General features: G+C 65.2%; 109 protein-coding genes and 1 tRNA gene (2 of these 110 cut by a window edge). 69 read left to right on the forward strand and 41 right to left on the reverse strand.

Annotated features, from left to right (window positions below):
* Positions 1–816 carry the 5' portion of an acyl-CoA dehydrogenase family protein gene (locus ACP156_RS17535; RefSeq protein ID WP_425052650.1) on the reverse strand. The gene continues 330 nt to the left of window position 1, outside the view, so the window shows 816 of its 1,146 coding nt (coding positions 1–816); the start codon lies at positions 814–816; its stop codon lies off the left edge, out of view.
* A gap of 100 nt (positions 817–916) precedes the next feature.
* Complete coding sequence (locus ACP156_RS17540; protein ID WP_425052651.1) at positions 917–2,044, reverse strand: carboxylate-amine ligase; 1,128 nt, start codon at positions 2,042–2,044, stop codon at positions 917–919.
* A gap of 192 nt (positions 2,045–2,236) precedes the next feature.
* On the opposite strand from ACP156_RS17540, the gene ACP156_RS17545 reads away from it, so the two are divergent.
* Complete coding sequence (locus tag ACP156_RS17545; protein ID WP_425052652.1) at positions 2,237–3,073, forward strand: hypothetical protein; 837 nt, start codon at positions 2,237–2,239, stop codon at positions 3,071–3,073.
* 327 nt (positions 3,074–3,400) lie between these two features.
* On the opposite strand, the gene ACP156_RS17550 is transcribed toward ACP156_RS17545, so the two are convergent.
* On the reverse strand, positions 3,401–4,900 hold the full coding sequence (locus ACP156_RS17550) for a CoA-acylating methylmalonate-semialdehyde dehydrogenase (protein ID WP_425052653.1): 1,500 nt from the start codon (positions 4,898–4,900) through the stop codon (positions 3,401–3,403).
* A gap of 120 nt (positions 4,901–5,020) precedes the next feature.
* Between ACP156_RS17550 and ACP156_RS17555 the strand changes: the two genes are divergently transcribed.
* The 8 genes from ACP156_RS17555 (at position 5,021) to ACP156_RS17590 (ending at position 11,833) form a co-directional block, all read left to right on the forward strand.
* Positions 5,021–5,920, forward strand: coding sequence for a LysR family transcriptional regulator (locus ACP156_RS17555; RefSeq protein WP_425052857.1), 900 nt, complete (start codon positions 5,021–5,023; stop codon positions 5,918–5,920).
* A gap of 71 nt (positions 5,921–5,991) precedes the next feature.
* Positions 5,992–6,426, forward strand: a complete 435-nt coding sequence (locus tag ACP156_RS17560) for a CBS domain-containing protein (RefSeq protein WP_425052654.1) — start codon at positions 5,992–5,994, stop codon at positions 6,424–6,426.
* 101 nt (positions 6,427–6,527) lie between these two features.
* On the forward strand, positions 6,528–7,028 hold the full coding sequence (gene coaD, locus ACP156_RS17565; RefSeq protein WP_425052655.1) for a pantetheine-phosphate adenylyltransferase: 501 nt from the start codon (positions 6,528–6,530) through the stop codon (positions 7,026–7,028).
* A 143-nt stretch (positions 7,029–7,171) separates the two neighbouring features.
* Complete coding sequence (locus ACP156_RS17570) at positions 7,172–8,041, forward strand: dihydrodipicolinate synthase family protein (RefSeq protein WP_425052656.1); 870 nt, start codon at positions 7,172–7,174, stop codon at positions 8,039–8,041.
* On the forward strand, positions 8,034–8,687 hold the full coding sequence (locus ACP156_RS17575) for a GntR family transcriptional regulator (RefSeq protein ID WP_425052657.1): 654 nt from the start codon (positions 8,034–8,036) through the stop codon (positions 8,685–8,687). Before ACP156_RS17570 ends, ACP156_RS17575 begins: the two co-directional genes overlap by 8 nt.
* A gap of 72 nt (positions 8,688–8,759) precedes the next feature.
* Positions 8,760–9,755, forward strand: a complete 996-nt coding sequence (gene dctP, locus ACP156_RS17580; protein WP_425052658.1) for a TRAP transporter substrate-binding protein DctP — start codon at positions 8,760–8,762, stop codon at positions 9,753–9,755.
* Positions 9,756–9,980: 225 nt separating this feature from the next.
* Positions 9,981–10,538 (forward strand): TRAP transporter small permease, encoded by a 558-nt coding sequence (locus tag ACP156_RS17585; protein ID WP_425052659.1) that lies wholly within the window; start codon positions 9,981–9,983, stop codon positions 10,536–10,538.
* Positions 10,538–11,833: a TRAP transporter large permease gene (locus ACP156_RS17590; RefSeq protein ID WP_425052660.1), complete on the forward strand. Its 1,296-nt coding sequence runs from the start codon at positions 10,538–10,540 to the stop codon at positions 11,831–11,833. Before ACP156_RS17585 ends, ACP156_RS17590 begins: the two co-directional genes overlap by 1 nt.
* Before the next feature lie 73 nt (positions 11,834–11,906).
* On the opposite strand, the gene ACP156_RS17595 is transcribed toward ACP156_RS17590, so the two are convergent.
* A complete protein-coding gene (locus ACP156_RS17595; RefSeq protein ID WP_425052661.1) occupies positions 11,907–12,353 on the reverse strand; it encodes a VOC family protein in 447 nt (148 codons plus the stop codon).
* Between the two features lie 112 nt (positions 12,354–12,465).
* On the opposite strand from ACP156_RS17595, the gene ACP156_RS17600 reads away from it, so the two are divergent.
* Positions 12,466–12,930 carry a MarR family winged helix-turn-helix transcriptional regulator gene (locus ACP156_RS17600; RefSeq protein WP_425052662.1) on the forward strand — a complete coding sequence of 155 codons (465 nt, stop codon included), beginning with the start codon at positions 12,466–12,468 and terminating at the stop codon, positions 12,928–12,930.
* A gap of 157 nt (positions 12,931–13,087) precedes the next feature.
* Here ACP156_RS17600 and ACP156_RS17605 read toward each other — a convergent pair whose 3' ends face one another.
* From ACP156_RS17605 to tkt, 4 genes are all read right to left on the reverse strand, one after another.
* Complete coding sequence (locus ACP156_RS17605) at positions 13,088–13,246, reverse strand: hypothetical protein (protein WP_425052663.1); 159 nt, start codon at positions 13,244–13,246, stop codon at positions 13,088–13,090.
* A 204-nt stretch (positions 13,247–13,450) separates the two neighbouring features.
* Positions 13,451–14,452 (reverse strand): type I glyceraldehyde-3-phosphate dehydrogenase, encoded by a 1,002-nt coding sequence (gene gap, locus ACP156_RS17610; RefSeq protein ID WP_425052664.1) that lies wholly within the window; start codon positions 14,450–14,452, stop codon positions 13,451–13,453.
* A gap of 111 nt (positions 14,453–14,563) precedes the next feature.
* Complete coding sequence (locus tag ACP156_RS17615) at positions 14,564–14,707, reverse strand: hypothetical protein (protein WP_425052665.1); 144 nt, start codon at positions 14,705–14,707, stop codon at positions 14,564–14,566.
* A gap of 175 nt (positions 14,708–14,882) precedes the next feature.
* Positions 14,883–16,898: a transketolase gene (gene tkt, locus ACP156_RS17620; RefSeq protein WP_425052666.1), complete on the reverse strand. Its 2,016-nt coding sequence runs from the start codon at positions 16,896–16,898 to the stop codon at positions 14,883–14,885.
* A gap of 245 nt (positions 16,899–17,143) precedes the next feature.
* Here tkt and ACP156_RS17625 point away from each other — a divergent pair, with 245 nt between their 5' ends.
* Both ACP156_RS17625 and ACP156_RS17630 read left to right on the forward strand, forming a co-directional pair.
* Positions 17,144–17,632, forward strand: coding sequence for a hypothetical protein (locus ACP156_RS17625; RefSeq protein ID WP_425052667.1), 489 nt, complete (start codon positions 17,144–17,146; stop codon positions 17,630–17,632).
* Positions 17,625–18,029 carry a cell division protein ZapA gene (locus tag ACP156_RS17630; protein ID WP_425052668.1) on the forward strand — a complete coding sequence of 135 codons (405 nt, stop codon included), beginning with the start codon at positions 17,625–17,627 and terminating at the stop codon, positions 18,027–18,029. The genes ACP156_RS17625 and ACP156_RS17630 overlap by 8 nt, the downstream gene beginning before the upstream one ends.
* 92 nt (positions 18,030–18,121) lie before the next feature.
* On the opposite strand, the gene ACP156_RS17635 is transcribed toward ACP156_RS17630, so the two are convergent.
* From ACP156_RS17635 to ACP156_RS17675, 9 genes are all read right to left on the reverse strand, one after another.
* Positions 18,122–18,862, reverse strand: coding sequence for a hypothetical protein (locus ACP156_RS17635; protein WP_425052669.1), 741 nt, complete (start codon positions 18,860–18,862; stop codon positions 18,122–18,124).
* A gap of 167 nt (positions 18,863–19,029) precedes the next feature.
* Positions 19,030–19,389: a Grx4 family monothiol glutaredoxin gene (grxD, locus tag ACP156_RS17640; protein ID WP_425052670.1), complete on the reverse strand. Its 360-nt coding sequence runs from the start codon at positions 19,387–19,389 to the stop codon at positions 19,030–19,032.
* Complete coding sequence (locus ACP156_RS17645; RefSeq protein ID WP_425052671.1) at positions 19,386–19,625, reverse strand: hypothetical protein; 240 nt, start codon at positions 19,623–19,625, stop codon at positions 19,386–19,388. Before ACP156_RS17645 ends, grxD begins: the two co-directional genes overlap by 4 nt.
* 39 nt (positions 19,626–19,664) lie before the next feature.
* The gene (locus ACP156_RS17650) at positions 19,665–19,910 is read right to left on the reverse strand and encodes a BolA/IbaG family iron-sulfur metabolism protein (RefSeq protein WP_425052672.1); all 246 of its coding nucleotides are present in this window, start codon (positions 19,908–19,910) and stop codon (positions 19,665–19,667) included.
* Positions 19,911–19,971: 61 nt separating this feature from the next.
* Positions 19,972–20,472: a hypothetical protein gene (locus tag ACP156_RS17655; protein ID WP_425052673.1), complete on the reverse strand. Its 501-nt coding sequence runs from the start codon at positions 20,470–20,472 to the stop codon at positions 19,972–19,974.
* A gap of 92 nt (positions 20,473–20,564) precedes the next feature.
* Positions 20,565–22,724: a phosphoribosylformylglycinamidine synthase subunit PurL gene (gene purL, locus ACP156_RS17660; RefSeq protein WP_425052674.1), complete on the reverse strand. Its 2,160-nt coding sequence runs from the start codon at positions 22,722–22,724 to the stop codon at positions 20,565–20,567.
* Between the two features lie 133 nt (positions 22,725–22,857).
* Positions 22,858–23,109: a hypothetical protein gene (locus ACP156_RS17665; RefSeq protein ID WP_425052675.1), complete on the reverse strand. Its 252-nt coding sequence runs from the start codon at positions 23,107–23,109 to the stop codon at positions 22,858–22,860.
* 135 nt (positions 23,110–23,244) lie between these two features.
* Positions 23,245–23,718, reverse strand: a complete 474-nt coding sequence (locus ACP156_RS17670) for a hypothetical protein (protein ID WP_425052676.1) — start codon at positions 23,716–23,718, stop codon at positions 23,245–23,247.
* Between the two features lie 482 nt (positions 23,719–24,200).
* Positions 24,201–25,106, reverse strand: coding sequence for a LysR family transcriptional regulator (locus ACP156_RS17675; protein ID WP_425052677.1), 906 nt, complete (start codon positions 25,104–25,106; stop codon positions 24,201–24,203).
* A 161-nt stretch (positions 25,107–25,267) separates the two neighbouring features.
* On the opposite strand from ACP156_RS17675, the gene ACP156_RS17680 reads away from it, so the two are divergent.
* The 12 genes from ACP156_RS17680 (at position 25,268) to ACP156_RS17735 (ending at position 37,707) form a co-directional block, all read left to right on the forward strand.
* Entirely contained in the window at positions 25,268–28,681 is a 3,414-nt protein-coding gene (locus ACP156_RS17680; protein WP_425052678.1) for an indolepyruvate ferredoxin oxidoreductase family protein, read from the forward strand.
* A 98-nt stretch (positions 28,682–28,779) separates the two neighbouring features.
* The gene (locus ACP156_RS17685; RefSeq protein WP_425052679.1) at positions 28,780–29,658 is read left to right on the forward strand and encodes a lysophospholipid acyltransferase family protein; all 879 of its coding nucleotides are present in this window, start codon (positions 28,780–28,782) and stop codon (positions 29,656–29,658) included.
* A 15-nt stretch (positions 29,659–29,673) separates the two neighbouring features.
* Positions 29,674–30,486, forward strand: coding sequence for a glutamate racemase (locus ACP156_RS17690; protein WP_425052680.1), 813 nt, complete (start codon positions 29,674–29,676; stop codon positions 30,484–30,486).
* A 126-nt stretch (positions 30,487–30,612) separates the two neighbouring features.
* Positions 30,613–31,200 carry a hypothetical protein gene (locus ACP156_RS17695; RefSeq protein ID WP_425052681.1) on the forward strand — a complete coding sequence of 196 codons (588 nt, stop codon included), beginning with the start codon at positions 30,613–30,615 and terminating at the stop codon, positions 31,198–31,200.
* A 116-nt stretch (positions 31,201–31,316) separates the two neighbouring features.
* Positions 31,317–32,345 (forward strand): N-acetyl-gamma-glutamyl-phosphate reductase, encoded by a 1,029-nt coding sequence (argC, locus tag ACP156_RS17700; protein WP_425052682.1) that lies wholly within the window; start codon positions 31,317–31,319, stop codon positions 32,343–32,345.
* Positions 32,346–32,429: 84 nt separating this feature from the next.
* On the forward strand, positions 32,430–32,873 hold the full coding sequence (gene ccmE / locus ACP156_RS17705) for a cytochrome c maturation protein CcmE (RefSeq protein ID WP_425052858.1): 444 nt from the start codon (positions 32,430–32,432) through the stop codon (positions 32,871–32,873).
* A 66-nt stretch (positions 32,874–32,939) separates the two neighbouring features.
* On the forward strand, positions 32,940–33,551 hold the full coding sequence (locus ACP156_RS17710; protein WP_425052683.1) for a holin-associated N-acetylmuramidase: 612 nt from the start codon (positions 32,940–32,942) through the stop codon (positions 33,549–33,551).
* Complete coding sequence (locus tag ACP156_RS17715) at positions 33,542–34,102, forward strand: holin family protein (RefSeq protein ID WP_425052684.1); 561 nt, start codon at positions 33,542–33,544, stop codon at positions 34,100–34,102. Before ACP156_RS17710 ends, ACP156_RS17715 begins: the two co-directional genes overlap by 10 nt.
* Positions 34,095–34,319 carry a pseudouridine synthase gene (locus ACP156_RS17720; protein ID WP_425052685.1) on the forward strand — a complete coding sequence of 75 codons (225 nt, stop codon included), beginning with the start codon at positions 34,095–34,097 and terminating at the stop codon, positions 34,317–34,319. Before ACP156_RS17715 ends, ACP156_RS17720 begins: the two co-directional genes overlap by 8 nt.
* A 102-nt stretch (positions 34,320–34,421) precedes the next feature.
* Positions 34,422–36,398 (forward strand): heme lyase CcmF/NrfE family subunit, encoded by a 1,977-nt coding sequence (locus ACP156_RS17725; RefSeq protein ID WP_425052686.1) that lies wholly within the window; start codon positions 34,422–34,424, stop codon positions 36,396–36,398.
* On the forward strand, positions 36,395–36,844 hold the full coding sequence (locus ACP156_RS17730) for a cytochrome c-type biogenesis protein (protein ID WP_425052687.1): 450 nt from the start codon (positions 36,395–36,397) through the stop codon (positions 36,842–36,844). The genes ACP156_RS17725 and ACP156_RS17730 overlap by 4 nt, the downstream gene beginning before the upstream one ends.
* A gap of 80 nt (positions 36,845–36,924) precedes the next feature.
* Positions 36,925–37,707, forward strand: coding sequence for an enoyl-CoA hydratase-related protein (locus ACP156_RS17735; protein ID WP_425052688.1), 783 nt, complete (start codon positions 36,925–36,927; stop codon positions 37,705–37,707).
* A 127-nt stretch (positions 37,708–37,834) separates the two neighbouring features.
* Here ACP156_RS17735 and ACP156_RS17740 read toward each other — a convergent pair whose 3' ends face one another.
* Positions 37,835–38,338, reverse strand: a complete 504-nt coding sequence (locus ACP156_RS17740) for a flavin reductase family protein (RefSeq protein WP_425052689.1) — start codon at positions 38,336–38,338, stop codon at positions 37,835–37,837.
* A 580-nt stretch (positions 38,339–38,918) separates the two neighbouring features.
* Here ACP156_RS17740 and ACP156_RS17745 point away from each other — a divergent pair.
* The 8 genes from ACP156_RS17745 (at position 38,919) to ACP156_RS17780 (ending at position 52,495) form a co-directional block, all read left to right on the forward strand.
* Entirely contained in the window at positions 38,919–39,686 is a 768-nt protein-coding gene (locus ACP156_RS17745) for an SDR family NAD(P)-dependent oxidoreductase (protein WP_425052690.1), read from the forward strand.
* A gap of 17 nt (positions 39,687–39,703) precedes the next feature.
* Positions 39,704–41,143 (forward strand): xylulokinase, encoded by a 1,440-nt coding sequence (xylB, locus tag ACP156_RS17750; RefSeq protein ID WP_425052691.1) that lies wholly within the window; start codon positions 39,704–39,706, stop codon positions 41,141–41,143.
* A 265-nt stretch (positions 41,144–41,408) separates the two neighbouring features.
* Entirely contained in the window at positions 41,409–43,787 is a 2,379-nt protein-coding gene (locus ACP156_RS17755) for a glycogen/starch/alpha-glucan phosphorylase (RefSeq protein ID WP_425052692.1), read from the forward strand.
* A gap of 34 nt (positions 43,788–43,821) precedes the next feature.
* Positions 43,822–46,014: a 1,4-alpha-glucan branching protein GlgB gene (glgB, locus tag ACP156_RS17760; protein ID WP_425052859.1), complete on the forward strand. Its 2,193-nt coding sequence runs from the start codon at positions 43,822–43,824 to the stop codon at positions 46,012–46,014.
* Positions 46,015–46,017: 3 nt separating this feature from the next.
* Positions 46,018–47,289 (forward strand): glucose-1-phosphate adenylyltransferase, encoded by a 1,272-nt coding sequence (gene glgC, locus ACP156_RS17765; RefSeq protein WP_425052693.1) that lies wholly within the window; start codon positions 46,018–46,020, stop codon positions 47,287–47,289.
* Positions 47,290–47,292: 3 nt separating this feature from the next.
* The gene (glgA, locus tag ACP156_RS17770) at positions 47,293–48,729 is read left to right on the forward strand and encodes a glycogen synthase GlgA (protein WP_425052694.1); all 1,437 of its coding nucleotides are present in this window, start codon (positions 47,293–47,295) and stop codon (positions 48,727–48,729) included.
* Positions 48,726–50,867, forward strand: a complete 2,142-nt coding sequence (gene glgX, locus ACP156_RS17775; protein ID WP_425052695.1) for a glycogen debranching protein GlgX — start codon at positions 48,726–48,728, stop codon at positions 50,865–50,867. The genes glgA and glgX overlap by 4 nt, the downstream gene beginning before the upstream one ends.
* The gene (locus tag ACP156_RS17780) at positions 50,864–52,495 is read left to right on the forward strand and encodes an alpha-D-glucose phosphate-specific phosphoglucomutase (RefSeq protein WP_425052696.1); all 1,632 of its coding nucleotides are present in this window, start codon (positions 50,864–50,866) and stop codon (positions 52,493–52,495) included. The genes glgX and ACP156_RS17780 overlap by 4 nt, the downstream gene beginning before the upstream one ends.
* Before the next feature lie 39 nt (positions 52,496–52,534).
* Here ACP156_RS17780 and xth read toward each other — a convergent pair whose 3' ends face one another.
* From xth to ACP156_RS17795, 3 genes are read right to left on the reverse strand one after another with little or no spacing between them, the layout of a single operon-like run.
* Complete coding sequence (gene xth, locus ACP156_RS17785) at positions 52,535–53,314, reverse strand: exodeoxyribonuclease III (RefSeq protein ID WP_425052697.1); 780 nt, start codon at positions 53,312–53,314, stop codon at positions 52,535–52,537.
* A 51-nt stretch (positions 53,315–53,365) separates the two neighbouring features.
* A complete protein-coding gene (locus ACP156_RS17790) occupies positions 53,366–54,562 on the reverse strand; it encodes an NAD(P)/FAD-dependent oxidoreductase (RefSeq protein ID WP_425052698.1) in 1,197 nt (398 codons plus the stop codon).
* Positions 54,563–54,599: 37 nt separating this feature from the next.
* Positions 54,600–54,923, reverse strand: a complete 324-nt coding sequence (locus tag ACP156_RS17795; RefSeq protein WP_425052699.1) for a HesB/IscA family protein — start codon at positions 54,921–54,923, stop codon at positions 54,600–54,602.
* A 95-nt stretch (positions 54,924–55,018) separates the two neighbouring features.
* Between ACP156_RS17795 and ACP156_RS17800 the strand changes: the two genes are divergently transcribed.
* From ACP156_RS17800 to ACP156_RS17835, 8 genes are all read left to right on the forward strand, one after another.
* The gene (locus ACP156_RS17800; RefSeq protein WP_425052700.1) at positions 55,019–56,161 is read left to right on the forward strand and encodes a deoxyguanosinetriphosphate triphosphohydrolase; all 1,143 of its coding nucleotides are present in this window, start codon (positions 55,019–55,021) and stop codon (positions 56,159–56,161) included.
* 90 nt (positions 56,162–56,251) lie between these two features.
* Positions 56,252–57,970, forward strand: a complete 1,719-nt coding sequence (gene argS, locus ACP156_RS17805) for an arginine--tRNA ligase (protein ID WP_425052701.1) — start codon at positions 56,252–56,254, stop codon at positions 57,968–57,970.
* 90 nt (positions 57,971–58,060) lie between these two features.
* Positions 58,061–59,053 carry an SPOR domain-containing protein gene (locus ACP156_RS17810; protein ID WP_425052702.1) on the forward strand — a complete coding sequence of 331 codons (993 nt, stop codon included), beginning with the start codon at positions 58,061–58,063 and terminating at the stop codon, positions 59,051–59,053.
* The gene (nagZ, locus tag ACP156_RS17815; protein ID WP_425052703.1) at positions 59,053–60,063 is read left to right on the forward strand and encodes a beta-N-acetylhexosaminidase; all 1,011 of its coding nucleotides are present in this window, start codon (positions 59,053–59,055) and stop codon (positions 60,061–60,063) included. The genes ACP156_RS17810 and nagZ overlap by 1 nt, the downstream gene beginning before the upstream one ends.
* A complete protein-coding gene (locus ACP156_RS17820; RefSeq protein ID WP_425052704.1) occupies positions 60,056–60,853 on the forward strand; it encodes a segregation and condensation protein A in 798 nt (265 codons plus the stop codon). The genes nagZ and ACP156_RS17820 overlap by 8 nt, the downstream gene beginning before the upstream one ends.
* A gap of 88 nt (positions 60,854–60,941) precedes the next feature.
* Positions 60,942–61,550, forward strand: coding sequence for an SMC-Scp complex subunit ScpB (scpB, locus tag ACP156_RS17825; RefSeq protein ID WP_425052860.1), 609 nt, complete (start codon positions 60,942–60,944; stop codon positions 61,548–61,550).
* A 12-nt stretch (positions 61,551–61,562) separates the two neighbouring features.
* Complete coding sequence (locus tag ACP156_RS17830) at positions 61,563–61,790, forward strand: hypothetical protein (RefSeq protein WP_425052705.1); 228 nt, start codon at positions 61,563–61,565, stop codon at positions 61,788–61,790.
* Positions 61,791–61,883: 93 nt separating this feature from the next.
* Entirely contained in the window at positions 61,884–64,307 is a 2,424-nt protein-coding gene (locus tag ACP156_RS17835; protein WP_425052706.1) for a methyl-accepting chemotaxis protein, read from the forward strand.
* 197 nt (positions 64,308–64,504) lie between these two features.
* Here the strand turns inward: ACP156_RS17835 and ACP156_RS17840 are convergent, their stop codons facing one another.
* From ACP156_RS17840 to rpmF, 7 genes are all read right to left on the reverse strand, one after another.
* Positions 64,505–65,599, reverse strand: coding sequence for a 2'-deoxycytidine 5'-triphosphate deaminase (locus ACP156_RS17840; RefSeq protein WP_425052707.1), 1,095 nt, complete (start codon positions 65,597–65,599; stop codon positions 64,505–64,507).
* A 55-nt stretch (positions 65,600–65,654) separates the two neighbouring features.
* Positions 65,655–65,731: transfer RNA gene (locus ACP156_RS17845), tRNA-Pro, on the reverse strand.
* Between the two features lie 55 nt (positions 65,732–65,786).
* Positions 65,787–66,860: a MerR family transcriptional regulator gene (locus tag ACP156_RS17850; RefSeq protein ID WP_425052708.1), complete on the reverse strand. Its 1,074-nt coding sequence runs from the start codon at positions 66,858–66,860 to the stop codon at positions 65,787–65,789.
* Positions 66,861–66,872: 12 nt separating this feature from the next.
* On the reverse strand, positions 66,873–67,172 hold the full coding sequence (ihfA, locus tag ACP156_RS17855) for an integration host factor subunit alpha (RefSeq protein ID WP_425052709.1): 300 nt from the start codon (positions 67,170–67,172) through the stop codon (positions 66,873–66,875).
* Between the two features lie 98 nt (positions 67,173–67,270).
* Complete coding sequence (locus tag ACP156_RS17860) at positions 67,271–68,242, reverse strand: beta-ketoacyl-ACP synthase III (protein WP_425052710.1); 972 nt, start codon at positions 68,240–68,242, stop codon at positions 67,271–67,273.
* Positions 68,239–69,354, reverse strand: coding sequence for a phosphate acyltransferase PlsX (gene plsX / locus ACP156_RS17865; RefSeq protein ID WP_425052711.1), 1,116 nt, complete (start codon positions 69,352–69,354; stop codon positions 68,239–68,241). Before plsX ends, ACP156_RS17860 begins: the two co-directional genes overlap by 4 nt.
* 24 nt (positions 69,355–69,378) lie before the next feature.
* A complete protein-coding gene (gene rpmF, locus ACP156_RS17870; RefSeq protein WP_275633688.1) occupies positions 69,379–69,585 on the reverse strand; it encodes a 50S ribosomal protein L32 in 207 nt (68 codons plus the stop codon).
* 413 nt (positions 69,586–69,998) lie between these two features.
* On the opposite strand from rpmF, the gene ACP156_RS17875 reads away from it, so the two are divergent.
* Complete coding sequence (locus ACP156_RS17875; protein ID WP_425052712.1) at positions 69,999–71,930, forward strand: elongation factor G; 1,932 nt, start codon at positions 69,999–70,001, stop codon at positions 71,928–71,930.
* 65 nt (positions 71,931–71,995) lie between these two features.
* Here the strand turns inward: ACP156_RS17875 and ACP156_RS17880 are convergent, their stop codons facing one another.
* A complete protein-coding gene (locus tag ACP156_RS17880; protein ID WP_425052713.1) occupies positions 71,996–72,574 on the reverse strand; it encodes a YceD family protein in 579 nt (192 codons plus the stop codon).
* Between the two features lie 86 nt (positions 72,575–72,660).
* On the opposite strand from ACP156_RS17880, the gene ACP156_RS17885 reads away from it, so the two are divergent.
* Complete coding sequence (locus ACP156_RS17885) at positions 72,661–73,119, forward strand: outer membrane protein assembly factor BamE (protein WP_425052714.1); 459 nt, start codon at positions 72,661–72,663, stop codon at positions 73,117–73,119.
* A gap of 50 nt (positions 73,120–73,169) precedes the next feature.
* Here ACP156_RS17885 and msrB read toward each other — a convergent pair whose 3' ends face one another.
* Positions 73,170–73,562, reverse strand: a complete 393-nt coding sequence (msrB, locus tag ACP156_RS17890; RefSeq protein ID WP_425052715.1) for a peptide-methionine (R)-S-oxide reductase MsrB — start codon at positions 73,560–73,562, stop codon at positions 73,170–73,172.
* Positions 73,563–73,727: 165 nt separating this feature from the next.
* On the opposite strand from msrB, the gene ACP156_RS17895 reads away from it, so the two are divergent.
* The 3 genes from ACP156_RS17895 (at position 73,728) to ACP156_RS17905 (ending at position 76,593) form a co-directional block, all read left to right on the forward strand.
* Positions 73,728–74,444, forward strand: a complete 717-nt coding sequence (locus ACP156_RS17895) for a GNAT family N-acetyltransferase (protein WP_425052716.1) — start codon at positions 73,728–73,730, stop codon at positions 74,442–74,444.
* 67 nt (positions 74,445–74,511) lie between these two features.
* Positions 74,512–74,712: a hypothetical protein gene (locus ACP156_RS17900; RefSeq protein WP_425052717.1), complete on the forward strand. Its 201-nt coding sequence runs from the start codon at positions 74,512–74,514 to the stop codon at positions 74,710–74,712.
* A 54-nt stretch (positions 74,713–74,766) separates the two neighbouring features.
* Positions 74,767–76,593: an ABC-F family ATP-binding cassette domain-containing protein gene (locus tag ACP156_RS17905; protein WP_425052718.1), complete on the forward strand. Its 1,827-nt coding sequence runs from the start codon at positions 74,767–74,769 to the stop codon at positions 76,591–76,593.
* Positions 76,594–76,599: 6 nt separating this feature from the next.
* Here ACP156_RS17905 and ACP156_RS17910 read toward each other — a convergent pair whose 3' ends face one another.
* The gene (locus tag ACP156_RS17910; protein ID WP_425052719.1) at positions 76,600–76,920 is read right to left on the reverse strand and encodes an ArsR/SmtB family transcription factor; all 321 of its coding nucleotides are present in this window, start codon (positions 76,918–76,920) and stop codon (positions 76,600–76,602) included.
* 236 nt (positions 76,921–77,156) lie between these two features.
* On the opposite strand from ACP156_RS17910, the gene ACP156_RS17915 reads away from it, so the two are divergent.
* The 4 genes from ACP156_RS17915 (at position 77,157) to ACP156_RS17930 (ending at position 82,131) form a co-directional block, all read left to right on the forward strand.
* A complete protein-coding gene (locus ACP156_RS17915) occupies positions 77,157–77,690 on the forward strand; it encodes a 2,4'-dihydroxyacetophenone dioxygenase family protein (RefSeq protein WP_425052720.1) in 534 nt (177 codons plus the stop codon).
* Positions 77,691–78,029: 339 nt separating this feature from the next.
* Complete coding sequence (pflB, locus tag ACP156_RS17920) at positions 78,030–80,285, forward strand: formate C-acetyltransferase (RefSeq protein WP_425052721.1); 2,256 nt, start codon at positions 78,030–78,032, stop codon at positions 80,283–80,285.
* A 46-nt stretch (positions 80,286–80,331) separates the two neighbouring features.
* Positions 80,332–81,120, forward strand: a complete 789-nt coding sequence (gene pflA / locus ACP156_RS17925; RefSeq protein WP_425052722.1) for a pyruvate formate-lyase-activating protein — start codon at positions 80,332–80,334, stop codon at positions 81,118–81,120.
* A 93-nt stretch (positions 81,121–81,213) separates the two neighbouring features.
* A complete protein-coding gene (locus tag ACP156_RS17930; protein WP_425052723.1) occupies positions 81,214–82,131 on the forward strand; it encodes a LysR family transcriptional regulator in 918 nt (305 codons plus the stop codon).
* Between the two features lie 39 nt (positions 82,132–82,170).
* Here ACP156_RS17930 and ACP156_RS17935 read toward each other — a convergent pair whose 3' ends face one another.
* Entirely contained in the window at positions 82,171–83,157 is a 987-nt protein-coding gene (locus ACP156_RS17935; protein WP_425052724.1) for an isopenicillin N synthase family dioxygenase, read from the reverse strand.
* Positions 83,158–83,440: 283 nt separating this feature from the next.
* Here ACP156_RS17935 and dusA point away from each other — a divergent pair, with 283 nt between their 5' ends.
* Both dusA and ACP156_RS17945 read left to right on the forward strand, forming a co-directional pair.
* On the forward strand, positions 83,441–84,460 hold the full coding sequence (gene dusA, locus ACP156_RS17940) for a tRNA dihydrouridine(20/20a) synthase DusA (protein ID WP_425052725.1): 1,020 nt from the start codon (positions 83,441–83,443) through the stop codon (positions 84,458–84,460).
* Between the two features lie 104 nt (positions 84,461–84,564).
* Positions 84,565–85,389, forward strand: a complete 825-nt coding sequence (locus ACP156_RS17945) for a sulfite exporter TauE/SafE family protein (protein ID WP_425052726.1) — start codon at positions 84,565–84,567, stop codon at positions 85,387–85,389.
* Between the two features lie 90 nt (positions 85,390–85,479).
* Here ACP156_RS17945 and ACP156_RS17950 read toward each other — a convergent pair whose 3' ends face one another.
* From ACP156_RS17950 to ccmI, 3 genes are read right to left on the reverse strand one after another with little or no spacing between them, the layout of a single operon-like run.
* Positions 85,480–85,719 carry a DUF1289 domain-containing protein gene (locus tag ACP156_RS17950; RefSeq protein ID WP_425052727.1) on the reverse strand — a complete coding sequence of 80 codons (240 nt, stop codon included), beginning with the start codon at positions 85,717–85,719 and terminating at the stop codon, positions 85,480–85,482.
* Positions 85,716–86,186 (reverse strand): Holliday junction resolvase RuvX, encoded by a 471-nt coding sequence (gene ruvX, locus ACP156_RS17955; RefSeq protein ID WP_425052728.1) that lies wholly within the window; start codon positions 86,184–86,186, stop codon positions 85,716–85,718. Before ruvX ends, ACP156_RS17950 begins: the two co-directional genes overlap by 4 nt.
* Positions 86,183–87,436, reverse strand: a complete 1,254-nt coding sequence (gene ccmI / locus ACP156_RS17960; protein WP_425052729.1) for a c-type cytochrome biogenesis protein CcmI — start codon at positions 87,434–87,436, stop codon at positions 86,183–86,185. The genes ruvX and ccmI overlap by 4 nt, the downstream gene beginning before the upstream one ends.
* 207 nt (positions 87,437–87,643) lie before the next feature.
* On the opposite strand from ccmI, the gene ACP156_RS17965 reads away from it, so the two are divergent.
* Positions 87,644–88,888 carry a sarcosine oxidase subunit beta family protein gene (locus ACP156_RS17965; RefSeq protein WP_425052730.1) on the forward strand — a complete coding sequence of 415 codons (1,245 nt, stop codon included), beginning with the start codon at positions 87,644–87,646 and terminating at the stop codon, positions 88,886–88,888.
* Between the two features lie 2 nt (positions 88,889–88,890).
* Here ACP156_RS17965 and ACP156_RS17970 read toward each other — a convergent pair whose 3' ends face one another.
* Entirely contained in the window at positions 88,891–89,274 is a 384-nt protein-coding gene (locus ACP156_RS17970; protein ID WP_425052731.1) for a hypothetical protein, read from the reverse strand.
* 188 nt (positions 89,275–89,462) lie between these two features.
* Between ACP156_RS17970 and ACP156_RS17975 the strand changes: the two genes are divergently transcribed.
* The 6 genes from ACP156_RS17975 (at position 89,463) to ACP156_RS18000 (ending at position 94,996) form a co-directional block, all read left to right on the forward strand.
* On the forward strand, positions 89,463–89,780 hold the full coding sequence (locus ACP156_RS17975) for a hypothetical protein (RefSeq protein WP_425052732.1): 318 nt from the start codon (positions 89,463–89,465) through the stop codon (positions 89,778–89,780).
* A 251-nt stretch (positions 89,781–90,031) separates the two neighbouring features.
* Positions 90,032–90,304, forward strand: coding sequence for a hypothetical protein (locus ACP156_RS17980; RefSeq protein ID WP_425052733.1), 273 nt, complete (start codon positions 90,032–90,034; stop codon positions 90,302–90,304).
* Between the two features lie 81 nt (positions 90,305–90,385).
* Positions 90,386–90,715, forward strand: coding sequence for a sarcosine oxidase subunit delta (locus ACP156_RS17985; RefSeq protein ID WP_425052734.1), 330 nt, complete (start codon positions 90,386–90,388; stop codon positions 90,713–90,715).
* Entirely contained in the window at positions 90,712–93,726 is a 3,015-nt protein-coding gene (locus tag ACP156_RS17990; RefSeq protein WP_425052735.1) for a sarcosine oxidase subunit alpha family protein, read from the forward strand. Before ACP156_RS17985 ends, ACP156_RS17990 begins: the two co-directional genes overlap by 4 nt.
* Positions 93,719–94,291 carry a sarcosine oxidase subunit gamma gene (locus ACP156_RS17995; RefSeq protein ID WP_425052736.1) on the forward strand — a complete coding sequence of 191 codons (573 nt, stop codon included), beginning with the start codon at positions 93,719–93,721 and terminating at the stop codon, positions 94,289–94,291. Before ACP156_RS17990 ends, ACP156_RS17995 begins: the two co-directional genes overlap by 8 nt.
* Positions 94,292–94,396: 105 nt before the next feature.
* A complete protein-coding gene (locus ACP156_RS18000; RefSeq protein ID WP_425052737.1) occupies positions 94,397–94,996 on the forward strand; it encodes a superoxide dismutase in 600 nt (199 codons plus the stop codon).
* A 69-nt stretch (positions 94,997–95,065) separates the two neighbouring features.
* Here ACP156_RS18000 and ACP156_RS18005 read toward each other — a convergent pair whose 3' ends face one another.
* The gene (locus ACP156_RS18005; RefSeq protein WP_425052738.1) at positions 95,066–95,332 is read right to left on the reverse strand and encodes a hypothetical protein; all 267 of its coding nucleotides are present in this window, start codon (positions 95,330–95,332) and stop codon (positions 95,066–95,068) included.
* A 116-nt stretch (positions 95,333–95,448) separates the two neighbouring features.
* On the opposite strand from ACP156_RS18005, the gene ACP156_RS18010 reads away from it, so the two are divergent.
* The 4 genes from ACP156_RS18010 (at position 95,449) to rarD (ending at position 98,123) form a co-directional block, all read left to right on the forward strand.
* The gene (locus ACP156_RS18010) at positions 95,449–96,360 is read left to right on the forward strand and encodes a LysR substrate-binding domain-containing protein (RefSeq protein ID WP_425052739.1); all 912 of its coding nucleotides are present in this window, start codon (positions 95,449–95,451) and stop codon (positions 96,358–96,360) included.
* 68 nt (positions 96,361–96,428) lie between these two features.
* The gene (locus ACP156_RS18015; protein WP_425052740.1) at positions 96,429–96,659 is read left to right on the forward strand and encodes a hypothetical protein; all 231 of its coding nucleotides are present in this window, start codon (positions 96,429–96,431) and stop codon (positions 96,657–96,659) included.
* Positions 96,659–97,108 carry a host attachment family protein gene (locus ACP156_RS18020; protein ID WP_425052741.1) on the forward strand — a complete coding sequence of 150 codons (450 nt, stop codon included), beginning with the start codon at positions 96,659–96,661 and terminating at the stop codon, positions 97,106–97,108. The genes ACP156_RS18015 and ACP156_RS18020 overlap by 1 nt, the downstream gene beginning before the upstream one ends.
* Before the next feature lie 73 nt (positions 97,109–97,181).
* Positions 97,182–98,123, forward strand: coding sequence for an EamA family transporter RarD (rarD, locus tag ACP156_RS18025; RefSeq protein WP_425052742.1), 942 nt, complete (start codon positions 97,182–97,184; stop codon positions 98,121–98,123).
* Here rarD and ACP156_RS18030 read toward each other — a convergent pair.
* Positions 98,063–98,617 (reverse strand): TIGR00730 family Rossman fold protein, encoded by a 555-nt coding sequence (locus ACP156_RS18030; RefSeq protein ID WP_425052743.1) that lies wholly within the window; start codon positions 98,615–98,617, stop codon positions 98,063–98,065. The genes rarD and ACP156_RS18030 overlap by 61 nt on opposite strands.
* A gap of 101 nt (positions 98,618–98,718) precedes the next feature.
* Here ACP156_RS18030 and ACP156_RS18035 point away from each other — a divergent pair, with 101 nt between their 5' ends.
* The 6 genes from ACP156_RS18035 to ACP156_RS18060 all read left to right on the forward strand — a co-directional run bounded on the left by ACP156_RS18035 (position 98,719) and on the right by ACP156_RS18060 (position 105,506).
* Positions 98,719–100,572 (forward strand): LysM peptidoglycan-binding domain-containing protein, encoded by a 1,854-nt coding sequence (locus ACP156_RS18035; protein WP_425052744.1) that lies wholly within the window; start codon positions 98,719–98,721, stop codon positions 100,570–100,572.
* A gap of 126 nt (positions 100,573–100,698) precedes the next feature.
* Positions 100,699–102,609, forward strand: coding sequence for an ABCB family ABC transporter ATP-binding protein/permease (locus tag ACP156_RS18040; protein WP_425052745.1), 1,911 nt, complete (start codon positions 100,699–100,701; stop codon positions 102,607–102,609).
* 212 nt (positions 102,610–102,821) lie between these two features.
* Positions 102,822–104,012, forward strand: coding sequence for a multidrug effflux MFS transporter (locus tag ACP156_RS18045; RefSeq protein ID WP_425052746.1), 1,191 nt, complete (start codon positions 102,822–102,824; stop codon positions 104,010–104,012).
* Positions 104,013–104,105: 93 nt separating this feature from the next.
* Positions 104,106–104,834 (forward strand): heme ABC transporter permease, encoded by a 729-nt coding sequence (locus ACP156_RS18050; protein ID WP_425052747.1) that lies wholly within the window; start codon positions 104,106–104,108, stop codon positions 104,832–104,834.
* Positions 104,834–104,986 carry a heme exporter protein CcmD gene (gene ccmD / locus ACP156_RS18055; RefSeq protein ID WP_425052748.1) on the forward strand — a complete coding sequence of 51 codons (153 nt, stop codon included), beginning with the start codon at positions 104,834–104,836 and terminating at the stop codon, positions 104,984–104,986. The genes ACP156_RS18050 and ccmD overlap by 1 nt, the downstream gene beginning before the upstream one ends.
* Complete coding sequence (locus ACP156_RS18060) at positions 104,979–105,506, forward strand: DsbE family thiol:disulfide interchange protein (protein ID WP_425052749.1); 528 nt, start codon at positions 104,979–104,981, stop codon at positions 105,504–105,506. The genes ccmD and ACP156_RS18060 overlap by 8 nt, the downstream gene beginning before the upstream one ends.
* A 388-nt stretch (positions 105,507–105,894) precedes the next feature.
* On the opposite strand, the gene ACP156_RS18065 is transcribed toward ACP156_RS18060, so the two are convergent.
* The 3 genes from ACP156_RS18065 to acnA all read right to left on the reverse strand — a co-directional run bounded on the left by ACP156_RS18065 (position 105,895) and on the right by acnA (position 111,362).
* The gene (locus ACP156_RS18065) at positions 105,895–106,800 is read right to left on the reverse strand and encodes a Hint domain-containing protein (protein WP_425052750.1); all 906 of its coding nucleotides are present in this window, start codon (positions 106,798–106,800) and stop codon (positions 105,895–105,897) included.
* A 232-nt stretch (positions 106,801–107,032) separates the two neighbouring features.
* Positions 107,033–107,977, reverse strand: coding sequence for a Hint domain-containing protein (locus tag ACP156_RS18070; protein ID WP_425052751.1), 945 nt, complete (start codon positions 107,975–107,977; stop codon positions 107,033–107,035).
* A gap of 604 nt (positions 107,978–108,581) precedes the next feature.
* Positions 108,582–111,362, reverse strand: coding sequence for an aconitate hydratase AcnA (gene acnA / locus ACP156_RS18075; protein WP_425052752.1), 2,781 nt, complete (start codon positions 111,360–111,362; stop codon positions 108,582–108,584).
* 222 nt (positions 111,363–111,584) lie between these two features.
* Here acnA and ACP156_RS18080 point away from each other — a divergent pair, with 222 nt between their 5' ends.
* Positions 111,585–112,206, forward strand: the 5' portion of a protein-coding gene (locus ACP156_RS18080; protein WP_425052753.1) for a DUF1223 domain-containing protein. Its footprint extends 89 nt past the window's final position; the window shows 622 of its 711 coding nt (coding positions 1–622); the start codon lies at positions 111,585–111,587; its stop codon lies beyond the right edge, outside the window.

Below are 112,206 nucleotides of genomic sequence, written 5' to 3' on the forward strand. Positions count from 1 at the left end.
GGTCTGCCCGAAGGCGCTGCGCTCGCGCATGTAGGTCAGCGTCGCTTCCAGCGCCGCCTGCGCCGCACCCAGCGAGCAGGCAGAGATGTTCAGCCGCCCGCCATCCAGCCCTGCCATTGCGTAGGAAAAGCCCCGGCCTTCCTCGCCCAGCAGATTGCCCGCCGGCACGTCGCAATCGTCGAACTGCACCTGCGCGGTGGGCTGCGATTTCCAGCCCATCTTGCGCTCGGGCGCGCCGAAGCCAAGGCCGGGGGTGCCGTCCTCGATCACGATGGCCGAGATGCCCTTGGGCCCGTCCGCCCCGGTGCGCACCATGCTGAGATAGAGGTCGGAATAACCGCCGCCCGAGATGAAGGCCTTGGCGCCGTTCAGGCGATAGCCTTCGTTGGTGCGCTCGGCCTTGGTGCGCAGCGCGGCGGCGTCAGAGCCGGACCCGGGCTCGGTCAGACAGTAAGAGCACACCTTCTCCATCGTCACCATGTCGGGCAGCAACCGCGCCTTGAGGTCGTCAGAGCCGTATTTCTCGACCATCGCCGCGCACATGTTGTGGATCGAGAGGAACGCCGCGACAGAGGCGCAGGACCGGCTGAGCGCCTCGAAGACCATGGTGGCGTCGAGACGGGACAGACCCGAGCCGCCATTCTCTTCGGACACGTACAGCCCGCCAAAGCCAAGTTCCGCCAGCTTCGGCCACAGGTCGCGGGGGATTGTGCCGTCTTCCTCCCACTGCGCCGCGAAGGGCGCGATATGTTCCTCTCCGAAGGCGCAGGCCATGTCGAAGATTGCCGTCTGTTCCTCGGTCAATGCAAAATCCATCCGCTCCTCCCCAGCGCACAGGTCGGAACCGGTTTCCGACAGTGTGATGAATTTTGCAAGCTTCGGGCGGTGCGGCGCATTCGCCGGGCGGGATTGGCGCCTAAAGATCGGCGGTGAATTCCTCGGCCATCGCCGCGATCACCGCCTGCATCGCACGGGTTTCGTCGCCGTGGATTTCCAGTTCTGCCGACCGGATCGCCCGCTGCCGGTCGGCGCCGTTGCCCAACTCGACGATGTCGCGCGCCGCCTCGATCTCGGCGAGGCAGGACAGCGCCTCTGCGTCCTCGGCCAGAAGCTCGATGAACTCTTCGATCAGCTCGGCATAAGGCACCACCTCGCCCCGGCCGAAGTCGATCAGTCCCTCTGCCATGCCGTATCGCTGCGCGCGCCAACGGTTCTCGCCCACAAGAAAGCGGTCGTAGATGCGCCAGCGCTGGTTGCGTTGCCGCAGCCGCCACAGCATCCGCATGGTGGCCTGCGTGAGCGCAGCGATGGTCAGTGCGTGTTCAAGCCGGGGAGAGTTGTCGCAGACCCGCGATTCCAACGTCGGGAAGCGGCAGGAGGGGCGCAGGTCCCACCAGATCTTTGTGGCGTCCTCGATGGCGCCGGTGCGCACGATGGCGTCGACCGAGCGCTGGTATTCGCCGAAGCCGGAGAACCGGGGCGGCAGACCGGTGCGGGGCAGGTTGTCGAAGATCGTCAGGCGATAGCTGGACAGGCCGGTGTCCTCTCCCCGCCAGAACGGCGAAGAGCAACTCAGCGCCAGAAGGTGCGGCAGGAAATACGACACTTGATTCATCAGGTCGATGCGCAGCTCGTCGTCCTCGATACCGACGTGCACGTGCATGCCGGAAATCAGCAGACGCCGCGCGACCCCGGCAAGGTCGTGTTCCAGCAGGTTGTACCGTTCCTTGTCGGTGTGTTGCTGCTTGCGCCACTCGGCGGTGGGGTGGCACGAGATCGCCAGCGGCGACAGCCCGTATCGACCGGCCACCTCGGCGACGGTGCCGCGAAGCTTGCGCAGGTCCTCGCGCGCCTCGGCGATGGTGGCGCAGACACCTGTTCCGACCTCGACCTGACAGCGCAGAAACTCGGGGGAAACCTTGCCGCCCAACGCGTCGCTGCAATCCTGCATAAGCTCTTCCGGCGCGTCGGCAAGTTCCAGCGTCTTGCTGTCGACGAGGAGATACTCTTCCTCGATTCCAATCGTGAAACTGGGATTGGTCATGAAATTCCCCCGCCGGTACGGGAAGTTAAGCAGACGGAGACAAACCGCGCAAGTTCTGGCGGCTGTCGCCTGAAACTGCGTTTAGCAACAACTATAAGGCGAATTACCTTGAGTTAGCGCACCTCCTTTTCAGAGAATGGCACAGGTTTCGACCCAATCCGGCCACGATCAGCCGGCAGTTTGATCAACAGGATGCGGCAGAGATCAAAGAACATGCAGACCAACCACGACATCTCTTCGAAGTTCGGGAGCATTGCCTGCCGCATTGTGCCTGATGGGTACCGCGTGCGCGAGCTTGCGCATTTCCATCGCAACAACATCCGGGCCGAGATCTCTTTGCGCATGGCGGGCGTCACGCTGATGCTGACCGCTACCATCGCGTGGAACTACGGCCCGCTCGCATCCAGCGATGTCGGTGCGGTGTTCCGGGGGATTGCGGCCTGCTCGATCCTGTCCGCCGGGCTTCTTTGCTTTGTCGCCGCGCGGCGCGGGTTCCGCAAGGAATTGCAGCTTGACCTGAAGCGCCGCCTGCTGGTCATCCGCCGCGTGAGTTCCAGCGAGCGTCAGCAGACCATCGCGAACGTGCCGCTGGAAGAGATCGAAAGCCTGTACGTGCGCCGCCCCGAAGCGGGCGAGACCGGGTCGACGCTGATGATGCGCGCCGCCGACGCCGAGGTTGCGCTGATGCGCGGCCCGCAGGACGAGATGACCGCGCTGCACCGCCAGCTTGCCCGCGACATCGTATCGACCATGGGCAGCCAGTCCCGCGATGCGGCCGAGCCGGTGATTTACGAACGCAAGATCACGCCGCGCCGCATCCAAACCGCGCCGCGCGAGTTCGGAACGATGAAGGTCGTCGATCAGACGGCGCGCTTCGTCAACTCGTCCAGAGACGCCACGTCCAGACCCAGCACGCTGAGCACCTCGGCCTCGTCTTCCAGAATGACGGGCACCACCGAGGTTCCGACGTCTTCCCAAGACCGCATGATGAGACGTCCGACTTCTTTGGACGGTCCGGTCGGCGTGTAATAGACCAGCAGCGTCTCGGGGCCGGGCAGGAACGCGTCGGCCTTAAGCGCCTGCATCTCGAACAGACGCGTATAGTCACGCTCGTATCCGGTCAGCTCGGACATATCGACAAGTTGTTTCTGCCCGGGCCGATAGCCCGGATCGCGCAGATAACGCTCGATCGCCTCGAAACTCTCGTCAAGCAGTCCAAAGCCCGAATAACGGACATGAACGAGACCGAGATCTTTGTAGATCTTGTATGTGACAGGCATGGCAGTTGCCCTGGCAGAAGCAGCATCACCCGGCGGAAACGACCGGGTGACGCATCTCTTAACATTTAAAGAGACCTTACTCCATGGCTTTGAAGTTGAATTCGCCGCCTTCCTTAATGCCCGAGAACCAGCGCGCGGTCACAGTCTTCGTCTTGGTGTAGAACCGGAAGGCGTCGGGGCCGTACTGGTTCAGGTCGCCGAAGGCCGATTTCTTCCAGCCGCCGAAGGTGTGGTAGGACAGAGGGACCGGGATCGGGAAGTTGATGCCCACCATGCCCACGTTGACCCGGTGCGCGAAGTCGCGCGCGGTGTCGCCGTCGGCGGTGAAGATCGCGGTGCCGTTGCCATAGGGGTTGTCCATGGTCAGCTTCAGCGCGTCCTCGTAGTTCTCGGTCCGCACCTGGCTGAGGACCGGGCCGAAGATCTCTTCCTTGTAGATGTCCATGTCCGGCGTGACGTTGTCGAACAGCGACGGGCCGACGAAATAGCCGTTCTCGTACCCCTGAAGCGAGAAGTCGCGGCCGTCCACCACGAGGTTCGCGCCTTGCTCGACGCCCGAGTCGATCAGGCCCAGAATGCGCTGCTTGGCCTGCTGGGTGATGACGGGGCCATAGTCCACGTCCTCGCCGGCGGTGTAGGGGCCGACCTTCAGCTTCTCGATGCGCGGCAGCAGTTTCTCGATCAGCGTGTCGGCGGTCTTCTGACCCACCGGCACGGCGACCGAAATCGCCATGCAGCGTTCGCCCGCCGCGCCGAAACCGGCGCCGACCAGCGCGTCCGCCGCCTTGTCCATGTCGGCATCGGGCATGATGATCATGTGGTTCTTGGCGCCGCCGAAGCACTGGGCGCGTTTGCCGTTGCTGGCGGCGCGGCCATAGATGTACTGCGCGATCGGGGTCGAGCCGACAAAGCCAACGCCCGCGATGGTCTCGTTGTCGAGGATCGCGTCCACGGCTTCCTTGTCACCGTTGACCACCTGCAGCACCCCATCGGGCAGCCCGGCCTCTTGCAGCAGCTCTGCAAGCCGCAGCGCGGTCGAGGGGCAGCGCTCGGACGGCTTCAGGATCATCGCGTTGCCGCAGGTCAGGGCCGGGGCCATCTTCCACAGCGGGATCATCGCGGGGAAGTTGAAGGGCGTGATGCCCGCAACGACGCCCAGCGGCTGACGCATCGAGTAGAGGTCGATGCCCGGGCCGCCCGCGTCGGTGAACTCGCCCTTCAGCAGCGACGGCCCGCCCATGCAGACCTCGACCACTTCCAGCCCGCGCTGCACGTCGCCGCGCCCGTCGGGCAGGGTCTTGCCGTGCTCGCGGCTGACCAGCTCGGCCAGCTCGTCCATGTGTTCGTTGATCAGAGCGCCGAACTTCATCATCACCCGCGCGCGGCGCTGCGGGTTGGTGTCGCCCCATTTCACCTGCGCCTCGGCGGCCCGGGCGACGGCATCGTTCATTTCCTCGACGGTCGCCAGCGGGACCTTGGCCTGAACCTCGCCCGTGGCGGGGTTGTAGACGTCGGTGAAGCGGCCGGATGTGCCTTTCACGTGCTTGCCGTCGATCCAGTGGGTGAGTTCCTGCATGTCGTCTCCTCCAGGTAGGGGCGCACGGCCCGCTTTTCGTCGCGCGGACCTTAGTCTTGCAGAAAACCCGCGAAAAGGGGGAGTATGCCAAAAGCGTTTTGCAGAAATGCAGGTATGGCGATGGATATTCACTGGGACGATCTGCGCGTCTTTCTTGCGGTGGCACGGTCGGAAAGCCTGAGCGGGGCAGGGCGGCAGCTTCGCATCGACCCCGCCACGGTGGGACGGCGGATGCAGCGACTGGAGGAAGGCGTGGGCGCGCCGCTGTTCGCGAAGTCGCCGCAGGGCTATGCGCTGACCGTAGACGGACAGCGGCTGTTGGACCACGCCGAGCGGGCCGAGCAGGCGGTGACCGGCGCGGTGGAAGAGATCGGCGGGCAGGCCGGGCAACTGACGGGGCAGGTTCGGATCGGCGCGCCGGACGGCTGCGCCAATTTCCTGCTGCCGCAGGTGTGCGCAGAGCTTTCGCGAAACAATCCCCTGTTGGATGTGCAGATTGTTGCGCTTCCGCGTGTCGTGAACCTGTCAAAACGCGAGGCGGATATGGCGATCACCGTCAGCGCGCCGGCCACTGGTCGGCTGACGGTGCAGAAGATCACTGACTACCGGCTGCATCTTGCCGCCTCGTCCGAGTATCTGGGGGACTGTCCGCCGCTTGGGCAACTGCGCGATCTGCAGGCGCATCGGGTGATCGGATATATCCCGGACATGATCTACGACAAAGAGCTCGACTACCTTGCCGAGGCCGGGATCGACCGGGTCGCAATGGCTTCGAATTCCGTTGTGGTGCAGCTTCACATGATCCGGCAGGGCGGGGGAATCGGCATCGTGCACGATTTCGCGCTGCCCTTCGCACCGGGTCTGCGGAAGGTGCTGACCGGCAGTTTCGGGCTGACGCGCAGCTTCTACCTGATCCGCCATCCCGACGACCGCCGCGTCGAACGGCTGAACCGCGTGGCAGAGGCGGTGGTGGCCGGACTGCGCGCAGAGGTCGCGCGGCTGGAGGACAGTGCAGCTTGACAGGTGCCGCCCGGTTCGTGACGCTGGGGAAGAGCAGTCCAGAGTAGCCTTGCGTTCGGGAGGAGCCGTTCATGCTGGTGCACCAGATCCTTCAATCCAAACACTCTTCAGAGGTGTTCACTATCCCGCCCGAGACACCTGTCTCGAAAGCGGCCGAGACGATGTCGCAGATGAAGATCGGCGCCTTGGTGGTGTCGTCCGATGGCGAGGTGCCGCTTGGCATCCTGTCCGAGCGCGACATCGTGCGGGAACTGGGGAAGCGCGGCACGGCCTGTCTGGACGACAAGACAGAGCAGATGATGACCAGCAAACTGGTAACCTGCACCGGCGCGGAAACCACTGACGGTGTCCTTGCCAAGATGACCGACGGACGCTTCCGCCATATGCCAGTGATGGACGGCGAGAAGATGATCGGGCTGATCTCGATCGGCGACGTGGTCAAGGCGCGCCTGTCCGAACTGTCGATGGAGAAGGAAGCGCTGGAAGGCATGATCATGGGGCACTAGGCGTCCCATCGGTTTCGTTACATGTCCGGCGCCTGCGCGCGCCCTCTTGCAAAACCGCGCGCAATATTGTTGCGTGCGCGCGGATCAAGGGGGGAACCTGAATGCGCATCGGTTTGTACGCCGGAACCTTCGACCCGCTCACGCTGGGGCATATCGACATCATCCAGCGCGCGGCCAAATTGGTCGACCGGCTGGTGATCGGCGTGGCGATCAACCGCGACAAGGGCCCGCTGTTCTCGCTGGATGAACGGGTGGCGATGATCGAGCGCGAGGCCGAGGTGCTGCGCGCGAATGGCTCGGATATCGTGGTCCACCCGTTCGAGAACCTGCTGATCGACTGCGCCGGGGACGTGGGTGCGTCGGTCATCATCCGGGGTCTCAGGGCAGTTTCGGATTTCGAGTACGAATACCAGATGGTCGGCATGAACCGGGCGCTGGATGACAGTGTCGAGACGATGTTCCTGATGGCAGAAGCCAGATATCAGGCCATCGCATCGAAGCTGGTGAAGGAAATCGCGCGCCTCGATGGCGATGTATCCAAGTTTGTGACCCCGGCTGTGCGCGACGCGCTATACGCTCGGCTCAATAGCGCAACGCGCTGATCCGGAAGGAAAATAACGCAAGGCGCGAATCCGGCTGCCAATAAATTTTCTGACAACACGCTAACATGTCAGTTGAAATGGCCCGATAGAGACCTCTATACCGACCAGACGCGGCGCCGAATCTGCCGTGCCAGGAGGAACTCATGTCCAAGATCGGAATCTCGGTGGCGATGCTGTCGCCGTTCGACGATGCAGGTGCGCTTGACGCCGGCAAGCTTGCGGCGCATGCCGTGAAGCTGCTGAAGGCCGGCGTGCACGGTGTCACGCTGTACGGCACCACGGGGGAGGGTCCCTCGATCAACGCCCAGGAACGTGCGCAGGGCCTGACCGCCGTGCTGGACGCCGGCGTTCCCGCCGATGTCGTCACGCTGGGCATCTATGCCAACTCGGTCGCCGACGGCGTCGCGCAGATCAAGCAGGGCTATTCTGCCGGCATCCGCAATTTCCTTGTGCCGCCGCCGTTCTACTTCCCGCAGACCTCGGACGACGGGCTGTTCGCGTGGTTCTCGGAACTGATCGAAGCGACCGATGCGGACGCGAACATCATCCTGTACCACATCCCGCAGGTCACCAACGTGCCGCTGTCCGCCGCCTTGGTGGGCCGCCTGCTGAAAGCCTATCCCACCCGCATCCGCGCGGTGAAGGACAGCTCGGCCAACTGGCCGACGACCGAGGGCTTCCTTGCCGTCGAGGGCCTTCCGGTTCTGGTGGGCGACGAGCGTCTGCTGCACCGCGCCGTGGCGCTGGGCGGCGTCGGTTCGATCTGCGGTTGCTCGAACCTGTACCCGGAACGCATGGTCCGCATCTTCGAGACCGCCGAGGAAGACGCCGACCTGAACCGGATCATCACCGCGATCGTGTCGCTTCCGGTGATGCCCGCGCTGAAGGCGCTGATGGCCAAGGAAACCGGCGACCCCGCCTGGGGCCGGCTGCGCGCGCCGCTGGAGCCCTTGACCGCAGAGCAGGCGGACGGACTGCTGAAGGCCGTCGCAGCGGAGCCGGTCGATGGCTAACGCCGAGCCGCATCTTCGGGACCACGCCTATACCAGCTTCACGCGGAAGCTTCTGGACCGGGACATCGAACCCGGCCAGATCGTTTCGCAGCGGGAACTGGTGGCGCTGACCGGGATGCCGCTTGGCGCGATCCGCGAGATGATCCCGCGGCTGGAGGCGGACGGTCTGATCGAGACCGTCCCCAAGCGCGGCCTGAAGGTTCTGAGCATCGACCTGAACCTGATCCGCAACGCGTTCCAGCTGCGCCGGATCATCGAACGCGAAGCCTTCGAACGCTTCTGCGAAGAAGGCAGCGACGACGAGATCGAGAAGATGGTCGAAGACCACCGCTCGATCCGCGAAGAGGCGCTGAAGGGCGTCGACGCCGAGCTTCTGGCGCGGGCGCAGCACATGGACTGGGCCTTTCACGACCACGTCATCGACGCGCTGGGCAACGAATTGATCTCGAACGTCCACCGCGTAAACGCAATAAAGATACGGCTGATCCGGAATGCCGACACCCGGATGCTGCCCGAGCTGGTGGTTTCGGTGCTCGATGAGCATCTGGCCGTCATCTATGCCCTGCAGGCCCGGAACCGGGCCCGCACGGTGTCGGCAATCCATGCGCATATCGACAGCGCGAAACGGCGGGCATTAAGCCTTTAGACGCTTGAGCCCGCAGGAAGAAGCGGACCGGGGCTTGCACCGGCCGCACAAGGGAGAAGAGGAGGAGAACCCATGTCCCTTAAGATCACTCGCCGCGCGTTCGCCGCGCTTACCGCCGTTGCCCTGGCCATGCCGGCCGTCGCACAGGACAAAGTCACCCTGCGCCTGTCGACCCCGGCATCGGAAACCGACCAGCGCTCGATCTCGCTGGCCGAGGTCTTCGGCCCGGCCGTGTCCGAGTTCGCGGACTACCAGCCGCACTACAACGCCTCGCTGATCGCGCAGGGCTCTGAACTGGAAGCCATCGCCACCGGCGACCTCGAAATGTCCATCGCTTCGGCGCAGGAGCTGGCGACGTTCTTCCCCGAGTTCTCGATCTTCGCGACCGGCTATGTCCACCAGTCCGCCGACCACCAGGTTGCGGTGTTCAACGACGAACTGATGGAGCCGTTCAAGCAGAAGGTCGAGGATGAGCTGGGCGTCAAGCTGCTGGCCGTCATGTATCTTGGCAAGCGCCACGTGAACCTGCGCCAGACCAAGGATGAGCTGACCGTCATGACCCCCGAGGATCTGGCCGGTGTGAACCTGCGGATGCCGGGCACCGACGCGTGGCAGTTCCTGGGCGCGGCACTGGGTGCGAACCCGACGCCGATGGCCTTCACCGAGGTCTACACCGCCCTGCAGACCGGCTCGGTCGACGGGCAGGACAACCCGCTGCCGACCGTGGTCGACTCGAAGTTCTACGAAGTGACGAACCAGATCGCCCTGACCGCGCACCTCGTGGACCTGAACTACATCGCCTTCTCCAAGGCGGTCTGGGACGAGATGACCCCCGAGCAGCAGGAAGCCGTCGAGGCCGCCGCCGTGGCCGCGGCCGACGCCGCCCGTGAAGTGCAGCTTCAGAAGGAAGCCGACCTCGTGTCCTTCCTCGAGGAGCAGGGGCTTGAGATCTACGAACCCGATCTCGAAGCCTTCCGCACCCACGTGCAGGAACAGTACGTCGGCAGCCAGTACGCCGAGTCCTGGCCGGAAGGCGTGCTGGAGAAGATCAACGCCCTCGGCGAGTGATCTGGTGAATTGCGGGGTGCAAGCGCTTGATGCCATTGGTGATAGCGCTAAAACCTGAACGGGATCACCCCGCAGCCTATCCCTGCCAGACGGAGCGGGGGCGCGACGCCGCCCCCGCTTTCCCGCCCTGAAAAAAGGGAAGGGACAACCCTGACCGCTTCCGCTATGAGGCCACCACTCTGGCCCGGGCGAGCCGCGGCCAGACAGCCGAGAGAGACCTGCACGATGCGCCAGACCCTGCACATCCTGCGCCGCCTGGCGGACGGCATTGCCGGCCTGATGATGGCGGCGATGTTCGCGACCTTCATCCTTCAGATCGTCATCCGCTATTCCGCGCGGCTGTCGTGGGTGCCAGAGACCTTTCCGTTTCTCGCGCCGTCCAACTATGGCTGGACGCTGGAATTCTGCCTGTTGATGTGGGTCATGCTGATCTTCTTCGGCAACGCCTTCGTGGTGCGCGACCGCGACCACGTGACCTTTGACATCATCTACAACACCGTGCGCCCGAACGTGCGCCGCGCCTTCGCCATCATCGGCGGGCTGGCGGTCTGCGTGGCGCTGGTGCTGTCGATCGAACCCACTTGGGACCGCTTCGCCATCCTGCGCCTGAAACGCACCGCGACCCTGTCGCAGCTGTTTGGCGACTGGATCCGCATGCGCCACATCTACGCCGTCTACATCCTGTTCCTCGTCGCCGTTTCGGTGCGCTACGCCTGGTATGTGTATCGGGCGTTCCGCAAGGCGCCCGAGGTCGAAACGCACCTGCCGGAGGGACAGGAATAATGACCCTCGAATTCCTTCTTTGCCTCGGCGCGCTGTTCTTCCTTGCAGGCATCGGGATTCCGATCGCCTATGCGATCCTCGTGTCCTCGATCGTCTACCTGTTCGCCGCCGGAGAGAGCATTGGCGTGGCAGGCAAGGTGCTGATGGACGGGCTGTATCAAAGCTTCATCCTGCTGGCCGTGCCGCTGTTCATCGTCGCCGCAGGCATCATGAACGCGGGCACGATCAGCGACCGACTTCTGCGCTTCTGTATCGCGCTGGTGGGCCGGTTCCGGGGCGGCATGGGCCACGTGAACGTGGTGGCCTCGCTGATCTTCTCGGGTATGTCTGGCTCGGCCGTGGCGGATGCCGCGGGCATCGGCAAGATCATCATCGAGATGATGACCAAGACCGGCCACTACACGCGGGGCTATGCCGCCGCGATCACGGCGGCCTCGGCCACCATCGGCCCGATCATCCCGCCCTCGATCCCGATGGTGCTGTACGCGCTCGTGTCCAACACCTCGATCGGCTACCTCTTCCTTGGCGGCATCTTCCCGGGCCTTCTGATGGGCGTCGTGCTGATGGCGGTGAACTGGTGGATCTCGTGGCGGCGTGACTTCGCGCTGGACGAACCGGTGCCGCTGGCCGAATTGCCGCGTCTGACGGTGCGGGCCTTCCCGGCGCTGCTGATGCCGGCGATCCTGCTGTACGGCATCTATGGCGGCGTCACCACGCCGACCGAGGCGGCAGCGGTCGCGGCCTTTTATGCGCTGGTGCTGGCGGGCGTCTTCTACCGTTCGCTCAGCTTCAAGGCGCTGGGGCAGATCCTGATCGAGTCCGCGCGGTCCTCTGCCGCCATCGGTCTGGTGATCGGCGGGGCGCTGATCTTGAACTACATCGTGGCGTCCGAGAACATCCCCAGCATGCTGGCCGAGCACATGGTCGGTCTGGACGTTCACCCGCTGGTGTTCCTGCTGGGGGTGAACGTGCTGTTGCTGCTGCTGGGCTGTCTGCTGGACGCGACCACGATCATCCTTGTGATCATCCCGCTGTTCCTGCCGGCCTGTCGCGAACTGGGGATCGACCTTGTCCACTTCGGTGTGGTGGCGGTGGTGAACTGCATGATCGGCCTGATCACGCCGCCCTACGGCGTGCTGCTGTTCGTCATCAACGCGGTGACGCGCATTCCGCTGACCGAAATCATCCGCGAGATCTGGCTGTTCCTCTTCGTGCTGCTTGCGGCGCTGGCGGCGATGATCCTGTTCCCCGGGATCGTGCTGTGGCTGCCGCGGATGTTCGGCTACGCGGGGTAGAGCGCAGGCATCCTTGCGAATGGAAAGGCCCGTCCCTTATGGGGGCGGGCCTTCTTCGTTGCGGCGCTTCGGCTTACTTCGCGGCGGCGATCTCTGCTGATTTGGCGCGGCTTTCGGCGGACGGCTCAAGGATCGCCCAGTCCCAGCCAAACGGGTCCGTCAGGCGGCCATAGGTGTCGCCCCAGAACTGCTTCGCGAAGGGCATCGACACCTCGCAGCCGGCGGCAACCGCGCGGTCCCACCACGCCTGACCGTCGTCCACGACAAGCTGCATCGTGCAGGCCGGACCGCTCATCGACGGCTTCGGACCCATCTCGGGCATGTAGTCGTTCATCATCAGGATGCCGTCGTTGATCCTGACCATGACGTTCATTACCTGACCCTTGTCGTCCACCGCGGGCTCGCCCACGACTTCGGCGCCAAAGGCCCTTTCGTAGAACGCGACCGCGTCCATCGCCTTGTCGAGTACAAGGTAGGGCATCGGCCCACGCATCAATTCTTCCATGGAAAGTGTGGTCATATCGGATTTCCCCGCATGATTCCGCGGCATTCCGCCACGGAAAGAAGGTTAATGGCATTCGCGAGGGGGAGCGTGGTTGAAGATATGGTTGATGTCAACGTATGGTGCGCGAATGAGAGAAGACCTGCCATACACCGCCACCCTAGAGGTGCGGGACCGCTGTCTGTGCCTGCACGTCCAGCGCGCGGCGCGGGCATTGGCGCGCCGTTTTGACGAGGCGCTGCGGCCCTTCGGCCTGACCAACGGCCAGTTCTCGTTGCTGATGTCCTTGAACCGGCCCGAGCCGCCGCGGATCTCGGATCTCGTCGACCTGCTGGCGATGGACCGCACCACGCTGACGGCGGCGCTGAAGCCGCTGACACGGCGCGGACTGGTGGTGATGAAGCCGGACGAGAAGGACGCCCGCAGCCGGCGCCTGTTGCTAAGCGCCGAGGGCGAGGCGGTGCTGGCGCAGGCGCTGCCGGTCTGGCGCGCCACGCACGAGGACGTCGACGCCATGCTGGCGTCGCCTGACAAGGTGGAACACCTGCGGCAGGATCTGAACGCCATAAGCCGCACGGGCGCGGATGGCGCCTGACGTGCGGCTTGCAACGTACCGTATTTCTGGAAGGTCCTGATCCATCCGTCCGCTTTGCGGCCCGGGGGATCAGAGGGTACGGGCCCTGAGGCGGACCCGTTACCAATGCTCGGTCGTCATCCGAAGTGCCGGGGTTCTCCCGCCACCTGGCAATCTATTAGCCGTAGACGGCTTCGCGAGCGATGCGGCGGGCGTCTTCCGGGAAGATGCCGAGGTCCAGAGCCACGTCGCGCGGCAGGGATTCGATTTCGGCCACGGTGCGGTTGTAGAGCTTGCGCTTTTCGCGGGCGGCGCGGAAGTTGTCGAGGAAGGTCATTTCCGTCTCCAAGGTTTCGTGTTTTCGATGACCCCTATTTGGACCCGGTGTTAGCGCCGCACAATCCGGCGTTTGTGCAGTTTCGCTATGCATTTTCTGCAACGCAGCAAAAGCCGCTAAAATTCGACTAATCGTCTGTTAACAAAGAAAAAGGGCGCCGGAGGTGATCCGGCGCCCCTGAAACAGCTATGCGCTGACGCTGCGTCAGATGAGTTTGCCCATCGCAACGGCGGTGTCGCTCATGCGGTTCGAGAAGCCCCACTCGTTGTCGTACCACGTCAGGATGCGGCACATCGTACCTTCCATGACCTTGGTCTGATCGGTGTGGAACACCGAGGAATGCGGGTCGTGGTTGAAGTCGGTCGAGACGAGCGGCTCGTCGGTGTAGCCCAGAATGCCCTTCAGCGGGCCGTCGGCGGCGGCACGGATCTTGTCGTTGATCTCTTCCACCGAAGTCTCGCGCGCGGCTTCAAAGGTCAGGTCGACGACCGAAACGTTCGGCGTCGGCACGCGGATGGCGACACCGTCCAGCTTGCCGTTCAGTTCCGGCAGCACCAGGCCCACGGCCTTGGCGGCGCCGGTCGAGGTCGGGATCATCGACAGCGCGGCGGCACGGGCGCGGTAAAGGTCCTTGTGCATCGTGTCCAGCGTCGGCTGGTCGCCGGTGTAGCTGTGGATCGTGGTCATGAAACCCTTCACGATGCCGATCTCGTCGTTCAGCACCTTGGCCACCGGCGACAGGCAGTTGGTGGTGCAGGACGCGTTCGACACGATGATGTCGTCCGAGGTCAGCTGGTCGTGGTTCACGCCGAACACGATGGTCTTGTCGGCGTTGGTGCCGGGGGCGGAGATCAGCACGCGCTTTGCGCCGGTCTCGAGGTGGGGCTGGCACTTCTCTTTCGAGGTGAAGATGCCGGTGCACTCCATGATGATGTCCACGTCGCCCCACGGCAGTTCAGCCGGGTTGCGGATCGCGGTCACCTTGATCGGGCCGCGGCCCACGTCGATGGAGTCCTCGCTGGTGGTCACGGTGGCCGGGAACCGGCCATGCACGCTGTCATAGCGAAGAAGGTGCGCGTTGGTCTCGACCGGGCCGAGATCGTTGATCGCCACGACCTCGATATCGGTACGGCCCGACTCGATGATGGCGCGCAGCACGTTGCGCCCGATACGACCAAATCCGTTGATTGCAACTTTCACGGCCATTCTGGGATCTCCTTCCGGTTTCCGTGGACACGCGGCTTGCCGACAGGGCGGCGAGCGTCAACGGTTTTGAATGGCTTTTTGCGCCAAAGGTCAACCGGGGCGGGGAAACTGTTAGCGCCAGAAGGCGAGCCATTCGATGAATTCCAGCCCCTTGCGGCCCAGAAACACCGTCATCGCCCAGTCCATCTGCCATCCGTCATAGGCGAAGAAGGCGACGAGAAGCAGGGCAAGGATAATGGCGATGGTATTGGTCAACTGTCGCCGCTCCTCCGGCGGGTCGTCACGGGCACTGTCGCGGTGATAGGGCGGAACCACCGGCGAAGTCCATCACGCAGCGGGCAGGTTGCGAAGAAGCGTGTGCCAAGCGCCGCAGGTGAAACGAAAACGGCCCGCCAGGGGGCGGGCCGTTCGCAGCGTTGGACTGGGGTGCTTACAGCAGGCCCTTCACGGTCGCCACGGTGTTGTCCGGGGTGATGCCGAACTTTTCGAACAATTCACCCGCCGGGGCAGACGCGCCAAAGGACGACATGCCGACGAAACCGGCCTTCGCCTCGCGCCCGCGCTCGCCCAGCAGCCACTTGTCCCAGCCAAGACGGACACCCGCCTCGATGGCGACACGGACCGGACCGGCAGGCAGGACGCGCTTGCGATAGCTTTCGTCCTGCTGCGAGAACAGCTCCCACGACGGCATGGACACCACGCGGGTGCCGATCCCCTCGGCTTGCAGCTTCTCGCGCGCGGCCAGAGCGACCGACACTTCCGAGCCGGTGGCCAGCAGGATCGCCTGACGCTTGCCCTCGGCTTCCGCAAGGACATAGGCGCCCTGTTCGGTGAGGTTCTTCGTCTTGTGCTCGACACGGACGGTCGGCAGGCCTTGGCGGGTCAGAACCAGCGTGGTCGGGCCGTCGTGGCGGTTCATCGCGATTTCCCACGCCTCGGCGGTCTCGATGATGTCGGCGGGGCGCAGCACCAGCATGTTCGGCGTCGCGCGCAGCATGGCGAGGTGCTCGACGGGCTGGTGCGTCGGGCCGTCTTCGCCAAGACCGATCGAGTCATGGGTCATCACGTAGGTCACGCCGATCTGCGACAGGGCCGACAGGCGCATCGCGGGGCGGGCATAGTCGGTGAAGCAGAAGAACGTGCCGCCATAGGGCTTCACGCCGCCATGCAGCGCCATGCCGTTCATCGCGGCGGCCATGCCGTGTTCACGAATGCCGTAGTGGATGTAACGGCCCTTGCGGTTGTCGGGGCCGAACAGGCCCAGATCCGGCGTGTCGGTGTTGTTGGACCCCGTCAGGTCCGCCGAGCCGCCGATGGTCTCGGGCAGGATCGGGTTGATGACGGCCAGAACCTTCTGCGACGCGGCGCGGGTGGCAAGCTTGGGCTGCTCTTCCGACATGTCCTTCTTGAACTTGCGGATGGCCGAGGCGAGTTTCTTCGGCGTCTCGCCGGACAACTCGCGGTTGAACTGTGCCTGCTTGCCGTCAGACAGCTCGGCAAAGCGGTCCTTCCAAGCGGCGTGCTCGGACTGGCCGCGCGACCCGATGGCTTCCCAAGCGGATTTCACGTCCGCCGGAATCTCGAACGGGCCGTGATCCCAGCCGTAGGCGGCCTTGGTGTCGGCGATCAACTGCGCGTCGGTCAGCGCGCCGTGGCCCTTGGCGGTGTCCTGCGCGGACGAGCCAAGCGCGATATGCGTCTTGCAGGCGATCAGCGACGGTTTGGACGACTTCTTCGCAGCCTCGATGGCGGCGTCGATCGCCTCGGGGTCGTGGCCGTCGATTTCCTGCACGTGCCAGCCGGACGCCTTGAAGCGGGCGGGCTGGTCGGTGATGTCGGCCAGGTCGACCTTGCCGTCGATGGTGATCGAGTTGTCGTCGAACAGCACGATCAGCTTGCCCAGCTTGTTGCGGCCGGCCAGACCGATGGCTTCCTGGCTGATGCCTTCCATCAGGCAGCCGTCACCGGCGAAGACATAGGTGAAGTGGTCGACGATCTTCTTGCCGTAGCGGGCGCGCTGCACTTCCTCGGCGATGGCGAAGCCCACCGAGTTCGAGATGCCCTGACCCAGCGGGCCGGTGGTCACTTCGATGCCCACGGCCTCGGTGTTTTCCGGGTGGCCGGCGGTCTTGGCGCCCATCTGGCGGAAGTTCTTGATCTCGTCCAGCGTGATCTCGGGCGACCCGGTCAGGTACAGCAGCGCATACAGCAGCATCGAGCCGTGGCCGTTCGACACGATGAACCGGTCGCGGTCGGGCCAGCCGGGGGCGGCGGCGTCGAACTTCAGGTGCTTTTCGAACAGCACCGTCGCGATATCGGCCATGCCCATCGGCATGCCGGAGTGGCCGGAATTGGCGGCGGCGACGGCATCCATGGCCAGCGCGCGGATGGCGCAGGCCTTTTTCCAGTGCTCGGCGTGGTTGGCCTTGAGATCCGAGATTTCCATGAAGGCGCTTCCTTCTGCGTCAGAACGGTTGCGCGCGTGATACCAGCGTCGCGCGCAAGTGCAAGCGACCGCGAAAATGCTCTTGCGTCCGCGGTTCAAGCGCGCCTTGTAAACCCTTGGCGGGAAAAGGGGGGCAGCATTTCGGGAAACGCGCCGCTAGAATTGCGTCAAGACGTGGCGGCGCTTGATTCGGGAGGGGGCGGCGCAGGGACCGCGCGGACGAAGGACGAGGACAGGAACAGTCGATGTCAGAGATCACCGAATTGCAGCGCCGCCTGAGCGAGGCGCTGGAGCGGATCGGCGCCGGTGTCGAGGGTCTGTCGACGCCCCGGACAGGGCCGGAGGTGGACCCCGACGAGCACACGCGCGTGACCGAGGCGCTGGCCGCCGAGAAGGAAGTGAGCGCGCAGCTTGAAGAGCGTGTGAAGTCGCTGAAGGACAAGGTCGACCGCCGCGAGCGCGAACTGCAGGGCGAAGTCGACCGCCTGAAGCAGGAACTTGCCGATTACGAGATACAGGCGCAGCGGATGCGGCGCACCAACACGCAGCTGCGCCAGTCGATCCAGGCGCTGCGCGAGGCGGCGGAAGACGGCGTGACCGAGCCGCACCTGATCAACCAGGCGATGATGTCGGAACTCGAGGGCCTGCGCGTGGCGCGCGATGGCGACCGGGCCGAGATGGACGCCATCCTTGGCGAGCTGAAGCCGCTGCTCGAGGAGAGAAACGATGCCTGAAGTCACGATCCGGATCGGCGGCCGCGATTACGCCGTCGCCTGCCAGGAGGGCGAAGAGCAGTACCTGAACGCCGCCGCCCAGATGCTGGACACCGAGGCGCAGGTGCTGGCCGGTCAGTCCGGCCGCCTGCCGGAATCGCGGGTGCTGTTGATGGCGGGGCTGATGCTGGCGGACAAGGCTGCCGGGATGGAAGAGCAGCTTAAGGCCGCGGAAGCACGCGTGAAGGCGGCAGAGGCCGAGGTGCAGAAGCTGCGCGACGCCCCGGCGCCCACCGCGCCCGAACCGATGCGGATCGAGGTGCCGGTGATGCCCGAAGGGCTGGCCGATGAACTCGACACGCTTGCGACCCGCGCCGAGTACATCGCCGCGACGATCGAACAGAAAATGGCGGGCTGAACCGGGCGACCGGTTTGCCGATCAGGGCAGGGCGCGCAGGTTTCGCGCCGCGCCCTGGCCGTGGATGCCATGTTGAACGGCGGTCCGGTTCTTCAGCAGACCCGTAGATTTCCGCTTAGCCGTTTGCCAAGGCTCACGAACTCTTCGATATCCTGTGGTCGATGCAGCGGTCGGCCCAGCCGCAGTCGCATACCGAACGCGCCCCGCATCACGACCGGCTGCGGCGTGATCCGCCCGTGTTGCGCAAGACCCAGTTCCGGCGCGCGGCGGATACTGTCCAGCGCGCCTTCCGCGCCGGGCGTCGCCAGCAGGTGACCGGGCCCGTCCTGTTCGTCGACGCTGCGCAGCAGGTGGCGGTCGCGCCCAAGGCTGCCGGCCAGCCGCTCTAGAAGCGTGCGGCCCGTGTCTTCGGCCCCTTCGGTCCACGAGTCGTCCGCCGCCGCGTTGTCATCCGGCAGCGCCGGGCCAAGGACGGCCAGCCCGACAGGGATCAGCGGCCGTGGATCGACGAATTCAGCACAGGGCCCGCCACGCGGCCAGACCGGACGCCCGGCGCCCGCGGCCCGATAGCCCGCGCGCACGCCGTGCCGGGGCGCGGGCCGATCCTGCAACGTAAGGCGCCACCCCTCGACAGGATGGTGGAATTCGTGGCGGCAACTGTGCCGTTCGTCTGGCGGGTGAAAGGCGTAGGTCCAGCCGTGATCTTCAGCGAACCGATGGTATCCCCTTCGATCCTCCAGCCGGCGGGCGCCGATGAGGACAAGAAGCAGAAGCGCCGTCGCAACCGCCGAGAGGACAAGAAACGTTCCGATGATGAGCGAGCCAATCGTCATAACACCACCTTGGGGCGAGCCCGTTAACATTAACGCTCGTCTACTGCACAGGTGTTAACGTAACGTAAAACGGGCCCCGAGAGGAGGCCCGTTCACGCCAATGCGTCAAGGTTTGACGAATAGTGTGTTTCCAAAGACGCAACCTTAGGTTGCACCCGGGTACCGGTTCAGGCGTTCGCAGCCCGGATTTTCTCGGCCGCATCCTTGTCGTAAGTGACGCCGTTGTCGTCGAAAAGCTTGTCCAGCTCGCCCGACAGGGTCATCTCGGTGATGATGTCACAGCCACCGACGAACTCGCCTTTGACGTACAGTTGCGGGATCGTCGGCCAGTCGGAATAGTCCTTGATGCCCTGGCGGATCTCGTCATCGGTCAGCACGTTCACGTCGGCATATTCGACGCCCATGAAGTTCAGCACGCCAGCCACGCGGCTGGAAAAACCGCACTGGGGCATGGTCTTGGTGCCTTTCATGAACAGCACGACGTCGTTGCTGGTCACGGTGTCCTTGATCTGGGTCTCGGCGCTCATCGCGGTTTCCTCTCGTCTTTTCTGGTCCTGTAGCGCGCCGCTCCGTAGGTCGGGCGGGGCTTGTAGGTGTCTTCCGTCTTCTCGTCGGTCCCCCGGATGTCGGGCGCGTCGCCGTCAGTCCACTCGGGGCCGGTCTTGTCTGTCTTGGGCCGGTGCGCGCGCCGCAGGGCGGACGACCCGGGATTGCGAAGCCTCTGACCGATCGCATAGAAGGCGATCGCGGCGATGACGATCAAAAGCCATGGCTCCATCGCCGCCTCCCGACCGGGCCGCCGTCAGTCAGCCGGCGCTTTGGTGGTCAGCGCCAGCGCGTGCAACTCGCCGTTCGCACCGTCCATCTTGCCCTTCAGCGCGGCATAGACGGCCCGCTGCTGCTGGACACGGTTCATGCCGCGAAAGCTCTCGTCGATCACCTCGGCGGCATAGTGGTTCCCGTCACCGGCCATGTCGGTGATGGTGATCTGCGCCGCGGGGAATGCCTCGCGGATCAGGTCCTCGATTTCCTGTGCCTGCATCGCCATTGGGTCGTCTCCGGTCTTCCTGATGTCAGATGTATTCGTCGTGCATCAAAGCCGCAAGGGCTCAGACATGGTGGGCGAGGCTGCGCAGGAAGCCCTGAACCTCGCGGGGAAGCGCCCCTCCGGCGATGGATTCCGCCGCTTCGGGCGTCATCTCGTCCGGGCACAGCGCTTCCATCAGCTCGAGATGGCGCTCTTCCTCGTCCTCGTCCAGCGGCAGCAGGCGGGCGGTGTCCAGCAGCCCGACAAGCTGGTGGATCAGGCGCAGGTGGCGGAAGGTTTCCAGCATCGGGGCCAGCAGCGGCAACTCGTCCTGCCAGCTTTTCCCACCGTGGACCGCGACCGTGCGCTGGCCCGCGCCCTCGCAGTCGTAGACGGCACAGCCGCGAAAGCCTTCGCCTTCGAGGTTGTCGTAGATCGTGCAGGTGTGGCGGTCGAGGTTGGGGCAGGGCAGGCCCGCCGGTTTGTCGATGGCGAAGTCGTCGCCCTCGTCAAAGGCGAGACCCACGCAGCACAGCGCGGCGCAGGCGTCGCAATCGGCGGTGAGGTCGGGAAGCTCGGTCATCCGCAGGCCCGCCCGTGCGCCGTCCGGCCGAAGGCAATGCCCCGCCCGGACGAAGTGGTTGCGCCAAAGACTGGCCGGACGCAGCGCATCGCCTAGGCCAGCACGTCCGCGAAGGCGCCGCGGTAGATCGCCGACAGTTCTTCCAGCGGGGCGGCGGTGCCGCCAAAGCTGACATCGGCGCCGGTGAAGCGGCCCACGGTGGCGATGGGCACCCCGGCCTGACCGGCAGCGACCATCAGCGCCTCGGCCTGATCGAAGTTGCAGGCGACGAGATAGCGCGCCTGATCCTCGCCGAACAATTCCGCGGTGTCGGAGGTGTCCAGCGTGACGCCGACGCCCGCAGCCTCGGCCATTTCGAACGCGGCCAGCGCAAGGCCGCCGTCCGACAGGTCGGTACAGGCCTTGATGAAGGCGCGGTTGTCGCGAATGAAGTCGCCGTTCCGCTTCTCGGCGTCGAGGTCGACATGCGGAGCGTCGCCGTCCTCGCGGTTAAACACTTCGGCCAGAAGCGCCGATTGGCCAAGGTGGCCGGTCGTCTCGCCGATCACAAGCGCCACGTGACCTTCGCGCGCTTCGCCCGCGATCAGGTGGTCGTCATCCGCGATCAGCCCGACCGCGCCGATGGTGGGGGTGGGCAGAATGCCGGTGCCGTCGGTCTCGTTGTAAAGAGACACGTTGCCCGACACGATGGGCGTGCCAAGCGCCGCGCAGGCGGCGCCGATGCCTTTGATGGCGCCGACGAACTGGCCCATGATCTCGGGCTTCTCGGGGTTGCCGAAGTTCAGGTTGTCGGTGGTGGCCAGCGGCGTCGCGCCGACGGCGGTCAGGTTGCGATAGGCTTCCGCCACCGCCTGCTTGCCGCCTTCCTCGGGGTTGGCGCGGACATAGCGGGGCGTCACGTCCGAGGTGAAGGCCAGCATCTTCGGCGTGCCATGCACCCGCACGATTCCGGCGCCCAGACCCGGAGCGCGGACCGTGTCGGCCATCACCTGACTGTCGTATTGTTCATAGACCCACTGCTTCGCCGCGTAGTTCGGGCTGGAAATCAGCGCCTTCAGCCCGTCGATGGGGTCGATGCCGGGAACATCGGCCAGCGGTTCGGCCGGCTCGGTCGCGTTCCACGGGCGGTCATATTCCGGCGCGGTCGAGGACAGCTTCGACAGCGGCAGGTCGGCCTTCGTCTCGTTGCCATGGACGATCAGGAACCTGTCCTCGGCAATGGTCTCGCCCACGATGGCAAAGTCGAGGTCCCATTTCTCGAAGATCGAACGGGCGATGTCTTCCTTCTCGGGGTTCAGCACCATGAGCATCCGCTCCTGGCTTTCCGAGAGCATCATCTCGTACGCGGTCATGCCGGTTTCGCGCTGGGGCACCGCATCGAGCGTCAGCTTGACGCCCAGACCGCCCTTGTCGCCCATTTCGACCGCCGAACACGTCAGGCCTGCCGCGCCCATATCCTGAATCGAGATCACGGCGCCGGTGGTCATCAGTTCAAGGCAGGCTTCCAGCAGGCGCTTTTCCGTGAAGGGGTCGCCGACCTGAACGGTGGGGCGCTTTTCCTCGATGGTATCGTCGAACTCGGCGGAGGCCATGGTCGCGCCGCCGACGCCGTCGCGGCCGGTCTTGGCGCCAAGATAGACGACGGGCATGCCGACGCCCGAGGCGGCGGAATAGAAGATCTTGTCGGCATCGGCGAGCCCCGCCGCGAAGGCGTTGACCAGACAGTTGCCGTTATAGGCGGGGTGGAACCGAACCTCGCCGCCGATGGTCGGCACGCCGAAGGCGTTGCCATAGCCGCCGATCCCTTCGACCACGCCATGTACAAGCTGCCTGGTCTTGGGGTGGTCGGTCTGGCCGAAGGACAGCGAGTTCATCGCCGCGATCGGACGCGCGCCCATGGTGAACACGTCGCGCAGGATGCCGCCCACACCGGTCGCCGCGCCCTGATAGGGTTCGATGTACGAAGGGTGGTTGTGGCTTTCCATCTTGAACACCACCGCCTGACCGTCGCCGATGTCGACGACACCGGCGTTTTCGCCCGGGCCGCAGATGACCTGCGGGCCGTCGGTGGGCAGGGTGCGCAGCCATTTCTTGGACGACTTGTAGGAACAGTGTTCGTTCCACATCGCCGAGAAGATGCCGAGTTCGGTGAATGTCGGCTCGCGGCCGATGATTTCTAGAATGCGGTCGTATTCGTCCGGCTTCAGCCCGTGGGCTGCGATCAGATCATCGGTAATCTGCGGTTCCTGCATGGTCGTCCCCCGGCTCTGGCCCCGTGCGGACCGTCGGGCGGTCCGTTGCGGGGGCTTTTAGGGCAGGGCGGCAGGAAACGAAAGATGCGGCAGCACGGCAGGGCGCAGGAAGGCGCCACACCGCGCCGGTGCATCAGTTCAGCCGGGTGGACGAGGGCGGCAGGTAGCCTGCGGATGCGACCGTCTTGATGGCAAGCGCCGCGCCGGCGACATCGGCAAGGCCCGAGGTCGGTTCGGATTGCAGCATGGCGTCCGCGGTCGCGCTGGGCAGCAGGCTTGCGGGTTCCACCGCGTTGCCAACGGTTGCACCGCCTTCCAGCGCGGCGGCAGCGCCAGCGACAAGGCATGCGAACAGCACAGGGTGGACCAACAGTTTTCCGTTCATGTGAGAACCTCCGGATTTCTTCCAGTTGCACCGCAATCACAGGGGGCCAGCGGTGGAATCAGACGTGATTCCCGTAGGTTCTCGCAAAAACGGATTAACCGGGGCCTAACTGGCCCCGGTCAGCGTGCTGCGCGATCAGTTGGTTTGCGCCTGGAACTGCGCATTCACCGCGTTGATGAACTGCGCGCGCGACATGGCCAGCTCGTACGAGCCGTCGGCCTCGGCTTCTGCCGCGATGCGGACGTGATCGACCGGCAGCTCAAGGCTTTCGTCCAGTGCGATCACAAGGGCCGTCTCGCCCGAGGCCAGCGTCTGGACTTCCTGCACGGTGCCGATCGGCTCGGCGTCTGCGGACAGGACGATGCCCTGCTCGGCGGTGGCGTCCATGCCGGTGCCTTCCATCGGCTCTTCGGTGGCGGCCACCGCGTCGTCGATCGCTTCGCTGGTGCCGGTGACGGCCTCGTCGGTCGTGTCCGCGGTCTGGGCCAGCACGTCGCCGGTCGTCTCGGCGGTGTCGCCTGCGGTGTCGGTCAGCGTCTGCGCGACGGCGGCGCCCGCGAGAAGAGTTGCGAGTGCGGTAGAGCAGAGGATGGTCTTGCCGGTATTCATCGATAGCCTCCTTGGCTGTTTCCGGTTTGTCGGACCCATGCGGATCCGCCGTGTCCGAATGCATCTGTCGCAGAAGGGCGTCGCCGCAAGACTGCCCGCCGCGGCGCGGCGATAACGCGCCAAATCGGCCGGATCCGATCAGCAGAAACCTGCAAGTTCCGTGGCTGCCGCTACGTGCGTTTCGTGGATTTGATCGCCGGTGGCGGCATTCCGCGGGTGGCACGCCACCAAACGATGAAAGCCTGAGCGTCGGCGATGACGCGGTTTCGGGTGCGCGACAAACGCCGACTCATTCGGCTGCGCGAAAAAAAAGGCCGGGCGAAACGCCCGGCCAAGTCCAACAGGGAGGTAAAGAAGCGGGGTGAATAAATCGGGCCGCCGCGTCTTCGATGTGCAGATATGCCCGCAGTGCCTGCCGATCAAGCAGTTTGTGAACGATGCGACGCAAGGCCGCTATGTGGCCTGTGCATGTGTATCCTGCGTCAGCCGGCATCCTCGTCGGTGCGGCGTTTCCGGTAGGCGATGATCTCTTCCGTCACGAAGTCGCGGAAGGCCGCGATCCGCTTGGAGTTACGCAGTTCCTCCGGGTAGGCGAGGAACACCGGCACCTCGTTCGACTCGATATCCGGAAGCACGCGCACCATCTCCGGGAAGTCTTCCAGCAGATAGTCGGGCAAAACGCCGATGCCGAGGTTGCTGAGAACGCCCTGCAGCACGCCGAAGTAGTTGTTCACCGTCAGCAACGAGCGCACGTCATGCGTCATCAGTTGCGAGATCAGGCTGACCCCGGCGGACACCTGATGCGAGGTCGGGTTCTGGCAGATCAGCCGGTGCATCGCGATGTCCGACATCCGTTTCGGCGTCCCGGCGGATTCGAGGTACTTCGGCGACGCGTAAAGCCGCATGCGCACGCCCATCAGACGGCGGCGGATCAGGTCGGCCTGGCTGGGCTCCTTCATGCGGATGGCAACGTCGGCCTCGCGCATGGGCAGGTCCAGCACCCGCTCTTCCAGCATCAGGTCGATCTTCAGATCGGGATAGCTGGAATATAGCGTCGGCAGACGGGGTGCGAGCCACAGCGACCCGAAGCCGGTGGTCGCCGTCACGCGCAATTCGCCGAACACTTCTTCCTTCGAGTCGCGGATCCGCGCTTCTGCCGTGTCGAGGCGGCGCACCATGGCAGAGGTCGCATCGAACAGAAGCTCCCCCTGTTCGGTGAGAATCAGTCCCCGCGCGTGGCGGTGGAAAAGGGTGGCATTCAGGCTCTCTTCAAGCGCCCGGATCTGCCGCGAGACGGCAGACTGGCTGAGATGCAGCGACTCCCCGGCATGCGTGAGCGAGCCGGCATCTGCCACCGCGTGAAATATTCTTAGCTTGTCCCAGTCCATTTTTTTGCGGGCCGACCCTGTTACAGTCTCAATATAGCAGTATGGTTACCGAGGGGTTAGGCGGGAACAGCCGTCCGGGGCAACCGGTAAATTCATTTTGTAGGTCAGTCTGTGTGACCTATGATACCCTTAAATTCTAGCTAAACGAGAGGCACCCAGCAATGCGCCAGGACGTGACCCTTCACGACCGGTTCGACCTTGAAAAGTCACCCGTACTCCTGAACGGGACGCAAGCGCTGGTACGTTTGTTGTTGATGCAGAAGGCCCGCGACCAGGCCGCCGGGCTGAATACGGCGGGCTTCGTCTCGGGATATCGTGGGTCGCCGCTGGGCGCGGTGGACATGACGATGGCGCGCTCCAAGGACGTGCTCGAGGCATCCGACATCAAGTTCCAGCCCGGTCTGAACGAAGACCTTGCCGCCACCGCCCTTTGGGGCACCCAGCAGGCGGAACTGCGCGGCGAGGGCAAGTTCGACGGTGTCTTCGGGCTTTGGTACGGCAAAGGCCCCGGCGTCGACCGCTCGGGTGACGTGATGCGCCACGCCAACATGGCGGGTTCGTCGAAGAACGGCGGCGTGATCATGGCGCTGGGCGACGACCACACCGGCGAAAGCTCGACCGTGTGCCACCAGTCCGACTGGGCCGCCGTCGACGCCTATATCCCCGTGCTGTCGCCCGCAGGCGTGCAGGAGATCATGGATTTCGGCCTGTATGCCTATGCGCTCAGCCGGTTCTCGGGGCTCTGGACGGGCCTCAAGCTGATCAAGGACACCGTCGAGGCGACCGCCGTCGTGGACGGAAGCCCGGACCGCATGAGCTTCGTCATCCCGGAATTCGACATGCCTGCGGACGGGCTGAACATCCGGCTGGGCGATCACTGGATTCCGCAGGAAGCGCGGATGACCGACTATAAACGCTTCGCGGCCGAAGCGTTCTCGCACGCCAACAAGATCGACAAACGCGTCTGGGGCAAGCCGGGCGCGAAGATCGGCTTCGTCGCGGCGGGGAAGAACTGGCTGGACCTTGTCCACGCCCTGTCGCTGCTTGGCATCGACGCGGCAGAGGCAGAGCGCCTTGGCATCACCACCTACAAGGTGGGCCAGACCTGGCCGATGGACATGAAGTCCTTCCACGATTGGGCCGAGGGGTTGGACCTGGTCGTCGTGGTCGAGGAAAAGCGCAAGCTGATCGAAGTGCAGATCAAGGAAGCCATCTTCGACGACCGGCGCGGCCGCCGTGTCTATGGCTGGTACAAGGGCGGCGCGGGCGGCATGCACCGCGACGAACTGTTCCCGACCCGCTATGCGCTGGACCCGGTGATGATCGCCGAAAAGCTGGGCGACATCCTGATCGAGGAGGGGCGTGGCACCGACCGCATCAAGGCGGGCGTTCAGGCCATTCTCGACGCCAAGAAAGCCGACAACGCTGAAGAGATCGCATCGCGCCTGCCGTATTACTGCGCCGGTTGCCCGCACAACACCTCGACCAAGGTGCCCGAGGGAAGCCGCGCCTATGCGGGTATCGGCTGTCACTTCATGGTGCAGTGGATGGACCGCGAGACCAGCGGCTTCACACATATGGGCGCCGAGGGCGCGAACTGGGTGGGCGAGGCGCCGTTCTCGAAGACCGAGCACGTGTTCCAGAACCTTGGCGACGGGACCTACAACCACTCGGGCATGCTGGCGATCCGCTTCGCGCTGATGGCCGGAACGAACATCACCTACAAGATCCTTTACAACGATGCCGTCGCCATGACCGGCGGGCAGACGAACGATGGCGGGCTTAAGGCCGACCAGATCGTCCGCGAACTGCTGGCGATGGGCGTGCGCAACGTGGCCGTGGTCTATGACGAGAAGGAAGACGTCGACCGGTCCGCCTTCCCGAAAGGCGTGCCAATCCACGAGCGCGACGCGCTTCCCGCGGTGCAGAAGACATTCAGCGACTACAAGGGCGTGTCGGCCATCGTCTATATCCAGACCTGCGCCGCCGAAAAACGCCGCCGCCGCAAGCGCGGCACATTCCCGGACATCGACAAGCGCGTCTTCATCAACACCGACGTCTGCGAGGGCTGCGGCGATTGCGGCGTGCAGTCGAACTGCGTCGCCATCGTGCCGGAGGAGACGGAGCTGGGCCGCAAAAGGGCGATCGACCAGTCGAGCTGCAACAAGGACTTCAGCTGTCTCAATGGCTTCTGCCCGTCCTTCGTGACGCTGGAGGGGGCGACGCCGAAGAAGGCCGCGACCGTCGATCTTGACATCGGGCACATGCCGGAACCCGAGATTGGCACCATCGACGGCACCTACAACGTCGTCATCACCGGCGTCGGCGGGACCGGCGTCGTGACCATCGGCGCGGTCATGGCGATGGCCGCGCATCTCGACGGCAAGGCGGCGGGCATGATGGAGATGGCGGGCCTCGCTCAGAAGGGCGGGGCGGTGCACATCCACTGCCGGCTGGCCGAGACGCCCGAGGCGATCACCGCGATCCGCGTCGCGACCGGCGAGGCTGATGCGCTGATCGGTGGCGACCTTGTCGTCAGCGCGGGCGCAAAGACGCTGGGCCTGACCAAGACCGGACGTACCGGCGCCGTCGTCAACAGCCACGAGATCATTACGGGCGATTTCACCCGCGACACCGAATTCCGCCTGCCGACCGACCGCCTTTCGGTCGCGCTTCAGGCGCGCATCCGCGACAAGCTGAGCCTGTTCGACGCCACCGATCTGGCCAAGACGGCGATGGGCGACACGATCTTTTCCAACATGATCGTGTTCGGCGCCGCGTGGCAGCAGGGTTTCGTGCCGATCTCGCTAGAGGCGATCCTGCGCGCGATCGAAATGAACGGCGCTGCCGCCGAACGCAACAAGCGCGCTTTCGAGATCGGGCGTTGGGCGGTGCTGAACCCGGAAGAGGCGGCGAGCCTGTCGCATCCGAAGGTGGTGGAACTGCCGAAATCGGTGGACGAGAAGATCGCCTTCCGGGCAGAGCAGCTGACCAAGTACCAGTCGAAGCGGCTGGCCGCGAAGTATCGCAAGGCTGTCGAGCGGTTCAGCGACCCGAAACTGCGCGAGGCGGTGGCGAAGGGCTATCACAAGCTCTTGGCCTACAAGGACGAATACGAGGTCGCGCGCATGTTGCTCGAGACCGAGGACAAGGCCCGCGAGGCCTTCGACGGCGACTTCCGCATGTCCTACCACCTTGCGCCGCCGATCATGGCGAAGCAGGGCGCCAACGGGCGGCCCGAAAAGCGGCAGTTCGGCCCCGGCATGCAGCGAGGGTTCCGGATGCTGGCGCGGATGAAGGTCCTGCGCGGCACGCCGTTCGATCCGTTCGGTCGCCTGCCCGAACGCAAGATGGAGCGCGCGCTGATCAAGCAGTACGAGGGCGACATGAACCTGCTTCTGACGCAGGCAGAAAAGAACCCCGAAGCTGCCGTCGCGCTGGCGGAGCTTCCCTTGCAGATCAGGGGCTTCGGCCCGGTCAAGGAGGCCAACGAGGCGAAGGCGGCCAAGCGCCGCGAAGAACTTCTGGAGGCGCTGAAGCAGGGTGACAAGGGGTACAGCAGGGCCGCGGAGTAATCGCGGTTCTGTCATCGTTTCTTCGCAAGGAAGTTACATGATGGCCGCTACGGGATCGGGTTCGATTCCCAAGGCAGGCAGCCCCGAAAGGAATGCGGATGGCTTTCAATCGCCACATCGCAAGGGACATCAGCTACGCAAGTTCGGCGCGCTCGAAAAGCGGGCGCGCGATGATCCGGCTTCTGGAGAACGCGACCGGGCGGATGCACCTGATCCGGCGCGCGAGGGGCTATGACCTGGAGGTCGCGAACGGCCGCGATTTCTGGCAGGTCATGGTGGACCGCTATGGTCTTAGCCTCGACGTGGTCGCGGGCAGCCTGAACAACATTCCGGCGCAGGGCCCGCTGATCCTGATCTCGAACCACCCTTATGGCATTCTCGACGGGCTCATGATGGGCCATATCCTCAGCCTTGCGCGCGGCGACTTCCGCATTCTCGCGCACCGGATCTTTCGCAAGGCAGAAGAACTGAATCGCATCATCCTGCCCATCGCCTTCGACGAAACCAAAGAGGCGGTGCGCCAGAATGTCGAAACGCGCAAGACCGCGCTCGACTATCTGGCGCACGGCGGCGCCATCGGTGTCTTCCCGGGCGGCACCGTGGCTACCGCGCCCAAGCCCTTCGGGCAGCCGCTGGATCCGCTTTGGCGCAGCTTTACCGCAAAAATGATCGCAAAATCCGATGCGGCGGTGGTGCCGGTCTACTTTGACGGTCACAACTCGCGCCTGTTCCAGATCGCCAGCCATTTGCACTATACCTTGCGCATGGCGCTGCTGATCAACGAGTTCCGGATGCGGGTAGATGATCCGGTCAAGATCGCAGTCGGCGAACCCATCCCGCGGGCGGAACTCGACCGCTATCGCGACAATCCGAAATCCATGATGGATTTTCTTCGCCAGCGGACGTATGCCCTGTCCCCACGACCGCTCAAATCCACAGGCTACGGGTTTGAGTTCGAGGAAAAGTATCGCGCTTAAGGGCAGGGCATCGGATTGGCCGTCGGGATTTTCGATAGCGGGCTGGGAGGCCTGACCGTACTGGACGCCGTCACGCGGGCAATGCCCGACGTGCCCTTCGTTTATTACGGCGACAACATCAACACGCCCTACGGCGTGCGCGACCCCGAGGACATCTACGACCTGACGACCAAGGGCGTGCAGCGGCTGTTCGACGCTGGCTGCAACCTTGTCATCCTCGCCTGCAACACCGCCAGCGCCGCCGCGCTGCGCCGGATGCAAGAGGGCTGGGTGCCCCGCGACAAGCGGGTGCTGGGCGTCTTCGTGCCGCTGATCGAGTCGCTGACCGAACGCCAGTGGGGCGACAACTCGCCCCCGCGCGAGGTGAAGGTGAAGCACGTGGCCCTGTTCGCCACGCCAGCCACTGTCCGCAGCCGCGCCTTCCAGCGCGAACTTGCGTTCCGGGCCATCGGTGTGGACGTCGAAGCGCAAAGCTGTGGCGGTGTCGTCGACGCGATCGAAGAAGGCGACATGATCCTTGCCGAAGCGCTTGTGCGGTCGCACGTTGACGCACTTTTGCGCAAAATGCCGGACCCCGACGCCGCGGTGCTGGGCTGCACCCACTATCCGCTGGTCGAGGATGTGTTCCGCGACGCGCTGGGCAAGGACGTGGATGTCTACAGCCAGCCGAACCTCGTTGCAGCAAGCCTTGCCGACTATCTTGAACGGCATCCCGAGATGAAGGGCGAAGGCAGCGAGTCGTTGTTCCTGACCACCGGCGATCCGCTGAAAGTCTCGAACCAGGCCACCCGATTTCTTCGACGAAAGATCGGATTCGTCCCCGCGTAACCGGATTGTTTCCATGTTACGCGACGTAGAATCCCGTCCCGCTTTCAAGGCGCTTTGAGCGGGTCTATCTGCCGTCTGTGAGTGCGCGTCCGGGTGGATGCGCGACGATTTCAAGGAATTGGTGAGATGTTTGGTACCAAGTGCCTGCCGGTGTGCGCACTGGCGTTCTCTATGACGATTGCGGCCACGGCCGGTCACGCCGTGACCGTCACCGAAGCCGATGTGGGCGAATTCTCGTCCAACTGGGCCGCGCCGACCGTTCTGGGCGACGGCGTGACGTCGGTGTCCGGCACCGGCGCCGGCAACGCGTACGACATCCTGCTGCTGACCGGGCTTGCTTCGGGCGCGCAGACGCTTTCGTTCAGCTTCGAAGGACCGTCGGGCGCCGACTACTCCTATTCCGCCGGTGGCAGCATCCGCTACAGCGAGACGCCGTTCCGCTGGGGCTGGGATGGGCAGGATGGCGGCAGCTTCGCCACCACCTACTATGACCTCACGGACAGCCTGGAGATCGTGCTGGGCGACGCATTCGGCGGTGTCCTGTACCTTGCGCTGTATTTCACGCACGGACAGGATCTGGCCTACACCTTCAGCTCCTCCGCGTCTGTCGACGCGATCGACCCGGCCCCCGTGCCGCTGCCGGCCGCGGGCCTTCTGCTGGGCGGCGCGCTTGCGCTGTTCGGCGCAGCCGCCGCACGCCGCCGACGTTGCTGACACCCCGTGCCGGGGCAAGCCCCCGGCACCCGTCACGACTTCGCGGCGAGGCAGATTCCGGTTGAAACCCGTCCCTCGCTCGCTCATCAACTGGATAACTTTGCGAGGGCAGGAACATGACCCACAACATCGCCATTCTGGGCGCGTCCGGATACACCGGGGCCGAACTGGTCCGGCTGATCGCCACGCACCCGTCGTTCAAGATCGCGGCGCTGTCCGCGGACCGCAAGGCGGGCATGAAAATGGCCGAGGTGTATCCGCACCTGCGCCATCTGGACTTGCCCGACCTCGTGACCATCGACCAGATCGATTTCTCGCAGATCGACCTTTGTTTCTGCGCATTGCCGCATGCAACATCGCAAGCCGTAATCAAGGACTTGCCGTCGGACATTAAAGTCGTCGACCTGTCCGCCGACTTCCGGCTGCGCGACCCTGCCGAGTACCAGAAATGGTACGGCCAGCCGCACGCGGCGACCGAGCTTCAGAACGAAGCCGTCTATGGCCTGACCGAGTTCTACCGCGACGAAATCCGCACCGCGCGGCTGGTCGCAGGCACCGGCTGTAACGCGGCGACCGGCCAGTTCGCGCTGCGCCCGCTGATCGCGGCGGGGGTGATCGACCTTGACGAGATCATCGTGGACCTGAAAGCGGCCGCGTCCGGAGCCGGGCGGTCGTTGAAGGAACACCTGCTTGCGGCCGAGATGGACGAGAACGTGCTGGGCTATTCGCTGGGCGGCAAGCACCGGCATCTGGGCGAGTTCGATCAGGAGTTCTCGAAGATCGCGGGCCGCAAGGTCGAGATCCAGTTCACGCCGCACCTGATCCCGGCGACGCGCGGCATCCTGCTGACGGCCTACGTGAAAGGCGACCCGCAAGCCATTTATTCCGCTATGGAAAAGGCATATGAGGCCGAGCCGTTCATCGAGGTTCTGCCCTTCGGGTCGGCCCCCGCGATGAAGCACGTGCGTGGCTCGAACTTCTGCCATGTCGGGGTCGTTGCAGATCGGCATGAGGGCCGTGCGATCGTGATCGCGACGCTGGACAACCTGTGCAAGGGATCCTCGGGTCAGGCGATCCAGAACGCGAACCTGATGCTGGGCGAGGAAGAGACCGCCGGGCTGATGCTGGCGCCGCTCTATCCGTAACGCAAATTTGCGCTGAATCAACGCATGGCCCCGCGGGAACGGTGATAGTATCTCGCGGGTCTGTGGAGGATGCGAATGGCCGGACTGAAGAATCTGAAGAAGCGCCGCCGCGTGCAGGTGATCCTTGTGGCCGCCGTGGCGCTTGCGCTGTCGACCGCGATGATCGGCTATGCGATGCGCGACGGCATCAACTTCTTCCGCGCGCCCAGCCAGATCGCCGAAGAGCCTCCGGCGCCGAACGAGACATTCCGACTTGGCGGGCTGGTCGAAGAGGGCTCGCTGGTGCGCGGGCAGGGCGAGACGATCACCTTCAGCGTCACCGACGGCGGCGCCTCGATCCCGGTGTCCTATACCGGCGTGCTGCCGGATCTTTTTGAAGAGGGTCAGGGCATGGTCGGCACCGGCCGCCTGATCGACGGCGTGTTCGAAGCGACGGAGATCCTTGCCAAGCACGACGAGACCTACATGCCGAAAGAGGTCATCGACGCGCTGAAGGAACAGGGCGTCTACGAAGACCCGAACGGTTAGCTTCCGTCTTCTTAACCGCAATTCAACATCCTCCGCCCCGCATTCAGTTTCGTGCGGGGCAAGGTCATGCGATCGGTTGAAAACATTGCGGACGAGATCATCGCCCGTGAAGGCGGCTATGTGAACGATCCGGACGACCCCGGCGGGCCGACGAAATACGGCGTCACGCTGGGCACGCTGCGGGGCCTGCGGATCGACAATGACGGGGACGGCGACACCGACGTCCAGGACGTCAAGCGGCTGACCCGCGGACAGGCGCGCGAAATCTTCGTCAGCGACTACTTCCACCGCCCGGGCATCGGCAGCCTTCCCGAACCGCTGCAGCCCAGCCTCTTTGATATGTACGTCAACGCGGGCTCGAACGCGGTGCGCATCTTGCAACGATTGCTGAACGACATGGGGCATCGCCTTGCGGTCGACGGCGCCATCGGTCCGCAGACCATCGAGGCCGCGCAAATCGCGCATGCCAGCGCGCCGCGCCACCTGTCCGACGCCTACGGCATAGCCCGGCGCAACTATTACTACGCCCTTGCCGACCGCCGCCCCGCCAGCCGCAAGTTCGCGCGTCGCCGGGATGGCGGGAAGGGCGGCTGGATCCTGCGCGCCGAGGAATTCATCTCGCCCCGCTACCATCTGAGCGAGGCAGAGCACCGCCAGAGGACCGCCGCATGGGACTGATCGAGGGCACGCTCGATACCGTGTTCGGCGGCGGGCGCAACGTGGTGCGCGACACGGTCGAGATCTTCCGCGAGAACGCCGAGGCCGCTGGGCAGCGCGAGGCGCAGGTGCGCGGCGCGACGCTTGACCAGTTCGCGGCGGAATTCGCGGTGCCGCGCCGGGGCCTGTTTGACAGGGTGATGGACGGTCTGAACCGCGTGCCGCGCCCGGCGATGGCGCTGGGGACGCTGGGCCTGATGGTCGCGGCGATGGTCGACCCGATCTGGTTCGCCAGCCGGATGCAGGGCATCGCGCTGGTGCCAGAGCCGCTGTGGTGGCTGCTGGGCGCTATCGTGTCCTTCTATTTCGGTGCGCGGCATCAGGCGAAGGGGCAGGAGTTCAACCGCTCCATCGCCGAGACGCTGGCCCGCGCGCCCTTGGTTCAACGCAACATCGGGGCCCTCATGGCGCTGGAGGCGGGCTTTGGCGCGGTGCCGCCCGCGACTGACCTGCCGCCCACGGGCGAGGGGCCAAATCCGGCGCTGGACGCGTGGAGGCGGGACAATGGCTGACCTGACGATCACCGAGGAATGGCGGCGCAGCGTCGAGAAACGCCTGCAAAGCCTGGAACTTCGCGACGCGGTGGACGAGGTGCATCGCCTGAACGTCGAGGACCGGCTGGGCGGCATCGAGGAATCGCTGAAATGGCTGCTGCGGCTGATCGTCGGCGGTCTGGTGACCGGCGGCATGGCCTATCTGGTGGCCGGAGGCTTCAGCCTGGGGCATTGAACCCGGCTCACCCCGGCGATTCACCATCCGCGCGATAAACCCTTTGCGACAGGTGCGCGCAGGGAATTGGCGGCGCCGCGTGCGACCCGTATAAGCGGAAGCATGATCGTCGAGCTTGGCCACTTCGCCCTTATCCTCGCCGCCGCCGTGTCGCTTGTGCAGGCGGTGGTTCCCATGATCGGTGCCCAGAAGGGCTGGCGCGGCTGGATGGCCGTGGCAGAGCCCGCCGCCAGCGCGCAGTTCTTCCTGACTGCGGTGGCGTTTGCGGCGCTCACCTATGCCTTTGTCACTTCGGATTTTTCGCTGCGGCTGGTGGTGCTGAACTCGCACACGGACAAGCCGATGCTCTACAAGATCAGCGGCGTCTGGGGGAACCACGAGGGCTCGATGCTGCTGTGGGTGCTGATCCTGACGCTGTTCGGCGCCTGCGCCGCGTGGTTCGGTCAGGGTCTGCCGCCCGGCCTTCGGGCGCGGGTGTTGTCGGTACAGTCGGCCATCTCGCTGGCCTTCTTCGCGTTCATCCTGTTCACCTCGAATCCGTTCACCCGGTTGGCGGTGCCGCCGATGAACGGGCAGGACCTGAACCCGCTGCTGCAGGATCCCGGCCTCGCCTTCCACCCGCCGTTCCTCTACCTCGGCTACGTCGGCCTCTCGATGGCCTTCTCCTTCGCCGTCGCCGCCCTGATCGAGGGGCGGGTCGACGCCGCTTGGGCCCGCTGGGTCCGGCCTTGGACGCTGGCTGCGTGGGTGTTCCTGACCATCGGCATCGCGCTGGGGTCTTGGTGGGCCTATTACGAGCTGGGCTGGGGCGGCTTCTGGTTCTGGGACCCGGTCGAGAACGCCTCGTTCATGCCGTGGCTGGTGGCGGCGGCGCTGCTGCACTCGGCCATCGTGGTGGAAAAGCGCGAGGCGTTGAAATCGTGGACGGTGCTGCTGGCGATCCTTGCCTTCGGCTTTTCGCTGATCGGCACGTTCATCGTGCGCTCCGGCGTCATCACGTCGGTCCACGCCTTCGCCAATGACCCGGAACGCGGCGTGTTCATCCTTGTCATCCTCGCGGTTTTCGTCGGCGGCGCGCTGACCCTGTTCGCCGCCCGCGCACAGGCGATGGAGGCGAAGGGCGTCTTCTCGCTCGTCAGCCGCGAATCCGCGCTGGTTCTGAACAACATCCTGCTGGCGGTCGCGGCCTTCGTCGTCTTCATCGGCACCATCTGGCCGCTGGTCGGGGAAATGCTGCTGGGCCGCAAGCTGTCGGTCGGCGCACCCTTCTTCAACATGGCGTTTACCCCATTCTTCGTTGCGCTTGCGGCGGTGCTTCCCATCGGGGCCATTCTGCCGTGGAAGCGCGCGAAACTGGGCCGCACGATGCAGCCGCTTTGGGGCGTGCTGGCGCTGTCCATGGCGGCCGGTGCGCTGACCTTCGCGATCCAGACCGGCCGCTCCGCGCTGGCGCCGGTCGGGATGATCCTGTTCGTCTGGCTGGTCGGCGGCGCCATCGTCGACCTGTTCACTCGCACCGGACGCGGCGACTGGTCCTCGCGCCTGCGCCGCCTGTCGAACCTGCCGCGCGCCGACTGGGGCAAGGCGGTCGCCCATGCCGGGCTGGGCGTCACGATGTTCGGCATCGCCGCGCTGACCGCATGGCAGCAGGAAGACATCCGCGTCGCACAAGTGGGCGAGACCTTCCCCGTCGGCGCCTACGAGATCACGCTGGCAGGCGTCGAGCAGGTCGAGGGGCCGAACTTCAACTCGATCCAGGCCGAGATGCGGGTTTTCCGCAACGACCGCGCCGTCGCCACGCTTTACCCGCAAAAGCGCGTCTACCCCGTGGCCGCGATGCCCACCACCGAGGCCGCCATCGACAACGGCTTCCTGCGGGACGTCTACGTCGTGATCGGCGATCCGCAGCAGGGCGGCGGCTGGGCGGTGCGCACTTACATCAAACCCTTCGCAAACTGGATCTGGGCAGGGTCGATCATCATGGCGCTTGGCGGCCTGCTGTCGCTGACAGACCGACGCTATCGCGTGGCGGCGGGCGCTCGCAAGATGACCACGCCCAAAGCGGTGGCGGCGGAATGAAGCGTCTTGTCCTGATCCTGTGCCTGCTGGCCGGGCCCGCCCTTGCCGTTCAGCCGGACGAGGTTCTGTCCGACCCGGCGCTTGAAACGCGTGCCCGCGAGATATCGAAGGAACTGCGCTGTCTTGTCTGCCGCAACGAGTCGATCGACGAATCCAACGCCGGCCTTGCCCGCGACCTGCGCCTGCTGGTGCGCGAGCGTCTGGTCGAGGGGGACAGCAATGACGAGGTGATCGACTTCGTGGTCGACCGCTACGGTGAATATGTCCTGCTGAAGCCGACCACCTCTGGCGCCAACCTGATCCTCTGGGTCGCCGGGCCGGTCCTGCTGCTGGTGGCGCTTGGCGTCGGGCTTCTTTACATCCGCCGCCGCAGCGGCGCGGCGGAACCCGCGGCGGCACTGTCCGCCGAGGAAGAAGCGCGGCTGAAACAGATTCTCGACGACTAAACGCTGTTTGACGGCGCGTTCCACTTCCCCTTGCGCCGCGTCCCGGTATGCTCCGGTCAACCTGCGACGGGAGGGCTGGCATGGAATATCAGGCAATCGAATTGACCCAGACGGACGGGCTGGCGGTGATCACGCTGAACCGGCCCGACGTGATGAACGCGCTCAACACCCAGATGCGGGCCGAACTGCTGCACGCGGTGAAATCCGCTGAACGCAGCGCCCGGGCCATCGTGCTGACCGGCGCGGGGGACCGCGCCTTCTGTTCCGGTCAGGATCTGGGCGACGCGGCGACGCGCGCCTCGAACGTCGATCTGGAGCGGGTGCTGCGCGACGAGTACGAGCCGATGCTGCGCGCGATCTTCGACTGCCAGGTGCCGACCATCGCCGCCGTCAACGGCGCGGCGGCGGGGGCGGGGGCGAACCTTGCGCTGGCCTGCGACGTGGTGATCGCGGCGGAACGCGCGTCGTTCCTGCAGGCCTTCACCAGGATCGGTCTGGTTCCGGACGCGGGCGGCACCTATTGGCTGCCACGGCAGATCGGCTTCGCCCGCGCGATGGGCGCTGCGCTGTTCGCCGAGCCGGTGACCGCGAAACAGGCGGTCGAGTGGGGCATGATCTGGGAAGCGGTGCCCGATGACAGTTTCGACGACCATTGGCGGGCCCGTGCCGGGCGTCTCGCGGCGGGTCCGACCGTGGCCTATCGCAACGTGAAACGCGCGATCCGCGACAGCTTTGACAACGGCCTGACCGCCCAACTGGCGCTTGAGGCAGAGCTTCAGGGCGAATGCGGCAAGACCCGCGATTTCCAGGAAGGCGTGATGGCCTTTCTCGAGAAGCGCCCTCCCAGCTACGAAGGCCGCTGACCGGGACGCTTCGGAGCCGATATGGCCCGGCGAGTTGTGGATTTTTCTGTGGATGACTTCACGGGCTTTCTGGCACGCCGTCCGCTGTGGATAACCCCTGTGGATAATCCTGCGGGCGGCTGTCCTGTCAGTCGGCGTCGTCGGGCAGGGCAAAGCGGCCCATCTGCCCTTGCGAGAACACAAGCGGCGCACCGTCCCGCCACGTCGCCCGCAGCACCCGCGCGATGACGATCCGATGATCGCCGCCATCGTGGGTCGTGACCGTGCTGCATTCGAACCGGGCAAGGCATCCGTTCAGCAGGGGAACGCCCCGGTCGCTCGGCGCCCAGTCGCAACCGTCGAAGGCAGTCCCGTTCCGCGAGAACCGCGAAGCGATCTCGGCCTGTTCCGCGCCGATCACGTGGATCGCAAAATCCGCGGCTTCCGCGAAGGCGTGATAGCGGCGAGAATGTTTTGCGGGCGACCACAGCACCAGCGGCGGGTCAAGCGATACGCTGGCAAAGCTGTTCGCCGTGATCCCAAGCGGCCCGATCTCGCTATGCGTGGTCACCACCGTCACACCGGTCGCAAAACGTCCCAACGCATCGCGGAACGCTTTCTGCGTGTTCGGCCCGGGAACAACCTCGGCCATTTCGGGACTCGTCTCCGTCGTCATCCAGCGCGGACCCTCTTTTGCGTTGGCTCCGGTGTAATGCGCAAAGCCCGGAAAGGACAGCAGGCAGGCAGGGCTTTGCGAAGGTTAACGCTATTTCGGGCAGGTTCGGATCGTCCTGCCGCGTTTACACATCTTCGATCCGTGCAAGTGTTCGATCTGTAATAGAATGAAGGAATGGTAAATTTTTGCGTTTGGGCGTCTTTGGATCTCACGAAGGCCAAATCGCCGGTTGTGTAGAATAAAGACTGGAAAAATTCGCCTATGTGGCCCTACCGGGCTCGTAGATGTAGAAATTGTACAATCTAGCTTCCCTGGTCCGGCTTGAATCCGGCCGCTTGGCAAAGCGATGTCTGGCCCCGAAAATTGCGTGGGCGCCGGCCGGGAACAACTGGTATCGGCCTTTCGGGCAGAAAACCATAAGACCGGTTACTTGCACAAAAGCTGCACCTACGGCTGACACGACGCAGCGGCCTCAGGTCGCGCATCTACGAAACGGCTTGAGCGCGCTGCAAGGCAGAGATAGCACGGGTTTCAGTCAGGATCGGGAGGCACGGACTTGGAAATCAGCAGCAACACGACCGCGATCGTCACAGGGGCAGCCTCGGGGCTTGGCGCCGCAACCGCAGAGATGCTTGCGGCGGCAGGTGCAAAGGTCACGATCTTCGACATGAACGAAGATGCCGGCAGCGCAAAAGCGGACCAGATTGGCGGGTCGTTCTGCAAGGTCGACGTCTCCGATCCCGCCAGCGTCGCAGCCGGAATTGAGACCGTAAAAGAAGCCGGCAACGGCCTGCAAATCCTCGTTAATTGCGCAGGCATCGGCCCCGCCGCCAAGACCGTCTCGCGGGGCGAGGCGCATGATCCGGCCCTGTTCGCGAAAGCGATCTCGATCAACCTGATCGGCAGCTTCAATTGCGCCAGTCAGGCTGCCCTTCTGATGTCGCAAAACGAGCCGGTGACCGACGACGGCGAGCGTGGCGTCATCATCAACACCGCCTCTGTCGCCGCCTACGACGGCCAGATCGGTCAGGTCGCCTATTCCGCGTCCAAAGGCGGTATCGTCGGCATGACGCTACCTATGGCGCGCGACCTGTCCTCGCATGGCATCCGCGTCGCGACCATCGCACCCGGCATTTTCCTGACCCCGCTGCTTGCCGGACTGCCGCAGGACGTACAGGACTCTCTCGGCAAGCAGGTGCCGTTCCCGTCGCGCCTTGGCCAGGTCTCCGAATTCGCGGCGCTGGCGCGGCACATCGTGGAAAACGCCATGCTGAACGGCGAGGTCATCCGCCTGGATGGCGCGATCCGCATGGCGCCGCGCTAGGGCCGGAGGCATCAAAAATGTTCATCGGACTCGACCTCGGCACATCGGGGCTCAAAGGCGTTCTGATCAACGAAGATCAGGAAATCCTTGCGGAATCCACGGCGCCGCTGTCGGTTAGCCGTCCTCAGGACGGCTGGTCCGAACAGGACCCCGCAAGCTGGATCAAGGCCGCAGAGGATGTCTTCGACGCGCTCGCCGCGGCGCAGGACCTTGGCGCGGTGGCGGGCATCGGCCTGTCCGGTCAGATGCACGGCGCGACGCTTCTCGACGACGCCGATCAGGTGCTGCGTCCCTGCATTCTGTGGAACGACACCCGCAGCCATGCCGAGGCCGCGGCAATGGACGCTGCCCCCGAATGGCGCGAGATCACCGGCAACATCGTCTTCCCCGGTTTCACCGCGCCAAAGCTCGCTTGGCTCAAGATTAACGAGCCCGAAACCTTCGCAAAAACCGCAAAAATCCTCCTCCCGAAGGATTTTTTGCGTCTCTGGCTGACCGGTGACCATGTGGGCGAGATGTCGGATGCCGCAGGCACCAGTTGGCTCGACACCGGCGCGCGCGATTGGTCCGACCGCCTGCTCGACGCCTCGGATCTGGGTCGTGACCACATGCCCCGCCTTGTCGAAGGCTCTGAAGTGTCCGGCACGCTGCGCGCGGAACTGGCAAGCCGCTGGGGTCTTGGCGCGGACACCGTCGTGGCCGGAGGCGGCGGCGACAACGCAGCCTCCGCAATCGGCGTGGGTGTGGTGCATGCGGGGCAGGCTTTCGTCTCGCTTGGCACTTCTGGCGTGCTGTTCGCTGCGAACGATGGCTACCGTCCCGACCCTGCGACGGCCGTTCATACATTTTGCCACGCGTTGCCGGGTACCTGGCACCAGATGGGCGTCATCCTTGCCGCCACCGACGCGCTGAACTGGTTCGCGCGTCTGGCCGGTCAGGACGCCGCGTCGCTGACTGGCGGGCTTGGCGATCTGCAAGCGCCTGGGAAGACAACATTTCTTCCCTACCTCGGTGGCGAACGCACCCCGCTTAACGACGCGGCGGTGCGCGGTGCGTTCCTTGGTCTGGAACACGTCACTGACACCGCGGCGGCCACCCGCGCCGTGCTGGAAGGCGTGACGTTCGCGATCCGCGATTGCCGCGACGCCCTTGCGGCCACTGGCACCGAGATCTCCAGCTTGCTCGCCGTCGGTGGGGGCGCCCGGTCGACCTATTGGCTGCAGGCCATCGCGACCGCGCTTGGAACACCGGCCGATCTGCCCGTCGCGGGCGACTTCGGCGGAGCCTTCGGCGCCGCCCGACTTGCGATGATGGCGGCCACCGGAGGCGGCACCGAACTTGCGGCGCCGCCCCACATCGAAAGTCAGATCGAACCCGTCGCTGTTCTGACCGAGGCTTTCGATGAAGGGCACGCAAGATATCGAAAGGCCTCGGATCTCGCCCAGAGTTTTGCGTAGCTTTTGCATCCGTAAACAGTCGCCAAAATCCATTCTGGATTGTGCCGGGGCCGTGTGCGGTTGCCGAAATCGACGGCCGGAGTGAGATCCGGACTCCATGCTTATGCAGGCGTAGGATTGCTACGAGCGCGGACTGCGACGCTCTGCCTATGCACAGAGCATTTGACGGGGCTTCATTATCGACTAACCCTTATCCTAGGGAGGTGAGGCCATTCTGGCCCCGGTATCCGCATGCGCGGCGCCGGCGGATCGAGGGAGACTGAGCATGGCTCTGGACGGCACCACGCCCGAGGAACTGCGTGAAGCGGTTCTGTGGCATCTGACCTATACGCTGGGCAAGGACGCGGGCCATTCCAGCCTGTATGACTGGCGTATGGCGATGTCCTTCGCATTGCGCGACAGGATCGTCGAACCGTGGTTCGCCTCGACCCGCAAGACTTATGATACCGCGGCAAAACGCGTTTATTATCTGTCGCTTGAATTCCTGATCGGCCGCCTTCTGGAAGACGCGGCGATCAACCTTGGCCTTCGCGATGTGGCCGAGCGCGCCCTGAAAGGCATTGGCCCGGATTTCGGCGAACTGGTCGCTGACGAGCCCGATGCGGCCCTTGGCAATGGCGGTCTGGGTCGGCTGGCCGCGTGTTTCCTCGACTCGCTGTCGACCCTCGGCGTGCCCGCGCATGGCTATGGCATTCGCTATGAACACGGGCTGTTCCGGCAGCGGTTCGAGGGTGGGCGACAGGCGGAAACCGCGGAAGACTGGTTGCGCCAGAAGCACCCCTGGGAATTCGAGCGCCCCGAGGTTGCCTATGAAATAGGCTTCAAAGGTCAGGTACACGGGGACTTCTGGGAACCGGCAGAGTCGGTCATCGCGACAGCGCACGACATGGCGATCGTCGGCTGGCAGGGCAAATGGGCGAACACGCTTAGATTGTGGGCGGCCGAGCCGACGGAACTGTTCGACCTAGACCGCTTCAACGCGGGTGACTACGCGGCGGCGGCAGAGCCCGAGTCGCTGGCGCGGACGATCAGCCGCGTGCTGTATCCCGACGACACGACCTATGCCGGTAAGGAATTGAGGTTGAAGCAGGAATACTTCATGACCTCTGCCGCGCTTCAGGATATTTTGCGGCGTTATTTTGCGACCAATAACGATGCGCGGAAGCTGCCGAAGCACGTGGCGATCCAGTTGAACGACACGCATCCGGCCATCGCCTCGCCAGAACTGATCCGGCTGCTGATGATGCGCGGGCTGACCTTTGAAGAGGCCGCTTCGACGACCGAGCGCACCCTGAATTACACCAACCACACCCTGCTGCCCGAGGCGTTGGAGCGGTGGTCGACATGGCTGATGGGGAACGTGCTGCCGCAGCACATGGACCTGATCGAGCGGCTGGACGACCGGCACCGCAAAGCCAACCCGAACCGGCCGAAATCGGTTGGACTGGTGCTGAATAACGAGGTGCAGATGGGTACGCTTGCCTTCGTGATGGCAAACCGTGTCAACGGGGTTTCGGCGCTGCACACCGACCTTGTGAAAGAAACGGTTTTTGCGGATCTTCACAAATTGCATCCTGAAAAAATCGTGAATGAAACTAATGGGATAACGCCAAGGCGCTGGCTGAAACTGGCGAACCCGGCGCTGTCTGGCCTGATCACCGACACCATCGGCGACGGATGGGAGGCCGACCTTGACCGGCTAGAGCGTTTGGAGCCTTCCATCGAGGACGCAGGGTTTATTGAGAGGTTCTCGGCGGCGAAGCGCAAAAACAAGGAGGCGCTGTCGGACTGGGTGGGCGAGACGATGGATATCGCGATCGACCCCGACGCCATTTTCGACGTTCAGATCAAGCGCATCCACGAGTACAAACGGCAACTTCTGAATATCCTGCAGACCGTCAGCTTGTGGCATCGCATCCGCCAGAACCCGGGCGGCGACTGGGTTCCGCAGGTTCGGATCTTCGGTGGGAAATCCGCGCCCGGCTATACCGTGGCAAAGGAAATTATCCATTTCATCAATGACGTAGCGCAGACCATCAACAACGACCCAGAGGTGCGCGGGCTGCTGAAGGTGGTCTATCCGCCGAACTACAATGTCTCGATGGCCGAGCGGCTGATTCCCGCGGCGGATGTCAGCGAACAGATCTCGACGGCGGGCAAGGAAGCGTCCGGCACCGGCAACATGAAATTCGCGCTGAACGGTGCCCTGACGGTCGGAACGCTGGACGGCGCCAACGTCGAGATCCGCGAGAAGGTGGGGGCCGAGAACTTCTTTCTCTTCGGCCTGACGGCGCCGGAAGTGGTGGCCCGGAGGCGCATTCCCGACCACGCACGGCTTGCCATTGAGGCCAGCCAGAACCTGAAGGACGTGCTGCAACTTATTGCGGAGGGGGCGTTTTCTCCGGACGATCCAGAGCGGTACCACGGTATCCTCGATCGGATCTGGCACCACGACTACTTCCTCGTCGCGTCGGATTTTGATGGTTACGACGCGGCGCAGCAAGCGGTCGCGACCACGTGGAAAGACCAGGACCGCTGGATGCGGATGGCCGCTCGCAATACCGCACGCATGGGCTACTTCTCGTCTGACCGGACGATCCGTGGTTACATGGCAGACATCTGGGACGTGACGTCCGCGATGTAAGCCACGGAATATAAAGGAGCCGCGCATGGCCGATATGGGAGCAGACTGTCCGAGCCACGGCGATGCGCGCGCGATTGTCGAGGGGCGTCACGGCGACCCGTTCCGGGTTCTGGGCCTGCATGAGATCGGCGGACACAAGACGCTGACCGTTTATATGCCCGGGGCAGAGCGGGTGACGGCGCTGACGGGCAAGGGGACCGAGACCGAGCTGGCGCCGGTCAACGGCGCGCCCGGGCTTTTTTGCGGTCGGTTCGGTCGCGCAAAAACCTATCATTTGCGGTGCACCAACAGTGACGGCACCTGGGAGCAGGAAGACCCGTATCGTTTTGGCCCGGTGCTGGGCGAGATCGACGAGTACCTGCTGGGCGAAGGCACCATGCGCCGCATCTGGCACGCGCTCGGCGCACATGCGATCGAGCATGAAGGCGTCCACGGGGTGCATTTTGCGGTCTGGGCACCCAATGCACAGCGTGTCTCGGTCTTGGGCGATTTCAATCTGTGGGACGGGCGCCGGACGCCGATGCGGCGGCGCGGGGCGACCGGCGTCTGGGAGATCTTCGTGCCCGGGCTGGGCGAGGGGACCTCGTACAAATACGACATCCTCGGCCACGACGGACAGCCGCAACCGATGAAGGCGGACCCGGTCGGCTTCGGGTCGGAGCATCCGCCCGCGAATGCCTCTGTCGTGCGGCGCATCGACCGGCCGCACTGGAGCGACGGGGCGTGGATGGACAGCCGGCAGGCACATCAGAACATCGACGCGCCGATCTCGGTCTACGAGGTCCACCTTGGCAGCTGGCGGCGGTCGGACGATGGCGGGCGGCGGCTGAGCTATCTGGAACTGGCCGAGGAACTGGTGGACTACGCCCACTGGATGGGCTTTACCCACTTGGAATTCCTGCCGATTTCCGAGTTTCCCTTCGACGGCTCGTGGGGCTATCAGCCCATTGGCCTGTACGCCCCCACCATCCGGCACGGTCTGCCGGACGAGTTTCGCGCGCTGGTCAACGCGGCGCATGCGAAGGGGATGGGCGTGATCCTCGACTGGGTGCCGGGGCATTTCCCGACCGACCCGCACGGTCTGGGCCGGTTCGACGGCACGGCCCTGTACGAACACGCCGACCCGAAAGAGGGGTTCCATCAGGACTGGAACACCCTGATCTATAACTATGGCCGCAAGGAAGTGGCCAACTACTTGATATCGAACGCGCTTTACTGGCTGGAGGAATACCACGTCGACGGTCTTCGGGTCGATGCCGTCGCGTCGATGCTGTACCGGGACTATTCCCGCAAAGAAGGCGAGTGGGTGCCGAACATTCACGGCGGGCGCGAGAACCTCGAAGCCATCGCGCTGCTTCAGAACATGAACGTCACCGCATACGGGCAGATGCCGGGGATCATGACGGTGGCCGAGGAATCCACCGCCTTCGACGGCGTGTCGCGTCCCGTGGACAAGGGCGGGCTGGGCTTCGGGTTCAAATGGAACATGGGGTGGATGAACGACACCCTCGACTACATGCACCGCGAACCGGTGCACCGGAAGCATCACCACCACCAGATGACCTTCGGCCTGCACTACGCCTTCACCGAGAATTACGTGCTGCCGATCAGCCATGACGAAGTGGTGCACGGCAAGGGCAGCATGATCGGCAAGATGCCCGGTAACGATTGGGAAAAGTTCGCAAATTTGCGCGCTTTTTACGCCTTCATGTGGACCCACCCCGGCAAGAAACTGCTGTTCATGGGGTGCGAGTTCGCCCAGTGGCGGGAATGGAACCACGATCAGTCGCTGGACTGGCACCTGTGCGCGGACGATCTGCACCGCGGCGTGCAATGGCTGGTGCGCGACCTGAACGGGCTGATGCGGGGGCTGCAGTCGCTGCATGTAAACGACACGCGACCCGAGGGATTTCAATGGCTTGACGGGGGTGATGCCGAGAATTCGGTGTTCTCTTACGTACGAAATGGTCGCCCGGGCGACCCGCGTGTCGTGGTCGTTCTGAACATGACCCCGGTCGAGCGCACGGGCTTCCGTTTGGGCCTGCCGGGCGGCGGGTACTGGCGCGAGGCGATCAACACCGATGCCGAGGTGTACGGCGGCGGCAACCGGGGAAATTTCGGCGGCATCTGGGCCGAGGGAGTGCCGTGGCACGGGCAGGAGCAGTCGGCGCTGATTACCCTGCCACCGCTCGCAGGCATCGTATTCGTCGAGGAAAATGGGAGGTAAGTCATGTCACCACAAAGGAATTCACGTCTTTCCAGCCGCGCGATGGCCTTCGTTCTGGCCGGGGGGCGGGGCTCGCGGCTGAAGGAGCTGACCGACCGGCGCGCGAAGCCTGCGGTCTATTTCGGCGGCAAGGTCCGGATCATCGATTTCGCGCTGTCGAACGCGCTGAACTCTGGCATCCGAAAGATGGCCATCGCCACGCAGTACAAGGCGCACAGCCTTATCCGGCACTGTCAGCGGGGCTGGAGCTTCTTTCGCGCCGAACGCAACGAATACCTCGACATTCTGCCTGCCTCGCAACGGGTGGACGAAAGCATGTGGTATCTGGGGACGGCCGATGCGGTGCGTCAGAATATCGACATCGTCGACAGCTATGATGTGGACTACATCGTCGTTCTGGCCGGCGACCATATTTACAAGATGAATTACGAGAAGATGATCGAGCAGCACGTCAATTCCGGCGCCGACGTCACCATCGGCTGCCTCACGGTGCCGCGGATGGACGCGCGCGCCTTCGGCGTGATGGGGGTGAACGAGCAGATGCAGATCACCGACTTCCTCGAAAAACCTGCCGACCCGCCCGGCATCCCCGGCGACGAGGCGCATGCGCTGGCGTCGATGGGAATCTACGTGTTCGACTGGAAATTCCTGCGCGACCTGCTGTTGTCTGACGCCGACGACCCGAACAGCAGCCATGATTTCGGCCACGACCTGATCCCGGCGATCGTCAAGAACGGCAAGGCGATGGCGCACCGCTTCGCCGACAGCTGCGTGATGAGCGGGCTGGAGAAGGAACCGTATTGGCGCGACGTGGGGACCATCGACGCTTTTCATTCGGCCAATATCGACCTGACGGATTTCATCCCCGAACTCGACCTGTTCGACACCGACTGGCCGATCTGGACCTATTCCGAACTGGTCCCGCCCGCGAAGTTCATCCACGACGAGGAAGAACGCCGCGGCAGCGCCGTGTCCTCGCTGGTGGCCGGCGGCTGCATCATCTCGGGTTCCGAGATCCGCAATTCGCTGCTGTTCACGGGCGTCCACGCGCACAGCTATTCCTCGATGTTCGAGGTGGTGGCGCTGCCCTATGTCGACATCGGCGAGAAAGCGGAACTTAACCGCTGCGTCATAGACAGGGGCGTGCGGATCCCGGAAGGGCTGGTCGTGGGCGAGGACCCGGAAGAAGACGCCAAGTGGTTCCGAAGGACCGAGGGCGGCATCGTTCTGATCACGCAGGATATGGTAAACGCCCGCGCGGCGGCATTGGGGTAACAGATGAAACGGCGCGTCCTTTCCGTGGCTTCCGAATGTGTCCCGCTGTTGAAGACCGGCGGGCTGGCGGACGTGGTGGGCGCGCTGCCCAAGGCGCTGACCGCGCACGGATGGGAGATGCGGGTGCTTATGCCCGCCTATCCGGGGCTGGCGGAAAACCTGAAGCGGCCCAAGGTGGTCTGGAAGGACGCGGACCTGTTCGGCGGCCCGGCGCAGGTGCTGGGCGGTAAGGTCGAGGGGATAGAGGTCCTGTTGCTGGACGCGCCGCATCTCTATGCGCGCGATGGCGGGCCCTATTCCGACAGCGCGGGCGACTATCCGGACAATCCCGAACGTTTCGCCGCGCTGTGCTGGGCCGCGGCCGAGATCGCGCGCGACGGCCTGACCGACGGCTGGCGGCCCGAGGTGGTGCACGCCCACGACTGGCAAGGCGGCTTTGTGCCGGTCTACCTGCGGCAGGCGGGGGTCGAGGACGTGCGATCCGTCATCACGGTCCACAACATCGCGTTTCAGGGCCGCGCCGGTGCCGACAAGCTTGCCGCGCTGAAACTCTCGCCTGCGGATTTCAACTCGGAAGGGTTTGAATTCTGGGGCGATATCAGTGCGTTGAAGGCCGGTCTGGTCAACGCGGACGCGATCACCACGGTCAGCCCGACCTACGCGAACGAGCTGATGCGGGGCGAGTTCGGGATGGGGCTGGAAGGCGTCCTGCAGGCCCGCGCCAGCGTGCTGCACGGCATCCTGAACGGGGTCGACACTGAAGTCTGGTCGCCCGAGACCGATCCGGCGATCCACCCCTACGGCGCCCGCACCCTGTCCGAAAAGCGCAAGAACCGCGCCGCGCTGATCAAGGAATTCGGCCTTGGCCCCGTGCCCGGCCCGCTGGCCGTGGTCGTGTCGCGGCTGACGACGCAGAAGGGGCTGGACCTGCTGCCCGATCTGCTGGCCGAGTTCACGTGGCGCGGCGGCGGTCTTGTCGTTCTGGGCTCGGGTGGCCCCGAGATCGAAATGGCGCTGCGGCATCAGGCCGATCTGAACCCTCGCCGCATCGGCATCCGCACCGGCTATGACGAGGCGCTGTCGCATCGTATCTTCGCGGGCGGCGACGCAGTGCTTGTGCCCTCGCGGTTCGAACCCTGCGGCCTGACCCAGATGTACGGCCTGCGCTATGGCACGGTGCCGCTGGTGGCGGCGACGGGCGGGCTGGCCGACACGGTGATCGACGCGAACCCGGCGGCGCTTTCGGCGGGGGTGGCCACGGGCATCGTGTTCCACCCGACCGACGCGCTGGGTCTGGAACAGGCCTTGCGCAGGCTGGTGGCGATGTACGACGACACCCGCACATGGCGGCAGCTTCAACGCAACGGCATGAAGGCAGAGCTTGACTGGACGCGATCTTCGGCAGCTTATGCGGCGCTGTACGAGGGCCTGTTCGAATGAACGTAATGAAAGAGCGTCTGCCCGCGAAACTCGCGGGACATTCCCTGTCGGCCGGGCGGCCCGATCCGCTTGGCGCGACCTTCGATGGCGAGGGTGTGAACTTTGCCGTCTTCTCGGCCCATGCCGAGATGGTCGAACTGTGCCTGTTCACCGCCGACGGCTCGACCGAGCTGGCGCGCATTCCGCTGAAGGAACGCGACGGCGACGTTTGGCATGTCCACGTGGCGGGGCTGGGGCCGGGCACGCGTTACGGCTACCGCGTCCACGGGCCTTACAAGCCGGAAGAGGGGCACCGTTTCAACCCGAACAAACTGCTGCTGGACCCTTATGCCAAGAAGCTGGCGGGCAAGCTGCAGTGGAACGACGCGGTCTATGGCTACATCGTCAACGCGCCCAAGGCCGATCTGACCTTCGACCCACGCGACAGCGCGCCCTTCGTGCCAAAGTCCGAGGTCGCCGATCCCAGCTTTCAGTGGGGCGACGACAAGCCGCCGCGCGTCCGCCGGTCCGAGACCGTGATTTACGAGGCACACGCGCGCGGCCTGACCCAGTCGCATCCCGACGTCGACCCAGAGATCGCGGGCACCTACCGCGCCGTCGCCTCGGAGCCGATGCTGGAACACATGGCGAAACTCGGCATCACCACGGTCGAGCTGCTGCCGATCCACGCCTTCCTTGACGACCGCTTTCTCGTGCAGAAGCGGCTGCGGAACTACTGGGGCTATCAGTCGATCGGCTTTTTCGCGCCGGAACCGCGCTATATGGAGCAGGGCGCGCTGTGGGAATTCCAGACGATGGTGCGCCGGCTGCACGCCGCCGGGTTCGAGGTGATCCTCGACGTCGTCTACAACCATACCGCCGAAGGCGGAGAGCTTGGCCCGACCCTGTGCTTCCGTGGCCTCGACAACGCCAGCTATTACCGCCTGACCGAGGGCGGGCGGTATTACATCAACGACACCGGCACCGGGAACACGCTGAACGTCTCGCATCCGGCTGTCTTGCGGATGGTGATGGACTCGCTGCGTTACTGGGTCGAGGTGATGCATGTCGACGGTTTCCGTTTTGACCTTGCCGCCACGCTGGGCCGCGAGGGCGACACCGGCTTTGACCCGAACGGCGGTTTCCTCGACGCGATCCGGCAGGACCCGGTGCTGAACAAGGTCAAGCTGATCGCCGAACCGTGGGACATCGGCCCGGGCGGCTATCAACTGGGCGCCTTCCCGCATCCGTTCTACGAGTGGAACGACAAGTTCCGCGACGGCGTCCGCCGCTATTGGCGCGGGGACGAGGGGATGACGGGCGAACTGGCAAGCCGCCTGCTGGGCTCTGCCGAGAACTTCGACCATTCCGGGCGCTCGGCGACGTCTTCGGTGAACTTCATCACCGCGCATGATGGCTTCACGCTGCAGGATCTCGTGTCCTACACCATCAAGCGCAACCTCGCGAACGGCGAGGGGGACCGCGACGGCAAGGACGAGAACTACAGCGACAACATGGGGTTGGAGGGGCCGACCTCGAACCCGCGCATCCGTGCCGACCGGGCGCAGCGCAAGCGCAACATGCTGTCGACGATGTTCCTTGCCCAAGGCACGCCGATGCTGCTTGCGGGCGACGAGATCGGCAACAGTCAGGGCGGGAACAACAACGCCTACGCGCAGGACAACCAGACCGGCTGGATCGACTGGGTCAACGCCGACTGGGAACTGTTCGACTTCGTGACCAAGATCTCGGAACTGCGCCGCGCCCACCCGGTGCTGCGCCAGCGCCTGTTCCTGCACTCGCGTCCGCGCCGTCTGGACGGGTTGGCCGACCTGTTCTGGCGTATGCCAGACGGCAAGCGCCCCACGCGCGAGGATTGGCAGGACACCGCGTGGAAGACCCTGTGCGTCGAAATCCGGACCTCGTCCGGCACACCTGATTATGCCGCGTCGGACGACGTGATCTTCGCGGTGTTCAACGCGGGCGACACTCAGGAAGTGACGCTGCCGCCATGCCCGGAAGGGCTGATCTGGGAAGTGGTGCTGGACACCACCGTCCCCGACGCCGGGCCGCACAATCCCCTCGGCAAGAAATTGATGGCACCGGCGCAATCCGTGCTGGCCCTGCAGCGGGTGCCGATGCAGGAGACGTCTTCATGACCATCGTCACGGTCACCACCGAACCGATACCGGGACAGAAGCCGGGCACCTCTGGGCTTCGCAAGAAGACGCAGGTCTTCATGCAGCGGCACTATCTCGAGAATTTCGTGCAGGCGATCTTCGACGCCATCGGCGGCGTGTCCGGCAAGACCTTGGTGGTGGGCGGTGACGGGCGCTATTTCAACGACCGCGCGGTGCAGGTGATCTTGCGCATGGCGGCTGCGAACGGCGCCGCGAAGGTGCTGGTCGGGCAGGGCGGTATCCTGTCGACGCCAGCGGCCAGCCACCTGATCCGGCTGAACAAAACGGACGGCGGCATCATCCTGTCGGCCAGCCACAATCCCGGCGGCCCGGACGAGGATTTCGGGATCAAGTTCAACATGCCCAACGGCGGCCCCGCGCCCGAGTCCGTGACCTCGGCCATGTACGAGGCCGCCAACGGCATGACCGAATACCGTATCCACGAAGGGCACGACGTCGACCTGGACTCCATCGGCGATCACATGGTGGGCGACATGGTGGTTCAGGTGATGGACCCGGTCGCGGACTATGCCGACCTGATGGAGACGCTTTTCGATTTCGACGCAATCCGCGACATGATCGCCGGCGGCTTCCGGGTGCGGATGGATTCCATGTGCGCCGTGACCGGCCCTTATGCTGTTGAAATCCTTGAGAACCGCCTTGGCGCGCCGCGCGGGACGGTGGTGAACCGCCAGCCTCTGCCGGACTTCGGCGGTATGCATCCCGACCCGAACCCGGTCTGGGCCAAGATGCTGATGGACGAGATGTGGGGCTCTGACGCGCCCGACTTCGGCGCCGCCAGCGACGGCGACGGCGACCGTAACATGATCGTCGGCCCCGAGGTCTACGTCTCGCCTTCCGACAGCCTCGCCGTGATCGCGGCCAACGCGCATCTGGCCAAGGGCTATGCGGACGGGCTGAAGGGCGTCGCGCGGTCGATGCCGACCTCGGGCGCGGTGGACCGGGTGGCGGCGGCGAAGGGCCTCGATTGCTACGAAACCCCGACCGGCTGGAAATTCTTCGGCAACCTGATGGACGCGGGCCGCGTGTCGCTGTGCGGCGAGGAGAGCTTTGGCACCGGGTCGGACCACGTGCGCGAGAAGGACGGCCTGTGGGCGGTGCTGATGTGGCTGAACATCCTCGCCAAGCGGGGCGAGGGCGTTGGCGCGGTGATGGCGTCGCATTTCGCCGAGTACGGCCGCAATTACTATTCCCGCCACGATTACGAGGCGCTGGAGAATGCCAAAGCCGAAGCGCTGCTTGATGCCCTGACGGCGCGCTTCCCCGAACTTCCGGGGGTGGAAGTGGAAGGAATGACAATCGCTTCCGCGGACATCTTCAAGTATGAAGATCCGGTTGACGGCTCTGTCTCGGACAATCAGGGCTGGCGGATCGTGTTCGAGGATGGCAGCCGCATCGTGATGCGCCTGTCCGGCACCGGCACCACCGGCGCGACGCTGCGGGTCTATCTTGAACGCTACGTTTCCGGGCCGGACGGTCTGGATGAGGAACCGCAGACCGCGCTTGGCCCGATCATTCGCGCGGCGCGGTCGCTGTCGGACATGGAAGGCCACATCGGCAGGACCGAGCCTGACGTGATCACCTGAATGGTCCCGCGCCCCGGGTCAGGTCCGGGGCGTGCCGTTTCAGGCGTCCAGTTCGATCCAGACCGGCACGTGGTCCGACGGTTTCTCGCGGTCGCGGATTTCCTTGTCGATGCCGCAGCCGGTCATCATATCCGCCGCCTGCGGCGTCAGCAGCAGGTGGTCGATGCGGATGCCGTTGTTCTTCTGCCATGCACCCGCCTGATAATCCCAGAACGAATAGTGCCCCGGCCCCTGAACGCGGGCGCGGAAGGCCTCGGTGAAGCCAAGGTTCAGAATTCGCCGGAAAGCCGCCCGTGTCTCGGGCCGATACAGCGCGTCGTCGGTCCATTGCTCGGGCTTCGCGGCGTCTTCCGACTGTGGAATGACGTTATAGTCCCCCGCCATCAGCGCCGGTTCCTCGGACTCAAGCAGCGCCTCGGCGCGGGCCTTCAGGCGTTCCATCCACGACACTTTATAGTCGTATTTCGGTCCGGGCGCGGGGTTGCCGTTGGGCAGATACAGCCCGCACAAGCGCACCGCGCGCTTTCCCACCACGGTCGCCTCGATCCAGCGGGCCTGTTCGTCCTCGTCATCGCCGGGCAGGCCGCGCGTTACGTCTTCCAGCGGGTATTTCGACAGGATCGCGACACCGTTGAAGCCCTTCTGGCCGTGTGTCTCGACGTTATAGCCCTTGTCCTCGAACATCTCGCGCGGAAAGCCCTCGTCGACCGACTTGATTTCCTGCAGCAGGGCGACGTCGGGCTGCGCTTCGTCCAACCAGTCGGACAGCGCCTGATGACGCGCCTTGATGCCGTTGATGTTGAAGGTCGCGATCTTCATGGGGGCCTCCGCAATTGCCGGGTCAGCTTGACCACAGCCCGCGCCGGATGTCTACGCGCCCATGTCGTCCCGTGTGGTCCGGATCGCGGTGCCGCAGGCCCAGCCCGAGGACCACGCCCACTGGAAGTTGTAGCCGCCCAGCCAGCCGGTCACGTCCACCGCCTCGCCGATGAAGTAAAGGCCCGGCACCGCCTTGGATTCCATCGTGCGCGAGTCCAGCCCGTCGGTCGCGACACCGCCCAGCGTGACCTCTGCGGTGCGGTAACCCTCTGATCCGGCGGGCGTAAGTTCCCAGCCCGCCAGCCCGCCCGCGATTTCGGCAAGCTGCGTGTCAGGCGTGTTCGCCAGCTGACCGGACAGCCCTCGCGCCTCTGCCCACGCCGCCGCCAGCCGGTTCGGCAGCAACTCGGTCAGCGCGGTGCCGATGGCGCGGCGTCCATTCTCGGCGCGGGCCGTTTTCAACGCACCCAGAACGTCACGATCGGGCAGCAGGTTCACGCGGATGCTGTCGGTCTCGTGCCAGTAGGAGGAGATTTGCAGGATCGACGGCCCGGACAGCCCGCGGTGGGTGAACAGCAGCGCCTCGTCGAAACTGGCGCCGTTGCAGGACACGCGGGCGGGCAGGGCGACACCGGCCAACGGCTTGGTCAGCGCCAGCACGTCCGGCCCGAAGGTCAGCGGCACCAAAGCTGGGCGGGTTTCGGTCACGCGCAGGCCGAACTGGTCCGCCAGACGATAGGCAAAGCCCGTCGCGCCCATCTTGGGGATCGACTTGCCGCCCGTGGCCACAACCAGCCGGTTGCAGGTCAGCCGCTCGCCCGACTGCAAAATTACCGCAAAACCGTCCGGCCCCTTCGCAACCTCGGCCACCGGCGCATTCAGCCGCAGATCGGCGCCCGCGGCCTCCATCTCGGCCAGCAGCATCGCGATGATCTCTTTCGCCGAGCCATCGCAAAACAGCTGTCCCAGCGTCTTTTCATGGTAGGCGATGCCGTGCCGGGCGACCAAGTCTATGAAATCCCACTGGGTATAGCGGGCCAGCGCCGACTTGGCGAAATGCGGGTTCTCGGACAGAAAGTTCTCCGGAGCCGCGTAAAGGTTCGTGAAATTGCACCGCCCGCCGCCAGAGATCCGGATCTTTTCGCCCGCCGCTTTCGCATGGTCGAGCACAAGCGTTCCCGGCCCGGCATGGGCCGCCGCCATCAGGCCGGCCGCACCGGCGCCAAGGATGATCGTGGGGTGATGCATGGGGCGGGGTGTAGCTGTCCCCGCACCAAACGCAAGATCACATCGAGAAGGACGTGCCGCAGCCGCAGGAGGATGTCGCGTTCGGGTTCTCGATCACGAAGCGCGCGCCGATCAGTTCCTCGGTGAAGTCGATGACGGCATCGGCAAGGAAGGGCAGCGACACGCTGTCGACCACGACCTTCTCGCCCGAGCCTTCCAGCACCAGATCGTCATCGGCCGCTTCGTCCAGCGAGATGTCGTATTGGAACCCGGAACAGCCGCCGCCCTCGACGGCCACACGCAAGACCTTGCCCTGGCTGGCTGCGCCGATTTCGGACAGGCGTTCGAAGGCGCGGGGGGTAACTTTGGGCGGCAGGATCATTTCCACAGCTCCGACGGTATCATTGTGGGTTGATTGTGAATATATGGGCCTCGGGACTTGCCGACAAGGATCGGCCGAAAAGACAGGCAGAAGGCATGCTGCAGCCATACGCGGCGCGCGACGAGGACTCGCGCGGGCGACTATACCCCGAGGAACCCAGCCGGTTCCGCGACTGTTTCCAGCGCGACCGGGACAGGATCATCCATTCCAGCGCCTTCCGGCGGCTCAAGCACAAGACCCAGGTCTTCATCGAGCACGAGGGCGATTACTTCCGCACGCGTCTGACGCACTCGATCGAGGTGGCGCAGGTGGCGCGCTCGATCGCTGGGGCGCTTGGGCTGAACATCGACCTCGCCGAGGCGGTGGCGTTGGCGCATGACCTTGGCCATCCGCCGTTCGGCCACACCGGTGAGGACGCGCTGGCCGCGCTGATGGAGCCATACGGCGGCTTCGACCACAACGCGCAGGCGATCCGCATCGTCACCTCGCTGGAACGGCACTATGCCGATTTCGACGGGCTCAACCTGACGTGGGAGACGCTGGAAGGCATCGCCAAGCACAACGGCCCCGTCGTGGGCGAGGTGCCTTATGCGCTGGCCCAGTTCAACGCGGTTTATGACCTTGAACTGCACACGCATGCCTCGATCGAAGCGCAGGTGGCGGCGCTGGCAGATGACGTGGCCTACAATAGCCACGACCTGCACGACGGCCTGCGGGCCGAGCTGTTCTCGACCGAGGAACTGTCGGAACTGCCGCTTCTGGACAGCTGTTTCGCGGCGGTCGACAAGAAATACCCCGGCCTGAACCTCTACAAGCGCCGCCACGTTGCGCTGCGGCGGTTCTTCGGCATTCTCGTCGACGACGTGGTGACACAGGCCAAGGGGCGTCTCGCCGAACTGCAACCGCTGACCGCCGACGACATCCGCCTTGCCGGGCGGCCGATGGTCCGGTTCTCGGACGAGATCTGGGAGCAGCTCAAGGTCACCCGCGAATTCCTGTTCCACCGCATGTACCGTGCGCCGGACGTGGTGAAGATGCGCAGGAAGGTGACCAAGGCCGTCGAGGGCCTGTTCCCCTTCTTCATGGCGCATCCCGCCGAACTGCCGAAACAATGGCGCAAAGAGGTGGACGAGGTGCAATCAGAGACCGAGCTGGCGCGGATCGTGTCGGACTATATCTCGGGCATGACCGACCGCTTCGCGCTGCAGGAATGGAAGCGGCTGAAGAAGCTGCGCTAGGGTCTTTCCGGCGGGCGAATGCCGTTTTCGATGCCGCGTTGACGCGGCACGGCAGCATGTTAAACCGCGCCGGTGCAGAAGGAAGCCAAGATGAACCTGTTCTCCGATATCCGTGCGCTGGTGGTGGACAGCCTGACGGCGATGACCGCCGAGGGCGCGCTGCCCGAGGGGCTCGATTTCTCGAACGTGGCGGTAGAGCCGCCGCGCGATGCCTTGCATGGCGACATGGCGACGAATGCCGCGATGGTGCTGGCCAAGCCCGCGCAGGCGAAACCGCGTGACATCGCCGAGGCGCTGGCCGCCAAGCTGGCCGCCGACGACCGGATCGAGACCGCCGAGGTCGCTGGGCCGGGCTTCCTGAACCTGCGTCTGGCGGAAGGCGTCTGGACCGGGCTGGTCGAGGGTGTGCTGGCATCGGGTGAGGCCTATGGCCGGTCCGCGCTGGGGCAGGGGAAGAAGGTCAACGTCGAATACGTCTCGGCCAACCCCACTGGCCCGCTGCACGTGGGCCACACGCGGGGCGCCGTGTTCGGTGACGCTCTGGCGAGCCTGCTGGATTACGCCGGCTATGACGTGACGCGGGAATACTACATCAACGACGGCGGCGCGCAGGTGGACGTGCTGGCCCGGTCCGCCTTCGAGCGGTATCGCGAGGCCTGCGGCCATGCGCCCGAGATCGCCGAGGGTCTGTATCCCGGCGAGTACCTGATCCCGGTCGGCGAGGCGCTGAAAGAGAAGTACGGCGACAGCCTTCTCGACAAGGGCGAACAGTACTGGCTGGAAGAGGTCCGCAACTTCGCTACTGACGCGATGATGGACATGATCCGCGAGGATCTGGCCCAGCTGGGCGTCAGGATGGACAGCTTCTTTTCCGAGAAGTCGCTGTATGGCACCGGCCGGATCGAGGCGGCGATCGCCGATCTCGACGGCAAGGGCCTGATCTATCGCGGCACGCTGGAGCCGCCGAAGGGCAAGGTGCCGGAAGACTGGGAGCCGCGCGAGCAAACGCTGTTCAAGTCGACCGACTACGGCGACGACGTGGACCGCCCGATCAAGAAATCGGACGGCGCCTGGACCTATTTCGCCCCCGATATCGCCTATCACTACGACAAGGTGAGCCGGGGCTACGATCTGCTGATCGACGTGTTCGGCGCCGATCACGGTGGCTACGTCAAGCGGATGAAGGCCGCCGTCGCGGCGCTGTCGGAAAACCGGGTGCCGCTGGACATCAAGCTGACCCAGCTTGTGCGGCTGTTCAAGAATGGCGAGCCGTTCAAGATGTCGAAGCGGGCCGGCAACTTCGTCACCTTGCGTGACGTGGTGGATCAGGTCGGCCCGGACGTGACCCGCTTTGTCATGCTGACGCGGAAGAACGACGCGCCGCTGGACTTCGATTTCGACAAAGTCCTTGAGCAATCCAAGGACAATCCGGTGTTTTATGTCCAATACGCGAACGCTCGGATCCATTCCGTGCTGCGGAAGGCGGCCGAGCAGGGGCTCGAGCTGACCGACACGCCGACGCTGGAGGACGAGGCCGAGATCGCGGTGGCGAAGAAGCTGGCCGAGTGGCCGCGCCTTGTGGAAATCGCCGCGCGGACAAACGAACCGCACCGGATCGCCTTCTATCTTTACGAACTCGCGTCTGACTTCCACTCGCTCTGGAACAAGGGCAACGAGAAGACAGAGTTGCGGTTCCTGCAGGAAGATCAGGCAAAAGCTGAAAAAATTGCGCTGCCGCGAGCCGTTGGCGTTGTTATTTCGTCCGGCCTTGGTATTCTTGGCGTGACCCCGGTCGAGGAAATGCGCTGATAAACAGGCGCGCCACGTCCGATCACGGGTCCTGAAGCAGGCAAGAAAACCCGACGCGCCGCGAAGCGCGACAGGGGCAGTGAGGCAGACATGGCGGATTTGTACCTGGGCGACAGCCCGGAACCCGAAGCCGTATCCGTACCAAGCATTTTCGGCGCGGTGTTCAACTGGACCGGCGCCCTGATGTCGGTCGCGTTGATCGGCGGCTTGGGCGTGTGGGGCTATCAGCTTGCGGTGCGTGACGTCTCGGGGGTTCCCGTGGTGCGCGCGCTGGAGGGCCCGATGCGGGTCGCTCCGGACGATCCCGGCGGGGAACAGGCCGAACATCAAGGACTTGCGGTGAACAACGTGGCCGCCGAGGGCGTGGCCGAAGGCCCGGCCGACCGGCTGGTGCTGGCGCCGCCGCCGCTGAGCCTGTCGAACGAGGACACCCCCGGTCCGGGCGAGGCCGCCGCAGCGCCCGCGCCCGAAGAGGCTGAGCTCGATCTGATGGCCGAAGCGCCCGCCGACGATCCCGAGGACGGCAATCCTGACGATGCCGCAACCGACATGACGGCGATGGTCGATGAACTGACCGACGGCGTCGCGCCGCTGGGCGAGGTCGATGAACCGCTTCGCCCGCTGATCGAGACCATCCCGGCCAGCGTCGCCGGCGTCTCCGTCAGCCCGCTCCCGGTCGCCCGTCCGGCCTCTGTCACCGCGGCAGCCGCCAGCGACGACGCGGGCGAAGATGCCGTGGCCGAGGCCGTTGCCGCCGCCGTGCTGAGGAACGTGACGCCCACCGCCGCCCCGGATTTCGACACGACCGAGCTTGACGGGTCCGAGGTCGAGGTCGGCACCCGTCTTGTGCAGTTCGGCGCCTTCGCCAGCCCGGAAGAGGCGCGCGCCGCGTGGGACAAGATGGACGCCCAGTTCACCGATTTCCTAACCAACAAGCGCCGCGTGATCGAGAAGGCGCTGTCGGGCGGCAAGACCTTCTACCGTCTGCGCGCGATGAACTTCGCCGACATCTCGGACGCGCGCCGTTTCTGCGCCGCCTTCGTGGCCGAGGGACAGGCCTGCATCCCGGTGGTGGCCCGCTGATGACCGCCCGCACGGCGGCCATTCTTGGCTGCGACGGTCCCCGCCTGACGCCCGACGAGCGCCGCTTCTTTGCCGAGGCGCAGCCGTGGGGCTTCATCCTGTTCGCGCGGAACATCCAGACGCCGGATCAGGTGCTGCGGCTGACCTCGGGCCTGCGCGATGCGGTAGGCCGCGACGTGCCGGTCCTGATCGACCAGGAGGGCGGCCGCGTCCAGCGCATGACCCCGCCGCACTGGCGCCAGTGGCTGCCGCCTCTCGACCAGACCGAAAAGGCCGGCGCCAGGGCCGCCCGCGCGATGGAACTGCGCTCTCGCATCATCGCGTCCGAGCTTCTGGCCATCGGCATCGACGTGAACTGCACCCCCTGTCTGGACATCGCGCGCCCCGACACCCACGCCATCCTGCGCAACCGCTGCTATGGCGAGGACCCCGAAACGGTCGCCGCCGTTGGCCGTGCCGCCGCGAAGGGCCTGATGGCTGGCGGTGTGCTGCCGGTGATGAAGCATATGCCGGGCCACGGTCGCGCGCTGGTGGACAGCCATCTGTCGCTGCCGGTCGTGTCCGAGCCGCTCGAGGTGCTGCGCGCTGTCGATTTCGCCCCCTTCGCCGCGCTGGCGGACCTGCCCATGGGGATGTCCGCCCATATCGTGTTCGAGGCGATCGACGACCAGAACCCCGCCACCACCTCTGCCGCCGTGATCTCGCTGATCCGGCAAGAGCTTGGCTTCGACGGCCTGCTTATGTCCGACGACCTGTCGATGGAGGCGCTGTCCGGCGGCCCCGGCGACCGTGCGGCGGCGTCGCGTGCGGCGGGCTGTGACATTGTCCTGCACTGCAACGGCCACATGGACGAGATGCAGCAGGTCGTGGCCGCCGCGGGCCCGCTTGAAGGACAGGCGGCAACCCGCGCCAAGGCGGCGCTGGACGCCCGCACAAAGCCCGATTCCATTGACATTGCCGACGCAGAAGCAGAACTTGAGACGCTTCTGGGCGGCAAGGTGCATGGCTGAGGACGACACCGCATACGACAACGTCACCAGCGTCGAGGCGCGCCGCGCAGCGGAGGCGCTGATCGTTGACGTGGACGGGTTCGAGGGACCGCTCGACCTGCTGCTGACGCTGTCGCGTACCCAGAAGGTCGACCTGCGCAAGGTCTCTGTCCTGCAACTGTCCGAACAGTACCTTGCCTTCATCCGCAAGGCCCGTGATCTGCGGATCGAACTTGCCGCCGATTACCTTGTGATGGCCGCGTGGCTGGCGTTTCTGAAGTCTCGCCTGCTGCTGCCGCCCGACCCCACCGAAGAGGGACCGTCGGGCGAGGAACTGGCCGCGCATCTTGCGTTCCAGCTGGAACGGCTTCAGGCGATGCGCGACTGTGCCGCCCGCCTGATGGGCCGCGACCAGAAGGGCCGCGACTTCTTCGTGCGTGGCGTTCCCGAGAAGCAAGAGCGCGTGCGGCGGATCGAGTACACCGCGACGCTGCTCGACCTGATGCAGGCCTATGCCCGCATCCGGACCAAGGACGAATTCCGCCCCTTCGTGATGGATCGCGACAGGGTGCTGACGATGGAACAGGCGCTGGAGCGGATGCGCCCGCTGATCGGCTTCGCCGGAGACTGGACGGACCTGCTGTCCTATCTCCCCGACGGGTGGGAGACCGACCCGGCGATGCGCCGCTCGGCGACGGCGGCGACCTTCGCGGCCTCGCTCCAGCTGGTGAAAGAGGGACACATGGAGATACGCCAGTCCGAAACCTATGCGCCGATCCAGCTGCGCCGCAGGGAGCGTCCGGATGGCTGAGGACGAGCTGGAAACCGGCCCCGACGTGGCGACCGAGGCGGCGGACGGCCCCGAGGAACAGGAACGCAGCCTGTTCGAGGCGCCGCCCATGGGCGAACAGGAACGCATGGTCGAGGCCATCCTGTTCGCCTCGTCCGAGCCGGTGTCGGTGAACGAATTGAACTCGCGCATGCCGCATGGCTCTGATGCCGCCGAGGCGCTGGTGCATCTGCGCAAGCGATACGAGGGCAGGGGTGTCCACCTTGTCCGTGTCGGTGACGCTTGGGCGCTAAGGACGGCGCCGGATCTCGGGTTCCTGATGCAGAAGGAAACCGTCGAGACCCGCAAACTGTCACGCGCCGCGATCGAGACGCTGGCCATCGTCGCCTATCACCAGCCGGTCACACGGGCCGAGATCGAGGAAATTCGTGGCGTATCCGTGTCCAGAGGTACCGTAGACCAGCTATTAGAGCTGGAGTGGATAAGGTTTGGCCGCCGAAGGATGACTCCGGGCCGACCCGTTACATATGTAGTGACGGAAGAGTTTCTCGATCACTTCGGGCTCGAGAACGCCCGCGATCTGCCGGGGCTCAAGGAACTGCGCGAGGCCGGACTGCTGGAAAGCCGTCCGCCGATGGGGCCGCTGGCGGCAGGCGAAAGCGAGCCGGACGACGACGAGGGCGTGCCCGATACCGATCAGGGCGAAATGTTCGAATAGGAAGGCGACACGGTGAATACCAACCAGATCATCAACATGATCTTCCGGATGTTCCTGCGCAAATCCATCAGCCGGGGCATGAACAAGGGCTTCGACATGCTGGACGCCCGCCAGCAACGCAATGCGCCCGATACGCCGAAGAACCCGGACGCGGCGAAGCGAAACGAAAAGCAGGGCCGCGACGCCTCTCGCCGCGCACGGCAGGGCATGCGCGTGGTGCGGCGGCTCGGGAAGTTCTGACCGCTTTCTGCCGCAGAGGCGGTTCACCTTAGCGGACCATTAGTCTTTCGCGCTTATGCGAAGGGGCAAGGTCTTCTCGCCCAAGGTGGACGCATGCCCGGAAAACTGAACCTCAGGAATATCACCCTTCGCAATCTGGCCCGGATCATCGTGGTGTCGGTTGTCGTGCTTGGCGGCACGATGGCGGCGAACATGATCTGGAACGTGGCCTCGCTGAAGAAGACGCAGGCGGCGTGGGATCAGTATGCCGAAAGCGCGGACCGCAGGCGGCTGTTGCTGGACGCCATATCCGCCAAGCTGGGCTTCGACGGAATGATCCATGATTTCAAGGATCTGGTCCTGCGCGGCGACCCCACTCGCGTGGACAGCGTGCAGCGGCATGCGGATGCGATACTCGCGGAACTGGGCGAACTGGCATTGCTTCTGAACGATGAAAAGGCGCAGCAGGACCTGGCCACGATCGCCGAGACGGTCGAGACCTATGGAACCTTCGCGGCGCTGGCTTTCCAGATGAACGCGATGGGGCAGCAGGCGGCGACCGTCGACGCGGCGGTCGCGGTCGACGATACCGCCGCCCTTGCCGCGCTGTCGTCGCTGATGGACCGGCTTGAACAAGACGGCGCTGCGTCCCGCGCCGGTAGTCTGACGCAACTGCGCGCGGCGCTCGGATATGGCGGAGTGATCCATCATTTCAAGAACTTCGTGCTTCGTGGCGCAGATACCGCCCGGACTGGTGCGGAAGACGCCATCGCCCGCGCCCGCGCGGCGGTTGCGGCCTTTGGCAGTCTAGATCTGTCGGACGAAGAGACCGCCGCGCTTGCCACGGTGGCGGCGACGATCGACGTCTACGCCGGCGCCTTGCCGGTCGTGGCGGAAGGATGGGCGGCGGGCCTGCCGCCGTCAGCGTTGGACGCGTCCCTGCAAATCTCCGACGCTCCCGCCGCCGCTGCGCTGGACGCGCTGGAACGCGGCCTGCTGATCGAAGCTGTCGCGCTGGAGGCCGAAATCGGCACCAAGCTGGCGGACGGCATGCTGTACATCACCATCGGGCTGGTGCTTTCCACGGTGATCGCGCTGGCCATCGTTGTCGTGGCCCATGTCGCCCTGCGGCGCGGCGCGGTTCAACCGGCAGAAGCAGTGGCGGACGGCATCATGCGGCTGACGCAGGGTGACGACACCGTCGACCTTGCCGTGCTGGAAAGCGACAACGAAATCGGCGCCATCGCCCGCGCGTCCGAGGTGTTCCGCCAGAGCATGATGCGCACGAAGGATCTGCTGGCCGAGCAGGAACGCCAGTCCGCCGCGGCGGAAGAGGCGGCGGAACAGCAAAAGGCGCTGCTGGCCGAAGTGCAGGAAAAGGCCACCATCGCGCGGCAGGCGGAAGAACAGCAGCAGGCGGCCCGCGCCGCGCAGGACCGGATGCAGAAGGCGGTTCGCGCGGTGGTCGAGGCGGCGGTCGAAGGCGACTTTCACTGCCGTATCGAAGAAAGCTTCGATGACCCGGAATTGTCGGCGCTGGCCGATGGGGTCAACCGGCTGATGGGCCTGTTCGACGGGGCGGTGACCGACATCGGAACGGTCGCCGGCGCGATGGCCCGGGGCGATCTGTCGGTGACCATGGCGGGCACCTATTCCGGCGCGCTCGCGGGCCTGCAAGAAGGGCTCACCGACGCGCTGACACGCATCTCGGACCTGATCGAGGGCGTGGTCGCCACGTCGCAGCACGTCCAGACCGAGGTGCATTCGATCGACAGTTCTGCCGACGACCTGTCGCGCAGAACGGAAAGCCAGGCCGCGACGCTGGAAGAATCCGCCGCCGCCATCGTCGCGATGACCCAGCAGGTCAGCGGCGTGGCCGCCAACGCGGACGAGGCGCGGAACCTCGTACACGAGGTATCGCAGCTTGCGACCCACGGCGGCGAGGTGGTCGGAGAATCTGTGCGCGCGATGGAACGCATCGTCGGCGCGTCGGCGGAGATCTCGAAAGTGACGTCGCTGATCGAGGAAATCTCGTTCCAGACCAACCTATTGGCGCTGAACGCAGGGGTCGAGGCCGCGCGCGCGGGCGAATCCGGCCGGGGCTTTGCCGTGGTCGCGTCCGAGGTCCGCGCGCTGGCGCAACGGTCCGCTGACGCGGCGCAGGAAATCTCGAAGCTGATCCACACCAGCGAAAGCGAGATCGCCGAAGGGTCGGGCAAGGTGAACCAGGCGGGCGAGAGCATTCAAAGCGTGGTGGACCGCATCGGCAAGGTGTCGGAGATCGTCGTCTCGGTGGCCGACAGCACGCGAGAGCAGGCGGCGAGCCTGGAAGAGATCAACCGCGCGGTCAACGATCTCGACCACGCGACGCAGCAGAACGCCGCCATGTTCGAGGAAACCACCGCCTCGGTCGCGCAGCTTCGCAAGCGTACCGACGATTTGATCTCGCAAGGCACGTCCTTCCGCACCCGCAACGCCTCGCGCGAGCCCGAGGTCTGGGGCACAATGGACGACGCGCCAATGCGGCAAAGCGCCTAGTGCGGCGGGATGCGGCACAGCCCTGCATGCGCGCGACGCCGCGATGGACTGAAGCCGGCGCGCGCCGGGCGGTTGATCGGACGTTCAGGATGCGGGCAAAGGGCTGCGCTCGGGGCGGGGGCCGCGCTTACGCCGATGGGCACGTCGCTTCGCGGTCGGCTTACTGTGTGAAGGCCGCCAGCCGCAACACGCCGCGCTCAGGGCGCCGCGAAATGCTTCGACAGCTTCAGGCCCTGGCCCTGGTAGTTCGAGGCGATGCCCGCGCCGTACAGTTGCGCGGGCCGCTCGGCCATCCGTTCATAGACCAGCCGACCGACGATCTGGCCGTGTTCCAGCACGAAGGGCGCCTCGTGGCAGCGCACTTCCAGCACCCCGCGCGATCCGGCGCCGCCGACTTCGGAATGGCCGAAGCCCGGATCGAAGAACCCGGCATAGTGGACGCGGAACTCGCCCACCATCGCCAGATAGGGCGCCATCTCGGCGGCGTGTTCGGGCGGGATATGCACCGCTTCGCGACTGACGAGGATGTAGAACGCGCCCGGGTCGAGGATGATGCGCCCTTCCGTCGTGCGCACTTCTTCCCAATAGTCGGCGGGCCGGTAGCCGCCGATCCGATCCAGGTCGATCACGCCGGTGTGCGGCTTTGCGCGGTAGCCGACAAGGTCGGTTTCTTCGGGCTGAAGATCGACCGAGAAACCCAGCCCGTTGTCGATGACCGCGGGGCCGTTCACCAGCGTCACGGCGTCGTGCAGGTCGCGCAGCGCCGCGTCGTCCAGCACCGCCTGACCCGCGCGGAACCGCACCTGGTTCAGGCGCATGCCCGGCCGCACGAGGACCGAGAAAGAGCGGGGGCAGATCTCGGCATAAAGCGGGCCGTCATAGCCTTCGGCAATCCGGTCGAATTCGGTGCCGCCGTCGGTGATCGTCCGGGTCAGCAGGTCCAGCCGCCCGGTCGAGCTTTTGGCGTTCGCCACCGCCTGCACGCCGGCGGGCAGCCGAAGCCGTTCCATCAGCGGCACGACATAGACGCAGCCCTTTTCCAGAACGGCGCCGTTGCTCAGGTCGACGCGGTGCATCTCGAACTCGGACACCCGGTCCGCGACCTTCGCGCCGGACCCCGCAAGGAACGAGGCGCGTACGCGGTAAGCCACTGTGCCCAAACGAAGATCAAGCGAAGCGGGCTGGATCTGGGCCGCATCCACGGGCACGTCCGCCGCAATCGCGCCAGAGGCGACCATCGCTTCTATCTGTTGGCTGGGAAGCACGCCGGTGCCGGTCAACGCGTCGCTCATCGTCCCCCCGGATACGACAACGCCCGCGGTGAAACTCCGCGGGCGGGTGTTGTGTTGGTCGGGCTAGCAGGACTTGAACCTACGACCTTCCGTCCCCCAGACGGACGCGCTACCAGACTGCGCCATAGCCCGACGTGGCGCCCTTCATACCGTTTTTGCCGGGAGGGGCAAGAGCCGATTTCGCCGCTCAGCCGGAATGCCCCCCGGCTTGCCCCGCCGTCATGCGCCCGCGCAATTCGGCCAGCCGTTCGTAGACCGGGCGCACCGCGTGACGGTCCACCACAGGCGACCGCCGCAGGCGGGCAAGAACGTCCTCCGACAGGGTCGGTCCCTCGGGCATCGGGGTCATTTCGGGCAGGCTGCGCGGGGCAGGGGCCGGATCTTCCGCCTGTTCGGGCAAAGGTTCTGCCGCCGGCTCTGCTGCCGGTTCCGGCGTCTCGATATCCGCGACGCCGTCATCGGCAGAGATTTCCGGCACGCCGGTCGGCGTTTCGCCCGGGTGCATCTCGCCGTGGGAATAGTCGTAAGGCTGTTCGACCATCGTCTGAGGTGCGGCGTCCTGCGTATCCGCCTCCGGCTCGGCACTTGCCGCCGCGTCGGGCACAGGCGCCGGATCGGTCACCTCAGGCGCGGGCTCTGCAAAAGCCGGCTCCGCCCCATCCGGCGATGCGGCGATTTCCGGCGCCGGAGTGTCGTCTGCGGTCTCCGGCTGCGGCGCATCTTCGGTCGCCGCCTCGTCAGTCGATTGCGCAAACGGGTTATAGCTTTCGTCGACCGGCGCCGGCGCAACCGGTTCTTCCGGCTGGGCCATGGGCGCAGAGGCGACAGGTGCGGGCGCCGCAGGCTCTGGTGCGGGCGTCTCGGTATGGCTTTGCCGGATGATCTGCGGCGGCTCGCGACGCTCCAGTTCCGCGTCAACCACGTCACCGGCTGCCGGGGCGCCGTCCTGCGCGATGCCGACCTCGATCTCAAGATCCGCACCGCCGTCGATCGGTTTCGACAGGGCCGCCACGTGCTTGACGCCCTGTTCCCGCAGAATCTTCTGAACCCCGCGGATGGTCAGGCCGTCATCGTGCAACAGCTTCTTGATGCCACCCAAAAGCGCCATGTCGGCAGGGCGGTAATACCGGCGGCCACCGGCGCGTTTGACCGGCTTCACCTGCGTAAAGCGGCTTTCCCAGAAGCGCAGCACATGCGTAGGCGTGCCGAGCCAGTCGGCCACCTCGCTGATGGTACGGAAGGCGTCGGGGGACTTGTCCATGGAAGTGTCCTGTTAGGGCTTGTTCCCCGCAGCGACCCGGTCCTTCATCAGGTGCGAGGGACGGAAGGTCAGCACGCGGCGGGGCAGGATCGGAACCTCCTCGCCGGTCTTGGGGTTGCGGCCCACGCGGGCCGCCTTGTCGCGCACCGAGAAGGTGCCGAAGGACGAGATCTTCACCGTCTCGCCGCGGACGAGCGCGTCGGACATGTGGTTCAGGACCGACTCGACCAGCTGCGCGGATTCATTGCGGGACAGCCCCACCTCGCGAAACACAGCTTCGCTCAGGTCCATGCGCGTCAATGTCTTACTCATCCAAACTCCCCCTTGGAATTAACCAAGGATAGGGGTGGGAGATTTTCAAAGTCAACATCAACAGCTTGCAGCAAGCGGTTAAGGCGGAACTTTGTTCGCTACCAGCGCAGGACGACGGCGCCCCAGGCCAGTCCGCCGCCAATTGCCTCGGTCACGACAAGGTCGCCGGGCTTGATCTGGCTGCGTTGGACCCCCACCGACAGGGCAAGGGGAATCGATGCCGCCGAGGTATTGCCGTGGTCCTGCACCGTCACCACGACCTTTTCCATCGGCACGTCCAGCTTCTGGGCGGTGGCCTTGATGATGCGCAGGTTGGCCTGATGCGGCACGACCCAGTCGACATCGGCGTGGTCCAGTCCTGCCTTTTTCAACGCCGCATCGGCGGTGGCGGCCAGCTTTTCGACCGCGTGGCGGAAAACTTCCTTACCGCGCATGCGCAGGTGGCCGGTGCTTTGGGTCGACACGCCGCCGTCGACATACAGGATGTCGCGATGGCGGCCGTCGGAATTCAGGTCGGCGGCCAGCACGCCGCGGTCGCCGGCCGTTCCTTCGCCCTCTTGCGCCTCCAGCACCAGCGCACCGGCGCCGTCACCGAACAGCACGCAGGTGCCGCGGTCTTCCCAGTCGAGGATGCGCGAGAAGGTCTCGGCCCCGATCACCATGACGCGCTTTGCCTGGCCCGACATGATCATCGCGTTGGCGTTTGCCAGCGCAAAGACGAAACCGGCGCAGACGGCCTGCACGTCGAAGGCGAAGCCGCCCTCCATCTCCAGCGCGGCCTGCACCATCGTGGCGGCCGAGGGAAAGGTCAGGTCGGCGGTCGAGGTCGCAAGGATGATCGCGTCGATATCGGCGGCGGTCATCCCGGCGTTGTCCAGCGCGGCGCGGGCCGCGCGCAGGGCAAGATCGGACGTGGTCTGGCCTTCGGCCGCGAAGTGCCGCCGCTCGATCCCCGAGCGTGACCGGATCCACTCGTCAGAGGTATCCAGCGTCTTCTCGAACTCGGCGTTTTCGACAATGCGGTCGGGCAAATAGTGGCCGACCCCACGGACAACGGCGCGTGTTATCATTCTATGTTACCGTTTCCAGCTTCTCTGCTCGCCGGATCATTGCCCGGCAGGGCGGCGGATGCAAGGCGCTCGGCCAGCCGCTGGTTGAACCCGGACTGGGCCAGTTTGAAGGCCAGCTTGATCGCCGCCGAGACGCCGGTGGCGTCCGCCGATCCGTGGCTTTTGACGACCGTGCCGTTCAGCCCAAGGAACACCCCGCCGTTGACCCGGCGCGGGTCGATCCGCTTGGACAGGCGGCGCAGCGAGGTCATCGCCAGAAGCGCCGCGATTCGGGACAGGGGGGTCGCCTTGAAGGCTTCGCCGAGGAAGTCGCGGATCAGCCCGGCGGTGCCCTCGCCGGTCTTCAGCGCGACATTGCCGGTGAACCCGTCGGTCACGATCACGTCGACGCGGTCGGACGGGATGTCGCCACCCTCGACGAAGCCGACGTAGTCGTAGCTTCCCAGCGCCTGCCGCTGCTCCAGCATCTCGTTGGCGACCTTCAACTCGGCCCGGCCCTTGTGCTCTTCGGTGCCGACGTTCAGCAGGCCGATGCGGGGGCGTTCCAGCCCAAGGCCGTTGCGGGCATAGCTGGCGCCCATCAGCGCGTATTGCAGCAGATCGTCCTCGTCGGCGCGCACATCGGCGCCCACGTCCAGCATCATGTTGAAGCCGCCGGGGTTCCGCGAGGGCCAGAGGCAGGCGATGGCGGGGCGGTTCACCCCGTCCAGCTTGCGCAGGCGCACCATCGACACCGCCATCAGCGCGCCGGTGTTGCCGCAAGAGACACAGGCCTGCGCCTCTCCCGAGCGGACCGCCTCGATGGCGTTCCACATCGAGGTGTCCTTGCCCTTGCGCATCACGTGGCTGGGCTTTGCGTCCATCGTCACGACGCCCTCGGCATCGCGGATCTCGCACCGGTCCTTTAGCTGCGCGCGGCGGGCGAGCAGCGGCTCAAGCTCGTCGCGGCGGCCGTGCAGGATGAAACCGATGTCGGGGTTTTTCGACGCCGACATGGCACAACCGCCAATGACGGCGGCCGGTCCCCGGTCGCCGCCCATGGCGTCTACGGATATCACGATACGGCCGGAACCCGCAGTCGACCGGGGCGGTTTGCTGTCTGCTACGCCCATCTCGTCACCGCGTCTTGTACCGGCTTACGCCGCGTCTTCGTCCAGCTCGATCTCGTCGGCCATGGCGACCACTTCACGGTCGGCATAGTGGCCGCAGGACGGGCACACGTGGTGCGGACGCTTCAGTTCGCCACAGTTCGGGCACTCGTTGGGGTTCGAACCTTCCAGCGAGTCGTGCGAACGGCGCATGTTGCGGCGCGACTTGGTAACTTTATTCTGAGGGACAGCCATGTCTCAACCTCGGTTTGCGGCGGGCCAAGCGCCCTTTGGTGGATAGGAAAGGGCGGGGTCGAACACCCCTTGGCCCGAATGTGTCAGCGAGGGCCGGAACATACTGCGATTCTTCAATCGTGCAAGCTGTTTTTCCGTCCCGTCTTCCGACCCCCGCGAAGGGCCCGGAAGCCCGCCACATACGCCGCTCCGCGCCATGTTTCAAGGGCCGGCGGCGCAAGGCTCTTGACGCGGCGGCCCCGGGCGTCCGACGATACGATGCACGCCCCCGTGGGCGATGCGGCGGTACATCCGCACACCCCCCGGGGCGAAAGGCAGGTCCGCAGGCAGTCCGGATCCGGTCATCGGGCAGAGGCCGCGCCGAAACGCGCGCGCCCGGCCAGTCGAACTAGGACGAACGGAGGAGGACGGACATGCGCTGCTTCACGGTGCTCGGACCATCGCAATCGGGAAAGACCACGCTGACAGAGGCGCTTGGCGCGCTCGAGGACCGGGCGCGCGCCACCGCCTTCGGCGATAGGCTGGGCCTGCGATGTTTCGATTTTCTGGGCGAGGCATGGGGCGCCTTCGACGTGGCGGGGGGCACCGACAACCTTGCGGCGGCGGGTCATGCGCTGGCGGCCTCGGACCACGCGGTCCTTGTGGTGCCGCCCCATCCGGAGGCGGCGCCGCTGGCGGCCCCCTACTTGAGACTTGTGGAAGAGGCGGGCGTTCCCGCCTCTCTTTTCATCAACCACATGGACGGCTTCGAGGGACGGGTGCGCGACACCGTGGCGGCCCTGCAGACCTATGCCGCGCATCTTCTGGTGCTGCGGCAGGTGCCGATCCGCTCGGACGGAGAGATCACTGGCGCGGTCGACCTGATCTCGGAGCGCGCGTGGGAATATCGCGAAGGCAAGCCCTCGGCGCTGGTCGAGATGCCCGAGGCGATCCGCGCCCGCGAGCAGGAGGCGCGCACCGAACTGCTGGAGAACCTCGCGGACTATGACGACGCGCTGCTCGAACAGCTGATCGAAGACCGGGTGCCCGCGCCCGAAAGCGTGTTCGCCATGGTCGCCGACATGCACAAGCGCAACGATATCCTGCCGGTGTTCCTTGGCGCGGCGGCCCATGCGAACGGGGTCACCCGGCTGATGAAGGACCTGCGCCACGAATCGGCCGACCCCGAGGCGGTGGCGGCGCGGCTGCGGGTGGCGCCCGACGCGGTGATCGCGGTCTGGGGCGACAACCGGCGTCACGTCGGCAAGTCGGTGCTGCTGCGCGACCTCGGCGGCGGGCTGGCGCCGGGCGCGTCGCTGGGCGGCGGCACGCTGGGCACATTGACAGCGCCGGACGGCAAGGCGCTGGACGGCGCGCTCGAACCCGGCGGGCTGGCGCTGGCGGTGAAGTCCGACCACGTCGCGCCGGGCACGGTCTACACCGGCGGCGGCGCACAGCCGGTGCCCGACTGGGCCGCTGGACCGGTCCCCGCGATGGCACGCCTGCTGACGCCCGCGAATGCCCGCGACGAGGCGCGGCTGTCCGGCGCGCTGTCGCGAATCGCGGCGGTCGATCCCGGCATGCGGCTGTCGCAGGATGCCGAAAGCGGTCACGCGCTGGTCCACCTGCAGGGCCCGATGCACCTGCGGCGGCTGTCCGAGCTTTTGGCGGCGGAGTTCGACATCGAGGTCGAGGCCGGCACGCCCGCCGGATCCTACCGCGAGACGATCTCGCGGCCGGGCGAAACGCATTACCGCCACCGCAAACAGTCGGGCGGGGCGGGGCAGTTCGCCGACATCCAGATGACCATTCGCCCCCAGCCGCGCGGCGAGGGCTTCGTGTTCGACGAAACCGTGAAGGGCGGCGCGGTGCCGCGCAACTACATCCCGGCGGTGCAGTCGGGATGCGAAGAGGCGCTGACCGAGGGGCCGCTGGGCTTTCGCGTCATCGACCTTGCGGTGACGCTGACCGACGGCAAGCACCACGCGGTCGACAGTTCGGACTACGCGTTCCGCACCGCGGGACAGATGGGGCTGCGGCAGGCGCTGAGGGATTGCGCGCCGGTGCTTTTGCAACCGATGCACCGGATCGATATCCACGTGCCGTCGGTCTATACCGGCGCGCTGGTGGCGCAGGTGTCCTCGCTGAAGGGGCAGGTGCTGGGCTTCGACCCGCACCCCACCGCCCGCGGCTGGGACGTGTTCCGCGCCCTGATCCCACAGCCCTCGGAGGACGAGTTGTTCCGTGCGCTGGCGGGGCTGACGCACGGCACCGCGTGGTACGAAAGCCAGTTTGACCACTACGAAGAGATCCACGGCAAGGCCGCCGAAAAGGTCCGCGCCGAACGGGCAGAGGCGGACGCCTGACCTCGGGCTTCTTTGGTCCTGAAATATCCCGGGGGAGCGCGCGCAGCGCGCGGGGGCAGCGCCCCCTAGGCCTCGCCGTCGTCCTTCATCTTGTCGCGCAAGGCGGCGAGCCCCGCGAACGGCTTGGTCTCTTCCTCGCGGATCGGTTCGACGCCGTCCTCCGCGAAGGTCTCTTCCACCGGCTCCGCGCCCTCGGCGCGGGGGTACAGCGGCAGGTTCAGCGCCAGCGCCTCGATCAGCAGATCCTGCAGGTCCAGCACGGCGGGCAACGGCTCGATCGTGTCGTCCTCGGGGATTTCGAGCTCTTCCGCTTCCGGTACTTCCGGCGGCTCGGCAAGGTAGGTGCGGTCGACTTCGGCGTCGATCCGCGTGGTCACCGGCGCCAGCGTCGCCACGCAGGGCTGCACCACGGTGGCGCCCAGCATCGCCTCGAGCCGCCAGTCGCTTTTGCCCTCGGGGATCAGCTTGCCCTGCAGGCGCAGCTTCTTCAGCGCCACCAGTTCCAGTTCGTCGGCAATCGCCGCCCGCGCGTCGGCATCCGGTTCCAGCCGAAATTCATGCGTGCCGCCGCTGCGAAGCGCGGCAAGGCGGATCTTCGTCGGCGTGTCGCGCTCTTCCATAAGCTTGAACCCTTTGCGTTCCATCTGCTAAGCGACGTAAAAGTTCGGCAGGCCCGAGACAAGAGGCCGGAACCATCGGCCGACGAGAGGCCAGAGACGTGAGGGTTGCAATGGGCAGGATCACCGCCGGTTTCCGGCTGACGCTTGTGGCGGGGCTTCTTGGCCTGCTCGCCGCCTGTTCCAACATCGACCGCACGCATGGCTATGTGCCGACGGACGACGTGCTGAATCAGGTCATCGTCGGCGTCGACACCCGCGAGACGGTGGCCGAGGTCGTTGGCCGTCCCTCGGCGTCTGGCATTCTCGACGTCGGCGGCTGGTACTATGTGAAATCCAAGTTCCGCGCCTACGGCTTCCGTGAACAGCGCGAGATCGCCCGCGAAGTCGTCGCGATCAGCTTCGACGGCGCGGGCGTGGTCGAGAACGTCGAGCGCTTCGGCATCGACGAGGGCCGCAACATCACCATCTCGCGCCGCGTGACCGACAGCAACATCAAGGGCATCTCGTTCCTGCGTCAGCTGTTCGGCAGCTTCGGCAACTTCACCGCCGACCAGCTTCTCGGGCAGTAAGTCTCTGACAAGAACAGGACCCGACGCACCGCGCGCCGGGTCCCGATGTCTCAGTCTTCCGGTTCGAATTCCAGCGCGACGCCATTGATGCAATAGCGCAGGCCGGTGGGCTGCGGCCCGTCCGGGAACACGTGGCCCAGATGCGCGTCGCAGCGGTTGCAGTGGACCTCGGTCCGTTTCATGAACCAGCTTCGGTCGACGCTTTCGCCGACCTGTTCGCCGTCCACCGGCTGCCAGAACGACGGCCAGCCGGTGCCGCTGTCGAACTTGTGCGCCTGATCGAACAGGGGCGCGCCGCAGCAGGTGCAGCGGAAGGTGCCCGGCTGTTTCGGGAAATCGTCGTGGGTGAAGGCGCGTTCGGTTCCGTGCTTGCGGGTGACCTTGAAGGTCAGATCGTCAAGCTGTTCGCGCCATTCCGCATCGGTCTTGATGACCTTGTCCATTTACGCTTCCTCTCGGCATTCGTCAGATGAGTGTCACATCTTGTGTGTACGCGGTTGCGAAACCATAGGTAATATGCCGTGGCGGCATTCCAAGTTCGGAACGCCGCCCCGGCCCGCAACGGGCGCGAGGGCAGGATGCTACGCAAGGGCAGATACCACGCACGCATGGCGGAAACGCCGGGGGACATCGCGGCCGCGCAGGCGCTGCGGTACCGGACCTTCATCGCCGAAACCGGAGCTGCCCCGCGCGAGGGCGGGTCGGACGCCGACCGTTTCGACGAAATCTGCAGTCACGTTCTGGTCGAGGACAGCCGCGACGGGCGGCTGGTCTGCTGTTTCCGGATGCTGCCCCTGTCGGGCGCCGAGATCGGGCAAAGCTATTCGGCGCAGTATTACGGCCTGTCCGCGCTGGAGGGCTACGAGGGGCGCATGGTCGAGATGGGCCGCTTCTGCATCGATCCCGACCACGCTCGCGATCCCGACATCCTGCGCGTTGCGTGGGGGGCGATGACCCGTTTCGTGGACGAGCAGGGGGTCGACATGCTGTTCGGCTGCTCGTCGTTCCATGGAACCGAGACGGAAACCTACCTTGACGCCTTTGCGATGCTGAAGGAGCGCCACCTTGCGCCGAAGCGCTGGCTGCCGAAGGTCAAAGCGCCGAACGTGTTCCGCTTCGCGCTGCGGCTGCGGCGCAAGCCCGACGCCAAGACGGCGCTGAAAACGATGCCGCCCTTGCTGCGGACCTACCTGATGATGGGTGGCTGGGTCAGCGATCACGCGGTGGTGGACCACGACCTGAACACGCTGCACGTCTTCACCGGGCTGGAAATATCCGCCGTCCCTCCCGCCCGCAAGCGGGCGCTGCGGATGGTGGCGGGCTGATATTCGCCGCACAGCGTTTTGGGCTTTTGCTATTTGTGAGTCTCCCGAGCAGAAAAGGAGACAAACAATGCGTTCGCTTCGTAAAATTCTCTATGAATCCGGCTATTTCATGAAAATGGGCGGGAACCCGTTGCCTGGTGACGTCTTGCTACACGATGGGGAGAAGGTGGAATATTTAGGCATCGAATTAGCAACTGAAATGATGGTCGGTCTCACTGAAGACGGTAGCCTAGTATATCTCGACCCAGAGAAATCTGAGTACGCGTAGACGCCACATCCGGCCCCCGTTGACGATGCCTCGGCGCGGGGATAGCTGCTGCGCATGGCACAGGCACCCCTTCTTCAGCTTTCCGACATCACGCTGACCTTCGGCGGCAATCCCCTGTTCGACGGGGTCGATCTGGTCGTCCAGCGCGGCGACCGGCTGGCGCTGGTCGGGCGCAACGGGTCGGGCAAGTCGACGCTGATGAAGGTGCTGGCCGGCATGGTCGAGCAGGACCGGGGCAGCCGTGTGCTGTCGCCGGGAACCTCGGTCGGCTACATGGAACAGCACCCGGACCTGAGCCGGTTCGAGACGCTGGGCGAATTCGCCGCCTCCGAGCTTGATGCGTCCGAAGCCTACCGGGTCGAGATGGCCGCCGAGGGGCTGAAGTTCGACCCGGAAACGAAGGTCTCGGCGGCGTCGGGCGGGGAACGCAGACGCGCGGCGCTGGCCAAGCTGATGGCGGAAGCGCCCGAGCTGATGCTGCTGGACGAGCCGACCAACCACCTCGATATCGAGGCGATCGCGTGGCTGGAAGAGCAACTGAAGACCACCCGCAGCGCCTTCGTCCTGATCTCGCACGACCGCGCCTTCCTGCGGAACCTCACGCGCGGCACCCTTTGGCTGGACCGGGGCGAGGTGCGGCGGCAGGAGAAGGGCTTCGAGGATTTCGAGGCGTGGCGCGACAAGGTCTGGGACGAAGAGGACGTCGCCCGACACAAGCTGGACCGCAAGATCAAGGCCGAGGCGCGCTGGGCGGTCGAGGGCATCAGCGCCCGCCGCAAGCGCAACCAGGGCCGCGTGCGCGCGCTTCAGGCGCTGCGGCAGGAACGCTCGGACATGATCCGGCGGCAGGGCGCCGCCGAGATGTCGCTCGATTCCGGGCCGCAGTCCGGCAAGCGGGTGATCGAGGCCAAGGAGATCTCCAAGGCCTATGGCGACCGTACGATCCTGAAACCGTTCTCGCTGCGTGTCCTGCGTGGCGACCGGGTGGCCTTTGTCGGCCCCAACGGCGTCGGCAAGACCACGCTTCTGAAGATGCTGACGGGCGAGGAAACGCCGGACACCGGCACCGTCACGTTGGGCACCGGGCTTGAGATGGCGGTGTTCGACCAGAACCGCTCGCAGCTCGATCCCGACGCGACGCTGTGGGACAGCCTGACGCAAGACCCGTCGATGCGTGTCTCGGGACAGTCGGATCAGGTGATGGTGCGGGGCACGCCGCGGCACGTGGTTGGCTACCTGAAGGACTTCCTGTTCTCCGAGGCGCAGGCCCGCGCTCCCGTCCGCGCCCTGTCGGGCGGCGAGAAGGCGCGGCTGCTGCTGGCGCGGATCATGGCGCGGCAGTCGAACCTGCTGGTGCTGGACGAACCGACCAACGATCTGGACATCGAGACGCTGGACCTGTTGCAGGAACTGATCGGCGACTACGACGGCACCGTGCTGCTGGTCAGCCACGACCGGGATTTCCTGGATCGCGTGGCGACGACCACGATGGCGATGGAAGGCGACGGTCTTGCGACCGTCTACGCGGGCGGCTGGACCGACTATCGCGCCCAGCGGGGCGAAGGGGTGGCCCCGGCGGACAAGCCCAAAGCCGCGAAGCCTGCCAAACCGGCAGAGAAGCCCGCGCCGAAACCTGTCGCGAAAGCGGCGGATGGCCTGAGTTTCACCGAAAAGCACCGCCTCGAAGCCCTGCCGGCCGAGATCGCGCGGCTGGAGGCCGAGATCGGCAAGCTGTCGCAGCTTTTGTCCGACCCCGACCTGTTCACCCGCGAGCCGGTGAAGTTCCGCAAGGCAACGGAAGCGCTGACACAGCGCCAGACGGCGCTGTCGGCGGCGGAAGAGGAATGGCTGGAGCTGGAAGAGAAGGCCGAAGCCGGCTGACGGCCGTTACGTGGTGCCGCAGAACATCTCGTACAGGACGCCCATAATGCGCGTCGAACGCTCGTCGGCGAGGCTGTAATAGATCGTCTTGCCGTCCCGGCGCGGTGTGACCAGACCCTCGCTGCGCAGGCGCGACAGCTGCTGCGACACGGCGGCCTGCCGCGCGCCCAGCAATTGCTCGAGCTCGGTCACCGACTTCTCGCCGGTGGCAAGGTGGCACAGGATCATCAACCGGCCCTCGTGGCTGATCGCCTTCAGGAAGGCGGCGGCAGCCTCGGCGTTCTGGGTCATGCGCTCGATATCCGAGCGGTCGAGACCGTCTGTCATCGTGGCAGTGGTGTTTTCCAAAATCGCATCCAAGGGCATCTGATCGGGTCCGGCAGTTTCTAGCATGTTCCTACAGCGAATGCAGCAACCGCGCTGCGGCGCGGCTTCGGCATTCACATTCAGCGGATGTAATGTGTTGGGCGGTCGCTTTCAAGAACAGACGGAATTGAACTTGCGGCCGGGGTCGGTGATGGTTCGCAGAGGCGGGAGGACGCCTTAAAACATGGGAGGATAGCATGCCAGAGGACAGTGGAACCGAGTTCTGGAGGGACTTGCGCCCGATTGAAAAGGTCTTCCAGCCGGACGCCAAACCGGAAGTTTATCTTCCGAACATCGCCGACGAGGACGAACGTTACTACGTTCCCTTCACGGAAACGGTCTTCTCGCGCCCGGTATGGATATCGCCGACGACGAACCGATGGTGCGACGTGCTGATGGCAAAAGGGCCGGGGCTGGTGAACCGCCACTATCACCCGCACGAGGTCTTCGCCTACACGATCTCGGGCAAGTGGGGCTATCTGGAACACGACTGGATCGCCACCGCCGGGGACTTCGTCTATGAAACGCCCGGCGAGGGACACACGCTGGTCGCCTATGAAAGCGACGAGCCGATGAAGGTCCACTTCAACGTCACCGGCCCGCTGATCTGGCTGGACGAGGCGGGCGAGCCGGACGGTTACTTCGACGTCCATATGTATATCGCCATGTGCCGCGAGCATTACGACAAGGTCGGGATCGGCGCGGACTATATCGACGGGCTGATCCGCTAGGATCGTCGGGCGCGGAAACGCGACGAAAGGAAGTTTCCGAGCCGCCCTCTTTTTCGACATATACGGTCCTGCCTGCCTCAATGCTGGGATGCAGGTTTTGCAAGCCCGGCATAGCCCTTGGGGCAAGCCGTTGACTTCACAGGATGTATGCCCCGGCATGCATCCCTGCGGTTGTTGAAATTTCGACCGCGCCGGCCCTAGTATCCATCAGCGACATCGAACCGACCGCTTTTGTATTTCTGACGCAGGTCAAGTTGTTCCGCACGTTCACGAGTTATTCTGCGCCTGCAAAGGCCGCCCGCAGTTCCCCGAGTGCCGCCTCATTTAAAGGAGCTTGCCATGAATGTTCAGAACGACATCCCGCTCGATCACCCTTGGGACGGCTTTTCCGACGGCAGTTGGCGGAACGCGATCGACGTCCGCGGTTTCATTCAGGAAAACTACACCCCCTATCTGGGCGACGCCTCGTTCCTTGCCGGGCCGACCGACCGCACGCGGAAACTGTGGGACGAACTGTCGGACCTGCTGAAAAAGGAACGCGAGGCCGGGGTGCTGGACGTCTCGGCGGACACGCCATCTTCGATTACCGCCCATGACGCCGGCTACATCGATCGCGACCTCGAGATCATCGTGGGCCTTCAGACCGATGCGCCGCTGAAACGGGCGATCATGCCGAACGGCGGGCTGCGGATGGTTGAGGTCGGGATGAAGGCCTATGGCTTCAAGCCCGATCCGGTGGTTCACGAGATCTGGACCAAGTACCGCAAGAGCCACAATCAAGGTGTCTTCGACGTCTACAGCCCCGACATCATGGCCGCCCGCCGGTCCGGCGTCATCACCGGGCTTCCCGACGCCTATGGCCGGGGCCGCATCATCGGCGACTACCGCCGCGTGGCGTTGTACGGCATTGACGCGCTGAAAGAGCGCAAGAAGGCCGAGTTCCACGAGCTTGACGATGCGGTCTTCGACGAGGCGATGCTGCGCACCCGCGAGGAATTGCAGGAACAGTTCCGCGCGCTGGGCGAATTGCACGAGATGGGCCTGAAATACGGTATCGACCTTGCCAAGCCCGCCCGCACCGCGCGCGAGGCGATCCAGTTCACTTATCTGGCCTACCTTGCCGCCGTGAAGGAGCAGAACGGCGCGGCGATGTCTCTGGGCCGGATCTCGACGTTCCTCGACATCTATATCGAACGCGACTTCGCGCGCGGCACCCTGACCGAGGAAGCCGCGCAAGAGATGATCGACGATCTGGTCATCAAGCTGCGCATCGTCCGCTTCCTGCGTACCCCGGAATACGACGAGCTGTTCTCGGGCGATCCGACATGGGTGACCGAGGTGATCGGCGGCATCGGCCTTGACGGGCGGCCCTTGTGCTCGAAGACCTCGATGCGCGTGCTACAGACGCTATACAACCTCGGCCCCGCGCCCGAGCCGAACCTGACCGTCCTGTGGTCCGACCGGCTGCCCGAGGGGTTCAAGCATTTCTGCACCAAGGTCTCCAAGGACACCTCTGCGATCCAGTACGAGAACGACGACCTGATGCGCGAGAAGTGGGGCGACGACTATGGCATCGCCTGCTGCGTCTCGGCCATGGCGATCGGCAAGCAGATGCAGTTCTTCGGCGCCCGCGCCAACCTTGCCAAGGCGCTGCTCTATGCGATCAACGGTGGGGTGGACGAGAAATCCGGCAAGCTGGTGGTCGAGGGCTTCGAGCCGATCACTGCGGACGTGCTGGACTACGACGAGGTGATGGCGAAGTTCGACAAGACGATGGACTGGTTGGCCAAAACCTACGTCAAGGCACTGAACTGCATCCACTATATGCATGACAAATACGCCTACGAACGGATCGAGATGGCGCTGCACGACCGCGACATCCTGCGGACCATGGCTTGCGGCATCGCCGGTCTGTCGATCACGGCGGACAGCCTGTCGGCCATCAAGCACGCGAAGGTCGAGGTGATCCGCAACGATGACGGGCTGGCGGTCGACTACCGCATCACAGGCGACTACCCGGCCTTCGGCAACAACGACGACCGCGTGGACGGCATCGCCGCCTGGCTGACCGAGACCTTCATGTCCAAGGTGGCGGCGCAGCCCTATTTCTACCGCGACAGCGTTCCGACCCAGTCGATCCTGACGATCACCTCGAACGTGGTCTATGGCAAGAAGACCGGCTGCACCCCCTGCGGCCGCCGGGCGGGCGAGCCCTTCGCGCCGGGCGCCAACCCGATGAACGGGCGCGATACCAAGGGCTTCGTGGCCGCGGGCGCCTCTGTCGCCAAGCTGCCTTATGACTACGCGCAGGACGGCATCAGCTGGACCGCCTCGGCCACGCCCACCTCGATGGGCCACACTGAGGACGAGCAGGTGCGCAACCTGTCGAACTGCCTTGACGGCTTCACGCGGGCCGGGGGCTTCCACGTCAACGTCAACATGCTGACCAAGGACGTTCTGGTCGACGCGATGGACCACCCCGAGAAATACCCGCAATTGACCGTGCGTGTCTCTGGCTACGCGGTGAACTTCGTCAAGCTGACGCGCGAGCAGCAGCTGGACGTGATCAGCCGCACCTTCCACGCCACCATGTGAACCGGCCGGGTGTCTTTGGGCGCCCGCCGCTTCGGGACCCCGTTCCATGACCACCCAACACGCCCCCGCGCCGGGGCACGACATCCATCGCCACGACAACCACGGCTTCCTGCACTCGGTCGAGACCGGCGCGGCGGTCGATGGCCCCGGCATGCGCTTCGTCTACTTCATGGCGGGCTGCCTGTTCCGCTGTCTCTATTGCCACAACCCGGACACGTGGAAACTGCACAACGGACGCCGCGTCGAGCTGGAGGACATGCTGGCCGAGGTCGCGCCCTATGCCGGGTTTCTGAATTTCGCGGGCGGCGTCACCTTCTCGGGCGGCGAACCGATGATGCAGGCCGCGTTCGTCGGGCGTGTCGCCGCCGAGATCAAGGCGCGGTATGGGCTGCACATCGCATTGGATACGCAGGGGTTTCTGCACCATACGGTGCCCGACGACTGGTTCGATCCGATCGACCTTGTGATGCTGGACATCAAGCACATCGACCCCGCGCGGTATCTCGAACTCACCTCTCAGCCGCTGCAACCGACGCTGGACTGCGCCGAACGGCTGGTCCGCCTTGGGAAGCCGCTGCGCATCCGCTATGTGCTGGTGCCCGGCTGGACCGACGCGCAGGCCGATATCGAGGGGTTGGCCGATTACGTTGCAGGGCTGAAGGCGCAGGGCGGCGACGTCGAGATGGTCGAAGTGCTGCCGTTTCACCAGATGGGCACGTCCAAGTGGGACAAGCTGGGGCTGGAATACCGCCTGCGCGACACGCCGACGCCCACGCCCGAGGGGACCGAGGCCGCCCGCGATATCTTTCGCGCACGCGGACTCGTCGCGACCTGAGCCCGCGAAGCCGGACAGGGGGGCGCGACAGCCTTCCGGCAATCCGCTACACAGCGGTCTGACCCGCATTGCCCGCCCGGAAGGCCCCCGCCGATGTCAGCCATATCGAAGGAAATCCGCTCGTTCCTCGTCGTGTCCGAGGCGGCCTCGATCCGCGAGGCGGCGCACCGGCTGAACATCTCGGCGCCCGCCTTGTCGCGGCAGATGCAGATCCTCGAACGCAGCTATGGCGCGCGTCTGCTGGTCCGGTCCGCGGGCGGTGTCTCGCTGACGCCCGAAGGTGCGCTGCTGCGGGCCGAGGCGCTGAAATGGGTGGATGCCGACGCGGCCTTCACGCAACGCCTGCGCCGGGGCGATCGGGACAGCCGCACGCTGGTCCGGCTGGGCGTGATGGAGGGGCTGGTGACACCGGTCGTACCCACGCTGGTGCGGCGGCTGGAGCGGCATCTGGGGCCGGTAGAGCTTGACCTTGTGGTCGGGTCTAACCCGCTTCTGCACGAGAAGTCCGAAGCCAGCGAGTTGGACATCGTGCTGGCCTACAACCTGCCACGGCTGGCGCATCTGTCGATTGTGGACGGTTTCGACTATACCCTTGGCGTCTGCCATGCGCCCGATCTGGGGATCGAGGGCACCGGTCCGATCACCATGCAGGAGGCGCTGCAATGGCCGCTGTGCCTGCCAAGTTCGGCACTGTCGATGCACACCCGCCTAATGGCCGAGATCCTCAGCGTGCGGGTGAACCCGAAGGTGGCGCTGAACACCAACAGCATCGGCACGATCATGAGCTTTCTGCGCGACGGTCACGGCATCGCGTTCCTGCCGTGGCCCGACGTGTCGCAGGACGTGGCCGCGGGCCGGCTTGCGTTCCGTCCGATCAAAAGCCGCAGGATGACCGAGCGGCTGAGCCTTGCGATCTGCCGGGGCAACGCGCTGGGCGATGCGACGGGCCCGGTGCTGGAAGAGATCCGCGCGGTGATCGTCGCGCTGGATCAGGAAGGGCCTGCGCCATAGGGCGGCCGGGCTGCCAAGGCGACCCGGCCGGTTCCGTCGTCACTTCTTGAAGTTCGCGCCGATCCGCATCTGGATGTAGTCATGCGCGGTCATGGGCTCGTACTTGCCTTCCGGCCCGGCCAGCACGGTGTCCATGTTCGCCTGCGCGAAATAGGCGATGGAATAGCGCGGGCCTAGGTATTCCTCGGGCTTCGGCATCCGCACGCGGTGCAGGTTCGACAACAGCTTGTCGTCCGACCACCGCATCAGCATGTCGCCGATGTTGCAGGTGATCACCCCGCCCAGCGGCGGCACGTCCGTCCACTGGATCGCGCGGCCCTTGCTGTCCTTGCCGGGGCAGACCTGAAGCCCGCCCTGACCGGCCTTTTGGTGCAGCAGGGTCAGGCAGTCGAAATCGGTATGCGCACCCGCGCGCCAGAACTTGAAGTCCTCGGGCTTGGCGTCTTCCATGCCGAGATAGTGGATCAGCCGCAGGGTCGACTGGTACTCGGGCGTGTCGGGCGCGTGGCCCTCGGTGAAGAAGCCGGGCCCGAAGTCGAGCCGCTGCGCGAAGCAATCCAGCACCTTCATCGCAAGCGCCCAGTTGTGCCGCTCGAAGGCCAGCATGGTTTCCTTGAACCCGTTCAGCTCTTCGCCCGTTGGCCACAGACCCTTCATGCGGGGCAGGGTGATCTGATAGCTTTCCTTCTGGTCCGCCGTGCCGGTCGAGGGCCGCACCTGCGCCTTGTATTCCCAGCCCGCGTTGGTCCCGGCCTTCAGCGGGTACTGTTCCTTGGTTTCGGTCGGCAGGTCAAAGAACCCGGCCGACAGCAGGAACGCTTCGTCGATCAGGTCCTGCGGGATGCCGTGGTTGGTCAGCTGGAAGAAGCCGATGCCGGTGGCGGCCTCCCACAGCGCGTCGGTGATCTCGTCCTTGCGGTTGAAATAGTCCGACATGTCGATCTGCGGAATGTCGCGCTCGACTTCTTCGCCATAGCCGCCGATGCCCGCTTCTTTCTGAAGCTCGGCCAGTGTCTCGTTGCTCATTTCTCTTTCCTTCGATGTGAAAGGAGCAATGTCCGACGCCGGTGGCGACGACTGCTTCTACTCCGGTGGGCCTTCCGTGATCCGCATCACGGTCCGTATGGGAATGCTAAGGGCAGGCGGGTGTAAGAAAAAGTACAAAGAATGCCACACAGTGTAAGCAAAAACGGAACGCCACCGGGCCAGCGCGGGGGACGCTACGTCAATGGGGCTGATCTCTGCCACGGAACCTGCTAAAGCGGCGCGGCGCCGCCCTTGGGCCGCGCGAAACTGTCCCGGACCCCGCATGAACCACGACCTGCAATCCGCTGCCCGTCTTTCCGTCGCACCCATGATGGACTGGACCGACCGGCACTGTCGCTATCTCCATCGGCTGCTGAGCCGGCGGACGCTGCTGTATACCGAGATGGTGACGGCGCCGGCGTTGGTGCGGGGCGACGCGCAGCACCTGTTGCGGTTCCACGCGGCCGAGCATCCGGTCGCGGTGCAGCTTGGCGGATCGGACCCGGCGGAACTGGCGCAGGCGGCGCGGATGGCGGCGGACGAGGGCTATGACGAGGTCAACCTGAACGTCGGCTGCCCCTCGGACCGGGTGCAATCGGGCTGCTTCGGCGCGGTCCTGATGGAGCGGCCCGGGCTGGTGGCTGACTGCGTGGCGGCGATGATCGCGGCGCAACCTGTTGAGGTCACGGTGAAATGCCGGATCGGCGTGGATGATCAGGTGCCGGAAGAGGTGCTGCCGGACTTCCTGACCAGAATGCGGGATGCAGGCGTGCGGCGGGTTACGATCCACGCGCGCAAGGCGTGGTTGCAGGGGCTGAGCCCGAAGGAAAACCGGGACATCCCGCCGCTGGACTACGACCTTGTGAAGGCGATGAAGCGCGCGTTCCCCGAGCTTCACATCTCGATCAACGGCGGCATCGCCTCGCTTGATCAGGCGGCGGGGCTGCTGGAAGAGGGGCTGGACGGCGTGATGGTCGGCCGGGCGGCCTATCACCAACCGGCGGACATCCTGCTGGACGCCGACAGGGTGATCTGGGGCGAGACGCCGCCGCTGGAGACCGCCGAACAGGCCGTGGACCTGATGAAACCGTATATCGAGGCGCATCTGGCCGAGGGCGGCAAGTTGGCGCAGGTGACGCGGCACATGCTGGGCCTGTTCGCGGGCCGTCCCGGCGCGCGCGGCTGGCGGCGGGTACTCAGCGAGGGGGCGCACCGCACCGGGGCGGGGCTGGACGTGGTCGACGCGGCGCTGGCGCATGTGACCGGAAACGAGGCAGGCGCGGCGGAACGGCTGGCGTCCTGAGCACCGGCAGGCGGAAACCACGCACCCGAACCGGAAATCCCCATGGACCTTCCCGCACGGATGCGGTTTGACAGGGCGAAACCCCGTTCCGAAGGACCCGTGACATGCCCGAAACCGCACTTCTGATCCAGCTTCTGGTGATCCTGATGGTGATCGGCGCGGTCGCCGGGGTGCTGGCGGGGCTTCTGGGCGTCGGCGGCGGCATCGTTCTGGTGGCCGCGTTCTTCTATTCCTTTCAGGCGCTTGGATACTACGGCGAGCAGCTGATGCAGGTCTGTCTTGCGACCTCGCTGGCGACGATCATCGTCACCTCGGCGCGCTCGGTGCTGTCGCACAACAAGAAGGGCGCGGTGGACTGGGATGTGCTGAAGACATGGGCGCCGGGGATCGCCATCGGCGCGTTGATCGGCGTGCTGGTGGCCGCGCAACTCAAGACCCGTGAGTTGCAGGTGATCTTCGGCATCCTCGCCATCATCATCTCGGCCTATATGGCTTTTGGCCGGACCCAGTGGCGGCTGGGCGACAGCATGCCCACCGGCTTCGCCCGCGCGGCGTTCTCGCCGGTGGTGGGCTTCCTATCGGTTTTGATGGGGATCGGAGGCGGCAGCTTCGGGGTGCCGCTGATGACGCTTTACGGCAAGCCGATCCACCGCGCGGTGGCGACGGCGGCGGGCTTCGGCCTGCTGATCGCGGTGCCGTCGGTGGTGGCGTTCCTGTTCGTCACAATCGAGCCGGACTCGCGCCCGCCGTTCACCATCGGCGCGGTGAACCTGCCTGCCTTCTTCATCGTGATCTGCATGACGCTGCTGACCGCACCACTGGGCGTGAAGCTGGCGCACCGGATGAACCCGGCACCGCTGAAGCGGGTCTTCGCGGTGTTCCTGTTCATCGTCGCGCTGAACATGATCCGGAAGGCTGTCTGGGGCTAGGGCGCAGAATTTTCTAGAAAATTCTGTTTGGCACGATCTTCTAGAAGATCGTGCTACCGCTAGGTTCCGACGATCTTCTGGAAGATCGTGCTAACCACCGTTCCGCTCGATCTTGCCACGTCGCCCGCCGCGCCGGCGTTTGAGCAATCCCGCGCGGTCGGGCAGTTCCGCCATCACCGCGCGGCGCTCGTCCGGGCTCATCCGCAGCCAGTTGCCGATTTCCTCGGGCGTGCGCAGGCAGCCGGTGCAGATCCGCGCCTCGGGGTGGACGACGCAGATCCGCACGCAGGGGCTTTCGATGCCCTGCTGGCTGATCGGCGTTTCGCTCATCCGCGCAGATGCCGCAGGCGGTCCAAAGCGCCCTGCAGGATGAAGCTGGCCGCGACATGGTCGATCACCTCGGCGCGGCGGCGGCGCGAGGTGTCGGCCTCGAGCAGCGCGCGTTCGGCGGCGACGGTCGACAGGCGTTCGTCCCAGTAACCGATGGGCAGGTCGGTCAGCTGCGACAGGTTGCGGGCGAAGGCGCGGGTGGATTGCACGCGCGGCCCTTCCGAGCCGTCCATGTTCACCGGCAGGCCCAGCACGATGCCGCCCAGCGCGCGCTCGGCGGCGATCTCCATCAGGCGGGCGGCGTCGGTGGTGAACTTCTTGCGCTTCACCGTCTCCATCGGCGTCGCCACCGTCAGCAGGCTGTCGGACACCGCGACACCGATGGTCTTGGTGCCGAAATCCAACCCCATCAGCCCACGCATCGGGGGCAGGGCGGCCGAGAAATCGGTGAACGCGTCGTGGATCATTCCGCCACCCCGGCAAGCTGCGCGGCGGTGCGGATCTGATCCAGCGCCTCGGGCGCGTCGGCGAAGACGGTCTGCGCTTCGGTCCAGATCGCGCCGGCCCGATCAAGTTCCTGCAGGACACCAAGCGCCCGGATCAGGCGGGCCCAGTCCTCGGGGGTGCCGCCGTCGGTCGCCAGCCGTTCGGCCAGACCATCGACCATGCCGCGCACCATCTGGTCGCGTTCCTCGGGCGTCAGGTCCGAGGCCGCTTCGACGTCCTCCTGCGAGGGGCCGGGGCTGTCGGGGCCGACGATGGGCGGCGCCGAGGGCGGGGTCCAGCGGACGCCGGCCAGTTGCGCCACCTCGGGCATCTGCGACAGGATCGGCGGCACCCACGGATCGTCGGTGCGGCTTTCGGTCAGTAGGCTTTGCCACGTCGCGAAGGTCAGGTCGGGGCGGCGGGTCTGGAACTGCAACAGCCCGGTGTAATAGCGCGCCGGTCCGTTCGCGGGGTCCAGCGCGAGGGCGCGGTTCAGCGCCTGTTCCGCCTCGGGCGAGACGATGCCGCCAGCGGCAAGGATCATCAGGTCGGCCAGATCACCGAAATCGTCGGCGACCAGATCGTCGCCCTTCACTTCGATCAGACGCTGCTGCGCCGTGTAGGCGGCGACGAAATTGCCCAGCCGCGCCTCGTTCACCACCAGCAGTTCCAGCCCCTGCGGATCGTCCGGGTTCTCTTCCATCGCGGCGCGCAGGCGGTCCATCAGCTCGGCGAACCGTTCGTCCGGGGTGATCTCGGGCATGGTGCCCGCGGCGGCTGTTTCCAGCGCGGCCTGGCTGGGACGCGCGTCGCGCAGTTCCTCGGCGGCGCTGATGCGGGCGGCAAGCGGCATGTCGGGATAGTCGGGCGCGCCCAGCGTCCAGTACAGCCCGAACGCCCCGGCCAGCACCGCGATGCCGGTGAAGATGGCGGCGGCGATCGACAGGCCGCGCGGCGCGGTCGTCTCGGCCCCGGCTGTGCGCGCGGCGCGGTCGGCCTCCAGCAGGCGGCGCGACACCTCGACCCGGACGCGTTCGCCCTCGGCCTCGGTCAGCACGCCGCGGGCGACGTCGCGATCGACCTCGCGCAACTGGTCGCGGTAGACTTGCACGTCATAGGCCGCGGCGGGGTCGGCGCCTTGTGTCCGCCCGCGCAAAAGCGCCAGCACCAGCAGGGCGGCCACCGCGAGCGCCAGCAGCACGGATACGATCCAGAATGCCGAAAGTCCCATATGTCCTCCGTGTCCCTGACCCATCTATCCATTGCGATGGGCGCGCAAAACCCCAAATGGGCCGCTGGTCGCTCACGCTTGCGTCGGAGGCGGCGGAAGGTACGATTTGCCGCATGTCGCAAATCCGGCGGCAAGTGCCGCTGGCACGCTTCACACACGACCGCACCCGTTCCAGAAAGACCTGAACGAAGCGAAGGGATTCGCACGATGAAACGCTATTCCGCATTTGCCATCGCCCGCGAGGCATTCCGCCAGCACACCGGCTGGGAACGCGCCTGGTCCTCGCCGGAGCCGAAGAAGAAATACGACGTCGTGATCGTCGGCGCCGGGGGGCACGGGCTGGCCACGGCCTATTACCTCGGCAAGAATTTCGGCATCACCAACGTCGCGGTGATCGAGAAGGGGTGGCTTGGCGGCGGCAACACCGGCCGGAACACGACCATCATCCGCTCGAACTATCTGCAGGACCCCTCGGCCGCGATCTTCGAGAAGGCGCGCAGCCTGTACGAGACGATGAGCCAGGACCTGAACTACAACGTCATGTTCAGCCCGCGCGGCGTGATGATGCTGGCGCAGACGCATCACGAGGTGCGCGGCTGGCAGCGCACCGCGCATGCGAACGCGCTGCAGGGCGTGACGACCGAGTACATCGGGCCCGAGCGCGTCAAGGAACTGTGCCCGATCATCAATATCGAGGGGCCGCGCTATCCGGTACTGGGCGCGCTATGGCAGGCGCGGGGCGGCACCGCGCGGCACGATGCGGTCGCGTGGGGCTATGCGCGGGCCTGTTCTGCGATGGGCATGCACATCATCCAGAAGTGCGAAGTCACCGGTGTGCGCTCTGAAGGCGGCAAGGTCAAAGGCGTCACCACCACCAAGGGCGACATTGACTGCGACAAGCTGGGCATCGTCGTGGCCGGACATTCCGGTGTGCTGGCCGACATGGCGGGCTTCCGGCTGCCGATTGAAAGCGTGGCGCTGCAGGCGATGGTTAGCGAGCCGATCAAGCCCTGCATGGACGTGGTCGTCATGGCCAACACCGTCCACGGCTACATGAGCCAGTCCGATAAGGGCGAGATGGTGATCGGCGGTGGCGCCGACGGCTACAACAACTACACCCAGCGCGGCAGCTTCCATCACATCGAGGAAACCGTGCGCGCGCTGATCGAGACCTTCCCGATGATCAGCCGCCTGAAGATGCTGCGCCAGTGGGGCGGTATCGTGGACATGACCGGCGACCGGTCTCCGATCATCTCGAAGACGCCGCTGGATGGCTGCTTCATCAATGCGGGCTGGGGGACCGGCGGGTTCAAGGCGATCCCCGGCTCTGGCTGGGCGATGGCGGAACTGATGGCGAAGGGGCAGTCGCCCCTGGCCGACGGTTTCGGGCTGGACCGCTTCCGCGCCGGCCGCTTCGTGGACGAAAGCGTCGCGGCGGGGGTGGCCCACTGATGTCAGTGGACGTGCGGAATGCCGGCCTGAACAGGCCCGGGCGGCGCGTTGAGCGGCGTCTGCGGACCGGCGACGAGATCTTCCTCGCGCCGGGCGAGGTCGGCCAGGTCCGCCTCGGGGCATTCCAGCACGCCGATGGCGTTGACGCCAAGGCTCAGCGCTTCGTGCCACTTGGCGTGACCGTGGATGCGGTCGGCGATGCTGGTGTCGGCGCGTCCGAAGTAAAGCGGCGTCGCGATGCCAAGGACGCCGGTATCGCGTCGAAGGAAAACGTACAGCCCCGCGCACTCCGGCAGTTCCGCGATGCGGGTGCAGACCGAGAACGTGTATTCCGCCCCCGAGGCGCCCCGCGCGATATAGGTCGAGTGGTCCGGCATGTCTCCCATCCCCTGGGCTTCTGCACGGGCGAAGGGTCGCCGCATCGCGGCGACAAGTCAAGTTTTGTGTCGGCTGTGTTTCAGTTGGCCACATCTGGTGGTATCTCCGGCGGTTCCCTGCCGATTGCCGCAGGTGCATGGAACCATTGCAAATCACCCCGCGTTGGCTCGCCAACTGACGCGAAAGGAGCGATTTCATGGTTGATCAGAACTTCCAGCGTGACCGCGAATACATCCGCGAGACCGACAAATCCGGCGGCGGCATGTCCGTCATGGCTTTCATCGTCGGCGGGCTTGTCGTGCTTGTCGGCATTCTCGCCTTCGTCTTCTGGGGCGATGTCGAGGGCAGCTTCGGCGGTGCAACCACCGGCGGCGGCGACGTTTCCGTCACCGTTGAAAGCGAAGCCTCGGGCGACGCGGCTGCGACTGACAGCGCTGCCGATCCGGCCCCGGCAGAGACGGCTGCACCCGATGCCGCCGCGTCTGCTGACGCCGAAGCCGAATCCGGCAACTGAACGTGGGAACACCCACACGGCACTTCGGGGGACCGCGCCATGACGCGCGGTCTTCCGATGCCTCGTTCTTCGGCGGTTCGCCGCCCAAGACTTCAGCCGAAGTGTGTCGTTTACAGACCACTGGCGGCTGCTTGCCGAACAAATCGAACATCATTGGCAGCTTTCGGCCTGCCCTTGGATCAAAGCACGAACAAGCCTGTTGCGCACCGTCCGTTGGCCCTAGTTTCGCCGGGTCGAAAGGAGGGCGTTACATGGAAGACGTCCGGCAGTTTGCCCGGTCCTCGGACCTTTGGATCTGGCTGTGCGGCCTCGCGTCGCTTCTGCTTCTTGGTCTCATTCTTCCCGGCGCGTCCGAAGACGGCCGGTCCAGCGCCGTATACATGGGCCCGCACACCAGCCCGTATGCGTCCGCACGCCCCGACTTCCGTCCCGAATTCCGGATGGGCAGCGCCATGCTGCTTCCCCGCATCGCGCCCGAGCCGCTTTTCGTCCCCGAGCTCGTCGCGACCGCTTCGGTCGACTGACACCCACCACCACACCACTCACGACCACCTGACGGGCGGGCATCTGCGGATGTCCGCCCCGTTGCCATGCAGGAGCGCCCAATGCTGATCCTGACCTGCCCCTATTGCGGAATAGAGGCTGACGAAACCGAACTGTCTCCGGGCGGTGAAGCGCATCTGAAGCGCTTCGGCCCCGGCTCGACCGACGAGGCGTTCGAAACCTATCTCTTCCACCGCGAAAACCCGAAGGGCGTGCATTTCGAGCGGTGGCGTCATGCGATGGGCTGCGGCAAGTGGTTCCACGCCGCGCGTTGCACGGTGACGCTTGAGGTGTTCGGCACCTATTCGGCGCAGGTCACGGAACCGCCAGCGGAGATCCGCGAGAAAATCACCACCAAGCGACCTGGCTGGAGCTGGAGGGGCATCGAATGAGCACGCGTCTGGGTAAGGGCGGGCGGCTTCTGGACCGCAGCCGGCCGCTGGAATTCACCTTCAACGGCAAGCGGATGAAGGGCTACCAGGGCGACACGCTCGCTTCGGCGCTGCTGGCGAACGGGCAGACGCTGGTGGGCCGGTCGTTCAAGTACCATCGCCCGCGCGGCATCGTCGCCTCGGGCGCCGAGGAACCGAACGCGCTGGTCAACCTTGGACGCGACGGCCGGTTCGAGCCGAACCAGCGGGCGACCACGCAAGAGCTGTTCGACGGGCTGACGGCGGAAAGCCAGAACCATTGGCCGAGCCTCGAATTCGACGTGGGCGTGGTGAACAACTACGCGTCCAAGTTCCTGCCGGCGGGGTTCTACTACAAGACCTTCATGGCGCCGCGTCCCGCGTGGAAGCACGTGTTCGAGCCGTTCATCCGCAAGTCGGCCGGTCTGGGCCGCGCACCGGTGGACCGCGACGCCGACATTTATGAACATTTCCACCTGCACGTGGACATCCTTGTGATCGGCGGGGGCATCGCCGGGCTGACCGCCGCCAAGCAGGCGGCGGCGACCGGGGCCAGCGTTCTGGTGGTCGAACAGACCGCGCATTGGGGCGGTCGCGCCCCTGTGGACGCGGGCGAGATCGACGGCGTGCCTGCTGCCGACTGGGTGAAGAACGCGGTGGAACTGCTTAAAAGCGCGGACAATGTGCGCATGGTCTCGCGCTGCATGGGGTCGGGCGTCTACGACCACGGCTCGGTTCTGGCATACGAGCGCCTGACCGATCACGCGCCGCAGGACGACACGCCGCGCCACCGTCTGTGGCGCATCCGCACGAAGCATGTGATCACCGCGACCGGCGCCATCGAGCGGCCGCTGAGCTTCGCGGGCAACGATCTGCCAGGCGTGATGCTGGCCGGTGCGGTGCGCGACTATGCCGTGAACTGGGGCGTCAGCGCCGGTGACAGGACGGTCGTGGTGACGAACAACGACGACGCCTATCGCACCGCCTTCGCTCTGCTTGAGATGGGGTTGGAGGTTCCGGCCATCGTCGATGCGCGCACCACGCCGCAAAGTCCGTTGATCGAAAAGGCCCGCGCCATGGGCATCCGGGTCGAGACGGGCCGGGGCGTTGCCAAGGTGAAGGGCCGCGCGCGGGTCGAAGGCGTGGCGATCACCACGCAGGCGGGCGAGGGCGCGGTGCTGGAAACCATCCCCTGTGACGTGGTCGCGATGTCGGGCGGCTGGTCTCCGGTGGTTCACCTTTGGTCGCATTGTGGCGGCAAGCTGACGTGGGATGAGACGCAGGCCTTCTTCCGTCCGGACCGCACCAAGGCGCCGACCGGCGACAAGGGGCAGCCCTTTGTCACCGTCGTCGGCTCTGCGAACGGCATGCTCGGCACCGCCGAGGTGCTGGCCGACGCCCACGCGGGCGGCGGGGCGGCTGTCGCGTCGGTGACGGGGCAGGAGCCTGCGACCGTGCCTGTGCCGCAGGCCGAGGTGGAAACGCCCGCACCGATCGAACCCGTCTGGATGATGCCGCAGGGCGCCAGCCACGAACTGCGCAGCAAGATGTGGCTGGACTACCAGAACGACGTGAAAGTGTCGGACGTGCAGCTGGCCGCCCGCGAGGGCTATGAAAGCGTCGAACACACCAAGCGCTACACGACGCTGGGCATGGCGACCGATCAGGGCAAGCTTAGCAACATCAACGGCCTTGCCGTGCTGGCGCAATCGCTGAACGCCGAGATCCCGGCGGTCGGCACCACCACCTTCCGTCCGCCCTATACGCCCATCTCGATGGGGTCGATCGCGGGCGAGGCGCGGGGCGAGATCTTCCAGCCGCTGCGCCGCACTCCGATGGACGACTGGCACGACTCCAACGGCGCCTATTGGGAGCCGGTGGGCCACTGGCGCCGCCCGTACTGCTATCGCGGCGTTGCCGAAACGGCAGCCGAGGCGGTCATCCGCGAGGTGAAGAACGTCCGCGAAGGCGTTGGATTGCTTGACGCTTCCACGCTCGGCAAGATCCTTGTGAGAGGGCCGGACGCGGGCCGGTTCCTTGACATGATGTACACCAACATGATGTCGACCCTGAAGGTCGGGCGCTGCCGCTATGGCCTGATGTGTTCCGAGAATGCCTTCCTGATGGACGACGGCGTCGTTGCCCGCGTTGGCGAGGACGAGTGGCTGTGCCACACCACCTCGGGCGGCGCGGACCACATCCATGCCCACATGGAGGAGTGGCTTCAGACCGAATGGTGGGACTGGAAGGTCTACACCGCGAACCTGACCGAGCAATACGCCCAGATCGGCGTCGTCGGCCCGAAGGCGCGCGAGGTGCTGGAACTGGTCGGCGGCATGGATGTCTCGAAAGAGACGCTTCCGTTCATGGCGTGGGCCGATGGCCAGCTGGACGGCATCCCGGTGCGGATCTACCGCATCAGTTTCTCGGGCGAGTTGTCGTTCGAGATCGCCACCAAGGCGGGCTATGGCCGCGCGTTGTGGGACAAGTTGCTGGAGGCGGGCCGGGTCTTCGGCGTGATGCCCTACGGGACCGAGGCGCTGCACGTGCTGCGGGCCGAGAAGGGCTTCATCATGATCGGGGACGAAAGCGACGGCACCGTGATCCCGCAGGATCTGGGCCTCGACTGGGCGATCTCGAAGAAGAAGGAAGACTTCATCGGCAAGCGCGCGCAGGAGCGGTCGCATTTCGCCGACCCCGAGCGATGGAAGCTGGTCGGGCTGGAAACCACCGACGGCTCGGTGATCGAGGACGGCGCCTATGCCGTCGCACCGGGCGAGAACGTCAACGGCCAGCGCAACGTGCAGGGCCGTGTGACCTCGACCTATTGGTCGCCCACGCTGAACCGCGGCATCGCCATGGGGCTTGTCGCCCACGGACCGGACCGGATGGGCGAGGTCGTGGAGTTCTCGAAGGTCGATGGCGGCACCGTTGCCGCCAAGATCGTATCGCCCGTGTTCTATGACCCGGAAGGGGAGAAGCAGAATGTCTGATCCGGTTGGCGCTCTTCAGCCCGGAACCTACGCGGGCATTGCCGAGGTTCAGGTCCTGCCGCCGCAGGGCATGATCGTGGTGCGCGGCGATCTGTCCGACGTCGCGCTGCAAGCGGCGGTCACCGCCGCCGTGCCGCTGGCGATGCCCGGACAGACGGGCGCAAGCTTCGAGAACGGCAGGGGCATCTTCTGGATGTCGCCGGACGAACTGCTGCTGATGTGCCCCTATGCCGAGGTCGCGGGTCACGTCGACAGCATCGGCAAGGCGCTGGCCGGGACGCATCACCTTGTCGCCGACATCTCGGACGCCCGCGCGGTCTTCGCCGTCGACGGGGTGGACGCCCGCGAGGTGCTGGGCAAGCTGACGCCCGCCGACCTTGCGCCGTCCGTGTTCGGGCCCGGCAGCTTCCGCCGCACCCGGCTGGCGCAGGTGCCGGCGGCGGTTCTGTGCGAAACGGACGACCGCTTTGTGCTTGTCTGCTTCCGCTCGGTCGCCGGATACGTCCACGAGCTTTTGAAAACAGCGGCAATTCCGGGCAGCGAGGTCGGGTATTGGCGCGATTGACGCGCGGGTGGCCGGGGGAAATCCCGGCCACGCCCCTTGACCTGACGCGTTCCATGCCATTTCTGTGCCGTGGACATCATTCCTATTACGACAAAGGGGACCCCCATGGCTTTCGAACTTCCCGATCTGCCCTACGCCCATGACGCGCTGGCCGACAGCGGCATGTCCAAGGAGACGCTGGAGTACCACCACGACATCCACCACAAGGCTTACGTCGACAACGGCAACAAGGCCATTGCGGGGACCGAGTGGGAAGGCAAGTCGGTTGAAGAGATCATCAAGGGCACCTACGACGCGAACGCCGTCGCCCAGAACGGCATCTTCAACAACGCCTCGCAGTTCTGGAACCACAACCAGTTCTGGGAGATGATGGCGCCCGGCGGCACCGGCATGCCCGGCGAGCTGGAAAAGGCGCTGGTCGAGAGCTTCGGCTCGGTCGACAAGTTCAAGGAAGACTTCGCCGCAGCGGGCGCGGGCCAGTTCGGCTCGGGCTGGGCCTGGCTGGTGAAGGACACCGACGGCGGCCTCAAGGTCACCAAGACCGAGAACGGCGTGAACCCGCTGTGCTTCGGCCAGACCGCTCTGCTGGGCTGCGACGTGTGGGAGCATTCCTACTACATCGACTTCCGCAACAAGCGTCCGGCCTACCTGACCAACTTCCTCGAGAACCTGGTCAGCTGGGAAAACGTCGCTTCGCGCATGTGATCTCTGCCTGACGGCGGAACAGGGGCCTCGCGTCACAGGACGCGGGGCCCTTTTCTTTTGCGGCGGTGGTCACCGCCCGAACAGGATCGCGTCGGCGCCGGGCAGGACGTTGTGGTGCAGCACGGTTACGCCGTCCCGGGTCCAGGTGGTCGCCTGGCAGGTGCTTTCTTCGGGCAATGCAGAGAAGCCTATGTCGCTTAGCAAATGCGGCGGCAGCGCGCCAAGTCCGGCATAGGGATCTTCGGTTTTGGCAGGTTTTCTGATCCATGCTCGAATGCGGCCAAGGATGGATTGGCGGGGGCGGGCAAGTCTGGTGTCGCAAATCGCTTCGGTCATGTGGCTATTCTTTCAATATCATCTAAGGATGCCTTGAAAATACCGAACGCCGATCAATTGCCGCAAACCACTATTTCGCGTATCATGGCTTAGGAAAACTGATCCATGAGCCCGCCATGCGCCTGCCACCGCTGAACGCCCTTCGCGCCTTCGAGGCCGCCGCCCGCCACGAAGGCTACATCGCCGCCGCCGAGGAACTGCACGTCACCCGCGGCGCGGTCAGCCGGCATATCAAGCTGCTGGAGGATCATCTTGGCGTGCAGCTGTTCCGCCGCCACGCGAAGGGCGTCGCGCTGACCGAAGCGGGGCGGAACCTGCAGCCGGTGCTGGAACGCGCGTTCCGGGACATCGTCTTGGGGGTGGAACGCATCTCCCGCGACGCGCAGGAACTTCGCATCCTGTGCCCGCCCGCCACCTCGTTGCGGTGGCTGATGCCGCGGCTGGATGACTTCCGCACCTGCCACCCGGACATCCGCGTCAGGCTGACCACCGATTTCCACACGTTGTCGGGGTTCGACAATACCGAGTACGACATCGGCTTTTCGGTCTCGAAGTGGCCGCGCAACGACGCCCGCATCGCGGTCGAGACGGTGTTTCCGGTGTTGATGACGCCCATCTGCACCCCCGCGATGGCGGAAAGCCTGCGTGCCTCGGGGCCGGAGGGGCTGGCCGACGCTACGCTTCTGCACGACACCCCCCGCCGCACCGACTGGCGTGACTGGCTGGCGACCTACCCGGTGAAAGGCGTGTCCGAGACGTCGGGCGACACCTTTCCGAACCTCGACATGGCGGTGAAGGCGGCGGTGATGGGGGCAGGGGTGGTGATGGCGGACCTCGTTCTATGCCGCGACGAGCTTGAGACGGGCGCGCTTGTGGCGCCGTTCCCGGACCTGGCCTGCAAGGCCAGCTATGGCGACGTCTGTCTCGTGGGAGAGCGGTCGCGGTGGGAGGACCCGAAGGTGCGCCTGTTCCGTGACTGGGCGCGGAAGGCCGCACAGCCGGACGTGGATCGGCTGCATCGCGCCTGATGCGCGGCCTGCTATGGAACACGTCCCGCCGCCGCTGCGTTGGTCCTCAAAGCAAAGGAGGAACCGATATGGCAGAGCGTGCAAGATCCAATGACGGGCACCGCGAGACCGAGGAAATCCTCGGCCAGAAGCCCGAAGACATGGACCCGGCCCCGTCCGGTCAAGGCCGCAACGGTGGCGAGATCCAGCGCAAGGTCGGCACCCGCGACGAAGGCAAGCGGTACGACGAGACCTCGGCGGGCAACACCCGCCCGTTGGCACAGGACCAGAACGGCAGCGGTGACAAGGAGAAGGTGTGATGACTGATATCCGCAACGGCACATGGGTGCTGATCGCCGATGGCGAGAAGGCGCTGTTTCTGCGCAACGATCTGGACGAGGTGAACCTCGACCTGAACGTCGTGCGCATCGAGGAACAGGACAACCCCTCGGATCGCGAGCAATCCGCCAACCGCCCCGGCCGCATGGCCGACAACGGCGCGGGGCAGCGGTCGGCCTTGGACGACACCGATTGGCATGAACTGGCGAAGGAACGCTTCGCCGACGATCTGGCCGACATCCTGTACAAGCTGGCGCACAAGGGCCGGTTCGACCGTCTTGTGATCTGCGCGGCGCCCAAGACGCTGGGCGAGTTGCGCGACAAGATGCACAAGGAGGTCTTGCAGCGGGTGATCGCCGAAGTGCCGAAAGACCTGACCAACCACCCGCTCGACAAGGTCGAGCAGATGCTGGCGACCGAGTTCGCCTGAGACCTGCCGACAAGGGTCGACGGGTTGACATCGCCGCCGTCCGGGCGCCTGTGGCGCGGGAACGGAGTTTGCGATGTCGGACGGAACGAAAGGCGCGATCGCGGTAGCGGTCGCGTCAATCATGTGGGGCCTTGTCCCGATCTACTACAAGCTGCTGGCCCACGTGCCGCCGCTCGAGGTGCTGGCGCACCGGACCATCTGGTCGCTGGTGTTTTTCGGGCTTGTGCTGATGGTGCAGCGGCGTCTGCACGAGGTACGCGCGCTACTGTCCCGGCCGTCGGACCTGGCCGCCATCGCTGCCGCCGCGACCCTGATCTCGTGCAACTGGCTGCTGTTCATCTATTCCGTGCAGATCGACCGCGTGACCGAGGCGTCGCTGGGCTATTACATCTTCCCGCTCGTATCGGTCGTGCTGGGGATGGTCTTTTACCGCGAAACACTGAAGCCAGCGCAGGCGGCCGCGGTGGTGCTGGCCGCGGCGGGGGTCGGGGTGCTGACTTGGGGGCTGGGCGCGGCGCCATGGATCTCGATCGGACTGGCGCTTTTGTTCGGCTTCTACGGCGTCATCAAGAAATACGTGAACGCGGGGCCCGTGGTGTCGGTCTCGGCCGAAGTTCTGCTGCTGGTGCCGCTGGCCGTGGTCTGGCTGTGGGGCGTCCATGCGCAGGGCTGGACCGGCCTGACGGGCGAGACCCTTGGCACCTTCGGGCATGACTGGTCGGACAGCCTGTTGCTGATCGTCTCGGGGCCGCTGACCGCAGTGCCGCTGATCCTGTTTTCCTACGCCTCGCGGCGGGTGACGATGGCGACAGTGGGACTGGTGCAGTACCTGAACCCGACCCTTCAGTTTCTTGTCGCCACCGTGCTGTTCGCCGAGCCCTTCACCCCCTGGCACGCCATCGCCTTCCCGCTGATCTGGGTGGCGCTGGCGATTTACTCAGTGTGGGCGGTGCGTCACGAAAGGTCGGCGCGCAGGGCGGCGACCAGTTCGTCCACGGTATCGACCACCACGTAGAAGTCCCGCAGAGACTTGTCGGCGAAGCCCTCGTTGATGGTCTGGTCGATCAGGGCGATTAGCGGCTGCCAGTAGCCCTCGACATCGACAAGGTAGATCGGCTTGGCGTGCAGCGTCAGCTGGCGCCAGGTCAGCACCTCGAAGAACTCGTCCAGCGAGCCCGCGCCGCCGGGCAGCACGACAATCGCGTCCGAGTTCATGAACATGACCTTTTTACGCTCGTGCATGTTCTCGGTGATGATGAAGCTGCCCAGATCGCGCTTGGCCATCTCGCGCGCCAGCAGGTGTACCGGGATCACGCCGAAGGTCGATCCGCCCGCGTCCTGCGCCGCGCGGGAGACTGCGCCCATCAGGCCGACATCGCCCGCGCCATAGACCAGACGCCAGCCTTCCTCGGCCATCAAACGGCCCAGATCTTTGGCGGATTGCACGTATTCGGGTTTCGTGCCGTTGCGTGAGCCGCAAAAGACACAAACAGAAGGGGGAACGGACACCAGATATAGCCCTCGCGGCAATGAGTTTTGACCACAGATAGCCGGGTTGGTAGAGTCGCTCAACCGCCCGCCGGGGGTGCCGGGCGGTGTTGGAGAGAGAAATGCTGTCGAGTATCGGATCTGTGGTCGGTGGGGGCCGTGCGGCGGGGGCTGTGATCGTCGTGTTGATCGCCGGGGCGCTGGGGTATGGCGGCTGGCGACTGGTCGCGCCGGACATGCCCGCAGGCGACGAGGACGTGGCCGAAGTGTCGAGCGCCGACACGCCGGTCGCGGACACGCCCGATGTAGACGAAACCGCCGCGTCCGAGACGCCGGACGCCGAGCCCGACGCGGTCGCAGAGACCGCCCCCGAAACGCCGGAGCCGCCGGAAGCCCCGGAAACGGAACCGCCGGTCTTCGACGTGGTCCGCGTGGATGCGGAGGGCAACGCACTGATCGCGGGCCGCGCGACGCCCGAGGCCGACGTGACCATTCTGCTGGACGGGGTCGAAGTCTCGAAGACGCCAGCAGGGACGGACGGGAATTTCGTGTCGATGTTCTCGGTCCCGCCCGCGGACGTCCCGCGCGTGATGAGCCTTGAGATGGAAGCCGAAGGGTTGGGCAAGGTGCCGTCGGTCGCGACGGTGATCCTGCAACCCGCCCCGGCGGGCGCCGCGCCCGAAGTGGCGGGCCTGCCCGAAGGCGCGGCGACCGACGCAGCGCCGGACGTCGTTGTATCTGATACCCCGGACACCACCGCACCCGACGAACCGGTGGCAGAGGCGCCGGAAGGCGTCGAGCCCGATGTCGCCACCACGCCGCCCGCCGATGTGGCCGAGGTCTCCACCGACGGCGACACCGCATCGGATGCGGTCGAGATGGCGGGGGCAGACGAAACGGTTACGGCTGAAGACACGGGTGCAGACACGGCGGCGGATACCGAGACGGCTGCCGCCAAGGACATGGACGCGGACGTGCCGGACAGCGCCGACATCGCCGATGCCGCAGAGACAGAGGGCGAGGGCGGCGACATCGCCGCCACCGTCGCGGGCACCGTGGTCGCGGGCGCTGGCGCTGCCGTAGAGGCGCTGGCGGACGGTTTGACCGGAGAGCCGGGGCCCGACAGCGACGAGACCGCGGCGGCGGACGAGACCTCGGAAGACCCCGCTTCGGCCGACACGGCAACCGACACCACCGCGCCGGACAGCGCAGAGACAGCGCCGGAAGACACGGCAGAGGCCACAACGACCGAGGACAGCGCCCCTGTCGAAACGGAGGCCGAAACGGCGGTCGAAACGGCGGACGCATCGTCGGCGCCCGACGTCTCTGCGCCGGAGGCTCCCGAGATCGTCGCGCCCGACGTGGCCGCCGCCTCGGAAGCTCCGCAGGTGCCGGACAACGGCAACGCCCCCGACGTGCCTGCCGCGCCTTCGGTGCTGCTGGCCGACGACACCGGCATCCGCGTGCTGCAATCCGGCGGGGCCGAGACCCGGCCGAACCCGACGGTGGAAATCGACACCATCACCTATGACCCCGAGGGCGACGTCGCCGTCGGCGGGCGGGGCGGCAGCGGCGGCTTCGTACGGGTCTACATCGACAACCGCCCGGTAAAGACGACCGAGATCGGTGTGGACGGCCAATGGACCATGGATCTGCCCGACATCGACACCGGCATCTACACGCTGCGCGTCGACGAACTGGACGCCGAGGGCGCGGTCGTGTCGCGGGTCGAGACGCCGTTCAAGCGCGAAGAGCCTGAATTGCTGGCGGCGCTGGAAACCTCGCGCAGCGGCGGAGACGCGGATGCGCCGCGGCCGGAACTTCTGACGGTCCAGCCGGGCAATACGCTTTGGGGCATCGCGTCCAAGCGCTACGGCGACGGCATGCTGTATGTCCGCGTGTTCGAGGCCAACAAAGAGCGTATCCGCGACCCGCACTGGATCTATCCGGGACAGGTCTTCGCGATCCCCGAATAACGCCGGTGCGCCATGTCGGCGCGGACCGAGAGAGATGTCTGTGTCTCTCTGCGGGCTGGTCAATCCTGAAGCGGATGCCTAGGTAGTGGGCGCGTCTGTCAAGGAAGCCCGATGCCACCCAGCAGAATGACCGATTGGAACAGTCCCGCAGCCCGCAAGAACGGGTTGAACGTGGTTGCCAAGGTTGCCCCCTATCTCTGGCCCGACGACCAGCCTTGGGTGAAGCGGCGCGTGGTGTTTGCCCTGCTGGCGCTGCTTGTCTCCAAGCTGATCGCGGTGGGCACGCCGTTCTTCTACAAGGCCGCCGTCGATGCGCTGTCGGGCGAGGCGGACCGCGCCGACATGTGGCTGGCGATGGGGGCCGTGGGCCTGACCGTCGCCTATGGCATGGCGCGGCTGATGAACGTGGGCTTCCAGCAGTTGCGCGACGTGATCTTCGCCGCCGTGGGTCAACGCGCCCTGCGCCAGCTGGCGCTTGAGACGTTCCAGCACATGCACGCACTCAGCCTGCGTTATCACATCACCCGCAAGACCGGCGGCCTAAGCCGGATCATCGAGCGGGGCGTGAAAGGCGTCGAGTTCCTGTTGCGGTTCCTTCTGTTCTCTATCGGGCCCTTGCTGCTGGAACTGCTGCTGATCGCGGTGGTGCTCGCCGTTGTGTTCGACCTTTGGTACCTCGCCGTCGTCTTCGTCACCATCGGCCTGTACATCTGGTTCACCTTCAAGGTGACCGAATGGCGGGTGAAGATCCGCAAGCAGATGAACGATCAGGACACCGACGCGAACCAGAAGGCGATCGACAGCCTGCTGAACTTCGAAACGGTGAAATACTTCGGGGCCGAACGCCGCGAGGCCGAACGCTATGACGGCGCGATGGCGGGCTACGAACAGGCGGCGCTGAAGACCTCGTACTCGTTGGCGTTCCTGAACTTCGGCCAGTCGCTGCTGATCACCGCCGGGCTTGTCATCGTGATGGTGATGGCCGCCATCGGAGTGCAGAACGGCAGCCTGACCGTCGGCGACTTCGTGATGGTCAACGCCTACATGATCCAGATCACCATGCCGCTGAACTTCCTTGGCACGGTGTACCGCGAAATCCGGCAGGCGCTGGTGGACATGGCCGAGATGTTCGACCTGCTGGAACAGCCCGCCGAGGTGAAGGACGCGCCCGACGCCAAGCCGCTTCAGGTGAATGGTGGCGAGGTGGTGCTGGACGACGTGCGTTTCGGCTACGACGCCGAGCGGCCGGTGCTGAAGGGCGTCTCGGTCCGCGTCGGCGCGGGCGAGACGGTGGCCATCGTCGGCCCCTCCGGTTCGGGCAAGTCCACCATCGGGCGGCTGCTGTTCAGGTTCTACGACGTCACCGGTGGCGCGATCCGGATCGACGGGCAGGACCTGCGCGACGTCACGCAGGAAAGCCTGCACGCCCAGATCGGCGTGGTGCCGCAGGACACGGTGCTGTTCAACGATACCATCCTCTACAACATCGCCTATGGCCGTCCCGAAGCCGCGCGGGACGAGATCGAGGCCGCCGCGCGCGCGGCGAAGATCCACGACTTCATCCTGTCGCTGCCGGAAGGCTACGAGACGCAGGTGGGCGAGCGCGGGCTGAAGCTGTCGGGCGGTGAGAAACAGCGCGTCGGCATCGCCCGGACGCTGCTGAAGAACCCGCCGATCCTGCTGCTGGACGAGGCCACCAGCGCGCTGGACACTGAAACCGAGCGCGATATCCAGACCGAGCTGAAAGCGATGGGCGAGGGGCGTACGGTCCTGACCATCGCGCACCGGCTGTCGACCATCGCCGACGCGGACCGCATCGTGGTGCTGGTGAAGGGAGAGATCGTCGAAGAGGGCATTCATGCCGCCCTGCTGGCGCAGAACGGCCGCTATGCCGCGCTTTGGGCGCGGCAGGCGGCAGAGATCCCGGACGAAGAGCCAAGGCTCGCGCATCCGGGCGAGGAAGAGGCAAAGCCAGAGCCTGCTGACGGCGGCGATCTGCCCGCAGACGGGCGCTGGCGCTGGTCCGGCGAGACCTGAGCGCCCGCCGCTTGCGCTTTTGACAGGTTGGACCCTCATCCCGATGTCTCAGGTAACGGCAACGGCAATGGCGGCGGGGGATGGGCCGGCGGACGGCGCGCGGTAACGGTCGATTAAGCGCTATCGTCAAAAACATGCCGTGTGCATGCATTTTGCTTGCCATGCTGCACCGCCGAAACTAAGGGGGTTCACGAGTTTCAAGGAAGTCCCCCATGTACCGTTTCGCCCTCATCCTCGGGATGCTGGCCGCCATCGGCCCGTTCGCCATCGATATGTACCTGCCCGCGATGCCCGGCATCGCAGAGGATCTGAATGCCTCGGCGGGCGGGACGCAGTTGACGCTGACCGCCTTTTTCCTCGCGTTCGGGGTGTCGCAGCTGGTCTATGGCCCGTGGGCGGATCAGGTGGGGCGGAAACGCCCGCTGTACACCGGACTGACGATCTTTGCGCTGGGCTCGGTCGGCTGCGTGCTGGCGCCGACGCTGCCGGTGCTGGTGGCCTGCCGGTTCCTGCAAGGGATGGGCGGCGCGGTGGTCATGGTGATGCCGCGCGCCATCGTGCGCGACATGCACACCGGGCCCAAGGCGACGCGGCTGATGGCGACGGTGATGCTGGTGATCTCGGTCTCGCCGATGCTGGCGCCGCTGGCGGGCAGCGCGGTGATGGGGCTTGGCGGCTGGCGCGGGATCTTCGCGATCCTCGCCGTGGTGGGCGTGCTGGGGCTGGTGCTGACCGCCCGCGCGCTGCCCGAGACGCTGCCGCTGGAACGGCGGGTGCCGGTCAATCTCAAAAGCCTTGGGCGCGGTCTGCGCACGCTGCTGAGCGACCCGACCTTCCTTGGCCTGACCTTCATCGCGGGCTTCGGCATGGCAAGCTTCTTCGTGTTCCTCGCCAGCGCCTCTTTCGTCTATGTCGACCAGTTCGGCCTGTCGCCCACCGGCTTCTCGCTGGCCTTCGCGGTCAATGCCATCGGCTTTTTCAGCGCCTCGCAGGTCGCCGGTCCGCTGGCCGAGCGCATCGGCATCACCCGCGTGATCGTGCTGGGCGTGGGCGCCTTCCTGTGCTTCTCGCTGACCACTCTGTCGCTGGTCGCGGCGGGCGGCGGACTGCCGGTGATCATGGGCGGCCTGTTCCTTGGCAACGCGGGCCTCGGGCTGGTGATCCCGACCGTGTCGGTGATGGCGCTGGACGCGCACGGCAAGATCGCGGGTCTCGCCGCCTCGCTGGGCGGGACGTTGCAGATGGTGACGGGTGGCCTGATGATCGTGGTGTCTGGCCTGTTCTTCGACGGAACGGCGGTGCCGATGCTGGCGATCATCGCTTCGTGCGCGGTGATGGCGGCGCTTTTAGCGGCCTCGACCCTGCCGCGGCTGATCCGGGCGCAGCGCGCCGCGGCCGTCTGAGCCGCGACATCCCGCGAGGATGTGACCGCAGGCCGCGGCGGCACATGCCGCTGGGGCTTGTTGCGCACCGGGAAGGTCAGTAATCCTTCCACCATGTCGTTCTGGGAATACGCCAACCCCGTCAAGTTCATGACGACCTCGCAAAAGGTCTTGCCGTGGATCGGGGGCCTAGCCGCCCTGTGCCTTGCCACCGGGCTGATCTGGGGCTTTTTCTTCACGCCCGAGGACTACCGGCAGGGGTCGACCGTCAAGATCTTCTACCTGCACGTCCCCGCCGCGATGATGGCAATCAACGCGTGGGCGATGATGCTGGTCACCTCGCTGGTCTGGATCATCCGCCGCCACCATGTCTCGGCGCTGGCCGCGAAGGCCGCGGCGCCGGTGGGCGTGACGTTCACGCTGATCGCGCTGGTGACCGGCGCGATCTGGGGCCAACCGATGTGGGGCACGTGGTGGGCGTGGGACCCGCGGCTGACGTCCTTCCTGATCCTGTTCCTGTTCTACCTTGGCTACATGGCTTTGTGGGCCGCGATCGAGAATCCGGACACCGCGGCGGACCTGACTTCGGTCCTGTGCCTCGTGGGGTCGGTCTTTGCGATCCTCAGCCGTTACGCGGTGAACTTCTGGAACCAGGGCCTGCATCAGGGCGCCTCGCTGTCGATGGACAAGCAAGAGAACGTCGCCGACGTCTTCTGGTATCCCGCGCTGGTGGCGATTGCCGGGTTCGTGCTGCTGTTCGTGGCGCTGGTGCTGCTGCGGACCCAGACCGAGATCCGCCGCCGCCGCCTGCACGCGCTGGAAATGCGCGAAAGGATGGGATGATGCCCGAACTTGGAAAATACGCCGGCACGGTGCTGTCGGCCTACGGGATCAGCCTGCTGCTGCTGGCGGGCGTCGTGGTGCTGAGCGTCGTCCAGTGGCGGCGCATGAAGCAGCGCCTTGCAGCGGCGGAGGCGCGGCGCAGCAATGGTTAAGCCCCTTGTTATGCTGCCGCCGGTCCTGTTCGCGGGGCTGGCTGCACTGTTCCTTCTGGGCATGAACCGCGACGACCCCGACGCGCTGCCGTCCAGCATCGAGGGGCAGCCGGCCCCCGCGCTGACGGTGACACCCCTGGGCACGCTGCCGGGCTTCGACGCCGAGACGCTGGCCGAACCGGGCGTTAAGCTGGTCAACTACTGGGCCAGCTGGTGTGCGCCCTGTAGGGTCGAGCACCCCAACCTCGAGGCGCTGGCCGCCGAGGGGGTGCCGATCTACGGCATCAACTACAAGGACGAGGCGGCCAAAGCCTTGGGATTCCTTGAAGAACTGGGCAATCCCTATGCCGCCGTCACGGCAGATGGCGGGCGCACGGCATTGGACTGGGGCGTCTACGGCGTGCCCGAGACCTTCGTGCTGGATGGCGATGGCAATGTGGTTCTGCGGTTTGCGGGTCCGGTGACCCAGCGGGTGATCGAAGAACGGATCCGCCCGGCAATGGAGCGCGCCGCCGAGTGACGGCGCGCTCTGGCTAATCAGCCGATATAAGCGATGACGACCATAAGGGCGAAAAAGCCCAGTTCGGCCACCGGCCAAATCAAAGAAGCTCTGCGTTGCAGCGGCACGCTGGTATCGATTTGCATAACGTTCCCTTACCCCTCTCAATGCCTGGCAAATTAGAGCGAACTGGCATCGATCACTAGGAAACGATTTCGATAACTTACCTTGGGTAAGGTCGATCCGGGCCGTAACTTGTACTTAAGTATATGTTTGCGGCGGGAATGTGCGGGAATGTGGCGAAAGAAAGGCCAGAGGTCACAATCTAAGGTAGAATCGCCTCAAAAACATAACCGCACAATAATCGCGGGTCGCAGTTATTGTACGAGTTACCTAGACGAATCTCTCTTCAGGCGCGAAGCGCGGGGATCTCGGTACCCGCCGGAATGCCCAGCCGGCGACGCAGCCCGGCGGGCAGCAATCGGGGTGATGCGATGCGTGGCCGCTGCATCTCTGGGATGACGCGATCTACCCCGTAAAGCCCTAAAAACTCTTGATAATTGTCGAATGCGCGCCGTCCCGCCGCGTCGATGAAACTTTCCGACGGCATACCCTCGGCGACGATCACCTCGTGGTCCTCTGTTTCCACGTGATAAAGTGCAAACTGTTCTGGCAGGTTTTCAGGCGGAAGCCAGCCGATCCCATTGCCGCCCACCAGCGCGCCCGCGTTGACGATCACGCCGTCCAGCAGCAGCCCGTGATCCGCCGTCACGCAGAGATCGCGCTTGGGACATCCGGGCGCAAATGTGTCAGCGGGGATGCGGACGATGCGCAGATTGAAGGGCACCAACGCCCGGTTCATCGACATACGCCCGACCCAGCGGATCGGCACGTGCCGGCCGTCGTCCGTCTCGACTAGGTCTCCGATGGTCAGTTCCTCGACCGCGCGCAGACCCGCCGAGGTCGCGATCCGGGTGCCCTGAAGGAAGCACAGCGCCAGCGGCGCGGTCTCCAGCGGGCCGAAGGCGGAATATTTGGCGGGGAAGTCCGCGTATTCGGCGGTGGGGGAGTAGACCGCGACCTGGGGAAAGTTCAGGTCCTCGAACATCAGGAACACGTGGCCGTTGTAGTTCACCCAGCCCACGATGGGCGTCGCGACGGTCGGCGGCGTCTGGTCGTTGATGCCGTCGCCGACATTCCAGAACCCGTCATCGGTATCGGCGCTGCCAATGATCACGTTCACCGTGTTGGAACTGAACTGGCTGCCGTCGCTTTCCAGATAGGTCACACGTGTATTGATGTTGTAATCGGTCATTGAAATGCTCCTGCTGGCACCTGTGGGCCCGACGGAATGTTGTCGGCAGGGGTGCGTGGGACAGACAATCTGCAGTTAACGAATGGTTACGTTGATAACCTTCCGCGGTTGTCTGGCGCCTGTCATCAGGATTTTCGGGTAGGGGGCCTTGTGGGCGGATTTCCGACTGCGGCGGCCTGCGCCTGCGTCGAAGGATCGGGCGCGCCAAGTGGCGGCGCGCCCGTCATGCGCTTTAGCCGAAGAACGCGATGTCGTAGTCGCGTGCGTCTTCCTCGACCATTCCCAGCTTCGCCTTGATCGACGCGGGGAGGAGACGCGGCGTGGCGATGCGCGGAAGCGCGATTTCGGGGAACATCCGCTCGCAGCCATACAGCGAGAGATATTGCTTGTAGTTGTCGAACAGCTTCCGCTCGGCGGCGTCGATGAAGCTTTCCGAGGGCGCACCCTCGGCGACGATCACGTCATGAGCGTCCGTTTCGACATGGTAGACCACCACGTCGTCGGGCAACTCGGACAGCGGCGCCCAGTCGACACCAGGGGCTTCAAGCAGCGCTGCGGCGTTCACCACGTGGCCGTCGATTACCATGCCGTGGTCGGCGGTGACGCAGAGATCGCGCAGGGGCAGACCATCGCCCAGAGCGCCGGCCGAGATCTTCACGATCTGCTTGGCGCCAGAGATCATCTGTTTGCGCAGGCTCATGCGGCCGACCCAGCGTACCGGCACTTGGCGACCGTCTTCGGTGAGGACAGTGTCGCCGATGGACAGTTTCTCGACCGCGACGTCGCCGTCCGGTGTCGCGATGCCCGTGCCTTCAGCGAAGCAGACAGCCGTGCTGCCCGAACTGTCGAGCTCGATCGTGAACGAGAGGCCGGCACCGACGGGCGGGCCATCCGGGAAGTACAGATAGGTCGTGCCGCCGGAATCGAAGGCAATGACATCTTGCGGGTCGATCAGACCGACAAGGCTTGCCGTACCGTTGCCAATATAGTCGATGGGCGTGCCGTTCAGCGTGCTGACGCCATCGTCCGCTTGTTCGAGAACAAGGTCGTTGTCCGTGAGATTTGAAGGAGAGGTAAGGGTGAGGTCTGCCAGAAGTACTGTATCTGAGCCGCCGATGGTGAGGGTCAGTAGTCCCCCGTCATACGCATAAAGGTTACTAAGACTGATAGTCGGCATTATGTCCCTCCGATGGGAATGTTACTGGTACTAGGTCTTCCGGAGTTCCTGAGTGGGGTTGGGGCCTTACCTAAAAAGGTTAAGTGTCGCCCAAAAAAGGTGACAAGAAGATTCTTGTTTGAGTTGTAAAAAATCACAATTCTGACAATTTTCAATTTCTGAAGAATTCATTTAAGTAGCTGAATATACTAGAAAATTAAGAACATCTCGCATCCTGATATGTGGCGACCTCAAGTGAGGTCATTACCGAGTTAATCAACTTAAAGAGTAACTTGATAATAAATACGCTTTGTTAATTAATTTAAGATCGTTATTTTCGGGTGGGTGATTTGCATTTGCTCTGGCCGCCCGCGGGCACGCGGGCCGTGGCACGGAAACGCAAAAAGCGGCCGCTGGGGCCGCTCTGCATCCGTCCTTCTGATCTTACGAGACTATATCGCCGCCGCGAGATCCTCGCTCACCGGGTCCGCGATCCCCAGACGCTTGCGGCGTCCACGTTAGCAGCCGGGCCGATGCGATGCGGGGCAGGGTGGTGCATATCGAATGAACCACACCGCAAACGGGGCAGGCATGACTGCCCGCCCCGCACTGGTGCATGGTTGTGTCAGCCCGCCTTGGCGAGGTTGCGCAGCACGTAGTGCAGCACGCCGCCGTGCTCGACGTATTCCTTCTCGACCCCGGTATCGATCCGGCACTTCAGGTCGATGGTCTTGGTCGAGCCGTCGCCGTAGGTGATCGTGCAGGGAACGATGGCGCCCGGCTTCAGATCGCCTTCCAGCCCGGTGATCGAGACGGTCTCGTCGCCCTTCAGCTTCAGCGTCTTGCGGGTGTCGCCGCCGGTGAACTCGAACGGGATGACGCCCATGCCGACGAGGTTCGAGCGGTGGATACGCTCAAAATTCTCGGCGATCACGGCCTTCACGCCCAGAAGGTTGGTGCCCTTGGCCGCCCAGTCGCGCGACGAACCCGCGCCGTACTGTTCGCCCCCGAAGATGACCAGCGGCGTGCCGGCTTCCTGATAGGCCATCGCGGCATCGTAGATCGAGGTCTGTTCGCCGTCCGGACCCTTGGTATAGCCGCCCTCGACGCCGTCCAGCATCTCGTTCTTGATGCGGATGTTGGCGAAGGTGCCGCGCATCATCACCTCGTGGTTGCCGCGCCGCGAACCGTAGCTGTTGAATTCGCGCACGGGCACCTGCCGTTCCACAAGGTACTTGCCCGCAGGCGTCGTGTCCTTGAACGACCCGGCGGGCGAGATGTGGTCGGTGGTGACCATGTCGCCAAGGATCGCCAGCACGCGGGCGTCCTTCAGGTCCGAGATCACGCCCGGCTCTTTCGACATGCCCTGGAAGTAGGGCGGGTTCTGGATGTAGGTCGAGGTCGGCGGCCAGTCATAGGTCTCTCCCCCGGTGACCTCCACCGCGCGCCACTTGTCGTCACCCTTGAACACGTCGGCGTATTTCTCCTGGAACGCCTCGCGCGTCACGGTCTTCTCGACCAGCGCGGCGATCTCGGCATTCGAGGGCCAGATGTCCTTGAGATAGACGTCGTTGCCGTCCTTGTCCGTCCCGATCGGGTCGGTCGCGATGTTGACGTTCATGTCGCCCACCAGCGCATAGGCCACCACCAGCGGCGGCGAGGCGAGGTAGTTGGCGCGGACGTCGGGGCTGATGCGGCCCTCGAAGTTGCGGTTGCCCGAAAGCACCGAGGTGGCGATCAGGTCATAGTCGTTGATCGCCTTCGAGATCGGTGCGTCCAGCGGGCCGGAGTTGCCGATGCAGGTGGTGCAGCCGTAGCCCACGAGGTTGAAGCCGATGGCGTCGAGATCCTCTTGCAGGCCCGCGGCCTCGAGATATTCGGACACCACCTGCGAGCCCGGCGCCAGCGAGGTCTTGACCCACGGCTTCCGGTTCAGCCCCAGCTCGCGCGCCTTGCGGGCCACGAGCCCGGCGCCGATCATCACGTAAGGGTTCGAGGTGTTCGTGCAGGACGTGATCGAGGCGATCACGATGGACCCGTCGTGCAACTGGTACGCGCCGTCGTCGGTCTTGTACCAGCCCTTGCGGTGATGGCCCTCGTCGCCCGGGATGTCGTGCGGCTCCGGCGCGCCGCCTTCGGCTTCCCACCGGGCCTCGGTGTCGGGCGAGGCGTCCTTGCCTTCGCGGATGCCTTTGACGTACTGGCCGAACGCGGTGCCCGCGCTGTCGAGCGCGATGTAATCCTGCGGACGTTTCGGCCCCGAGATGGCGGGCACGATGGTGGTCATGTCCAGTTCCAGCGTCGACGAGTAGACCGGATCGTAATCCGCGCCGCGCCAGAAGCCGTTCTCCTTGGCATAGGCCTCGACCAGCGCGATGCGGTCCTTGTCGCGGCCGGTCTGTTCCAGATAGCGCAGGGTCTCGTCGTCGATCGGGAAGAAGCCGCAGGTCGCGCCGTATTCCGGGGCCATGTTGGCGATGGTCGCGCGCTGGGCCAGCGGCAGGTTGTCCAGCCCTTCGCCGTAGAATTCGACGAACTTGCTGACCACGCCATGTTCGCGCAGCATCTCGACCACCTTCAGCACAAGGTCGGTGCCGGTGGTGCCTTCCATCATTTCGCCGGTCAGCTTGAAGCCGACGACCTCGGGGATCAGCATCGAAATCGGCTGGCCCAGCATCGCGGCCTCGGCCTCGATCCCGCCCACGCCCCAGCCCAGCACGGCGGCGCCGTTGACCATGGTGGTGTGGCTGTCGGTGCCGACCAGCGTGTCGGGGTAGGCGACCTCGTTACCGTTCTGGTCCTTGTCGGTCCAGACGGTCTGGGCAAGGTATTCAAGGTTCACCTGGTGGCAGATGCCGGTTCCCGGCGGCACCACGCGGAAGTTCTCGAACGCGGTCTGGCCCCACTTGAGGAACTCGTAACGTTCCATGTTGCGCTCGTATTCGCGGTCGACGTTCATCTGGAACGCGCGCGGGTTGCCGAATTCGTCGATCATGACCGAGTGGTCGATGACAAGGTCGACCGGGTTCAGCGGGTTGATCTTCTGGGCGTCGCCCCCCAGCGCCTTGATGCCGTCGCGCATCGCGGCAAGGTCGACCACGGCCGGAACGCCGGTGAAGTCCTGCATCAGCACGCGGGCCGGGCGATAGGCAATCTCGCGCGGGTTCTGCCCGCCCTTTTCGGCCCATTCAGAGAACGCCTTGATGTCATCCACCGACACGGTGCGGCCGCCGTCCTCGAACCGCAGCATGTTCTCTAGCACCACCTTCAGCGAGGCGGGCAGCTTCGAGAAGTTGCCAAGACCGGCGGCTTCGGCCGCGGGGATCGAGTAATAGGCGACGCTGGATCCGCCAGCGCTAAGCGTCTTGCGGGTTTTCGAACTGTCTTGTCCGACTTCGATGGGCATTGGGGCTCCCTCCATTGGCTTGGGGCACGCAGGCCCCGTGTCGCTGTGCCCGCGCTTCCTTGCGGGAGCGGGACTCGGGTTCGGTCGTTATGTATGCCGTCGTATACCGTGGCGCAACCGCAGCAGGTTACATGAGATGGCAAATTCCTCGCTAATCGTTGATTGGCGGTCAATCTGTAGCTTGGTTAGGTAGATAGGGGCCACAGGTCAAAGGGGAAGTAAATGCGCAGGCTTTGGGCGTCTTGTGTCGCGGCAGCCGTGATTTCGGCAGGCGCGTTGTCGGCACAGGATGCGTCGCAGGACAATCCGGTGGTCGTCGAACTATACACCAGCCAGGGATGTTCGTCCTGTCCGCCCGCGGATGCGCTGATGACCGAGCTTGCCGGCCGCGATGACGTGATCGCGCTGGCGCTGCACGTGGACTACTGGGATTACATCGGCTGGAAGGACAGCTTCGCCAGCCGCGACTACACCAACCGCCAGCGCGCCTATGCCCGTGCGGCGGGGCATCGCACGATCTACACGCCGCAGATGATCGTCGGCGGCACCGACCACGTGGTCGGCTTCAAGCCGATGAAGCTGGCCGATCTGATCGACGCGCATCAGGAAGCCGAGCCGCTCGTCGATCTCGACCTGTCCCGCGAGGGCGACACGCTGACGATCCGGGCCGAGGGGCTGAAGCCGCTGCCGTCGTCGATCCTCGTACAACTGGTGCGCTACATGCCCGAGAACACGGTCGAGATCCGCAAGGGCGAGAACGCGGGCCGTACGATCACCTATGCCAATATCGTCAGTGGCTGGGACATGCTGGCAGGCTGGGACGGGCAGGGCCTGCTGGAACTGA

The organism is Psychromarinibacter sp. S121 (assembly GCF_049801035.1).
Taxonomy (GTDB): Bacteria; Pseudomonadota; Alphaproteobacteria; order Rhodobacterales; family Rhodobacteraceae; genus Psychromarinibacter.

Bases quoted from the DNA above. Each gene is read 5' to 3' on its own strand.
- ACP156_RS17540 (WP_425052651.1), bottom strand. From the start codon at position 2,044: ATGACCAATCCCAGTTTCACGATTGGAATCGAGGAAGAGTATCTCCTC.
- ACP156_RS17545 (WP_425052652.1), top strand. From the start codon at position 2,237: ATGCGGCAGAGATCAAAGAACATGCAGACCAACCACGACATCTCTTCG.
- ACP156_RS17550 (WP_425052653.1), bottom strand. From the start codon at position 4,900: ATGCAGGAACTCACCCACTGGATCGACGGCAAGCACGTGAAAGGCACA.
- ACP156_RS17555 (WP_425052857.1), top strand. From the start codon at position 5,021: ATGGATATTCACTGGGACGATCTGCGCGTCTTTCTTGCGGTGGCACGG.
- ACP156_RS17560 (WP_425052654.1), top strand. From the start codon at position 5,992: ATGCTGGTGCACCAGATCCTTCAATCCAAACACTCTTCAGAGGTGTTC.
- coaD (WP_425052655.1), top strand. From the start codon at position 6,528: ATGCGCATCGGTTTGTACGCCGGAACCTTCGACCCGCTCACGCTGGGG.
- ACP156_RS17570 (WP_425052656.1), top strand. From the start codon at position 7,172: ATGTCCAAGATCGGAATCTCGGTGGCGATGCTGTCGCCGTTCGACGAT.
- ACP156_RS17575 (WP_425052657.1), top strand. From the start codon at position 8,034: ATGGCTAACGCCGAGCCGCATCTTCGGGACCACGCCTATACCAGCTTC.
- dctP (WP_425052658.1), top strand. From the start codon at position 8,760: ATGTCCCTTAAGATCACTCGCCGCGCGTTCGCCGCGCTTACCGCCGTT.
- ACP156_RS17585 (WP_425052659.1), top strand. From the start codon at position 9,981: ATGCGCCAGACCCTGCACATCCTGCGCCGCCTGGCGGACGGCATTGCC.
- ACP156_RS17590 (WP_425052660.1), top strand. From the start codon at position 10,538: ATGACCCTCGAATTCCTTCTTTGCCTCGGCGCGCTGTTCTTCCTTGCA.
- ACP156_RS17595 (WP_425052661.1), bottom strand. From the start codon at position 12,353: ATGACCACACTTTCCATGGAAGAATTGATGCGTGGGCCGATGCCCTAC.
- ACP156_RS17600 (WP_425052662.1), top strand. From the start codon at position 12,466: ATGAGAGAAGACCTGCCATACACCGCCACCCTAGAGGTGCGGGACCGC.
- ACP156_RS17605 (WP_425052663.1), bottom strand. From the start codon at position 13,246: ATGACCTTCCTCGACAACTTCCGCGCCGCCCGCGAAAAGCGCAAGCTC.
- gap (WP_425052664.1), bottom strand. From the start codon at position 14,452: ATGGCCGTGAAAGTTGCAATCAACGGATTTGGTCGTATCGGGCGCAAC.
- tkt (WP_425052666.1), bottom strand. From the start codon at position 16,898: ATGGAAATCTCGGATCTCAAGGCCAACCACGCCGAGCACTGGAAAAAG.
- ACP156_RS17625 (WP_425052667.1), top strand. From the start codon at position 17,144: ATGTCAGAGATCACCGAATTGCAGCGCCGCCTGAGCGAGGCGCTGGAG.
- ACP156_RS17630 (WP_425052668.1), top strand. From the start codon at position 17,625: ATGCCTGAAGTCACGATCCGGATCGGCGGCCGCGATTACGCCGTCGCC.
- ACP156_RS17635 (WP_425052669.1), bottom strand. From the start codon at position 18,862: ATGACGATTGGCTCGCTCATCATCGGAACGTTTCTTGTCCTCTCGGCG.
- grxD (WP_425052670.1), bottom strand. From the start codon at position 19,389: ATGAGCGCCGAGACCCAGATCAAGGACACCGTGACCAGCAACGACGTC.
- ACP156_RS17650 (WP_425052672.1), bottom strand. From the start codon at position 19,910: ATGGCGATGCAGGCACAGGAAATCGAGGACCTGATCCGCGAGGCATTC.
- ACP156_RS17655 (WP_425052673.1), bottom strand. From the start codon at position 20,472: ATGACCGAGCTTCCCGACCTCACCGCCGATTGCGACGCCTGCGCCGCG.
- purL (WP_425052674.1), bottom strand. From the start codon at position 22,724: ATGCAGGAACCGCAGATTACCGATGATCTGATCGCAGCCCACGGGCTG.
- ACP156_RS17665 (WP_425052675.1), bottom strand. From the start codon at position 23,109: ATGAACGGAAAACTGTTGGTCCACCCTGTGCTGTTCGCATGCCTTGTC.
- ACP156_RS17670 (WP_425052676.1), bottom strand. From the start codon at position 23,718: ATGAATACCGGCAAGACCATCCTCTGCTCTACCGCACTCGCAACTCTT.
- ACP156_RS17675 (WP_425052677.1), bottom strand. From the start codon at position 25,106: ATGGACTGGGACAAGCTAAGAATATTTCACGCGGTGGCAGATGCCGGC.
- ACP156_RS17680 (WP_425052678.1), top strand. From the start codon at position 25,268: ATGCGCCAGGACGTGACCCTTCACGACCGGTTCGACCTTGAAAAGTCA.
- ACP156_RS17685 (WP_425052679.1), top strand. From the start codon at position 28,780: ATGGCTTTCAATCGCCACATCGCAAGGGACATCAGCTACGCAAGTTCG.
- ACP156_RS17695 (WP_425052681.1), top strand. From the start codon at position 30,613: ATGTTTGGTACCAAGTGCCTGCCGGTGTGCGCACTGGCGTTCTCTATG.
- argC (WP_425052682.1), top strand. From the start codon at position 31,317: ATGACCCACAACATCGCCATTCTGGGCGCGTCCGGATACACCGGGGCC.
- ACP156_RS17710 (WP_425052683.1), top strand. From the start codon at position 32,940: ATGCGATCGGTTGAAAACATTGCGGACGAGATCATCGCCCGTGAAGGC.
- ACP156_RS17715 (WP_425052684.1), top strand. From the start codon at position 33,542: ATGGGACTGATCGAGGGCACGCTCGATACCGTGTTCGGCGGCGGGCGC.
- ACP156_RS17720 (WP_425052685.1), top strand. From the start codon at position 34,095: ATGGCTGACCTGACGATCACCGAGGAATGGCGGCGCAGCGTCGAGAAA.
- ACP156_RS17725 (WP_425052686.1), top strand. From the start codon at position 34,422: ATGATCGTCGAGCTTGGCCACTTCGCCCTTATCCTCGCCGCCGCCGTG.
- ACP156_RS17730 (WP_425052687.1), top strand. From the start codon at position 36,395: ATGAAGCGTCTTGTCCTGATCCTGTGCCTGCTGGCCGGGCCCGCCCTT.
- ACP156_RS17735 (WP_425052688.1), top strand. From the start codon at position 36,925: ATGGAATATCAGGCAATCGAATTGACCCAGACGGACGGGCTGGCGGTG.
- ACP156_RS17740 (WP_425052689.1), bottom strand. From the start codon at position 38,338: ATGGCCGAGGTTGTTCCCGGGCCGAACACGCAGAAAGCGTTCCGCGAT.
- xylB (WP_425052691.1), top strand. From the start codon at position 39,704: ATGTTCATCGGACTCGACCTCGGCACATCGGGGCTCAAAGGCGTTCTG.
- ACP156_RS17755 (WP_425052692.1), top strand. From the start codon at position 41,409: ATGGCTCTGGACGGCACCACGCCCGAGGAACTGCGTGAAGCGGTTCTG.
- glgB (WP_425052859.1), top strand. From the start codon at position 43,822: ATGGGAGCAGACTGTCCGAGCCACGGCGATGCGCGCGCGATTGTCGAG.
- glgC (WP_425052693.1), top strand. From the start codon at position 46,018: ATGTCACCACAAAGGAATTCACGTCTTTCCAGCCGCGCGATGGCCTTC.
- glgA (WP_425052694.1), top strand. From the start codon at position 47,293: ATGAAACGGCGCGTCCTTTCCGTGGCTTCCGAATGTGTCCCGCTGTTG.
- glgX (WP_425052695.1), top strand. From the start codon at position 48,726: ATGAACGTAATGAAAGAGCGTCTGCCCGCGAAACTCGCGGGACATTCC.
- ACP156_RS17780 (WP_425052696.1), top strand. From the start codon at position 50,864: ATGACCATCGTCACGGTCACCACCGAACCGATACCGGGACAGAAGCCG.
- xth (WP_425052697.1), bottom strand. From the start codon at position 53,314: ATGAAGATCGCGACCTTCAACATCAACGGCATCAAGGCGCGTCATCAG.
- ACP156_RS17790 (WP_425052698.1), bottom strand. From the start codon at position 54,562: ATGCATCACCCCACGATCATCCTTGGCGCCGGTGCGGCCGGCCTGATG.
- ACP156_RS17795 (WP_425052699.1), bottom strand. From the start codon at position 54,923: ATGATCCTGCCGCCCAAAGTTACCCCCCGCGCCTTCGAACGCCTGTCC.
- ACP156_RS17800 (WP_425052700.1), top strand. From the start codon at position 55,019: ATGCTGCAGCCATACGCGGCGCGCGACGAGGACTCGCGCGGGCGACTA.
- argS (WP_425052701.1), top strand. From the start codon at position 56,252: ATGAACCTGTTCTCCGATATCCGTGCGCTGGTGGTGGACAGCCTGACG.
- ACP156_RS17810 (WP_425052702.1), top strand. From the start codon at position 58,061: ATGGCGGATTTGTACCTGGGCGACAGCCCGGAACCCGAAGCCGTATCC.
- nagZ (WP_425052703.1), top strand. From the start codon at position 59,053: ATGACCGCCCGCACGGCGGCCATTCTTGGCTGCGACGGTCCCCGCCTG.
- ACP156_RS17820 (WP_425052704.1), top strand. From the start codon at position 60,056: ATGGCTGAGGACGACACCGCATACGACAACGTCACCAGCGTCGAGGCG.
- scpB (WP_425052860.1), top strand. From the start codon at position 60,942: ATGGGCGAACAGGAACGCATGGTCGAGGCCATCCTGTTCGCCTCGTCC.
- ACP156_RS17835 (WP_425052706.1), top strand. From the start codon at position 61,884: ATGCCCGGAAAACTGAACCTCAGGAATATCACCCTTCGCAATCTGGCC.
- ACP156_RS17840 (WP_425052707.1), bottom strand. From the start codon at position 65,599: ATGAGCGACGCGTTGACCGGCACCGGCGTGCTTCCCAGCCAACAGATA.
- ACP156_RS17850 (WP_425052708.1), bottom strand. From the start codon at position 66,860: ATGGACAAGTCCCCCGACGCCTTCCGTACCATCAGCGAGGTGGCCGAC.
- ihfA (WP_425052709.1), bottom strand. From the start codon at position 67,172: ATGAGTAAGACATTGACGCGCATGGACCTGAGCGAAGCTGTGTTTCGC.
- ACP156_RS17860 (WP_425052710.1), bottom strand. From the start codon at position 68,242: ATGATAACACGCGCCGTTGTCCGTGGGGTCGGCCACTATTTGCCCGAC.
- plsX (WP_425052711.1), bottom strand. From the start codon at position 69,354: ATGGGCGTAGCAGACAGCAAACCGCCCCGGTCGACTGCGGGTTCCGGC.
- rpmF (WP_275633688.1), bottom strand. From the start codon at position 69,585: ATGGCTGTCCCTCAGAATAAAGTTACCAAGTCGCGCCGCAACATGCGC.
- ACP156_RS17875 (WP_425052712.1), top strand. From the start codon at position 69,999: ATGCGCTGCTTCACGGTGCTCGGACCATCGCAATCGGGAAAGACCACG.
- ACP156_RS17880 (WP_425052713.1), bottom strand. From the start codon at position 72,574: ATGGAACGCAAAGGGTTCAAGCTTATGGAAGAGCGCGACACGCCGACG.
- ACP156_RS17885 (WP_425052714.1), top strand. From the start codon at position 72,661: ATGGGCAGGATCACCGCCGGTTTCCGGCTGACGCTTGTGGCGGGGCTT.
- msrB (WP_425052715.1), bottom strand. From the start codon at position 73,562: ATGGACAAGGTCATCAAGACCGATGCGGAATGGCGCGAACAGCTTGAC.
- ACP156_RS17895 (WP_425052716.1), top strand. From the start codon at position 73,728: ATGGCGGAAACGCCGGGGGACATCGCGGCCGCGCAGGCGCTGCGGTAC.
- ACP156_RS17900 (WP_425052717.1), top strand. From the start codon at position 74,512: ATGCGTTCGCTTCGTAAAATTCTCTATGAATCCGGCTATTTCATGAAA.
- ACP156_RS17905 (WP_425052718.1), top strand. From the start codon at position 74,767: ATGGCACAGGCACCCCTTCTTCAGCTTTCCGACATCACGCTGACCTTC.
- ACP156_RS17910 (WP_425052719.1), bottom strand. From the start codon at position 76,920: ATGACAGACGGTCTCGACCGCTCGGATATCGAGCGCATGACCCAGAAC.
- ACP156_RS17915 (WP_425052720.1), top strand. From the start codon at position 77,157: ATGCCAGAGGACAGTGGAACCGAGTTCTGGAGGGACTTGCGCCCGATT.
- pflB (WP_425052721.1), top strand. From the start codon at position 78,030: ATGAATGTTCAGAACGACATCCCGCTCGATCACCCTTGGGACGGCTTT.
- pflA (WP_425052722.1), top strand. From the start codon at position 80,332: ATGACCACCCAACACGCCCCCGCGCCGGGGCACGACATCCATCGCCAC.
- ACP156_RS17930 (WP_425052723.1), top strand. From the start codon at position 81,214: ATGTCAGCCATATCGAAGGAAATCCGCTCGTTCCTCGTCGTGTCCGAG.
- ACP156_RS17935 (WP_425052724.1), bottom strand. From the start codon at position 83,157: ATGAGCAACGAGACACTGGCCGAGCTTCAGAAAGAAGCGGGCATCGGC.
- dusA (WP_425052725.1), top strand. From the start codon at position 83,441: ATGAACCACGACCTGCAATCCGCTGCCCGTCTTTCCGTCGCACCCATG.
- ACP156_RS17945 (WP_425052726.1), top strand. From the start codon at position 84,565: ATGCCCGAAACCGCACTTCTGATCCAGCTTCTGGTGATCCTGATGGTG.
- ACP156_RS17950 (WP_425052727.1), bottom strand. From the start codon at position 85,719: ATGAGCGAAACGCCGATCAGCCAGCAGGGCATCGAAAGCCCCTGCGTG.
- ruvX (WP_425052728.1), bottom strand. From the start codon at position 86,186: ATGATCCACGACGCGTTCACCGATTTCTCGGCCGCCCTGCCCCCGATG.
- ccmI (WP_425052729.1), bottom strand. From the start codon at position 87,436: ATGGGACTTTCGGCATTCTGGATCGTATCCGTGCTGCTGGCGCTCGCG.
- ACP156_RS17965 (WP_425052730.1), top strand. From the start codon at position 87,644: ATGAAACGCTATTCCGCATTTGCCATCGCCCGCGAGGCATTCCGCCAG.
- ACP156_RS17970 (WP_425052731.1), bottom strand. From the start codon at position 89,274: ATGGGAGACATGCCGGACCACTCGACCTATATCGCGCGGGGCGCCTCG.
- ACP156_RS17975 (WP_425052732.1), top strand. From the start codon at position 89,463: ATGGTTGATCAGAACTTCCAGCGTGACCGCGAATACATCCGCGAGACC.
- ACP156_RS17980 (WP_425052733.1), top strand. From the start codon at position 90,032: ATGGAAGACGTCCGGCAGTTTGCCCGGTCCTCGGACCTTTGGATCTGG.
- ACP156_RS17985 (WP_425052734.1), top strand. From the start codon at position 90,386: ATGCTGATCCTGACCTGCCCCTATTGCGGAATAGAGGCTGACGAAACC.
- ACP156_RS17990 (WP_425052735.1), top strand. From the start codon at position 90,712: ATGAGCACGCGTCTGGGTAAGGGCGGGCGGCTTCTGGACCGCAGCCGG.
- ACP156_RS17995 (WP_425052736.1), top strand. From the start codon at position 93,719: ATGTCTGATCCGGTTGGCGCTCTTCAGCCCGGAACCTACGCGGGCATT.
- ACP156_RS18000 (WP_425052737.1), top strand. From the start codon at position 94,397: ATGGCTTTCGAACTTCCCGATCTGCCCTACGCCCATGACGCGCTGGCC.
- ACP156_RS18005 (WP_425052738.1), bottom strand. From the start codon at position 95,332: ATGACCGAAGCGATTTGCGACACCAGACTTGCCCGCCCCCGCCAATCC.
- ACP156_RS18010 (WP_425052739.1), top strand. From the start codon at position 95,449: ATGCGCCTGCCACCGCTGAACGCCCTTCGCGCCTTCGAGGCCGCCGCC.
- ACP156_RS18015 (WP_425052740.1), top strand. From the start codon at position 96,429: ATGGCAGAGCGTGCAAGATCCAATGACGGGCACCGCGAGACCGAGGAA.
- ACP156_RS18020 (WP_425052741.1), top strand. From the start codon at position 96,659: ATGACTGATATCCGCAACGGCACATGGGTGCTGATCGCCGATGGCGAG.
- rarD (WP_425052742.1), top strand. From the start codon at position 97,182: ATGTCGGACGGAACGAAAGGCGCGATCGCGGTAGCGGTCGCGTCAATC.
- ACP156_RS18035 (WP_425052744.1), top strand. From the start codon at position 98,719: ATGCTGTCGAGTATCGGATCTGTGGTCGGTGGGGGCCGTGCGGCGGGG.
- ACP156_RS18040 (WP_425052745.1), top strand. From the start codon at position 100,699: ATGACCGATTGGAACAGTCCCGCAGCCCGCAAGAACGGGTTGAACGTG.
- ACP156_RS18045 (WP_425052746.1), top strand. From the start codon at position 102,822: ATGTACCGTTTCGCCCTCATCCTCGGGATGCTGGCCGCCATCGGCCCG.
- ACP156_RS18050 (WP_425052747.1), top strand. From the start codon at position 104,106: ATGTCGTTCTGGGAATACGCCAACCCCGTCAAGTTCATGACGACCTCG.
- ccmD (WP_425052748.1), top strand. From the start codon at position 104,834: ATGCCCGAACTTGGAAAATACGCCGGCACGGTGCTGTCGGCCTACGGG.
- ACP156_RS18060 (WP_425052749.1), top strand. From the start codon at position 104,979: ATGGTTAAGCCCCTTGTTATGCTGCCGCCGGTCCTGTTCGCGGGGCTG.
- ACP156_RS18065 (WP_425052750.1), bottom strand. From the start codon at position 106,800: ATGACCGATTACAACATCAATACACGTGTGACCTATCTGGAAAGCGAC.
- ACP156_RS18070 (WP_425052751.1), bottom strand. From the start codon at position 107,977: ATGCCGACTATCAGTCTTAGTAACCTTTATGCGTATGACGGGGGACTA.
- acnA (WP_425052752.1), bottom strand. From the start codon at position 111,362: ATGCCCATCGAAGTCGGACAAGACAGTTCGAAAACCCGCAAGACGCTT.